The organism is Bacillus sp. SSR7 (genome assembly GCF_055902415.1).
In genome coordinates, this window is the sequence record NZ_JBVVXV010000003.1 from 115344 (window position 1) to 230686 (window position 115343).

Annotated in this window: 128 protein-coding genes, 3 other RNA genes, 1 pseudogene and 4 riboswitches (2 of these 136 cut by a window edge); of the genes and pseudogenes, 20 read left to right on the forward strand and 112 right to left on the reverse strand. The window is 35.2% G+C overall.

From position 1 onward, the window contains the following. The 3 genes from AC0NJG_RS07840 to AC0NJG_RS07850 form a co-directional block, all read right to left on the reverse strand. Positions 1-692, reverse strand: the 5' portion of a protein-coding gene (locus AC0NJG_RS07840) for an MATE family efflux transporter (RefSeq protein WP_087951910.1). The gene continues 664 nt to the left of window position 1, outside the view; 692 of the gene's 1356 nt are visible here — the first part of the coding sequence; its start codon is at positions 690-692; its stop codon lies beyond the left edge, outside the window. A 137-nt stretch (positions 693-829) separates the two neighbouring features. After that, a complete protein-coding gene (locus tag AC0NJG_RS07845) occupies positions 830-1660 on the reverse strand; it encodes a MerR family transcriptional regulator (RefSeq protein WP_087994387.1) in 831 nt (276 codons plus the stop codon). Positions 1661-1756: 96 nt separating this feature from the next. Continuing rightward, complete coding sequence (locus AC0NJG_RS07850; protein ID WP_088328166.1) at positions 1757-3430, reverse strand: ribonuclease J; 1674 nt, start codon at positions 3428-3430, stop codon at positions 1757-1759. A 332-nt stretch (positions 3431-3762) separates the two neighbouring features. Between AC0NJG_RS07850 and AC0NJG_RS07855 the strand changes: the two genes are divergently transcribed. Further along, the gene (locus AC0NJG_RS07855) at positions 3763-4926 is read left to right on the forward strand and encodes a cation:proton antiporter (protein WP_000393891.1); all 1164 of its coding nucleotides are present in this window, start codon (positions 3763-3765) and stop codon (positions 4924-4926) included. A gap of 131 nt (positions 4927-5057) precedes the next feature. On the opposite strand, the gene AC0NJG_RS07860 is transcribed toward AC0NJG_RS07855, so the two are convergent. The 7 genes from AC0NJG_RS07860 to AC0NJG_RS07890 all read right to left on the reverse strand — a co-directional run bounded on the left by AC0NJG_RS07860 (position 5058) and on the right by AC0NJG_RS07890 (position 11259). Then, positions 5058-6407, reverse strand: coding sequence for an aspartate aminotransferase family protein (locus AC0NJG_RS07860; protein ID WP_029440731.1), 1350 nt, complete (start codon positions 6405-6407; stop codon positions 5058-5060). 190 nt (positions 6408-6597) lie between these two features. Then, positions 6598-8148, reverse strand: coding sequence for a solute symporter family protein (locus AC0NJG_RS07865; protein ID WP_474062970.1), 1551 nt, complete (start codon positions 8146-8148; stop codon positions 6598-6600). Between the two features lie 2 nt (positions 8149-8150). Continuing rightward, positions 8151-8492: a DUF485 domain-containing protein gene (locus AC0NJG_RS07870; protein ID WP_087951906.1), complete on the reverse strand. Its 342-nt coding sequence runs from the start codon at positions 8490-8492 to the stop codon at positions 8151-8153. Positions 8493-8736: 244 nt separating this feature from the next. Then, on the reverse strand, positions 8737-9366 hold the full coding sequence (locus AC0NJG_RS07875) for a sterol desaturase family protein (protein ID WP_087951905.1): 630 nt from the start codon (positions 9364-9366) through the stop codon (positions 8737-8739). 80 nt (positions 9367-9446) lie between these two features. Beyond that, positions 9447-9740, reverse strand: a complete 294-nt coding sequence (locus AC0NJG_RS07880; protein ID WP_000286356.1) for a hypothetical protein — start codon at positions 9738-9740, stop codon at positions 9447-9449. A gap of 19 nt (positions 9741-9759) precedes the next feature. Further along, positions 9760-10392, reverse strand: a complete 633-nt coding sequence (locus tag AC0NJG_RS07885) for a LysE family transporter (protein ID WP_087951947.1) — start codon at positions 10390-10392, stop codon at positions 9760-9762. A 138-nt stretch (positions 10393-10530) separates the two neighbouring features. Then, positions 10531-11259: a YqcI/YcgG family protein gene (locus AC0NJG_RS07890; RefSeq protein WP_016717045.1), complete on the reverse strand. Its 729-nt coding sequence runs from the start codon at positions 11257-11259 to the stop codon at positions 10531-10533. Positions 11260-11524: 265 nt separating this feature from the next. On the opposite strand from AC0NJG_RS07890, the gene cspB reads away from it, so the two are divergent. Together cspB and AC0NJG_RS07900 are read left to right on the forward strand one after the other, a co-directional pair. Then, positions 11525-11722, forward strand: a complete 198-nt coding sequence (gene cspB / locus AC0NJG_RS07895; RefSeq protein WP_001161727.1) for a cold shock-like protein CspB — start codon at positions 11525-11527, stop codon at positions 11720-11722. Positions 11723-11841: 119 nt separating this feature from the next. After that, positions 11842-12090 carry a DUF2564 family protein gene (locus tag AC0NJG_RS07900; protein WP_000534391.1) on the forward strand — a complete coding sequence of 83 codons (249 nt, stop codon included), beginning with the start codon at positions 11842-11844 and terminating at the stop codon, positions 12088-12090. Positions 12091-12123: 33 nt separating this feature from the next. Here the strand turns inward: AC0NJG_RS07900 and AC0NJG_RS07905 are convergent, their stop codons facing one another. From AC0NJG_RS07905 to AC0NJG_RS07915, 3 genes are all read right to left on the reverse strand, one after another. Then, positions 12124-12300 (reverse strand): zinc-finger domain-containing protein, encoded by a 177-nt coding sequence (locus AC0NJG_RS07905; protein ID WP_000358801.1) that lies wholly within the window; start codon positions 12298-12300, stop codon positions 12124-12126. A 12-nt stretch (positions 12301-12312) separates the two neighbouring features. After that, the gene (locus AC0NJG_RS07910; RefSeq protein ID WP_087951904.1) at positions 12313-12972 is read right to left on the reverse strand and encodes a ribonuclease H family protein; all 660 of its coding nucleotides are present in this window, start codon (positions 12970-12972) and stop codon (positions 12313-12315) included. Between the two features lie 151 nt (positions 12973-13123). After that, on the reverse strand, positions 13124-13609 hold the full coding sequence (locus AC0NJG_RS07915) for a QueT transporter family protein (RefSeq protein WP_001026467.1): 486 nt from the start codon (positions 13607-13609) through the stop codon (positions 13124-13126). A gap of 6 nt (positions 13610-13615) precedes the next feature. After that, a riboswitch (PreQ1 riboswitch) is annotated at positions 13616-13660 on the reverse strand. A 132-nt stretch (positions 13661-13792) separates the two neighbouring features. Here AC0NJG_RS07915 and AC0NJG_RS07920 point away from each other — a divergent pair. The 3 genes from AC0NJG_RS07920 to AC0NJG_RS07930 all read left to right on the forward strand — a co-directional run bounded on the left by AC0NJG_RS07920 (position 13793) and on the right by AC0NJG_RS07930 (position 16041). Next, positions 13793-14665 (forward strand): aldose 1-epimerase family protein, encoded by an 873-nt coding sequence (locus tag AC0NJG_RS07920; protein ID WP_087951903.1) that lies wholly within the window; start codon positions 13793-13795, stop codon positions 14663-14665. 70 nt (positions 14666-14735) lie between these two features. Further along, positions 14736-15122, forward strand: coding sequence for a reverse transcriptase-like protein (locus AC0NJG_RS07925; RefSeq protein WP_000573871.1), 387 nt, complete (start codon positions 14736-14738; stop codon positions 15120-15122). Positions 15123-15135: 13 nt separating this feature from the next. Then, a complete protein-coding gene (locus AC0NJG_RS07930; protein ID WP_142940647.1) occupies positions 15136-16041 on the forward strand; it encodes a DMT family transporter in 906 nt (301 codons plus the stop codon). Positions 16042-16043: 2 nt separating this feature from the next. Here AC0NJG_RS07930 and AC0NJG_RS07935 read toward each other — a convergent pair whose 3' ends face one another. Continuing rightward, positions 16044-16304 (reverse strand): DUF6123 family protein, encoded by a 261-nt coding sequence (locus tag AC0NJG_RS07935; protein WP_001195212.1) that lies wholly within the window; start codon positions 16302-16304, stop codon positions 16044-16046. A gap of 183 nt (positions 16305-16487) precedes the next feature. Between AC0NJG_RS07935 and AC0NJG_RS07940 the strand changes: the two genes are divergently transcribed. Next, positions 16488-17048 carry a cysteine hydrolase family protein gene (locus AC0NJG_RS07940; protein ID WP_087994393.1) on the forward strand — a complete coding sequence of 187 codons (561 nt, stop codon included), beginning with the start codon at positions 16488-16490 and terminating at the stop codon, positions 17046-17048. Positions 17049-17088: 40 nt separating this feature from the next. Here AC0NJG_RS07940 and AC0NJG_RS07945 read toward each other — a convergent pair whose 3' ends face one another. Then, positions 17089-17949 (reverse strand): GNAT family N-acetyltransferase, encoded by an 861-nt coding sequence (locus tag AC0NJG_RS07945; RefSeq protein ID WP_474062971.1) that lies wholly within the window; start codon positions 17947-17949, stop codon positions 17089-17091. 270 nt (positions 17950-18219) lie between these two features. On the opposite strand from AC0NJG_RS07945, the pseudogene AC0NJG_RS07950 reads away from it, so the two are divergent. Next, a pseudogene (locus AC0NJG_RS07950) lies at positions 18220-18416 on the forward strand (hypothetical protein); the annotation flags it as partial. Positions 18417-18531: 115 nt separating this feature from the next. Here the strand turns inward: AC0NJG_RS07950 and AC0NJG_RS07955 are convergent. From AC0NJG_RS07955 to AC0NJG_RS08035, 17 genes are all read right to left on the reverse strand, one after another. Next, a complete protein-coding gene (locus AC0NJG_RS07955; RefSeq protein WP_474062972.1) occupies positions 18532-20079 on the reverse strand; it encodes a hypothetical protein in 1548 nt (515 codons plus the stop codon). A 91-nt stretch (positions 20080-20170) separates the two neighbouring features. Next, complete coding sequence (locus AC0NJG_RS07960) at positions 20171-21223, reverse strand: glycosyltransferase family 4 protein (protein ID WP_474062973.1); 1053 nt, start codon at positions 21221-21223, stop codon at positions 20171-20173. Continuing rightward, entirely contained in the window at positions 21220-22020 is an 801-nt protein-coding gene (locus tag AC0NJG_RS07965; RefSeq protein ID WP_088328159.1) for a glycosyltransferase family 2 protein, read from the reverse strand. Before AC0NJG_RS07965 ends, AC0NJG_RS07960 begins: the two co-directional genes overlap by 4 nt. Continuing rightward, complete coding sequence (locus AC0NJG_RS07970; protein WP_087994398.1) at positions 21995-23209, reverse strand: O-antigen ligase family protein; 1215 nt, start codon at positions 23207-23209, stop codon at positions 21995-21997. Before AC0NJG_RS07970 ends, AC0NJG_RS07965 begins: the two co-directional genes overlap by 26 nt. 3 nt (positions 23210-23212) lie before the next feature. Continuing rightward, positions 23213-24649: an oligosaccharide flippase family protein gene (locus tag AC0NJG_RS07975; protein WP_140421321.1), complete on the reverse strand. Its 1437-nt coding sequence runs from the start codon at positions 24647-24649 to the stop codon at positions 23213-23215. Positions 24650-24686: 37 nt separating this feature from the next. Continuing rightward, complete coding sequence (locus AC0NJG_RS07980) at positions 24687-25325, reverse strand: sugar transferase (protein ID WP_088328157.1); 639 nt, start codon at positions 25323-25325, stop codon at positions 24687-24689. Between the two features lie 18 nt (positions 25326-25343). Next, positions 25344-25964: a CpsD/CapB family tyrosine-protein kinase gene (locus AC0NJG_RS07985; protein WP_140421320.1), complete on the reverse strand. Its 621-nt coding sequence runs from the start codon at positions 25962-25964 to the stop codon at positions 25344-25346. Beyond that, on the reverse strand, positions 25951-26694 hold the full coding sequence (locus tag AC0NJG_RS07990; RefSeq protein WP_087951892.1) for a YveK family protein: 744 nt from the start codon (positions 26692-26694) through the stop codon (positions 25951-25953). Before AC0NJG_RS07990 ends, AC0NJG_RS07985 begins: the two co-directional genes overlap by 14 nt. Then, positions 26695-27888 (reverse strand): acyltransferase family protein, encoded by a 1194-nt coding sequence (locus AC0NJG_RS07995; RefSeq protein ID WP_087951891.1) that lies wholly within the window; start codon positions 27886-27888, stop codon positions 26695-26697. 329 nt (positions 27889-28217) lie between these two features. Next, positions 28218-28358 carry an FbpB family small basic protein gene (locus tag AC0NJG_RS08000; protein WP_048527108.1) on the reverse strand — a complete coding sequence of 47 codons (141 nt, stop codon included), beginning with the start codon at positions 28356-28358 and terminating at the stop codon, positions 28218-28220. Positions 28359-28717: 359 nt separating this feature from the next. Further along, the gene (locus AC0NJG_RS08005) at positions 28718-29584 is read right to left on the reverse strand and encodes a 5'-3' exonuclease (RefSeq protein ID WP_000757054.1); all 867 of its coding nucleotides are present in this window, start codon (positions 29582-29584) and stop codon (positions 28718-28720) included. Positions 29585-29713: 129 nt separating this feature from the next. Continuing rightward, positions 29714-30439 (reverse strand): P-type ATPase actuator domain-containing protein, encoded by a 726-nt coding sequence (locus AC0NJG_RS08010; protein ID WP_087994401.1) that lies wholly within the window; start codon positions 30437-30439, stop codon positions 29714-29716. 343 nt (positions 30440-30782) lie between these two features. Next, positions 30783-30948: riboswitch (M-box (ykoK) riboswitch) on the reverse strand. Between the two features lie 204 nt (positions 30949-31152). Next, positions 31153-31336, reverse strand: a non-coding RNA gene (ssrS, locus tag AC0NJG_RS08015) — 6S RNA. Positions 31337-31357: 21 nt separating this feature from the next. Then, a non-coding RNA gene (ssrS, locus tag AC0NJG_RS08020) (6S RNA) lies at positions 31358-31540 on the reverse strand. Positions 31541-31656: 116 nt separating this feature from the next. Next, the gene (locus tag AC0NJG_RS08025) at positions 31657-32490 is read right to left on the reverse strand and encodes a sulfurtransferase (protein WP_088328156.1); all 834 of its coding nucleotides are present in this window, start codon (positions 32488-32490) and stop codon (positions 31657-31659) included. A gap of 2 nt (positions 32491-32492) precedes the next feature. Next, positions 32493-32765, reverse strand: coding sequence for a YpbS family protein (locus AC0NJG_RS08030; protein WP_087951888.1), 273 nt, complete (start codon positions 32763-32765; stop codon positions 32493-32495). A 21-nt stretch (positions 32766-32786) separates the two neighbouring features. Next, positions 32787-33254: a GNAT family N-acetyltransferase gene (locus AC0NJG_RS08035; RefSeq protein WP_087951887.1), complete on the reverse strand. Its 468-nt coding sequence runs from the start codon at positions 33252-33254 to the stop codon at positions 32787-32789. Between the two features lie 72 nt (positions 33255-33326). Between AC0NJG_RS08035 and AC0NJG_RS08040 the strand changes: the two genes are divergently transcribed. Next, entirely contained in the window at positions 33327-33581 is a 255-nt protein-coding gene (locus tag AC0NJG_RS08040) for a DUF3931 domain-containing protein (protein WP_000369737.1), read from the forward strand. Positions 33582-33584: 3 nt separating this feature from the next. Here AC0NJG_RS08040 and AC0NJG_RS08045 read toward each other — a convergent pair whose 3' ends face one another. Further along, complete coding sequence (locus AC0NJG_RS08045; RefSeq protein WP_087994404.1) at positions 33585-37244, reverse strand: dynamin family protein; 3660 nt, start codon at positions 37242-37244, stop codon at positions 33585-33587. Positions 37245-37795: 551 nt separating this feature from the next. Here AC0NJG_RS08045 and AC0NJG_RS08050 point away from each other — a divergent pair. After that, the gene (locus AC0NJG_RS08050) at positions 37796-38959 is read left to right on the forward strand and encodes a DUF418 domain-containing protein (protein WP_474062974.1); all 1164 of its coding nucleotides are present in this window, start codon (positions 37796-37798) and stop codon (positions 38957-38959) included. Between the two features lie 16 nt (positions 38960-38975). Here the strand turns inward: AC0NJG_RS08050 and pbuX are convergent, their stop codons facing one another. The 13 genes from pbuX to AC0NJG_RS08115 form a co-directional block, all read right to left on the reverse strand. Beyond that, complete coding sequence (pbuX, locus tag AC0NJG_RS08055) at positions 38976-40298, reverse strand: xanthine permease PbuX (RefSeq protein ID WP_087994407.1); 1323 nt, start codon at positions 40296-40298, stop codon at positions 38976-38978. A 3-nt stretch (positions 40299-40301) separates the two neighbouring features. Beyond that, positions 40302-40895, reverse strand: coding sequence for a xanthine phosphoribosyltransferase (locus tag AC0NJG_RS08060; RefSeq protein ID WP_087951883.1), 594 nt, complete (start codon positions 40893-40895; stop codon positions 40302-40304). Between the two features lie 109 nt (positions 40896-41004). Continuing rightward, a riboswitch (purine riboswitch) is annotated at positions 41005-41106 on the reverse strand. Positions 41107-41222: 116 nt separating this feature from the next. Then, complete coding sequence (locus AC0NJG_RS08065) at positions 41223-41969, reverse strand: type I methionyl aminopeptidase (protein ID WP_088328154.1); 747 nt, start codon at positions 41967-41969, stop codon at positions 41223-41225. Positions 41970-42108: 139 nt separating this feature from the next. Next, a complete protein-coding gene (locus tag AC0NJG_RS08070) occupies positions 42109-42582 on the reverse strand; it encodes a GNAT family N-acetyltransferase (protein ID WP_088328153.1) in 474 nt (157 codons plus the stop codon). A 45-nt stretch (positions 42583-42627) separates the two neighbouring features. After that, complete coding sequence (gene ypwA, locus AC0NJG_RS08075) at positions 42628-44145, reverse strand: carboxypeptidase (protein WP_087994409.1); 1518 nt, start codon at positions 44143-44145, stop codon at positions 42628-42630. A 101-nt stretch (positions 44146-44246) separates the two neighbouring features. After that, the gene (locus AC0NJG_RS08080) at positions 44247-46184 is read right to left on the reverse strand and encodes an ATP-dependent DNA helicase (RefSeq protein WP_000493699.1); all 1938 of its coding nucleotides are present in this window, start codon (positions 46182-46184) and stop codon (positions 44247-44249) included. A gap of 137 nt (positions 46185-46321) precedes the next feature. Then, positions 46322-46504 (reverse strand): DUF3921 family protein, encoded by a 183-nt coding sequence (locus AC0NJG_RS08085; protein WP_087951879.1) that lies wholly within the window; start codon positions 46502-46504, stop codon positions 46322-46324. Positions 46505-46565: 61 nt separating this feature from the next. Beyond that, positions 46566-47705 carry a THUMP domain-containing class I SAM-dependent RNA methyltransferase gene (locus AC0NJG_RS08090; RefSeq protein WP_087951878.1) on the reverse strand — a complete coding sequence of 380 codons (1140 nt, stop codon included), beginning with the start codon at positions 47703-47705 and terminating at the stop codon, positions 46566-46568. 180 nt (positions 47706-47885) lie between these two features. Then, an RNA gene (rnpB, locus tag AC0NJG_RS08095) (RNase P RNA component class B) lies at positions 47886-48276 on the reverse strand. Between the two features lie 87 nt (positions 48277-48363). Beyond that, the gene (gene gpsB / locus AC0NJG_RS08100; RefSeq protein WP_000622430.1) at positions 48364-48702 is read right to left on the reverse strand and encodes a cell division regulator GpsB; all 339 of its coding nucleotides are present in this window, start codon (positions 48700-48702) and stop codon (positions 48364-48366) included. A 97-nt stretch (positions 48703-48799) separates the two neighbouring features. Then, positions 48800-49354, reverse strand: coding sequence for an SLOG family protein (locus tag AC0NJG_RS08105; RefSeq protein ID WP_088328152.1), 555 nt, complete (start codon positions 49352-49354; stop codon positions 48800-48802). Positions 49355-49410: 56 nt separating this feature from the next. Continuing rightward, on the reverse strand, positions 49411-49812 hold the full coding sequence (locus AC0NJG_RS08110; RefSeq protein ID WP_087951877.1) for a spore coat protein: 402 nt from the start codon (positions 49810-49812) through the stop codon (positions 49411-49413). 155 nt (positions 49813-49967) lie between these two features. Beyond that, positions 49968-50462, reverse strand: coding sequence for a YppG family protein (locus AC0NJG_RS08115; RefSeq protein WP_048551627.1), 495 nt, complete (start codon positions 50460-50462; stop codon positions 49968-49970). Positions 50463-50639: 177 nt separating this feature from the next. Between AC0NJG_RS08115 and AC0NJG_RS08120 the strand changes: the two genes are divergently transcribed. Further along, a complete protein-coding gene (locus AC0NJG_RS08120; protein WP_000242661.1) occupies positions 50640-50831 on the forward strand; it encodes a YppF family protein in 192 nt (63 codons plus the stop codon). A 24-nt stretch (positions 50832-50855) separates the two neighbouring features. Here the strand turns inward: AC0NJG_RS08120 and AC0NJG_RS08125 are convergent, their stop codons facing one another. Both AC0NJG_RS08125 and AC0NJG_RS08130 read right to left on the reverse strand, forming a co-directional pair. Beyond that, positions 50856-51200, reverse strand: coding sequence for a YppE family protein (locus AC0NJG_RS08125; RefSeq protein ID WP_000872959.1), 345 nt, complete (start codon positions 51198-51200; stop codon positions 50856-50858). A gap of 15 nt (positions 51201-51215) precedes the next feature. Next, on the reverse strand, positions 51216-51458 hold the full coding sequence (locus AC0NJG_RS08130) for a hypothetical protein (protein ID WP_001252039.1): 243 nt from the start codon (positions 51456-51458) through the stop codon (positions 51216-51218). 85 nt (positions 51459-51543) lie between these two features. On the opposite strand from AC0NJG_RS08130, the gene AC0NJG_RS08135 reads away from it, so the two are divergent. Further along, positions 51544-51720: a hypothetical protein gene (locus tag AC0NJG_RS08135; protein ID WP_002020884.1), complete on the forward strand. Its 177-nt coding sequence runs from the start codon at positions 51544-51546 to the stop codon at positions 51718-51720. A gap of 153 nt (positions 51721-51873) precedes the next feature. Here the strand turns inward: AC0NJG_RS08135 and AC0NJG_RS08140 are convergent, their stop codons facing one another. Next, on the reverse strand, positions 51874-52899 hold the full coding sequence (locus AC0NJG_RS08140) for a DUF2515 domain-containing protein (protein WP_088328174.1): 1026 nt from the start codon (positions 52897-52899) through the stop codon (positions 51874-51876). A gap of 103 nt (positions 52900-53002) precedes the next feature. On the opposite strand from AC0NJG_RS08140, the gene recU reads away from it, so the two are divergent. Beyond that, positions 53003-53605, forward strand: a complete 603-nt coding sequence (gene recU / locus AC0NJG_RS08145; RefSeq protein ID WP_000155593.1) for a Holliday junction resolvase RecU — start codon at positions 53003-53005, stop codon at positions 53603-53605. 65 nt (positions 53606-53670) lie between these two features. After that, positions 53671-56373 (forward strand): PBP1A family penicillin-binding protein, encoded by a 2703-nt coding sequence (locus AC0NJG_RS08150; protein ID WP_087994412.1) that lies wholly within the window; start codon positions 53671-53673, stop codon positions 56371-56373. A gap of 23 nt (positions 56374-56396) precedes the next feature. On the opposite strand, the gene AC0NJG_RS08155 is transcribed toward AC0NJG_RS08150, so the two are convergent. The 10 genes from AC0NJG_RS08155 to panB form a co-directional block, all read right to left on the reverse strand. Next, the gene (locus AC0NJG_RS08155) at positions 56397-56915 is read right to left on the reverse strand and encodes a YpoC family protein (RefSeq protein ID WP_088328150.1); all 519 of its coding nucleotides are present in this window, start codon (positions 56913-56915) and stop codon (positions 56397-56399) included. 3 nt (positions 56916-56918) lie between these two features. Next, complete coding sequence (gene nth / locus AC0NJG_RS08160) at positions 56919-57566, reverse strand: endonuclease III (protein WP_087994413.1); 648 nt, start codon at positions 57564-57566, stop codon at positions 56919-56921. A gap of 15 nt (positions 57567-57581) precedes the next feature. Continuing rightward, positions 57582-58289 carry a DNA replication protein DnaD gene (gene dnaD, locus AC0NJG_RS08165; RefSeq protein WP_000728540.1) on the reverse strand — a complete coding sequence of 236 codons (708 nt, stop codon included), beginning with the start codon at positions 58287-58289 and terminating at the stop codon, positions 57582-57584. Positions 58290-58411: 122 nt separating this feature from the next. Further along, positions 58412-59599, reverse strand: a complete 1188-nt coding sequence (gene aspB, locus AC0NJG_RS08170) for an aspartate transaminase AspB (RefSeq protein WP_087951872.1) — start codon at positions 59597-59599, stop codon at positions 58412-58414. 18 nt (positions 59600-59617) lie between these two features. Beyond that, positions 59618-60121, reverse strand: coding sequence for a cell wall elongation regulator TseB-like domain-containing protein (locus AC0NJG_RS08175; protein ID WP_014893172.1), 504 nt, complete (start codon positions 60119-60121; stop codon positions 59618-59620). 7 nt (positions 60122-60128) lie between these two features. After that, a complete protein-coding gene (locus tag AC0NJG_RS08180) occupies positions 60129-60299 on the reverse strand; it encodes a YpmA family protein (RefSeq protein WP_000358352.1) in 171 nt (56 codons plus the stop codon). A gap of 261 nt (positions 60300-60560) precedes the next feature. Beyond that, a complete protein-coding gene (dinG, locus tag AC0NJG_RS08185; protein ID WP_087951870.1) occupies positions 60561-63365 on the reverse strand; it encodes an ATP-dependent DNA helicase DinG in 2805 nt (934 codons plus the stop codon). A 128-nt stretch (positions 63366-63493) separates the two neighbouring features. Continuing rightward, positions 63494-63877: an aspartate 1-decarboxylase gene (gene panD, locus AC0NJG_RS08190; RefSeq protein WP_087951869.1), complete on the reverse strand. Its 384-nt coding sequence runs from the start codon at positions 63875-63877 to the stop codon at positions 63494-63496. 12 nt (positions 63878-63889) lie between these two features. Beyond that, entirely contained in the window at positions 63890-64738 is an 849-nt protein-coding gene (panC, locus tag AC0NJG_RS08195; RefSeq protein ID WP_474062975.1) for a pantoate--beta-alanine ligase, read from the reverse strand. Then, positions 64738-65574: a 3-methyl-2-oxobutanoate hydroxymethyltransferase gene (panB, locus tag AC0NJG_RS08200; protein ID WP_087994416.1), complete on the reverse strand. Its 837-nt coding sequence runs from the start codon at positions 65572-65574 to the stop codon at positions 64738-64740. Before panB ends, panC begins: the two co-directional genes overlap by 1 nt. A 407-nt stretch (positions 65575-65981) precedes the next feature. On the opposite strand from panB, the gene AC0NJG_RS08205 reads away from it, so the two are divergent. Next, positions 65982-66371 (forward strand): cupredoxin domain-containing protein, encoded by a 390-nt coding sequence (locus AC0NJG_RS08205; RefSeq protein WP_474062976.1) that lies wholly within the window; start codon positions 65982-65984, stop codon positions 66369-66371. Between the two features lie 89 nt (positions 66372-66460). Here AC0NJG_RS08205 and AC0NJG_RS08210 read toward each other — a convergent pair whose 3' ends face one another. Genes AC0NJG_RS08210 through AC0NJG_RS08240 form a run of 7 tightly spaced genes read right to left on the reverse strand, consistent with a single transcriptional unit; the run spans position 66461 to position 72015 of the window. Then, the gene (locus AC0NJG_RS08210) at positions 66461-67441 is read right to left on the reverse strand and encodes a biotin--[acetyl-CoA-carboxylase] ligase (RefSeq protein ID WP_474063005.1); all 981 of its coding nucleotides are present in this window, start codon (positions 67439-67441) and stop codon (positions 66461-66463) included. Further along, positions 67426-68619: a CCA tRNA nucleotidyltransferase gene (locus tag AC0NJG_RS08215; RefSeq protein WP_474062977.1), complete on the reverse strand. Its 1194-nt coding sequence runs from the start codon at positions 68617-68619 to the stop codon at positions 67426-67428. The genes AC0NJG_RS08210 and AC0NJG_RS08215 overlap by 16 nt, the downstream gene beginning before the upstream one ends. Beyond that, positions 68606-69751 (reverse strand): N-acetyl-alpha-D-glucosaminyl L-malate synthase BshA, encoded by a 1146-nt coding sequence (gene bshA, locus AC0NJG_RS08220; protein ID WP_087951864.1) that lies wholly within the window; start codon positions 69749-69751, stop codon positions 68606-68608. The genes AC0NJG_RS08215 and bshA overlap by 14 nt, the downstream gene beginning before the upstream one ends. Next, positions 69748-70452: a bacillithiol biosynthesis deacetylase BshB1 gene (bshB1, locus tag AC0NJG_RS08225; RefSeq protein ID WP_474062978.1), complete on the reverse strand. Its 705-nt coding sequence runs from the start codon at positions 70450-70452 to the stop codon at positions 69748-69750. The genes bshA and bshB1 overlap by 4 nt, the downstream gene beginning before the upstream one ends. Before the next feature lie 11 nt (positions 70453-70463). Next, complete coding sequence (gene mgsA, locus AC0NJG_RS08230) at positions 70464-70859, reverse strand: methylglyoxal synthase (protein WP_000684765.1); 396 nt, start codon at positions 70857-70859, stop codon at positions 70464-70466. Between the two features lie 14 nt (positions 70860-70873). Continuing rightward, the gene (gene dapB / locus AC0NJG_RS08235; protein WP_000658804.1) at positions 70874-71674 is read right to left on the reverse strand and encodes a dihydrodipicolinate reductase; all 801 of its coding nucleotides are present in this window, start codon (positions 71672-71674) and stop codon (positions 70874-70876) included. Then, positions 71674-72015 (reverse strand): nucleotide pyrophosphohydrolase, encoded by a 342-nt coding sequence (locus AC0NJG_RS08240; RefSeq protein WP_001992677.1) that lies wholly within the window; start codon positions 72013-72015, stop codon positions 71674-71676. Before AC0NJG_RS08240 ends, dapB begins: the two co-directional genes overlap by 1 nt. Before the next feature lie 383 nt (positions 72016-72398). On the opposite strand from AC0NJG_RS08240, the gene AC0NJG_RS08245 reads away from it, so the two are divergent. Further along, complete coding sequence (locus tag AC0NJG_RS08245; RefSeq protein WP_087951861.1) at positions 72399-73280, forward strand: YitT family protein; 882 nt, start codon at positions 72399-72401, stop codon at positions 73278-73280. A 28-nt stretch (positions 73281-73308) separates the two neighbouring features. Here AC0NJG_RS08245 and AC0NJG_RS08250 read toward each other — a convergent pair whose 3' ends face one another. From AC0NJG_RS08250 to AC0NJG_RS08390, 29 genes are all read right to left on the reverse strand, one after another. Next, entirely contained in the window at positions 73309-73950 is a 642-nt protein-coding gene (locus tag AC0NJG_RS08250; protein ID WP_087951860.1) for a uracil-DNA glycosylase, read from the reverse strand. Positions 73951-74050: 100 nt separating this feature from the next. After that, a complete protein-coding gene (locus AC0NJG_RS08255; protein WP_000499536.1) occupies positions 74051-74731 on the reverse strand; it encodes a zinc metallopeptidase in 681 nt (226 codons plus the stop codon). 104 nt (positions 74732-74835) lie between these two features. Then, positions 74836-75624: a sporulation protein YpjB gene (gene ypjB / locus AC0NJG_RS08260; protein ID WP_087951859.1), complete on the reverse strand. Its 789-nt coding sequence runs from the start codon at positions 75622-75624 to the stop codon at positions 74836-74838. 107 nt (positions 75625-75731) lie between these two features. Then, complete coding sequence (gene lit, locus AC0NJG_RS08265) at positions 75732-76418, reverse strand: lipoprotein intramolecular transacylase Lit (RefSeq protein WP_087951858.1); 687 nt, start codon at positions 76416-76418, stop codon at positions 75732-75734. Positions 76419-76442: 24 nt separating this feature from the next. Then, a complete protein-coding gene (lhaT, locus tag AC0NJG_RS08270) occupies positions 76443-77033 on the reverse strand; it encodes a lipoprotein heptaprenylglyceryl N-acetyltransferase LhaT (protein ID WP_140421319.1) in 591 nt (196 codons plus the stop codon). Positions 77034-77145: 112 nt separating this feature from the next. Beyond that, positions 77146-77913: a menaquinol-cytochrome c reductase cytochrome b/c subunit gene (gene qcrC, locus AC0NJG_RS08275; RefSeq protein WP_000554603.1), complete on the reverse strand. Its 768-nt coding sequence runs from the start codon at positions 77911-77913 to the stop codon at positions 77146-77148. Between the two features lie 43 nt (positions 77914-77956). Next, positions 77957-78631, reverse strand: coding sequence for a menaquinol-cytochrome c reductase cytochrome b subunit (gene qcrB / locus AC0NJG_RS08280; RefSeq protein WP_000932700.1), 675 nt, complete (start codon positions 78629-78631; stop codon positions 77957-77959). Next, positions 78632-79144 (reverse strand): menaquinol-cytochrome c reductase iron-sulfur subunit, encoded by a 513-nt coding sequence (qcrA, locus tag AC0NJG_RS08285; protein WP_001290418.1) that lies wholly within the window; start codon positions 79142-79144, stop codon positions 78632-78634. Positions 79145-79284: 140 nt separating this feature from the next. Further along, a complete protein-coding gene (locus tag AC0NJG_RS08290) occupies positions 79285-79761 on the reverse strand; it encodes a YpiF family protein (protein ID WP_142940644.1) in 477 nt (158 codons plus the stop codon). Positions 79762-79896: 135 nt separating this feature from the next. Beyond that, positions 79897-80433 carry a ReoY family proteolytic degradation factor gene (locus AC0NJG_RS08295; RefSeq protein ID WP_001095923.1) on the reverse strand — a complete coding sequence of 179 codons (537 nt, stop codon included), beginning with the start codon at positions 80431-80433 and terminating at the stop codon, positions 79897-79899. A gap of 73 nt (positions 80434-80506) precedes the next feature. Beyond that, positions 80507-81769, reverse strand: coding sequence for a tetratricopeptide repeat protein (locus AC0NJG_RS08300; protein WP_001168676.1), 1263 nt, complete (start codon positions 81767-81769; stop codon positions 80507-80509). Between the two features lie 432 nt (positions 81770-82201). Beyond that, positions 82202-83314: a histidinol-phosphate transaminase gene (hisC, locus tag AC0NJG_RS08305; RefSeq protein ID WP_173601338.1), complete on the reverse strand. Its 1113-nt coding sequence runs from the start codon at positions 83312-83314 to the stop codon at positions 82202-82204. A gap of 130 nt (positions 83315-83444) precedes the next feature. After that, positions 83445-84530, reverse strand: coding sequence for a 3-dehydroquinate synthase (aroB, locus tag AC0NJG_RS08310; RefSeq protein ID WP_087994421.1), 1086 nt, complete (start codon positions 84528-84530; stop codon positions 83445-83447). Next, complete coding sequence (gene aroC, locus AC0NJG_RS08315) at positions 84530-85702, reverse strand: chorismate synthase (RefSeq protein ID WP_087951852.1); 1173 nt, start codon at positions 85700-85702, stop codon at positions 84530-84532. Before aroC ends, aroB begins: the two co-directional genes overlap by 1 nt. A 270-nt stretch (positions 85703-85972) precedes the next feature. Next, a complete protein-coding gene (ndk, locus tag AC0NJG_RS08320; protein ID WP_000415885.1) occupies positions 85973-86419 on the reverse strand; it encodes a nucleoside-diphosphate kinase in 447 nt (148 codons plus the stop codon). A gap of 124 nt (positions 86420-86543) precedes the next feature. After that, positions 86544-87506 carry a heptaprenyl diphosphate synthase component II gene (gene hepT, locus AC0NJG_RS08325; RefSeq protein ID WP_087994423.1) on the reverse strand — a complete coding sequence of 321 codons (963 nt, stop codon included), beginning with the start codon at positions 87504-87506 and terminating at the stop codon, positions 86544-86546. Between the two features lie 31 nt (positions 87507-87537). After that, positions 87538-88251: a 2-heptaprenyl-1,4-naphthoquinone methyltransferase gene (gene menG / locus AC0NJG_RS08330; RefSeq protein ID WP_001187662.1), complete on the reverse strand. Its 714-nt coding sequence runs from the start codon at positions 88249-88251 to the stop codon at positions 87538-87540. A 29-nt stretch (positions 88252-88280) separates the two neighbouring features. Further along, positions 88281-89030 carry a heptaprenyl diphosphate synthase component 1 gene (locus AC0NJG_RS08335; protein WP_140168449.1) on the reverse strand — a complete coding sequence of 250 codons (750 nt, stop codon included), beginning with the start codon at positions 89028-89030 and terminating at the stop codon, positions 88281-88283. Positions 89031-89242: 212 nt separating this feature from the next. After that, complete coding sequence (gene folE, locus AC0NJG_RS08340; protein WP_001151482.1) at positions 89243-89812, reverse strand: GTP cyclohydrolase I FolE; 570 nt, start codon at positions 89810-89812, stop codon at positions 89243-89245. A 120-nt stretch (positions 89813-89932) separates the two neighbouring features. Further along, complete coding sequence (locus tag AC0NJG_RS08345) at positions 89933-90205, reverse strand: HU family DNA-binding protein (protein ID WP_001043860.1); 273 nt, start codon at positions 90203-90205, stop codon at positions 89933-89935. A 298-nt stretch (positions 90206-90503) separates the two neighbouring features. After that, complete coding sequence (gene spoIVA, locus AC0NJG_RS08350) at positions 90504-91982, reverse strand: stage IV sporulation protein A (protein WP_000416519.1); 1479 nt, start codon at positions 91980-91982, stop codon at positions 90504-90506. A gap of 243 nt (positions 91983-92225) precedes the next feature. Next, positions 92226-92939 carry a hypothetical protein gene (locus AC0NJG_RS08355; protein ID WP_474062979.1) on the reverse strand — a complete coding sequence of 238 codons (714 nt, stop codon included), beginning with the start codon at positions 92937-92939 and terminating at the stop codon, positions 92226-92228. Positions 92940-92987: 48 nt separating this feature from the next. Continuing rightward, positions 92988-93191, reverse strand: a complete 204-nt coding sequence (locus tag AC0NJG_RS08360) for a DUF2768 domain-containing protein (RefSeq protein WP_001288995.1) — start codon at positions 93189-93191, stop codon at positions 92988-92990. A gap of 370 nt (positions 93192-93561) precedes the next feature. Then, positions 93562-93813 (reverse strand): stage VI sporulation protein F, encoded by a 252-nt coding sequence (locus AC0NJG_RS08365; protein ID WP_000369754.1) that lies wholly within the window; start codon positions 93811-93813, stop codon positions 93562-93564. A 115-nt stretch (positions 93814-93928) separates the two neighbouring features. After that, positions 93929-94951 carry an NAD(P)H-dependent glycerol-3-phosphate dehydrogenase gene (locus AC0NJG_RS08370; RefSeq protein WP_000161775.1) on the reverse strand — a complete coding sequence of 341 codons (1023 nt, stop codon included), beginning with the start codon at positions 94949-94951 and terminating at the stop codon, positions 93929-93931. 18 nt (positions 94952-94969) lie between these two features. After that, positions 94970-96280: a ribosome biogenesis GTPase Der gene (gene der, locus AC0NJG_RS08375; protein WP_001125893.1), complete on the reverse strand. Its 1311-nt coding sequence runs from the start codon at positions 96278-96280 to the stop codon at positions 94970-94972. A 124-nt stretch (positions 96281-96404) separates the two neighbouring features. Beyond that, on the reverse strand, positions 96405-96590 hold the full coding sequence (locus AC0NJG_RS08380; RefSeq protein ID WP_000979054.1) for a capping complex subunit for YIEGIA: 186 nt from the start codon (positions 96588-96590) through the stop codon (positions 96405-96407). Further along, a complete protein-coding gene (locus AC0NJG_RS08385) occupies positions 96587-97480 on the reverse strand; it encodes a YIEGIA family protein (protein ID WP_000141602.1) in 894 nt (297 codons plus the stop codon). Before AC0NJG_RS08385 ends, AC0NJG_RS08380 begins: the two co-directional genes overlap by 4 nt. Next, the gene (locus tag AC0NJG_RS08390; protein ID WP_087951847.1) at positions 97473-98084 is read right to left on the reverse strand and encodes a YphA family membrane protein; all 612 of its coding nucleotides are present in this window, start codon (positions 98082-98084) and stop codon (positions 97473-97475) included. Before AC0NJG_RS08390 ends, AC0NJG_RS08385 begins: the two co-directional genes overlap by 8 nt. Positions 98085-98200: 116 nt before the next feature. Between AC0NJG_RS08390 and AC0NJG_RS08395 the strand changes: the two genes are divergently transcribed. Then, positions 98201-98335, forward strand: a complete 135-nt coding sequence (locus AC0NJG_RS08395) for a YpzI family protein (RefSeq protein ID WP_000513900.1) — start codon at positions 98201-98203, stop codon at positions 98333-98335. 316 nt (positions 98336-98651) lie between these two features. On the opposite strand, the gene AC0NJG_RS08400 is transcribed toward AC0NJG_RS08395, so the two are convergent. The 4 genes from AC0NJG_RS08400 to AC0NJG_RS08415 all read right to left on the reverse strand — a co-directional run bounded on the left by AC0NJG_RS08400 (position 98652) and on the right by AC0NJG_RS08415 (position 102177). Beyond that, the gene (locus AC0NJG_RS08400) at positions 98652-99701 is read right to left on the reverse strand and encodes a type 2 isopentenyl-diphosphate Delta-isomerase (protein WP_087951846.1); all 1050 of its coding nucleotides are present in this window, start codon (positions 99699-99701) and stop codon (positions 98652-98654) included. Between the two features lie 12 nt (positions 99702-99713). Next, on the reverse strand, positions 99714-100862 hold the full coding sequence (rpsA, locus tag AC0NJG_RS08405; RefSeq protein ID WP_087951845.1) for a 30S ribosomal protein S1: 1149 nt from the start codon (positions 100860-100862) through the stop codon (positions 99714-99716). Between the two features lie 335 nt (positions 100863-101197). Further along, a complete protein-coding gene (gene cmk, locus AC0NJG_RS08410; RefSeq protein WP_000361265.1) occupies positions 101198-101875 on the reverse strand; it encodes a (d)CMP kinase in 678 nt (225 codons plus the stop codon). Between the two features lie 128 nt (positions 101876-102003). Further along, positions 102004-102177: a YpfB family protein gene (locus AC0NJG_RS08415; protein ID WP_000738061.1), complete on the reverse strand. Its 174-nt coding sequence runs from the start codon at positions 102175-102177 to the stop codon at positions 102004-102006. Between the two features lie 180 nt (positions 102178-102357). On the opposite strand from AC0NJG_RS08415, the gene ansA reads away from it, so the two are divergent. Then, entirely contained in the window at positions 102358-103332 is a 975-nt protein-coding gene (gene ansA, locus AC0NJG_RS08420; RefSeq protein WP_000822020.1) for an asparaginase, read from the forward strand. A 37-nt stretch (positions 103333-103369) separates the two neighbouring features. Here ansA and AC0NJG_RS08425 read toward each other — a convergent pair whose 3' ends face one another. The 12 genes from AC0NJG_RS08425 to AC0NJG_RS08480 form a co-directional block, all read right to left on the reverse strand. Beyond that, on the reverse strand, positions 103370-104350 hold the full coding sequence (locus AC0NJG_RS08425) for a YpdA family putative bacillithiol disulfide reductase (RefSeq protein ID WP_087994426.1): 981 nt from the start codon (positions 104348-104350) through the stop codon (positions 103370-103372). Positions 104351-104459: 109 nt separating this feature from the next. Then, on the reverse strand, positions 104460-104990 hold the full coding sequence (locus AC0NJG_RS08430; RefSeq protein WP_001240643.1) for a peptidoglycan recognition protein family protein: 531 nt from the start codon (positions 104988-104990) through the stop codon (positions 104460-104462). A 79-nt stretch (positions 104991-105069) separates the two neighbouring features. Then, the gene (locus AC0NJG_RS08435) at positions 105070-105306 is read right to left on the reverse strand and encodes a DUF3961 domain-containing protein (RefSeq protein ID WP_001983018.1); all 237 of its coding nucleotides are present in this window, start codon (positions 105304-105306) and stop codon (positions 105070-105072) included. Positions 105307-105398: 92 nt separating this feature from the next. After that, the gene (locus AC0NJG_RS08440) at positions 105399-105608 is read right to left on the reverse strand and encodes a hypothetical protein (RefSeq protein WP_087951843.1); all 210 of its coding nucleotides are present in this window, start codon (positions 105606-105608) and stop codon (positions 105399-105401) included. 78 nt (positions 105609-105686) lie between these two features. Then, positions 105687-106973 (reverse strand): NAD-specific glutamate dehydrogenase, encoded by a 1287-nt coding sequence (gene gudB, locus AC0NJG_RS08445; protein ID WP_048527007.1) that lies wholly within the window; start codon positions 106971-106973, stop codon positions 105687-105689. 273 nt (positions 106974-107246) lie between these two features. Then, on the reverse strand, positions 107247-107855 hold the full coding sequence (locus tag AC0NJG_RS08450) for a genetic competence negative regulator (protein WP_001235392.1): 609 nt from the start codon (positions 107853-107855) through the stop codon (positions 107247-107249). 77 nt (positions 107856-107932) lie between these two features. Next, positions 107933-108808: a MerR family transcriptional regulator gene (locus AC0NJG_RS08455; protein WP_140168450.1), complete on the reverse strand. Its 876-nt coding sequence runs from the start codon at positions 108806-108808 to the stop codon at positions 107933-107935. Beyond that, on the reverse strand, positions 108808-109584 hold the full coding sequence (locus tag AC0NJG_RS08460; RefSeq protein WP_087951841.1) for a metallophosphoesterase: 777 nt from the start codon (positions 109582-109584) through the stop codon (positions 108808-108810). Before AC0NJG_RS08460 ends, AC0NJG_RS08455 begins: the two co-directional genes overlap by 1 nt. 58 nt (positions 109585-109642) lie before the next feature. Beyond that, entirely contained in the window at positions 109643-110122 is a 480-nt protein-coding gene (locus tag AC0NJG_RS08465; protein WP_001254344.1) for a LysM peptidoglycan-binding domain-containing protein, read from the reverse strand. 22 nt (positions 110123-110144) lie between these two features. Continuing rightward, the gene (locus tag AC0NJG_RS08470) at positions 110145-110708 is read right to left on the reverse strand and encodes a CPBP family intramembrane glutamic endopeptidase (RefSeq protein ID WP_001025765.1); all 564 of its coding nucleotides are present in this window, start codon (positions 110706-110708) and stop codon (positions 110145-110147) included. Beyond that, positions 110708-112237 carry a RecQ family ATP-dependent DNA helicase gene (locus AC0NJG_RS08475; RefSeq protein ID WP_087951840.1) on the reverse strand — a complete coding sequence of 510 codons (1530 nt, stop codon included), beginning with the start codon at positions 112235-112237 and terminating at the stop codon, positions 110708-110710. Before AC0NJG_RS08475 ends, AC0NJG_RS08470 begins: the two co-directional genes overlap by 1 nt. Then, positions 112227-113288: a YpbB family protein gene (locus AC0NJG_RS08480; protein WP_087994428.1), complete on the reverse strand. Its 1062-nt coding sequence runs from the start codon at positions 113286-113288 to the stop codon at positions 112227-112229. Before AC0NJG_RS08480 ends, AC0NJG_RS08475 begins: the two co-directional genes overlap by 11 nt. Before the next feature lie 297 nt (positions 113289-113585). On the opposite strand from AC0NJG_RS08480, the gene AC0NJG_RS08485 reads away from it, so the two are divergent. Beyond that, positions 113586-113834: a ferredoxin gene (locus AC0NJG_RS08485; protein WP_001151996.1), complete on the forward strand. Its 249-nt coding sequence runs from the start codon at positions 113586-113588 to the stop codon at positions 113832-113834. Between the two features lie 121 nt (positions 113835-113955). Here AC0NJG_RS08485 and AC0NJG_RS08490 read toward each other — a convergent pair whose 3' ends face one another. Beyond that, entirely contained in the window at positions 113956-114534 is a 579-nt protein-coding gene (locus tag AC0NJG_RS08490) for an ECF transporter S component (protein ID WP_000810855.1), read from the reverse strand. A gap of 162 nt (positions 114535-114696) precedes the next feature. Then, positions 114697-114836: riboswitch (FMN riboswitch) on the reverse strand. 245 nt (positions 114837-115081) lie between these two features. On the opposite strand from AC0NJG_RS08490, the gene AC0NJG_RS08495 reads away from it, so the two are divergent. Continuing rightward, a protein-coding gene (locus tag AC0NJG_RS08495; RefSeq protein ID WP_087951838.1) for a hypothetical protein crosses the window boundary here: on the forward strand, positions 115082-115343 show its 5' end (the start). It continues 425 nt past the right edge of the window; 262 of the gene's 687 nt are visible here — the first part of the coding sequence; its start codon is at positions 115082-115084; the stop codon falls past the right edge of the window.

Consider the following 115343-nt stretch of genomic DNA (forward strand, 5'->3'; position numbering starts at 1 on the left):
TCCCATTCAAAATGGAATTTCGTCCATTTTAAAATACTACTTTTTCTAAAGAAGTGCGTTAATAATACAAGGAAACCAATCGCTGCCGAAAGAATAGTTGCTGAAGCAGCTCCTGTTACGCCCCATTTAAAGATGAAAATAAAGATATAGTCAAACACTATATTTAATACAGCTGTTACAACTAAACCTGCCATTGCTAAATTTGGATTTCCATCATTTCGTATAAATGTACTTAAAATATTTTCTAAAACATATATCATTCCAAATGTTAATAATACGTGTAAATAATCTAACGCATACGGTAAAATCACTTCATTTGCACCGAATAAGTATGCTAAATCCTCTATTCTCCATAAGCAAATAGCCGCTAAAACACCTACGATAACAACTGCTACCGTCATAGATTGAGTAAAAATAGACCTTGCTCTTTCAATTTTATTTTCACCTAATGCAATGGAATATAACGTTGCCCCGCCCATCCCAATCCATAATGAAATAGAGAAGAAAATTGAAAACGCTGGAATAGCCACGTTTACTCCTGCCAATCCAGTTGCTCCAACTCCCCGACTAATCATTACCGCATCAATTACAATATTAACCGACATTAATACCATTCCTAGAACAGCTGGTATTAAATAAGAAATAAATAAACTTTTAATTGGTTTTTCTCTTAATTTTTCTGTTGCTTCCATACTATTATGCTCCTTTTTCAACTCTCTGTTCACAGTTTAAACCTTCAAGTAACTTGAAGGTCAAGAGAGAATTAAAAAATAGGTAACTGAATTATATGAATGAATGTAAATTTGTAATCAATTCAAAGGTTTTCATCTTATTTTTTTACTACAGGAATTTGAATTTCTGTTACTTGCTCCTCTGGATTTTCTGTTACAGACCAATCGATTAATCCAATCTCAATCGAATCTCCATGTACTTCATAACCTTCTTTATCAATGTATGTAAGTAACTCCTTGTACGTTGCATCTGTTTCTTCATACGGTCCATGATGATAAGAACAAGCATATAAACCTTCTTTAATTTCATCTGAAGTATGCACTTCATACGGCATATAATCCAAAAGAATAAATACGCTACTATATGCTTGAAACTCCTTTTGCATTAATGCTTTTTTTGAAATTGTCACACCTATATCTCCTGAAAATAGACTATCATCCATTTGTCTCATATTTTTTTGCAACGAATGGATGTAGTACTCAAACATGTCATCCGTCGTATTTGGAGCAACTGCAATGGCTGTAATTTTTCGCCGCGGGATCTCTTTCATTACCATTTGTTTAGCTTTTGCTTTTGTTGCTTCCTTAATCAAATGAATTCTATGCTCCATTTTCGCCAAAGCATACTCAATTTCTCTTTGTTTTTTCAACATCATTTCTTGTTGTTTTTCCAACAAATTGAGTGCGTATGCTGGATTTCTTTCATCAATATATTTCTTAATTTCCTTTAATGGAATATTTAATTGGCGTAAAAACTTAATCGTATCTAATAGTGAAAATTGATCGATTGTGTAATAGCGATAATTTGTTTGTGGGTCCACAATGGACGGATGAAAAATTCCTTTTTCATCATAATAACGTAAAGTAGATTCCGCTATATTATGCATTTTTGCCATTTCTCCAATTGTAAAGCGTTTGTTTAATAACATCTTTTATTCCCTTCCATTTCTATTTATTTCATTATATGTTCATTCTATCTTCAAAACAAAAAAGAATTCCCTTAAGAGAATTCTTTTTATACATTATTACACCTCTATAATTATAGGAAGAATCATCGGTTTTCTTTTCGTACTCGTATATATATACTTCCCTAAAGCTTCTCTTACTTCTCTTTTCAAAATACCCCAGCTATTCACTTTCTCTTTCTTTATATTATTAATCGTAATAACAGCTAATTTATTTAATTCCTTCAAAAATTCTTCTGAATCACGAACATAGACGAATCCACGAGAAATAATATCAGGACCTGAAATTATTTCTCCATCCACTTTATTAAAAGTAATAACTATAACGAGCATTCCATCTTCTGAAAGTTGTTTTCGATCACGTAATAATGCATTTCCAACATCACCAATTCCTAATCCATCTACATATATATTTCCTGCTTGTATTTTTCTCGATTGAATTGCCACTTGATTACTTATATCTACAACATCTCCATTACGAACGATAAAGATATTTTCTTTTTCGACACCAATTGATTCCGCTAGCAAGCTATGGTGATGTAGCATTCTAAACTCTCCATGAATGGGGATAAAATATTTTGGCTTCATTAATGTGAGCATTAACTTTAATTCTTCTTGATATGCATGGCCAGATACATGGACTCCAGTAGAACTGCCTGATCCGTAAATCACTCTTGCCCCTAATGCAAATAAGTTATCGATAATTCGCGAAACATTACGTTCATTTCCTGGAATAGGAGTCGCAGCTATAATAACTGTATCTTCTGGTAAAACATCTACTTGCCTATAGTTTCCACTAGCTAAACGCGCTAAAGCTGCCATTGGTTCTCCTTGACTTCCTGTACAAAGTATTGCGACCTGCTTTGGATCTAAATTATTTACCTCATTTGCTTCAATTAGCATACCATCTGGAATATTTAGATACCCTTTCTCTAGAGCAACTTCTACTACATTTACCATACTTCTGCCGAGCAAAGCCAGTTTTCGATTTGTTTTTATACAAGCTTCAACTATTTGCTGAACACGATTCACATTAGAAGCAAAAGTAGAAATAATCACTTTCCTATTTGCTTTCATAAATATTTCCTCTATCCGTTCCCCTACCGACCTTTCTGATGGGGTAAATCCAGGTCGTTCTGCATTTGTACTTTCAGATAGTAAAGCTAATACACCTTCACTACCTATTTTAGCCATTTTATGAATATCAGGATGTTGATTATTAACTGGTGTTAAATCAAATTTAAAATCACCTGTATGTACTATAGTACCTTCTGGTGTATGAAAAACAATACCGAGGCAATCTGGAATACTATGATTCGTTTTAAAGAAAGTTGTCTTAATAGCACCGAAATCAATTTCTGATTCTGAATGAATAACGATTAATTCTGTATCATCTTGAAGGTTATGTTCCTTTAATTTAATTTCAATTAAACCTAACGTTAACTTCGTAGCATAGATTGGTACGTTTAGTTGTTTTAAAAAATATGGTATTCCGCCAATATGGTCTTCATGTCCATGCGTCACGACTAATCCGCGAATTTTTTCTTTATTTTCTTGTAAGTAGGTGACATCTGGAATGATTAAATCAATTCCTAATAAACTTTCATCTGGAAATTTTGATCCACAGTCAATAACGACAATATCATTTTCAAATTGAATAACATACATATTTTTCCCTATTTCATTTACTCCACCTAAAGCAACGATAGACAAGTTGTTTTTTAATGACTTCAAATGATAAGTCCTCCCTTTCACATTTATAATTCGTGAAATAGCATTTAGGCTTTATTATTTGTAATGAAAAAGGACTTCATACTATTTCATACATATATAAATTCACACGCTACTCTTATATGTATATCCCCAATTACACAGTCTCTCTCTAAAAAAGCCCCCATTTTTTCATTGATTTTTTGTAAAATCTATTATATATTAATTACAGGTTCAAATTACGAGTTCAAAAGAACTCGTAATCAGACCTTTTGTTTAATGGGTTTTACATATTTTCATTAGGCAAATTCCGAGAAATCGTATGATAAAAATAAAAATGATAAGGAGAGGATCCGATGGAATTCGAATTTTTCTTTCAAATTGCACTTATTTTATTAAGTACAAAGCTTGCTGGTGATCTTAGTGTTAGATTAGGTCAACCTTCTGTACTAGGTAAATTAATTGTCGGTATCGTTATCGGTCCAGCTGTATTAGGTTGGATTGAAAATTCAGAGCTTCTAACACAATTAAGTAATGTCGGTGTTATTCTTTTAATGTTTATGGCAGGACTTGAAACAGACTTAGAAGAATTAAACGCAAATCGTAATTCTTCTTTAGCTGTTGCACTTGGAGGTATCATTCTTCCATTCGTAGGTGGTTACGTTTCTGGTCTTGTTATGGGAATGGAACAAGGGAATGCTGTATTTTTAGGATTACTTCTATGTGCGACAAGTGTTAGTATTTCCGTACAAACACTTCGCGATTTAGGAAAGATGAAAACACGTGAAAGTACAACTATGCTGGGCGCAGCTGTATTTGATGACATTCTTGTCGTTATTTTATTAGCATTTGCAATGAGCTTCTTAGGTACAGATGATGTTAACTTAACAATGATTATCTTGAAGAAAGTTGTATTCTTCGCTTCTATTATTTTAATCGGCTGGAAAGGTGTTCCTGCGATTATGCGCTGGTTATCACCACTACGCGTATCTGAGTCTATCGTGAGCGCGGCTCTTATCATCTGTTTCTCATTCGCATATTTCGGCGAATTATTAGGAATTGCTGGTATTATCGGTGCTTTCGCAGCTGGTATCGCTATTTCTCAAACGAATTACAAACATGAAGTAGAAAAAAAAGTAGAACCAATCGCTTACGCTATGTTCGTTCCAGTATTCTTCGTAAGTATCGGTATGAATATTACATTTGACGGTATTGGCGATCAAATTTGGTTCATCCTAGCATTAACAGTAATCGCTGTATTAACGAAACTAATCGGTTGTGGCTTAGGTGCACGAATGACTGGATTTGACGCTAAGTCTTCTGCAATTATCGGTTCTGGAATGGTTTCTCGTGGTGAAGTTGCACTTATCATCGCAGGAACAGGACTTTCTTCAGGTCTACTAGCACAAGATTACTTTACAGCTATCGTTATTGTCGTTATCTTAACTACAATGATTACACCACCAATGTTAAAATACACTTTTGGTGCAAAAGATAAAGCAATGAAAGCAAGTAAATAAGTTTCATATAAAAAAAGAGATTACTATCTTATAAGATAGTAATCTCTTTTTTGTTTTGTCTTTAAACGATCTTGTTCTTTTTTAACCAGTTTTCAAAAATAGTTCGTGCTGGTTCATCATCCATATCATTACTAAATGCGTTCCATCGCTGTCTTCAACGTTCCAACAACAAAGGCAATTTCTTCACTTGAAATAACAAGTGGTGGCGCTAATGTTAAGACGTTATTATATCCTGCTGTTGTCATACCGTTTCGGCCTATTATTAACCCTTTTTCTTTACAAGCATTTACAACACTTGCAATTTTGTCGTTATCAATTGGCTCTTTCGTCTCTTTATCGTTTACTAGTTCAATTCCAACTAGTAGACCTTTTCCTCTAATATTCCCAACAAGTGGATGCTCTCCGATTTCTTCTTTTAATTGCTCTAATAAAAGCGAGCCCATTTGTGCAGATCGCTCAATTAAATTTTCATTTTCCATAATTTCTAAGTTTTTAAGTGCTAGTGCACAAGCTGCAGGATTTCCACCAAATGTATTAATATGACGGAAGAATTCATATTCTCCCTTTCCTTTAAATGCTTCATATATTTCTTTTTTCACAGCTGTTGCTGATAATGGTAAATATGCACTCGTAATGCCTTTTGCCATTGTAATAATATCAGGCTTCACATCATAATTCATAAATCCAAATGCCTTTCCTGTACGTCCAAAACCGCAAATCACTTCATCGCTAATAAGCAGGGCACCGTGTTTTTGACACGTTTCATGAACAGCTTTCATATAGTCTTGTGGCGGCATTAAAATGCCTCCGCCTGTAATAATTGGTTCCATAATAAAAGCTGCAATCGTTTCACTTAGTTCCCATGTCATGACCCGATCTACTTCTTTTACACATTCTACATCATAAATGTTCTCTCTTTCTATTCCAGGCATACGATAACAATCTGGCGGCGTTACATGTAAAAATCCTGAAGCAAATGGCTCATATTGATATCTACGCTGTGCTTGTCCCGTCGCTGCCATCGTTGCCATTGTATTCCCATGATAGCCGCGGTAACGTGACATAAATTTATAACGATGTGGTTCACCTTTTTGCGCATAGTATTGTCTTGCTATTTTAAAAGCTGTTTCGTTCGCCTCCGAACCACTATTAGAGAAGAAAATAACATACTCTCCTCCAAGCCATTCATTTAATTTTTCTGCAAGCTTTATAGCCGGTTCATGTGATTGTGACATCGGAAAGTATGATAATGTTTGTAATTGCTTATAAGCTGCCTCTGCAAGCTCTTTTCTGCCATATCCACTATTCACACACCAAAGACCACTCATACCATCTAAATATCTTTTTCCTTGTATATCTTCAACCCAGCACCCTTCTGCTTTTGCCCCTACCATTGTACTATTTGGACTAAAGGGACGCATTCCGTGCCAAACATATTGCTCATCTTTTGCTAATAATTCATCAGTCTGTTTCGTTTTCATCATTTCTTCCACCTTCCATAACAACTTATTTTTCACAAAAGCTGCGCTGGTACCATGATGATTTAAATTTCTCCCTGCTTATTTTCATTCCACAAAATTAAGACAAATCCTACTTACAAAGCAGTATTATTTACAAGAAAATGACAAAAGAAAAAGGAGCTTTTCTTATCTATCGAAAAGCTCCTCTTTTTTAATGCGAAGACGCGTCACTAATACCATGCCCAGTATTAGATTTCACGAGAATTTCATCAAATTTCGCTGCATCTTCTTTCTTACTAGATAAAACAGTTCCTAAATACGCTGCAAGAAATCCGAGCGGAATCGAAATAATTCCAGGTGTCGTATATGGGAATATCGCTTCCCCAACAAATATAGCTTTTCCAGCTACAGGGTTCCATACATTTGGGCTTAACGCTACAAGAACAATAGCTGATACAAGACCAACAATCATACCAGAGATGGCACCTGTTGTATTGAAGCGCTTCCAATATATTGTGAATAATATAACTGGCAAGTTTGCACTCGCTGCAACTGCAAACGCTAACGAAACTAAAAATGCTACGTTCAACGTTTGAGCAAATAACGCTAGTATAATAGATAATACAGCTACTCCAATAGACGCATAACGAGCCATGGATACTTGCTCTTTTTCCGTTGATTTCCCCTTGCGGATAATTTCATTATAAAAATCATGCGCAAATGCTGATGCTGCTGTTAATACAAGGCCTGCCACTACAGCTAAAATTGTTGCAAAGGCAATTGCTGATACGAAAGCAAATAAGAAATCTCCGCCCAATGCTTTAGCTAATAAAGGTGCTGCCATATTACCAGCAGGGTTTGCTTTCATAATTGCTTCATTCCCTACGAATGCCGCCGCACCAAATCCTAAGAAAATTGTCATAATATAAAATGCGCCAATTAGCCAAGTAGCATATACTACAGATTGACGTGCTGTTTTTGCATCACGTACTGTAAAAAAGCGAACAAGAATATGTGGTAATCCTGCAGTACCAAGGACTAGTCCTAAATTTAAAGATAGCGTATCAAGACCATCCTTATACTTTACTCCTGGATTTAAAAACGAATCTTTTAAAGGTGTAGCAGTTTTCATTTGAGCGAACATCTCCGTCACACTAAAATTAAACTTTGCGAAAACGATAACAGAAATAATAAATGTACCAGCCATAAGTAATACAGCTTTAACAATTTGTACCCAGCTTGTCGCAGTCATTCCCCCAAAAATAACGTACACTGTCATTAATGTACCAACGATTAAAACTGATGTCGTATATTCAATCCCTAATAATAATTTAATAAGTGCACCCGCACCAACTAATTGTGCAATCATATAAAAAATCGAAATCGTCATCGTATTAAGCGCTGCAACTCCGCGAATTTTTTTCGCATCAAAACGCGCCGCAATCATATCTGCTAGCGTGTACTTCCCTAAATTTCTAAGTGGCTCTGCAACTAAGTATAATACAACTAAGTAAGCAACTAAGAAACCGATACTATAAAAGAATCCATCAAAACCAGTTAACGCGATCGCTCCGGCTATACCAAGAAAGGATGCAGCAGACATGTAATCTCCCGCAATGGCCAGACCATTTTGCCAACCAGTTAATCCCCCTCCAGCCGTATAAAACTCACTCGCATTTTTCGTTTTCTTCGATGCAAAATAAGTTATGACGAGTGTACCAAGTACGATGATTAAAAATAGTGCAAAAGCGGTTGTATTCAAAGTCAGCCCCTCCCCTTTTGCATATCTTGCAGAATTTTTCGGGAGATTTCATCAAAGGATTCTGCTTTTTTGCTATAAATCATACATAAAGCCCACGTCATGATAAATTGTGCAAAAGCAAATATCCACGCCCACGTAACATCACCAAATGCTGGTGTATTGAGTACCTTTGAATACGATGTTAAAATAGGTAACGCAATAAAAAAACTTAAAAAGAAAATACTCATCGGAACGATAAACTTCTTTTTCGTATTTAATAACAACTGAAATTCTTCTGACTGAACAACTTCTGTATAATTCACCTCTTTTTGCAACTTACGTGCTGACGTATCATCTCGTTTCATTCTCTAATCCCCTCTCTTACTAGAAATACAATTCCCCCTTGTATACCTAAAGACTAAATTTTATAAATATTCAGAAACTTATTTTCATTTTAGACAATCCATACATTCCTGCAAAGATTTTTCGATAGACATTTTTCGGCATTTTTCGGCATTTTTCCCTAAGTTTTTAATATACTTTTTTAACATAAAATTTACGTGCCAGTGAAACTTTTATACTCATTAAAACAAAATAAAAAAGTAGTGCTTATCGCACCACTTCTGTTTTTTTCTCTTTTTCTAAATTACGAGCTGTTTCGCTTAATTCAACGTCTTTTCCATCTTTAAGCGTTCCAAATATGAAATCGAATACTGGATTTGAAACACCAAACCAAAACTTTTCATTTTTATAATGGTGTAATATATGCTGTTTTTTTAGCCACCTACCAAACTTAGTGACGGGACGAATTGGCTTATGTGCAATATAATGTTTCCATTCATAAACGAGAAGCATAATAATCATTCCGATTCCGAATGAAAGTGTAATGGTAACACTTTTTGTTATCACGTATGATATAAATAAATATATAGTAAAACTCGGTATACTAAACCATACAGGCAAAAATAAAAGTTTTAAATCATCTGGATATACGTGATGGTCATAATGCAACCTTCTTAACATTTTTAATAAAAATACGTTTTTAGGTGGCTTTAAGTGAAATAAAAATCGATGTGTCATATATTCGTTTAGCGTATAAAAAATAATCCCAAATAAACAAGCTAACAAACCGATCCATGTGAAAAATTGCATTTTTAAAATAATAATAAAAACAAATAAAATACTATACATAATAACGATATCATGTTGTAAAAAGAACTCTTTCCCCACCCTCTTCATCTTCCTTCCCCCTTTTCAAAAAAAACAGTCGCAACAATATCGTTACGACTATTTCTTTTCTATATCTTATTCTATACGTTTTACAAATTTGCCTGTTGCTCTATTGTCGAGAAAAAATTGTTCGGTCCAAATATATTTTGCTTTGGAATAATATGTTCCACCGCAAACACTGTTACTTCTCCTCTTTGTACCTCTCCAATGATAAGTCCAAATATTTCATGATTTACAGCAAACGTTGGTTGCTTTGTTTGTAGTAATCTTGCTGCATTATGAAATACTGCTTCATATAGTGGATTTCTATCAATAATTTCTTTTCTGATTTTTGGTGCTAACGTAATAATGATTTCTTTTCCGTCAATAGTGGTTCGATACATAAAAATCTCCCCTTCAATCTTATGTGAACAACTGTAAAGCTTTGTATGCAAAATGGATAGAATATCCTACTAAAATAATACCTGCTCCGGCTGTTATATAGCCAAGTGCTTTTTGCTTTAATAAAGTTCTGCCAAAATGGACAGAAAAAGCAATATTTAAATTCCATAAAATAATGCCAACAATAATACAAAGACTGTACAAAAAGGCTTCTTGTTTCGTTACCTTCGTAAGCAATGAGCTAAGTGTACTTCCGTATATACCAAACCAAAAAACAAGATTTAGAGGATTGGATATCGCAATTAAAAAACCTGCCATAAAGGATTGTTTAAGACCACCTACCTCTTCCTTTTTATATTCCATATTCGTGTGAGAAATTCCTTGTTTTACACTTTGAAATCCTAAATAAAATAATAAGAAAAACCCTGTGCAATACATAAAAGCTTGTACATATGTATACATAAACAGAGAAGATAAACCGAAATAAATGAGAAGCATAAACAAAATATCTGCAGTCATTCCACCAATTCCAACAACCCACGCATGCCAAAAACCTCGTTCAATTCCTCGTTTTAACATTTCAATATTAATCGGACCTACTGGCGCAGCTAATGAAATACCTAATACAATTTGTTGTATAATTGCTCCAAACATCACTCTATCCTTTCTACTTCCTTTACTATTAAGTAATGATGTAATGATTAAAAATAGACTAGCTTTCATCAAAATATTTACTACTAAAATACCCTTTTTTATCCAAAATATGCAAAAGAGCCATCTAGATGATGACTCTTACTTTTCTATCTTATGAAGAAAAGGACATTTTCCTTTTAACGGTTCTACATCGTCTCCTATAAAGTATTGTTTCCATTCACGATGATCCGGATCACCATAATGACTAATGTTAGGATGTTTCGGCAGCTGATCCCACTTTTCAACTCGCTCGCGGACCGTTTGTCTAGAATATGCTCCTTTAGGACGATCCCCTTCTAATCCATCAAATATAGTACGTGGCTGAAATCCAATAACGAGAGAATTTCCTAAATGCCTAGTTTTTCTTTGTTTATAAGCTGGTGCATTTCCAAATGCAAATATCGGTTCCCCGCCAAATGAAAATTCCCATAAGTAATGGTCTGGGTCTTCAGGAATTTGCTTTGGCCATGTTTCCTTATCGTTTTCATGTAAATATTGTAGTACTTTCCAAAAGTAATCACGGTAATATTCCAGTGATTGCTCCTCACATTCCGGTTCTACAAAAAGAAAAAATCCTCTTCTTACAATTGGACGCTCTTTCATTAACTCTAAAAAAGATAACATTGTATGTGGCAAATGACTCCAATCATTATGAGAGAGAAATGAATAACGAAGTTCATTCTTTTTTAAAGCTGTTAAGCCGAAATAACACGGAAAAGTTGGTTCTAGCACAACACTCGAAAAATTTTGAAATTCCTTTGCAACCCAATTCGGTATGTCGTTTCTCGTTCTCATTCCTTCATTATCTAATAAATAAGACTCATTCATTCTTTCACCTCATTATGTATAGCGTTCAATTAAGACTATTACATACTCGGCCTGTCCTATACCTATTAAAAAATTTGGCTAAAAAATTATTTAAAAATACAAAAAAATAAAATCGCTTACTTGACTAAATTCTCCCAATTCGTGTATATTTAAATTAATCATTTAGCAGAATATTCAAGATTATAGCATTTTTAGTTTATATTATCTTTTCAAATGAATTTCACTAAATGAAAAAACGTAAATGTTTTCTAGGAGGAATTGTAACATGCAAGGAAAAGTAAAATGGTTTAACAACGAAAAAGGTTTTGGATTTATCGAAATTGAAGGCGCTGACGATGTATTCGTACATTTCTCTGCTATTCAAGGCGAAGGCTACAAAGCTTTAGAAGAAGGTCAAGAAGTATCTTTCGATATCACTGAAGGAAACCGTGGACCTCAAGCTGCTAACGTAGTAAAACTTTAATCCAACATATGACAGGAGGTTACCTTACTTGGTAACCTCCTTTGTTATTCCTTTGTATATTTCCGTTTTCCAGAGCAAAAACTATGTGAAATGCGCACTATACAAAGGAGGAATTATTAATGGGATCAGAAGTAAATGATTTTGAAGAAGTGAAATTCCGTGTAGAAACAGCACAAAAAATGGTAGGATCAGCGACAATTTCAATGGATCCAGATACATTAGAGCATGCGACTACTGCTGTAGAAGCCGCTCGCTCTCAGCTTGAGATTATGAAATCTGTGGCAACAGATTTAGATGAGCCGTTTTTAATAAATGAGGAAAAGAAATTAAGCGAGTGCGAGCATCAATTAAATGAAGCGAAGCACTAAAAAACATCCAGAGAGTTTTCTCTGGATGTTTTTTCATGACAACTGTTCCCCATACTTTTTCAATGTTTCTCCAACTGTACATTGTCTTATACAAAAGGAATGAGCATAATACTTACTATTTGTTTTTCGATTATGTTCTCGCAAAAAACATCCTTCACAATACGTTTCTAATAAGTCATTTACCTCTGTAATGAGTTGCTTTTTATCCACCTTTGCACCTCTCTATTCGGTTATTTCTTTATGACTATCAATCACTGTTCCTTCTAATGCTTGCGTAGCTAATTGATGTGCTTCTTTATTTTGTTTTCTTGATATAGGCTCACATACAAGTTTTAATTTCATTTGCTTCGCCTTTTGCTCAATTTGGTCTAAATAATGATTTAAATGTTCATCATAACAAGGCCATTCTCCAGCCAATTGCTGCAGTACAACTTGAGAATCTCCGCGAAGCGTGACCGCTTCATACTTAATTCCTAATTCCTCGAGTATATTCATGCTATATAGTAATGATGCATATTCCGCTTCATTATTATCATATATGCCTTCTATATATGCATTACGGCGAATTCGGTATTGTTTATTCCCTTTTTTATAGTATACACATATACCTACTCCAGCTTCTTTCGTCTGAACATCATACCCCCCATCAAAATAAACGAGTATTTCTTGGGGTTCTTCCTCCACTTGTTTGCTCAGCTTCTTCATTTCCTTTAATGACCATTCTGCAGCCATTTCATCGTAAAATAATAATGCTTTCACTCTTCCTGTTTTCTCGAAATCCTCCGCAAATTGAAGTGCTTCTTCTATGTTCATATAATCTGTCGTTAATTCCGTCTGCAAACCGCGTTTTGTTTTATACAACCAATGAATTTTATATTTCATACTAGATTCCCCTTATGTAAGACTTCTTATATGTATCCAGCTAATGAAAGCCTCACTTTATTTTATTATATTTTATCAAGAGCTAAAGAATTATATTCAATATTATCACATGCAAAAAGAGCTATCCCTATAGGAATAGCTCTTTCATCTATTACATAAATCTTTCAAATTGTACTCGTTTATTAATCCAGTACATTACAGGCATACCAATTGCCATGACAACAAATTCACCGATTGCACATGTTAACCAAGTCAACATAAATGGTAAATCAAATGCAAGATGAAGTTCAATTGCAATCATAAACATTGTAATTGTGAAAATAACTGTATTAAAAATCATACGAGCCCAAACACCTTTAATAAATCGCATAGAAATAATTGTTGCAACTAATGCAAGAATAGATTGCCCTACTCCAAATACTAAATCGTAAGCGATCATAGGTGAGAAAAAGAGATTCGTTAAAAATACACCTAATACAATTCCGTAAATTGCTTTCTTATTAAATACAACGAGATGATTAAACATCTCTGAAATACGAAACTGTACATTCGTAAAGCCAAATGGCTGAATAAGCATAGAAACAGCAATATATAATGCCGCTAAAATACCATTACCGACTAAAGTTCTAATATTCATGACAAAATCTCCTTAGTTTTTTTACGTGGGATGGTTTCGAACCACGTTATTCGTTTTTTAAGCAACAAGATTATATTTTACGCGGTAGCCCCCCTTTCGTCAATAGATTCCTACCATGAACTACCCTTTTTCTTTTAGACAACGTATAATGAAATATATGAAAGATTTAGGAGGTTTTACTTCATGACTGCAACAATTCAAAATGAAAAAGTGGTCGTTACCATCTCTGACAAAGGTGCAGAATTACAAAGCGTTCGCTTAAAAGAAGACAATACAGAATACTTATGGCAAGGTGATGCTACTTATTGGGGACGCCGTGCACCAATTTTATTCCCTATCGTCGGCCGATTAGTAGATAATACATACTACGTAGACGGTAAAGCTTATTCTTTAACACAACACGGCTTTGCTCGGGATCTTACATTCTCTGTAAAAGAACAAAGTGAAACGAAAATCACTTATATCGTTACTAGTAATGAAGAAACATTAAAAAAATACCCATACGAATTCGAATTACTCGTTTCTTATGAGCTAGACGGACAAATCGTTCATGTAACATACGAAGTGAATAACCCTTCTTCAAAAGAGATGTTCTTCTCAATCGGCGCACATCCTGGTTTCAATTTCCCGTTATTAGAGGGCGAATCATTTACAGATTACCATCTATCTTTTAATGGTTCAGAACGTTTAGAAACGAGCATATTAGAAGGGCCTTACCTTTCAAATACGAAGCAACTAATTGCTGAAAGTACGAATGAATTGCCACTTACATACGACCTATTTAAAAACGATGCACTTATTTTTGAAAATATGAATACGGATGAAATCTCCATCCGTTCTCATAAACATAATAAATTCGTAAAAGTAGAATTTGACGGATTCCCATTTGTCGGCGTATGGACACCAGGCGAGAATGCTCCTTTCTTATGTATCGAACCTTGGTATGGAATTGCTGATGAAGTAAATCCAGCAAAAGATTTCAAGGAAAAAAAAGGAATTCAATCTTTACAAGCGAATGAAACATTTACATGTCGTTATAGTATTACAATCGGCTAAGTTACTCTATCCCCTACTTCAAAGAAACATATGAGTAGGGGATCATCTTATCATTTGGAGGTTTCTCATTTTGATTGAAGTATATATTGATGGTGCATCAAAAGGAAATCCTGGTCCTTCTGGTGCAGGCGTATTTATTAAAGGGGTTCAACCCGCTGTACAATTATCATTACCCCTTGGGACAATGTCCAATCATGAAGCGGAATATCACGCTTTACTTGCGGCATTAAAATATTGCATGGAGCATAATTATAACATTGTCTCTTTTCGTACAGATTCACAACTTGTCGAGCGAGCTGTCGAAAAAGAATACGCAAAAAATAAAATGTTTGCACCACTATTAGAGGAAGCACTGCAGTACATAAAAAGTTTCGATCTCTTTTTTATTAAGTGGATTCCAAGTAGTCAAAATAAAGTTGCTGATGAATTAGCTAGAAAAGCTATCTTACAAAATTAACGGGGGTATGAGTGTGAAAAAAGATTGGATTGCTCCTCTTGCTTTATTATTTGTGTCTTTTATTTGGGGAGCTACATTTGTCGTCGTTCAAAATGCTATGTCTTTCGTCGGTCCATTTACATTTAATGGTATACGATTTTTATTCGCTGGAATCATTTTATTATTCGTTCAAATGATTTTCTCAAAAAAAACTTCCAAACAAGATATAAAACAGAGTAGCCTCGCTGGATTAACCGTTGGGTTCTTTTTATGCGTTGGCTATGTATTACAAACATTCGGCTTACTGTATACAACTTCTTCAAAAGCAGGTTTCTTAACAGGGCTTAGTATCGTTATGGTACCAATCTTGTCTTTTATCTTTTTAAAACAAAAAGCTACTATTTTTATCGTAATTGGCATTGCTGTAGCAACAGCGGGTTTATATTTATTAACAGCAGGTGATTCTTTTCAATTAAACATTGGAGATGTACTCGTTCTCGGTTGTGCAGTTGCTTTCGCTGCTCATATTCTCGTTAACGGCTTCTTCTCTAAGAAAATATCACCTTTATTGTTAAGCACATCGCAAGTATTAGCTGTCGGTATGTTTTCTTCTATTTGCGCCTTTTTGTTTGAAGATTGGGAAAAATTATTTTCAGTAGCACTATGGACGAATTCTTCCTTTTTATTTGCTCTATTTCTAACTTCCCTGTTCGCGACATCCATTGCTTTTTTCATTCAAACATCAGCACAAAAACATACGTCTCCAACGAGAGTAGCAATTATTTTCGCAATGGAGCCCGTTTTCGCTGCCTTAACAGGCGTTCTCGTTGCAAACGAACAACTTTCTATTTCCGCTATTATCGGATGCCTCTGTATTTTCCTAGGCATGGTTTTTGTTGAATTACCTTCTAAAACAAAAAAAGAAGCGCAGGCTGCGTGAAGTTACGCTTGTAACTTCCGCATAAAAGCCTTAGCGCTTTTTTTATCTGTAATCTCTTCTTCTTTCAATCGTTCTAATAACGCAACAAAATAACTGCCATCAAACTGCAATTGATGCTTAATTGTCGCTTCTATTGCTGCGTTTACAATGCCATCAGATGCACCCGTATATCCTTGTCCGAACATAATAAATCCTTGTGCTTCCTCTGATAATTTAAATCCTTTCGTATGTAAGAATGAAAGATAATCTTCTACTGTTTGCATGTTATTCCCACCTACTCAAAAATTCTCCACTTCCTATCATACATGTTTTTATACGCTATGAGAATGAAATTTCTTTGACAACTTTGTAAATCAATCGTCTACTTCGCTTATAAATGGAGGATTTCTTTACAATATGAAGGAATATGTACAGTGGAACTTATTCCATATTAAAGGGGAGACATGATGAAACAAGCACTATTAATTATCGATGCGCAGCAAGAATTAATGGATGGAAATGAACAAGAAAGTGAAGTTTTTCGTAAAAGCGAATTATTATCTACACTCAATACAGCCGTGCAGAAAGCAATCGATTCAAATGCCCTTATTGTTTTCGTAAGAGATATCGATGTTGCTTCTGGTAGCGGCGTAGGCTTTGAAGTACATAATGAAATTCAAGTACCTCAGTCTGCAATCCTTATTAATAAAGCAGCCACAAACGCATTCTATGGCACTTCTTTACTTGAACTTTTAAAAGAAGAAAAGATTAACCATATTGTTATCGGTGGATGTAAAACAGAGCATTGTATTGATACTGCTGTGAGGACTGCAACTGTACAAGGCTTTGATGTTACATTAATTAAAAACGGGCATTCCACAACTGATTCTGACGTATTGTCTGCAGAACAAATTATTGGTCACCACAATAAAACTTTACATGGGCATTATAACGTTGATCATTTTTCTATGGTGAGGGATATCGAGGAAGACCTCTTTCAGCCGACTCATGATCAATATCGTGATTAAATGAACTAAAAAAGAATCCTTACGTGAAAAGGATTCTTTTTTAGCCAAAAATTTGCGCTGCAATACTGTATAGTTCTCCATTTCTTTTCAATAATTGATCACTATTTTTCAACATAATGGGTGGTATATTCGCCCTTTTAAAACCAGCAATCTCTAACTCTTTCAGAAAATCGTCCTTTCCTTCTGTTACATCTATTCTTAATCTCCCATTATGTCCCCTTGCTAAAGCATGTACAATTCTCATTGCCATCGCATCATTTTTAGCAACAACCTGCCCTATTATTTTATTTTCTGGTGTTTGTATGCTTAAACCGTAACCTAATACATTTTGTTCCTTATCCTTTACAACGACACATTGTTCACTTTGCATAATTCTTTTCTTTAAAAACTCTTTTCTATTTGTTCCAAACGCATATTCATCTAATTTTATTATTTCTTCTAAATCACACTCCTCATAATTCATCATATAATCTTCATTTCTCATACAATAATTATTCACATTGTACGAGTTACATATGTATTTAGAAACATAACTTACTGCTCTAAATCCCAATTTTTCATATAAAGGCTTTCCCTCGTCCGTAGCAATAAGCATAATAGGAGTTTGAGCCGATACGCTCTTCATGCATGCACTCGTTATCGCCTTTCCAATCCCTCTCCCCTTATAATCTGGATGTACAATTACCATTCCTATTGACGCTAACGCCTCTCCGTATAATATAATTGCAGCACTTGCAATCAGTTCTTTTCTTTCATTCCATACGCCATATACAATACCTGAGTGAAAAACCGTTTCAATTTCTTCTCTGTTATAATCCCAACCAATATAAGAAGATAATGCTACAATATCGCCAATTTGTTCTTCCCTAAGACGCTCTACTCTAATTTCCAATTTAACCATACTCTATCCCCTTATCTAGACATTTCATTTATTCTTCCCGAATCACCTTGTACATGTTTCCCTTTATCTGTTCCTATTTTGACCACGAATATGAGGTGACAACATTCCTATAAGAATTAAATACAATAGCAATAAAAAACATACTGATGCAACATTAACCATATAAAAAATAGTTCTATCGTTATTTTTAATATTCCTGCTAGTAGTAGTACTAGTCTTTATGTAGAATCTATTTTCCGATTGAAAACCATCTATCTTATGATTAAAATATTACAGCTTCAAATCTCGCTACAGATCCATCAATCACAGTAACCGTTACGAGTAACGAAAACATCGTCACCTTTGTTCCAGAAAATCCAGATCAAACACTTCCAAATTTTAATTACTTCTTTGACGGTGAACGCTTCATACGGATTACTCCTCGAAATGTACGAAATTACCTTTGGACTTGGATTTGGCGGGATTAAATGAAATAAAAAGAGATTGTAGTTTGGTTGAAACCAAATTACAATCTCTTTTTGTTTCATTCTCTTTATCGTACTACTTAATAACTCGTCCAAGCATTTATAACCGAGCATCATCTCAAGTTAATTTAGTCGTAATAAGTTGGCCAGCCTCATTAATCGTTACTTTCCATTTCGCTCCACTAGCAGTCTTCATGACGATACCTTTACTTGCTTCTATTTCAATATCTCCAAACATTCTTCCGCCTGTTGTCGCTAACCAAGCATTTCCATTCTCCATAGAAGACCTCGCAAACATACGATTAATTCGAAAACGTTTATGGTCTTGAACGTAACCACTGAGTGTAATTCTTACTTTATATAGTTGACTCGCCTTCATATTCGATATAATTGTATCGCCTACATTTAATGGAACATCCGATGCAACAACCCAATTTCCAGTTGCACTTAATGCATACTCAATTTTAATTTTCTTCGGGCTCTCTCCCCACCCAAAATACATGCCAAAACAATTCAGCATTTGGATTGGATTTTTCGTAAAATCTAGTTCAATCACAACTGGATTACTATCTGGAACATCGATATAGTTTACACTTTGTTCATCTATTAAATTAAAACAATTTGCAAGATTCCCACCGTAAGGTAATTTCCCACTTGCTTGCTTAACAGTATACTTCTGCTGAGCATTTACTAATATATCATCTTGGTTCCCTATTAAATGTGGTTTATTTAACGTAATTGGCAACTGAACCCGAAGAGATTCTTCATAGGTAGACTTACAAACATTGTATTGTCCTTTATCGACAATCGTTGTGGAAAGTAAATTCGAAAAAAGATAGTTACGATGCGAATTAGAAGAAAATTCAATGACAATCGGTTCGCTACTCATCCGGTACGTATCCCAAATCATACAATCAAATGTATTATAGGCACCCGTACAACGAATTACTTTTTTCGTTTGCTGTCTACATTGTACTTGAATATCATGAAATGTATTGCCTGAACTTTCATTTGGCAAATCACTATTTCCATCTACTTCAATCCCATACTGACATCCATCAATAAATATAGATTGAAATACATTTGCGTTAATCCAGCAAGGTGTATTTATATCATCTATAAATTCTGTCTTTAAATGTATTGCAGTTTGAAAGTTTTTAATTTGAATAAAGTTAACTTGAAAAAAACTAATATAGTCCCATGCTTTTTGACAATAAAAGTGTATAGCCTTTCCTTTATATGACGACGTTGCATTTAATATATTTATATTTGATATAAGAGAGTAATTAGGAACTTCTATTTGTTGTGAACCAGAAACATACATAACTGCAGATTGAAACAGTGGATTTATAACTTGAACTGTACCACCTGTTATAGACGCATTTTGTTGCAGTTCAAACGCATTAAAATCTCCATCAATTTGCAACGTAACAGTAGGATCCAGCTCTAATCTTACGTTTGATTTAATAACAATCGGCTTTACAATTTTGTACGTATTTACCCCTGTAATTCTAACCGTCGAAATTCGATTCACTACACAATAATTTATAGCTTGCTGAATTGCTAATGAACTATCATTTCCCGAGTTTGGAACTGCTCCAAAACAATCAATATGAACGCTATTTTCTGGTGCACAATCTTCTTGGGAAGAAATATATTCTGACAAAATAAATTCACTCCTCATATTACCTTTTTCATATAATATGTGAGTTTTATCTTAAAAGTTTCTATAATAAAAAAACAAACGACTTCTACAGTCATTTGTTTAATTCATATAAATCTTTCGTTTCTTCTATCATTTTCGTTAACGAGAAATATCTCTCTGCTTTCTCTCGTGCTTTCAGTCTAATACCATTCACCTTTTCTTCATTCTCTTTTAAGTCCTCAAGCGCACTTACGAACATAAATTCGCAATATTCAGATATCAAAACACCTGATTCTCCATCTATTACCGCTTCATTTATTCCGCCGACATCTATTGAAATAATTGGTGTTCCTGTGGCCATCGCTTCAATTACCACCATCGGAAACACTTCACGAAAAGATAATAAAAGTAGGGCATCCATATTTCCTATAAATCTATGTGGTTCCGAAATATTCCCTAACATCTTTACATTTTGCTGCAATCCATACTTTTCTATTTCTTTCATAATAGACTCTTTCTCTGGTCCATCACCAGCAATATAAAACTTAAAATCATCTCTCTTTTTCAACACATTTGCAATTTTTACAAATAGTTGATGGTTTTTTTCTTTGGATAATCTAGCTAATATCCCTACATGATAAGTAGATTCTGCCTTTTTCTGCCGAAATAAAAACTTTTCAATATCCACACCGTTATAAATCGTCTTTATTTTTTCTGCAGCTACATGCATTGAAATTAAATTATTTTTTTCAAACTCACTTACTGTAATAATATTGTTCACATATTTATTCATGAAATAACGAAAAAGAATTGGCATTTTCTTTTCTAATATCGTTACATTATGTTTCGTATACAAAACCTTTATCTTTTTTTTCATAAACTTTTGAAGTAGAATTGAATATAAAACCATTCGTAAACTATTTGCATGAATAATTTCTATCTTTCGATCACATATTTCTCTTCCCAAGTAATAAATATTTCTCAAATGATTCCATCGACTAAGCAACATGAAATTTTCTTTTCTAGTAAGAGATTCATATAGTTCTCCATCACCTGCAGCTGTATAAAATGTAAAGTTCTCATCACGCAAATTGCTTTCCAATTTACAGAAATAACTTTCAGCTCCTCCAGTTATCAATTTGTCTGTCATCAACAATATATTCATAATTGCGTCTTCCCAACTACATTGATTTTATTTTTTCTATAGGCATGAAAAGCATACTTACTAAAATAGTAAAAAATTTGCACCGCATTTAATCGTTTTTGTTCCTTTAATAATTTCCAATACCGAAAAGCCGCTCTCACTTTATTTCTCGAAACAGAATTTTCTACAATTCTATACTTCGCTAACACTTGCTGTATTCCTTTCGCTTCATGCCCTTCATGTAATAAGTTTAGCCATAGCGCTGTATCTTCCGGCTGCACATTAGGCATTTCAATATGGGAAATTTTTTCACGATCAATCATTACTGTTAAACAACCGATAATTGTATTTCCTGCCAAATGATAATAGTCAACAGATTTTGGTACATTCACTTCTCGATTTAGTTCATTACCGTTTTCATCGATTAAACTATACGATGCATACGAAAAGGCCGCATTCATTTCTTCCATAAATAACAATTGTGTCTTCAATTTATTTGGCAACCATATATCATCGCTATCTAAAAAAGCAATATATCTTCCTCTCGCCTCTTCAATCGCTAAATTCCGAGATTTCGCAGCACCAACATTTTCTTTTAATGATATTAGCCTAATACGCGAGTCCCCTTCTATTATCTCTTTAATTTTTGTAGCAGATTGGTCAGTTGAAGCGTCATCAACGATAATCATTTCCCAATTTTCATATGATTGATTTTGTACTGATAAAATCGTCTCACCTATAAATCGTATACTATTATAAGAAGGTGTTATTACAGAAACATGAGGCGCCTTATTATGTGCTGATAGACATTTTACCATCTACCTTTCCCCTTCCTTCATATATTGAAATGTACTTCACAACTATTGCTAAAAATAAAAAGAACGCTTCGTTAATAATGAGTGACAATGACATCATCTGAAATAAAAATCCAATCATAGTTAATAAAAGATACGGTTTTTCACGAAATAGAGTATACTGCGTTAATTTAAACATTAATATGCATAAAAAAGCGCTATATAAAAGAAAACCAATTGTACCCGATTCAGACAAAATTTCTAAAAATGTATTGTGCACATATAATTTTTCATTAAATTGAAACTCATAATAATTCGAAAAATTAAACGCACCAATTCCGATATATGGATTGGATACATAATATTTAAAAGCAGCTTCCCATAATGTAAATCTTCCACTTCCATTATCATGCGAAAAATCAGAAATTCGTTTATTCAATATGTCATCCAATTGGCCACCCATTACACTATTCGATAAACTGAAGATTACTACACCAAACAATAGTAAACACATTATTATTTTTATTTTTTTTGCAAAACTAGATGTACATACATATACAAAAACGACGAGCACAAGTGCTAATATCCCTCCCCTTGAGAAAGTTAATAAACTTGTCGTCACACATAAAATCAATCCTAAAATGTTCGTTATATTATGTAGGTTTGTCATATAATACATAAAAAATATTGTATTATAAAAAATAAAAATGTTAGGATCATCTAGCAAACCAATTAACCTTGGGTATCCTCTATCAACTAATAGTCCGGCAAAAATTTCTCTTTCTTCTCCACCGTACAATCCAAAGTGCTGTAAACCGACTATATACAGTATTAGACTTACAATATTAAATATAATTCCTACATAGACAATAGATGATTCAAGTGTTGCTATTTCAACATTCCCTACTAAATTTCTCATTATAAAATAACACCCTAAAACAAGTAACACACCAAAAATCATACGAATACTAGCATGTAAATATATAGAAAGAATTCCACTGAAACAATAAATGAAATAAAATAGTAAAAATACAACTTCATGAAAATATAGCTTTTGAATATGAAAGTTTTTAACTGTTAAACAAAAATATATGACTAAAAAAATCATATATATCTTCAGCGAAAATCCAATATATATATTGTATTTACTTAACATGACAAATAATATTAAGAGCATAATCCATTTCATCGATATTTTCATATTATTTTCCATAGGCTATATCCCCTGTTTCGTAATATAATCCTTTTTACGTGTTTTTGTTATAAACGAGAGAAGAAGTTTTTTCAGCTCATAGTCATATAGGAATATACCCACTACTACGATTAACGTATTAAGAACGAGCGCAATGAAATGATATGTATGCAATATATATTGCACCCCAATAAAAGTTACGCCAAAATAAATTGTATAAGGTATGACAATTTGAAATACAATTTTCCCCTTCACTACACTTACCGCTATATACCCAACTAAGGCTACAATTTCAAATAAAACCATAGCATAAGCCGCTCCTATCACTCCACCAATACTACTAAAGCTATAAAGCATAATCCCACCTATCACTAATGCTATACATTGCACAACCGTTCTTTTATTTTGACGTCCACTCGTTGTTAAACCATCAGCTATAGCAATATTTAAACTTTGCAGTGCAATGAGAAATGATAATATTTGGAGTGGCTCTACTGCATTTTTCCATTCCTCATGAAAAAATATAGAAATAAAGTAAGGTGCTAAATGATATAAACCTAGCGTCATACATATTCCCACGATCGCCATTAATTTTATTTGAAGTAAGTTTAATTTCGTATGCTCTTCTAATTTATTCTGATTATAATGCTTAAAGAGCACTGGATAAAACGCCCCTGCAATCACCCCCGGTACTTGATATAAAGCCGCTGGCATCCGATACGCCACCGCGAAAACACCTAACATACTTAATGGCAGTGTATAGTTAAGTAAGATAGGTGCTAATTGTGGCGTACTCATTATTAAAAAACCACTAATAATAAAAGGTGTTACTTGCCAAAACAACGCTTTATGAATTACAACTTTCATATTCACATTCGTCTTTCTTTTCATTACATATATACTGCATATACCACCAATCATATAACCCAATCCATATAAACGCGCAGTTATATAAACTGGTAACTCTCCGAAAATACAAAAACATGTAATGATACTGACAACTGCCGCTGATACAACTTTAATAAGTGCTATATACTTCATACGCTCCGTTAGCTGAAAGTAGGCAATCCCTATATTTTGCCAAGTTAATCCTATTAACATGAAAAACATTACGTTTATCATCATATAAATCAAATTTTTATCCGCATACATATAATGAATAGCAATATAGCCAATTATAGAAATAAAAATAAGTAGAATCATCCTTACCTTTATATACGACGATAAAATCATCTCTAAGTCTATTCCATCTTTTGCCCCTTCTCGAAGAAACGTATTCGTAAGTCCTAAATCTGTAAAAAATAACATAACAAACGTCACTGCTATAGCAACACTAAACATCCCATAATTTTGTGCATTAAAAAAATTTGCTAAAGCAATTAAACTCACAGCCTGAAGAAGATTAGCTAAAATCGTGCTATAAAATAGATGGATAATATTATTTAAAATCGATCTACCCATACCTGTTCTCCTTTGCAAGCAACCTACTTACATATATTTATCTTGCACCATTACCATTCAATACGATTAAAACAGTTTTACATAAAATATGAATGTCCATCTTAATCGTTTTCATTTCAATATACTCCATGTCCCATTTCAACTTTTCTTTTGGATCAAGATCATACCCGCCATTTATTTGTGCCCATCCTGTTAACCCTGGCTTCACAATTAAACGTTCCTTGAATTCCGGAATATAGGCATCAAATTGTTTATAAAAATACTCTCTCTCTGGCCTAGGTCCAACAAAAGACATATCGCCTTTTAAAATATTGAAAAGTTGCGGCAATTCATCAATTCTCGTTTTTCTTATAAATGATCCAACTTTAGTAATTCTTGGATCATTTTCATCTGCCCATTGCGGTCCATTTATTTCAGCATCTTTTACCATCGACCTTAATTTAAATATATTAAATTTCTTTCCATTCATCCCTAAACGTTCTTGAAAATAAATTGGAGCTCCTGCTGTTTCGAAAGCAATTATAATACAAAAAAACAACATAGTTGGCAGCGTTACTAGTAACAATATGAGTGAAAATATAATATCAAACAAGCGCTTTATACTTCGATTCAAAATACTGGTCTTTTCTTGGGCCGGAATCGTATACAACTTGGCTTGATTTGTTTCACGAATCATAGATCGTTACCCCCACATTCAAGAATATAAAACTATACCTATTAATTCACATTCTTTCTTCTTTATATTTGCTATCACTTTTTGCACAGTATGTAGGGAATCTTTTCTCCTTTTAACCGCTAAGACCACTCCATCGCATTTCCCTGCAATCATGTGCGTAGCAGGAAGCTCAAATACTTCAGAGGAATACAAGAAAATGTAATCAAAATCTTCCTTCCATTTTGCAATTACATAATCAAATTCATCTGTAGCAACTAAAGGTGTACCAGTGTGTACTGTTTTTTTTGCAGGAATACAATATAAGTATTTAGATAAGTTACTAGAGAAAGTTTCATAACTACAGGAGGGATCGCTTATTATATCATTCACTGTTTTCGTATGGTTGCTTTGTAATAGTAGATGTAGCTTAGGATCGGAAAAATTCACATCGATAAGTAACACCTTTTTTTTCATTTCTGCAAACACTAGCCCTATATTGACTATAAGCGAGGCAACAACGCCTCTATCCTTCGTTGAACTAATTGTGAACACTTGTTTCCCCGATTTTTTCAACTCGTGATACAGCGTATAAAACTGCTCTTTCATTAAAGCATTATGCGGATCAAATGGAAGCTGTTTCTTTGTCTTAAACATCGACATGTTCACCTCGATATATAGATGATTGCGTATCAACTTCTGTAGATTTCTTTTTTCTTTTCGGTTTCATATTTATGTAGCAAATAACAGGGATTGTTGTTATTTTCTCCAAATCTTGTTCCACGTATATACGCTCATCAAAATAATCTCGAAATATAGCTAAACCTACCCCAACAAAAAAACTAACAAGTAAAGAGATAGGGATAATAAGTTGAAATTTCGGAAACAACTTTTCTGCATTTTCCTGTAACTCAGGGTCAGTTAATATTTTTACTCCCTGTACATTCGTATACTGTTGAAAACTTTTTTGAGATTGTTCTGCCAGTGACTTTACGATTTCTTTTACAATTTTAGAATCCGAATCTTTTACTGTAACAGTAACAATTTGTGAATTGTCCATATTCACTACTGAAATCTTTTGAGCTAATTCATAACTTGATTGCTCTAATTTCAAAGTTTTTTTGACGGTTGAAATAATAAGTGGACTTTTTAAAATATCAACATACGAAGTTACGAGCTGCTTATTTTCCTGTGTTTTATTTGTTGAATTTTCCTTATTAAACTCATCTAGATTCCCAACGAGAATTTGTGTTGAATATTGATATGAAGGCTTTAATACGTACATAGAGATAAGAATTAGAGAAACAGTTAAACAGCACATCGTCAAAAAAATTGTTACTATCCTTCTTTTCAATAACTGTTGAAAATCCTTCATACTAATTTCTTGCTTCAATTATTTCACCGCCTTTGTCTGATTCATATTCTGCACATCATTCTTTACAGATAACCCTTTCTTCTTTCTATTCGCTTGCTTTGTTACATACTTTCCGACTCTGAATGCAAATTTTTCTACAGATATATACGAAAGCATTGCAAGTATAAATGAAAAAACGAGTGAAAAAATTAAAATGATAGGCAACGGTAATATTTCATGGAGCATGTATATAAGGGAAAATAACGATATGATATGGTATAAATAAAGACTATAAGAAATCTTCCCCAAATATAACAAGTATTTATTACGCAGCAACGACGAAAAAGTTGATACTGATAAACTTAATATGACAAATAAACATGCACTTATCGCTACTACGTAGTCTCGCAATATAAAATTATTGAGCACTTTAATTTCTCCGATAAGCCCTTCATACATATAAAGTAAAATCGCTAATAAAAACCATGCAATTTTCTCATTTTTAGTACGATTACTATAAAAAACTATTACATTATTTTTATACTTCGCAACTAGTGCCCCTAGTAAAAACAGTACTGTGTAATGCAGGGTTAATGCATAGCTTGTTAATGTTAAACTTGAGTGAAATAATAATAGAATCCCGACAGAACATATACTAAAACTAAACAATATCAATAACGAATCTCTCAACGTTTTTCGTAAACAAACCATCAAAACTAACGGGAAAATTATTGATATTCGCATTTCATGAACAAGTGACCAAATTACGCCGTTATATGCATCTGTATTATATTTCCCAACCAATAATATATGCTGCACGATTAGGCTTAAAGAACTTTCAATCGTCCATGAGCGATTAAACCATTCACTTAAATGAGAAATTCCATATTCACTCATTGTAGTTTGGCATAAAATAGCTATAAGTATTGCTACAATATATGGAATATAGATTCTGCATATACGCTTTAAAAGGAAGGACCCATAACTATCGTAGTTGTTTTGAATGGATCTATACAAAACAAATCCACTCAAAACAAAAAAGATAATAACAGATTCGTTACCACTACTAAAAATTAGACGAGCAGGTGTTTCTTTTAATAGATACATAACAAATGGTTTATTATCTTCATAACTGTAATTTTGAAATACTGAAAAAATCATTAAATGATGACCAATCATTACTACCAATGAGGAAATTCCTCGAATTGAATCCAGTTCTTCATACCTATCCATCGTTTTATATCAACTCCTAATGAAATGATAATAATCATTTCAAAGCGACACCATTATTCATATTCCTCTCCTTTCTTTTCATTCCAATTTTTCATATTAAAATGATTTATAGCGTAATTTTGAATGTATTGTAACATTTTTTGTAATATTATGAATAGAAATTCTCTTAAATTGGTATATACCAATTTCAACCTCGAAAAATGAAAAAAATTGGTAGAAAAACACTATGAAAATATCTTGTATATTTACAAAAATTAAAGAGGGAAATATAGTTATTTCAATATAAAACAAAAAAGATAGCCTTTATCGGCTATCTTTTTTTACCTTATTTAGTTGCTCGAGCCACTATATGCGACATGTCGTTTCTCAATTCGTTCCTCAATTTCTTTCATATTTTCTTTATTATTTAATAGTGATTGTTTATTTTCAATTAATAATTGTTTAAAAGATTTTCTCACTTTTTTTCTCATTTTTTATTGTCCTCCTTGGGGGATGGTTTATATAAAAGATAACGAATTATCTGGTTGTTCTTATAATAATTGATTGTTGTGAATTCCATTTGAACTTTACATGAAAATTCCGTTTATTTTCTGACAACTTTGTGAACACGAAAAAGAGATCTACGTAAAACAGTTTTGTAGTTGCTTCATTTCATTACATAAATCGCCATTTACGTCATCTTATATCAATTTTACCTTGTCGAAATATTTATATATTTCAAGCTACATTCCATATACTTTCATCTACTAAAATTCTTTTTTTCAAAATAAAAAAGAAGGTGTCACCTAGTCAAACTTCGACTCATGCAACATCCTTCTTTTCAAACTATTTACAACATATTGATTAACATTTCAGGTCTTCCCCAATTCATTTCTTCACAAACGAATCGTAGTTTTTCTTCATCTATTGTGTGTAATCCTTCTTCTAGTGAACATGAAATAGGAACTTCACAATGAATTTGTGCTAATTGTAATGAAATATTTAAATTCTCTAAATCACTTTCAATCTTCGTACGTTGCGCTTTCGTTAATGATGCCACATTTTCTAGTACAGTTGCTACTGTACCATGTTCTTGTATAAGCTTATATGCTGTTTTTTCACCAATACCTTTTACACCTGGATAATTATCACTTGTATCTCCCATAAAAGCTTTCGCATGAACAATTTGCCAAGGTTCTACACCTTTTTCTTCCATAATTTTCTCCGGTGTGTAATACTCGTAATTTCCAATTCCTTTACGCAAAAGCATAACTGTAACGTTCTTATCAACAAGCTGAAGTAAATCCGTATCACCTGTTAAAATATAAACTTCCGCTTCATTGCAATATTGTTTTGCCAGTGTACCGATACAATCATCGGCTTCATACCCTTTCATACCGATAACTGGAACAGATAATTTTGCAGTCATTTCTTGCACTAGATCAAATTGTGGAATTAATTCTTCAGGCGGCGCTGCACGATTCGCTTTATAATTTGAGAACGATTCTGTTCTAAATGTTGTACTTCCCATATCCCAGCATGTTACGATGTGTGTCGGTTCAATTGCTTGCATTGCCGTTAATAAATGTTTCATATAACCATGAATCCCGTTTGTAGGGGTACCATCTTGTCGTTTCATAAACTGCCCGTAGACACTTGTTGCATAAAAAGCACGAAATAATAGTGCCATACCATCAACTAATAATACTTTTTTCATAATTCCTCTCCTACCAAAAAAATAATAACCTCACGTCATCACGTAAGGTTATATAAATAGATTACCATTCTACGTTTTTCAACTTTGTCTATTATACATTGTTTTTGTATATTTAGCATCATTTACGCATTAAGACGTTCTACTACAACAAGTATGAAGAATCCCTGTATACGTATTTTTCCCAGTTGAAACTACTACAGCTTTTGCATTTCCACTAACAATATACGTCCCTTTGAAACATACATTTTCAAGTTCAAGTGGATTATAGTCTTTCATTCTTTTCAAAGGAATAAATCGTTTGCGTTCAAGATGATAGCAACTTTCAAATTTCTCAATACTCGCATCGTTTCCTGTTATCACAGATTCATTTACTAATAGATCATTTGCATAAATGATACGTACATCTGCTGGTACTGTATCACCTTCTGAAAGGAAAATCATATCTCCAGGAACAAGCTCTTGTACTGGCAAATCCATCATTTTTAATTCACCGTTTAAACCTGTTACACTAGAACATTCTACTCGAGACACAGTAATCTTCTCACATTGTAATCCATCTCTCACATTTTGTTTTGAAAAACCTGGGATCATTCCACCTAGCTTCATCATCACTTCCGCAATACGAGCTCTTTTTGAAGTTAATTCATTTCGGCCGTATACTTGAATACGTTTTTGTGCCTCTTTCATAGATAATCCATCTCTTGTTGTTTTAAAATACGCAAATACAGATTTTACATCTCTCGTTGCGATTTCAATTAATAAATCTTTATTTTTTTGAAGCAATGTTTGTTCTTTCATTGATTTTTTACTTAATTTATATGACGTGTTACCCACAGTTTTGTTTGCATATAACATATTATCGTCTCCTCCTTTAGAACATAGGAAGAAACGCTTTGTTTCTCAATTTATCCACTTTACTGTGAAAGTGTCTAGCGCTTAAACATACATATAAACGCTACATGATGATAAATATAAAGGGAGGAACAAGTCGTTTCCTGCCTACATCATATATTTTTGATTTGAAGTATATGGGTAACGGAACCGAGTCAGAATTTGACATGCTCCTCACCTCCTCGTTTCATTTTATAGTTTATACTATGAAATTACTCATAGCTTTGTAACAAAAAGACCTTTACTCCGAAAAGAGTAAAGGCCATGACATACACAAATAAACGATTCCTAATACAATTAGAAATCTACGGACCTCTCCCTCGCCGAGTTTTAGCACTGTATAGCATAGGTACATTACCAGCTACGTTAAGAAAAACCTTAATTCGATCATTCCTGTTGACCCATTGGCGTCTCTCGACATTTTTGGGCAGTAGCATTTCTCTATACAGGAGCCTCACCTAACAGAGACTTATTTTTATTACATAGAAAATGTTACTCTTATTTAAAATAGATGTCAACAGTAGCCTACATTTTTTTCGAAAGGTATAACAAACTAACCTAGATATAATAAAGACAGAAAGTGCTATATTTATTACGGAAACTTCACAGGTGAATCCAGATAACATGGATATATGTATACAACAAAAAAACCTTACGTATAAAACGTAAGGTTTTTATATAGCCCCACATATGCCGTTCTCTCTAGATGTCCATAAACCTGCTCTCACAGGTGGATGCTCTCACAAATGTTTGTAACTTCCTTCTTAAAAAGATGGCATGTTAGCTACATTTAAATATTGAACTTCCATATTAAACTTATTGGTTTAAGACATACATAAGCTACGTACACCGTAGGAATTTTATATAATGTTAGTTGAAATAAGACCCCCGCACGTGCCGCTCCTCGTAAATGTCCAAAAACCCGCTACTCGCAGGTGGATGCCCTCACAGTTACCGTACATCTTCCTCCACAAGGAAGGCTTGATGATGGTCGCTAAATATTGAGCTTCCGTATAACTAACATCGGTTTTAGACATAAATAAGTTACGTACACCGCAGGATGTATTATTTACTTGTCGTAATATTATCACATTGTTTCCAATGTGTAAAATACAAAGTTTTTTGAGCAATCTCTTGCTTGTGACCTTATTTTAATACAAATTATTTTTGCATGCAAGTGATTAATCTTCTTCTTTTGCAATTTGATTTTCTGGATAAGAAATCCAATCACTCCAGCTACCTGCATACAATTTAACATTTTGGAATCCAGCTAATTTCAATGCAACGATATTTGGACATGCTGTAACACCAGAACCACAATATACAATTGTTTCCTTATCTTTCGAAAGATTTTGGAATCGTTCTTGTTGCCCAGCTTCATTCTTAAATTGCCCTGATTGCAGCATTCCATCCTTCCAAAAATAATTTACTGCCGTTGGGATATGCCCTGCTTTTGGATCAACAAGTTCCTCTGCACCAGCATAACGTTTTGGCTCTCTGGAATCAATTAATGCAACATCTGTACCTGCATGAATATTCTCTCTCACCGTTTCCATCGTTACAAGCATATGATCTTGTATATTTGCTTTGAATGTCTTTCGTATAACAACAGGAATTTCCGGTGTTACCGGTAGTCCATTCTCTTTCCATGCAGGAAATCCGCCATCTAATATATATACTTTCTCATGTCCTACATAATTTAGTAACCACCAGAAACGAGAAGCATTTGCACCCGCTTGACTGTCATATGCAACTACTGTCGTGTGTTCATCAATACCAGCGCGCGAAAGCTTGTCCGCAAACTCCTCAATATTTGGCAACGGATGACGACCACCATGTTCTGTTACAGGACTTGATAAATCTAAATTCAAATCAAAATATAATGCATGAGGAATATGTTCTTCCTCATACTTTTCTCTACCCCAATTAGGATTCGCTAAATCAAAACGACAATCGATTATACGGACGTTCTCATCTTCTATATGCTCACGTAACCATTCGACTGTAACTATCATCTTTAACGACCTTCTTTCTCTTTCAAACGACTTACATACTCCATAACCATTTCTTTTGTAACATATTTACGCTGCAAGGTAACACCATTTTTTGCAAGAGCGTTAATTTGCTTCGTTACAGCATTAATGACATCAACCGAAAATTCTTTCCCATTTGACGCAAGAGATACAGCAGCTTCAATAGCTGCTTCACGCTGCGCATCTAATTGTAAACATGCTTTTACACTTTCATTTTGTTTACGAGAATGTGCTGTAATTGCTTTATGTACTTCCATCTTCTCTTCCCCCTAAATAAGTTATACGTTCTCATTCAATTCCATTGCAAGCCGAATCATATCACGACATACAATCCCATTTTCAATAATCTCTTCTTCATAATGCTTCGAAAAGTAATCAAAATCAATAGAAAAAATACGAAATCCACATTTTTGATAGAAAGCAAGTTGTGAAACACTTGAATTGCCTGTACCAACTTCAAGTTTTGACATACCATATCCTTTAGCAGTTGCTATAGCATGACTTAATAGCTTCTTTCCAATTCCTTTTCCTTGCAAATGCTCTACAACCGCAATATTCATAATTTCCATCGTCTTCGGCCTTGTTTCCAAAATCACATATACACCGATTACATTATCTTCTTGCTTAGCTACATATGTTATCCCTCTTTGTACATATGCACCAATTTGCTGTTCACTTGGATCAGCAAGTAGTAATAAAGACTTCGGTATAGCTTCTTTTGAAATACGTTCTATTACAACAGTCATAAAAAATTCCCCCTTCTCTATTGTTCTAAACCCTCCTTGTCTACCATAAGTAATAGAAAGGAGGGATTCACCATGGACAACAATGAGAAAAAATGCAACGTCATCTCTATTGATGGAAAGAAGAAAAAGAGCGATACGTATTCCCATCCAAAATTAGTAGTAGAAAATAAAACATATGAATTCTCTTCATTCGTCTTATGCGGTGAAACACCAGACGGCAGACGACTCGTTCTTACTCATATGATTTCTACCGATGAATTTGCTGGGTTTGTCAAATCTTTAGATACAGTACTACAAAAGAAAATTGAACGAATCTTTTTCTCATAACGACTACATCACATACATTTCTTTTTCAATCTCTACTAATTGCTTTTGCAATTGTTCCTTACTTTGTTCATATAGTGATACATCAATTGTTTCAGCCAATGCAAATAATACACTTTCATAATAATTCATCACATCTTGCTGCATCACTTTTTGGAATAAGTTCCATTTCAAATCCCACTCTTGCTTATAATGATGAACAAATAAATCTTTTTCATCAGTTACATAGTTTGATACGAGAGGTTCTAATACAGATTTAGCGTCTTCTTGCATAAAGGCTTTGTCATTCTTTTCAAAAAAGCTTTTCTCGTTTTTAAAGTGTGCCAATGCTTTTTTGAAATCTTTTATTTCAACTGAAGGGAACGGTTCTTTATGTGTAATATCTTTATATTCATATTCCACTGTTCCATTCATAGAAATTGATTCATTTTCTACTTTACAGTTCACCACAATTTCATTCTTTGCACGCTTCATCGCTTCATCTATCCATCTTTCAAGGCGTAATGATGTCGCACGCATTTCTTGTAATAAATCATGCTGAATAAATGCTACTAATTCCATAACACACTGCTGCAACTGCACTTTCACATTTCCATCCGTTCGAAGCGATGCTGGATTAATAAATTCAGTAAACACATCGTTATAGCGTAGGAATAGACGTTGTTGCACGTAATAAAGCAATTCTTTCACTTCATTTTGCATCGCCTGTTCTTCAGCAAGCACACTATATGATGAAATAATATGAAGTAGTTGATCACGCTCTGCTTCATATTTTTTCGTTTGCTTCTCTTTCTCTTCATTCCCCTGCTTTGCACCATTTATCATATTTACTAACAGCTGATCTGCCCCTTGCAATGCACCATATAAAGCATGAACAGATACGAGCATTAAATCTCTCATCATAAAGGATGTAAATGATTCCTCGAACTTAGCAATCCCAGAGTTTTGTAAAATACCGTACTTGTCTTTCTCAATATTTTTTCCTTGTTTCTCTTCAAGCGCACATAAACTTGAAATTGCAAATAAACGTGGATTTCTAATACCGTATTGCAGTAGCTGGTCTGCGATATAACCTTTTACCATTTCAAGTTCTTCTTCAGACTCTGCTAAATCGGCCGCATTAATTAAGAAGAACATTTTATCAAGAGCAAAAGTATCCTTTACACGACCAAGCTGAATTAAAAATTCACGGTCAGCACGAGAGAACACGTGATTATAATACGTTACAAACAAAATAGCATCTGCGTTTTTAATATACTGGAACGCAACGTCTGTATGGCGGGCGTTAATAGAATCTGCTCCAGGTGTGTCTACAAGCGCTACCCCTTGCCTTGTTAATGCACAATCATAATAAAGCTCCATGTACTCAACAAAACAAGATTTTTCTTCATTCGCTACATAATCAGAAAACTCATCTAATGTAACTTGTATTTGCTCACCTAAATGCGTAGAAACCGTATCATACCCTTTTTGTACAGCTCGTAAAAAGCTAAATGTTGTTTTTTGCTTTCCAGTTGGTGAAGGGTATTTCATAACTTTATCAATCTGTGCTAACGCTTCATCTAACGTAGTAATTTCATAATGAAACAGTTTATAAACAGCTTTCATATCTTCTAATAAGGCTTGCTTTGATTTAAATTGAACCATTACTGTTCCGTGTGGTTTTTCCTCAGTAACTGGCAAAATTTGATTAATCGTTGCCGTCGTCGGATTTGGTGACACAGGAAGTACTTTATCACCAAGCAATGCATTGGCAAATGATGATTTCCCAGCACTAAAAGCTCCGAATAACGCTACTGTAAATTGTTTCGTTTCCACACGGCGCCTTTTTTCTATTACCTCTTGCTGTACATGTTTCAGCGCTGGCAATGGCTCTAATATCGTTTCAGCTTTCTTCACTTTCTCTAATATACGCTGAATATTTAAAGCTGCCGTTCCTTTTATCTCTTCCTCATGAGCCGCTACGTTATCATTTACAACTTCCTGCTCTTGTAGTGTGAATTTCTCACTTACAATTTGTTTTTTACTTTGCAATATCTCTTCTATTTGCAACCCTTCTGGTGTAGCAACACGCTCATGCCAAACATTTTGTAAATAGCCTTCATATGCCTCCAAGTTGTTACTGTATTGCAATTGTGTTTCTTTCGCCGTTTGCAACATCGTATATGTTTCAATCTCTTCTTCAATACGATCAACTTCTTCTTTCACCTTTTGCTTTAAAACGACTGCACTTTTATCAAAAATTTGCTGTGCTTTTGTAAAATAACGTTTCTTTAATTCATTCGCTACATCCGCTGTATAAAGAAGTAAGTAATCACCAGTGAAACCTGCACCTTGTTTAATTACTTCAGCTAACATTTCTGGTCCAAAAGCAATTTCTAAAGCATATATGTCTTTCCCAATCTCTTCTGTAAACAAACCTTCTTCTTTTAAGAAGGCAACAATAAATTCTTTCACATGAAAATCAAGTTGCGTTTCGACAGTCTTTTGCAAAGCAGAATAAAAAGCATCTAAACGTCTCTGTTTTTCTTGCTCAGTCTTTCCTTTCGCAAATAGTAAACCAACTTTAAATTTTGTTAATTTCGTTTCTAAGTACGCATTTGCCAATTCTCTCATTTCAAATGGCATTAAATACGCGTTATCTAATATAGCTTGTAAGCCTTTTATAAATTCGTTTCTCACATGAGACTCTCTACTAGCCTCGCGATGTTTCGTTTCCGTTAGCTCCTCTTTCCTTTCAACTATTTCTGAAATAGAAAGCGGTGATGCTAACTCTTCCTCATATTTCAAAAGAGCTTTTTCATTTTCAGAAAGAATAAACGAGAAATGTTCCCCCATTAAATATTCTGTTTCTCGCTCCATTCCCTCGCTTACATACTGCTCTTTTTCTTTCATAATAGAAGTAATTAATGTTTCTAGGTTTCTAATTTCGTTATGTGGATGGTTCATCATTCGTAATGAAGTATAATACACGCCATCTACTTCAATATCCCAGTTAGAGAACGATTGTTTTACACTATCTTTATAATCCGCAAACGATAATTCATTTTCTTTATGTTTATCTATTTGATTTACAACGAGATAAACCGTTTTATTACGTTGTTTCAATTCTTTAACAAATTGTAAATTCACTTCCGATTGGACGTGATTATAATCCATCATATAAAAAATTACGTCTGCTAAATGCAGCGTTGATTCTGTCGCTAATTGATGGGCATCATCTGTTGAATCAATCCCTGGTGTATCAACTAGCATAACACCTTCAGGAATTGGAGCATCATTCCGATAAATATGAACACCAATTACCTCATCGCCATCTTTACAAATTTGTTTTAATTCTTCTGCTGAATATGCACCGTCATATTCGTACTGCTCTCCAGATTTAATCGTTACAACAACACGATCAAATCCCTTTTCAATTTTAACGACGTTAGCGCTTGTCGGAATTGGACTTGTCGGTAACAACTGCGCTTTATATAGATGATTCATCATCGTTGATTTCCCTGCTGAGAAGTGACCGCAGAATGCTATCATAAGCTGCTCTCGTTTATATTTTTGAATTACTTCAAACAACTTTAAACTATTCTCTGCATCGCCGTGTTTTTGCCACTCTTCATAAAAACAAACAAGTTTTTTCATACCGTTTGTCTGTACTATGTTTGTCATCCCCTTGTTCCCCTTTATCCAAGATGTATATACTTTTCCCCGCTATTTGCGAGCTCATAATCAAACAAGAGATACATCCCCTCATTGATTACCGTTTCACTTTACTATCATACTAAATTTTCAGCATATTCTCATTAAAAATAAAAAATCCCTTTCATTCTTTTTACAAATGAAAGGGATTTTATGTCATATCACTCATTTTGCTGTTCCTACTCCATTTAAAACATACTTTGCAATAACTGCATATACAGCAACTGTACCTGCTACTAATGCATATACCATACTCATGCACCAACCTTTTTTTGATAATGATTATCACTTTTGAATACATTTTATCATTAAAGAGAATCATTATCAACACTTTTCATAAAGAAAGCCCCTTATAAGAAGGAGCTTCACTGCCTGTTTTGAAAAAAGGTAAAACTTGTTGTGCACTCTTATTATATCTCATAATGCACATCTTAACAGTTTTAAAAATTGGAAATTACCTATATACCCTCCCGTTTACATTTTGTATAATAAAAGGGAATTACTTAACAAGGAGGAAAATAATGACACAAAATATTTCACAAGGCGAGAGGATACACTCCATCGATATTATTAGAGGAATAGCTGTATTAGGTATTTTTCTTGTGAACTGGCCTGTTATTGCTGGCGTTGACTCACGTGATATTACAGGAATTTACGAAGGGATAGACAGCTACATTCGCCTATTTTACGATATGTTTATTCAAACGAAATTTTATACCATTTTTTCGTTTTTATTCGGATTAGGTTTTTATATTTTTATGAATCGTGCTGAGGCAAAAACAGATCGTCCAAAAACTTTATTTGTTCGTCGCTTACTTATTTTATTATTATTTGGTTTCTTGCATTACGTTCTTTTATGGGACGGAGACATTTTACATACTTATGCAATTACTGGTTTTTTCTTATTTTTATTTTATAAGAGAGAGTCACGAACTATTTTAATTTGGTCAATTGTACTATTAAGTTTCATGCAACTGTTCTCATTATTAGGTTCTCTCCTCATGTTAATCGTGCCAGTAGAGGAGTTAGGCCTTTCCACAGCAATTATGCCGTTAGAAAACTGGGGCTTACAAATCACAGACCGATTCTATTCTTTCTACTCTGAAGCAATAAGTAACAGTCTTATTATGCTTCCTGAAACACTAGGATTGTTTTTACTCGGATTATATGCCGGTAAAAAAGACATTTTCCGCCGTGCTAAGGAATTAGATCCAAAACTTAAAAAATGGCAAATCATTATGTTCATTTTAACATTACCGATGTGGTTTATTATGGTTTACTTCTTTATGAACAATCAACCATACACACCATTTTCACTTATGGGTATCACGATGATAAGCGGAAAGACATTATTCATATTCTACATTTTCACGCTCATGCGTTTATTACAAAAAGAAAAATGGCAAAAGATATTACGTCCGTTCCAGTACGTTGGTCGAATGGCATTAACAAATTATATCTCGCATACAATGGTTACGTTGCTTGTATTCGGAATATTGTTCAAAAATGATTATCTTGCTCCATTATGGGTAGGACCACTATTTTGCATCGGTTTCTACACGCTGCAAATCTTTATTAGCCGCTGGTGGCTGTCACGTTACCAATACGGACCACTTGAATATATATGGCGTCTTGGTACGTATGGGAAAATGATGCCACTTAAAAAGAAAAGCAAGGTCTCGTAATGAGACCTTGCTTTTTTTACGCTTCTCTTACTGCACTTTGCATAGACACTGGCTCTTCCTTTACTTTCACTTTACGCTGCGGCACCATATTAAATACGATATTTAAAAGGACTGCTGACGCACTTCCAAGTACGATTCCGTTATCTGTTAAAATACGAATGCTTTCTGGAAGTTGTGAGAATAGTGTCGGAACAACTGTAACCCCAAGCCCAATTCCAACAGAACATGCAACGATTAATAAGTTTTCTTGTCTTCCAAAATCAACGCTACTTAACATTTTAATACCATATGCCATTACCATACCGAACATCGCTAACATTGCACCGCCAAGTACTGATTTCGGAATGATTGTTGTAATAGCTGCGATTTTTGGAATGAACCCAAGAACGATTAACATACCACCGCAAGTATAAATAATAACGCGATTTCTTACTCCAGTTAATTGAACAAGTCCTACGTTTTGAGAGTATGTTGTATACGGAAAGGCGTTGAAAATACCACCTAACACCATCGCTAATCCTTCTGCTCGATACCCTTTTGTTAATTCTTTTTCACCAATCTTTTTATTGCAAATATCAGATAATGCAAAGTAAACACCTGTCGCTTCTACAATCCCTACGCAAGCAACTAAAATCATCGTAATAATTGGCGTTAATTCAAACGTTGGTGTACCGAAGTAAAATGGCTGAATACCATGGAACCAATCTGCTTCTCCAACCGCTTGCAAGCTTACTTTCCCCATAAATGCCGCAACGATTGTACCGAACAATAGACCTAGTAAAATAGAGATCGCACGAATAAATCCGTCAAAGAAACGATACATAATGATGATAAATAGTAACACACCAAATGCTAATGCTAAATTTTCAAGACTACCAAAATCTTTACTTCCTACTCCACCAGCCATATCATTAATAGCGGCAGGAACAAGTGTAACTCCAATTACGGTAACGACAGATCCTGTTACAACAGGGGGAAACAGCTTTACAAGCTTTCCAAATAATTTCGCAAAAATAACAACGAATAACCCCGCAGCAATAATCGCTCCATAAATAGAGGATACGCCGTATTGTTTCCCGATTGCAATCATCGGGCCAACCGCTGTAAATGTACAACCAAGTACAACTGGAAGTCCAATACCGAAAAAGCGATTTGATAATGCTTGTAAAATTGTCGCAACGCCGCACATTAATAAATCAATTGAGACTAAATACGTTAACTCTTTTTGATTTAAACCAAGTCCGCCGCCCACAATAAGCGGAACGATAATTGCACCAGCATACATTGCAAGCATATGCTGCATACCAAGTGATGCGATTTTAAATGGATGTTGCTTCATCGTTTATTTCACCTCCGCAGTTTCTTGCTGTACAAATGTAACTGCGTTATTATCAAGTGATGCAATTTCTGCTAGTGATTCAACACGAACTCCTTGTTCACGAAGCTTCTTTCCTCCATCTTGAAATGCCTTTTCAATAACAATCCCAATTCCTGCAATACTTGCTCCTGCCTGCTCAACTAAACTCATTAAACCTAAAGCAGCCTGACCGTTCGCTAAAAAGTCATCGATAATTAAAACGCGATCACTTTCATCGATATGATTTCGAGATAATGAAATTTCATTCGTTTCTTGTTTTGTAAATGAATATACGTTTGCAACATACATATTATCTTGTAACGTTAACGATTTACGCTTTCTAGCAAAAATCACTTTTACACCAAGTTCTAATGCAGCCATAACCGCTGGTGCAATGCCTGAAGATTCAATCGTCACGATTTTTGTAATGTTCTCTTCTTTAAAACGTTTAGCAAATTCTTTTCCGACTTCTTGCATAAGTACTGGATCAATTTGATGATTTAAAAAAGCATCTACCTTTAATACGTCACCAGATAATACCTTTCCTTCGTTCAAAATCTTTTCTTGTAATACTTTCATGTTTGTTCCCCCTCTTATGCAATAAAAAAAACTCCAAAAGCCGCCACCACTCGTTACAAGTGAGAGACGCGCTTTTGGAGTTTCGCAAAAAAAGAATGCTAAACAAGCAAATATATTCGTCCTCACTCATAGTCAAAGTATTTACGGTACTTCGGTAGAAACTTGCAGGCCATATCCCCGCGATTATATGAGTGTAGCTAACTATTTATTTTATAGAAGGATTATAACGTACTTTTTATACTTTGAAAAGCTTTTATTAATAAAACACGGACAAATTTTATAAAATCATCATTTTCGTTCGAGTTTTGTAAACTCTTTCATTCCCAATTATAACTTCGTTAAAATAATTGGTCCATCTTCTGTAATCGCAATTGTATGCTCATATTGAGCTGATAATTTCCCGTCCATCGTTCTCGCAGTCCATCCATTTAAATCTACTTTCGAATATCGCATACCTACATTGACAATTGGCTCAATCGTAATTACCATTCCTTCTTGTAACTCAGGCCCTTGTCCTTGCTTCCCAAAATGAAAAATTGCTGGCTCTTCATGAATCTCTTTACCGATTCCATGTCCCGTAAAGTCTCTTGCGACAGAAAAACCTTCACTTGCTACATAACTTTCAATTGCATAGCCAATATCTCCTACATGATTACCGATTATCGCCTGATCAATCCCTTTATACAAAGCATTCTCAGCTACTAACAACAACTTTTCTGCTTCATCAGAAACTTTTCCAACTCTATACGTCCAAGCAGAATCTGAAAGACCACCATTTAAGTTTACTACCATGTCAATTGTTACAATCTCACCCTCAGTTAAAGGAACATCGGCCGGAAACGCATGACACATTTCATCGTTTACAGATGCACATATCGCATATGGATATCCTTTGTACCCTTTCTGCTCAGATGTTGCACCATACTGTTCTAAGTATGCTTCAACGAACGTATTAATTTCTTTTGTCGTAATACCCGGTTTCATTATTTTCGCAATTTCTCTATGACATGAAGCAAGTAATTTTCCAGATTCATGCATTAACTCTATTTCATTTTTCGTTTTAATTATACTCATGCTGTCTCTCCTTACTAAACTTGCTATTTACTATTAAACTTCAATCATACACATCCTCTTCCAAAATTTCAAAACTTCCAATTACAAAAAGTATGATTCATTTCTGCATAAAAAAACAGAAGGAGATTCTTCTGTTTTTTTATGCATTTTTACATATATAATTCATTTTCAAAAACTCAAAATAACTACCATTTGTTTTCTGTATAAACGTTCCAACCACTTCAAATCCTGCCCTTTTATACACTTTAATTGCTCTCTTATTAAATTTAGCTACTGATAGTGTTATATACTTGCATCCATATTTTTCTTTACTAAAAGCTAGTATAGCGTTTAAGAACTGTAAACCAAATCCGTTCCCAGTTATATTAGGTCTCATTCCAAGACCTATATCAACCGTTCCAACATTTATTTTACAAACAGTAAAATAACCAATGAGAGTGCCATTTTCCCTCACAGAAAATGTATGATCCCCTCTACTTTCATCATGTAAAAATTCAGCTAAATCTTCTTCATCTGCCTCTATATCGTAAAAGGAATATTTCCCTTCATAATGCCAGTTGTATGCAATTTCTTCTGCTTCTTCTTGCGTCATTACTGTATAAGTATACTCCATTTTTCTATCCCCTTTAAAAAAAGAGCTGTAAGTAAGCAGCTCTTTTTATAACTCATAAATCTCTCTATACTTCGCTTCTAAATAATCGGCTAAGTAATTTGCGTTTAATCCTTCACCTGTTACATCTTCTAAAATTTCAAGTGGCTTTTTCGTTTTACCGTATTGGTGAATGTTTTCTGTTAACCATTCACGAATTGGTGTTACGTTTCCTTCTTCTAATAATGCATCAAAGTTCGGAATATCTTTTAACATCCTTTGCTTAAATTGCGCTGCATACATATAACCAAGCGCATAAGATGGGAAGTATCCAAATGAACCCCCAGCCCAGTGAACATCTTGTAATACGCCTTGTGCATCGTTAGCCGGACGAATGCCTAAATATGCTTCCATCTTATCATTCCAAGCCGCTGGTAAATCCTTCACTTGTAATGTGCCATCAAACAATTCTTTCTCAAGTTCATAACGAACCATAACGTGAAGCGGATATGTAAGCTCATCTGCTTCTATACGAATAAATGAAGGCTTCGATTCATTTATCGCATCGTAAAACTCATCTACTGATATATCATTGAATTGACCATCGCTATACTCTTTTAATAAATCATAATTTTTCTTCCAGAATGATTTATTACGACCGATAAAGTTCTCAAAGAATAATGATTGTGACTCATGAATACCCATAGATGTGCCACTACATAGCGGTGTACCTTCAAATTTCTCTGCAATATTTTGTTCATATACAGCATGACCACATTCATGAATTGTTCCAAACACAGCCATACGGAAATCTTTTTCGTCATAGCGTGTCGTAATACGAACATCCCCTCTATTTAATGTAATCTCGAATGGATGTACCGTTTCATCAAGACGACCTGCTTCAAAGTCATAATTTAATTGCTTTAATAGCTCTAATGTAAAGCTTTTTTGTTTTTCTTTTGAAAAATGTTCTGATAAAGCACTTGTCTTTAATCTCTTTTGCGACTCTGATATTTCTTTTACGAGTGGAACGATACGCTCACGAAGTTGACCAAATACGTGATCTAACACTTCTACCGTAATACCCGGCTCATACATATCTAATAATGTATTATATTTATATGTTTCGTAACCCCAATATGTAATAAATTTCTTTTTAAATTCAACGATTTGTTCTAAATACGGACGGAACATTTCGAAATCAGATTTTTCGCGAGCTTCTTCCCACACACTTTCTGCTTTCGCTTCTAATTTCACATACGCTTCATATTCCGCTTGTGGAATTTTCTTATTTCTATCATATTCTTTACGACACTCTTCAACCATTTTCTTCGTCGTTTCAGAAAGTTTGTCTTCACTTATTAAAGTTTCAAGCTCTGTTAAATAGTTCCCCATCTCATCTGAAGTCGACATGGCAAATACTTCTGATGAAAGCATGCCAATTACTTCTGAACGCTGGTCTACACCTTTTTTAGGCGCACCTGTTCTCAAGTCCCAAAACATTAGGCTTAATGCTTCTCCGTAATTCTGTATCTTTTTCACATATGTTAAAAATTGTTTTTCTACTTCATATGTAGCTACTGTCATCGTATAAAAACCTCCTTTTTCTACCACAATCTTAATTCGACATGAAAATCTAAATTCCTTTTATAATAGAAAAAAAGCTTGGCAAGCGCCAAGCTTTCTCCTTACAATTCTTTACCTTCTACTGGTAGTACGTTTTTCACCGCTTCTACCACTTTCTCATCTTCTGTATCAGATAAGAAGATTGATATAGCACCTTTATCGTCGCTCGTACGAATTAAACGGCCAATCCCTTGACGAAGACGTAAAATCATATATGGTACATCTACATCCCAGAATGGATCATTTACGTGTTTACGCTTCGCTTCAAACACAGGATCGTTTGGAGGGAATGGTAATGACCAAATAATAACATGTGATAATGATGAACCTGGAATATCTAAACCTTCCCATAAATGAACGGCACAAAGTACAGTCTCTTCTTCATTTTGGAAACGAGAAACGAGCTGACTAATTTCTTGGTCTCCTTCATATAAGAACGGAACTGACATTTGTTCTTTACTTACGTATTCTTTAAACGCTGCAAGTTCTTGTGTTGTACGGAATAATACAAGTGTACGTCCATTTGTTTTTTGTATATTTTCAAGTGTATATTGACACTTTCTTTCCCATTCATTTTCTTTCGTATGCGATAGTAAGTTTACTGCCATTTGTTCTTCGTAATCAAACGGTGAGGCAACTGAGAATGATAAGTAATCTTTTACCCCTAGGCTATTTGCTGTAAATGCAAATGAATCGTTGTTAGATAATGTAGCAGAAGAGAAAATATACGGGATTTTCTTCGAGAATACTTTCTCTTGTAATACTTCTTCAACTGCACGCGGCATAATTACTAACGTGAAGGCTCCATCACCTTCTTCACCCCATGTAATTACATTTTTCTCGTGCATAAATAGACGCAGCGAGTGCTCTAATACATCTAAATGTTCGTCAACGATATTTAAATCATACGTGTTTACTGTATGCATTTCACTTTCAAATACTAATGCATCACCAACTTCACCAATTTTCGCATAAAGTCGCTTCGCTTCGGCAGTTACTTTTTCTGTCACAGTAATCTCTAAACGATCAGAACCGGCAATTTCCTTTTTATTTTCTTGTAACACATCAAAGAATCGCTCTGTTTGCCAAATTGTTTCTTCTACTAAATGTGCAAACTCCTCGCGAATATCGTTTTGCAACAATCTCGTTAAAAGTTGCTCCATCATCGTTTGTTTTAAACGATATGTTAAAGCTTTTTGAGCTGCATATTCTACAAGATGTCCTTCATCGAATACAACACAACTACTTTCTGGTAATAACGGAATTTGTCCTTCACGCTTACGAGCATCGTACGTCCAAATATGATCCATATAGAAATCTTGAGAACAAATAATTAAATCTGCTGCTTTACGATAATGTTCACGTGATAGAGTTTGACCGCAACGATGACGAGAATCACAAGTAAAGCAATCTTGAAAGTAATCCCAATTTACTTTTGACCATTCCTCGTCATTTAAAAGCGGAAATTCTTTTCGGTCACCGTAGTGAGTAAAGTTTTGCATCGTACCGTGGTCAAATACAAACTGCGGTAATTCGTAGTATACATCTTCAATTACTTCTGGAGCTCGTCCACTCATAACATCTTCAAGTTTACGTAAACATAAATAATTATCCATTGATTTGGCAAGTCTTACATCTACCGATAAGCCTAATGCCTCAGATAATTTAGCAATGTCCCCTTCTTCTTTCACAAGCTGCTCAATTAACGTTTCATCTGCACAAGCGATAATCGCTGGCTTTCCAGTATAACGTGCATAACAAATTGCATATAAAAGATATACAATTGTTTTCCCGGTTCCTACACCCGCTTCTGCGAACATAACTTTCTTTTCTTGGAAAGCACGTTCTAATTGAAACGCCATAAAAATTTGTTCATCACGCTCTTCAAAGCCTTTTTCCGGAAGGATGTCGTAAAACACATCTCCAATCCACTCATTCAACTTATCATAAAAATTGTCTTGTTTCCCTACTTCAAATGGTAATCTCTTCTCAGTAAACATCCTTAGCCTCCAACCAAAAAGTTTTTCTATAAAAGATATAGCAACTGCTACTCATATGTGTGCAGCCACTTTCCCCTGTTGTAATACATAGAAATACACGAAAAAAAATTTTCCTTTCGAAAAAGGAAAATTTTCTTCTATATTAATGACTTTAAATACCGTTTATCAATCGCTGTTTCATGTGAAAGAGCTGACAAATATTCTTCTTGTGCTTTTTGTATTTCATCTACAATCACACTGTGGCTATCCACTTCTTTTCCGAGCTCATCATACGTGCGGTGAATTGCTTTTTGAATCATTGATAATTGGAAACTATCCATATCAGTTCCTCCTTTACGCATTGCATAATAGCCAGTATATGCGCGCTGGAGGAGTTTTATACTATGAATTACGAGGTGGACGTTTTCCGAAGTATTGGTAGTAATCTGTACGGATAAATCCGTTAAACAGTTTACGTTTCTTCGATGCATCTTTTCCGTAGCACTTCTCAAACGCTTCGTAACTTGTTAATACATACGCCGACCATGTGTCTAATGGACGGAATACTTGTCCCATTTCTTTATACAGTTGTTCAACAAGTGCTTTTTCACTTAAACGTTCTCCGTATGGAGGATTCGTTACAACATAGCCATAATCCTCTTTTGTTGTGAAATCTTTTACTTGCATTTGTTTAAATGTAATTAAATCGCCTAAACCTACTTCTTCTGCATTATCTTGAGCAACTCGGATCATACGATGATCGATATCTGATCCAATGATTTGCAGTCGTTGATCATAATTCGCTAAATCTTCAGCTTCTTGACGAGCTTCACGCCAGTTTTGTTTACCTACCCAGCCCCACTCATCTGATGCAAAACCACGGTTAAATCCTGGTGCGATATTTTGTCCAATTAATGCTGCTTCAATCGGTATTGTACCTGATCCACAGAAAGGATCTACGAAAGGACGATCTGGCTTCCAGTTTGTTAACTTAATTAAAGACGCAGCCAATGTTTCTTTTAATGGCGCTTCCCCTTGATCCACACGGTATCCACGTTTATGAAGCCCAACACCGCTTGCATCAATTGTTAATGTTGCGATATCTTTTAACATTGCAATCTCAATACGGAATAACGGGCCATCTTCTTCAAACCAAGTTGTACGTTTATATGTTGTTTTTAATTTTTCAACGACAGCCTTTTTAACGATACGTTGGCAATCCGAAACACTGAATAACTCAGATTTTAAAGATTTACCGATAACAGGGAACTCACCGTTTTCTGGAATATAATCTCCCCAGTTTAATGCTTTCGTTTTCTCAAACAGCTCATCAAATGTTGTCGCTTTAAATTCGCCAACTTTAATTTTCACACGGTCCGCAGTACGTAACCATAAATTCGTGCGACAAATCGCCTTTTCATCTGCTTCAAATGTTACTTTGCTGTTTTCTACTTGGCATTCATAACCAAGATCACGAACTTCTCGGGCAACTAAAGCTTCAATACCCATTGCCGCTGTTGCGATTAAAGTAACTTTTCCCATTTGCATTCACCTCTTATGTATATTCAAACAATAATTAATAGCCATTTATCCTATTAATTATTACATTTTACGAAGAATTTTCTCATTAACCATTTTAACTCATAATTTATAACTTCATACAAATAAAAAGCCCTCCTCTAACAAAGGAGAGCTGAGTTATTTCATAGTTGGTTCATAACGTTCTGTAAGCCATGTTCTGTTCCTTTGTACTGCAAACGGCCCACGCCTCGTACTCCGGTGGCAATCATCTATCTACAGGTTATACAACCTGTCCTTTCCCATCGTTCATTTCCTTGGAAAAGATTCCCCTACCATTATTTGGGTTTCTCGCTCGTGGGGTTTACCTCGTTCCACTCCTATCATTTCTTCAAGGACTTCGTCACTGTGGCACTTTAAAGGTAGTCAAACCATATCCGAAAGGACTTAGGTTTTTTCCCTGCCGTTAAACCAGCCTTACAGCCAGAATACCCTAGCTTATGAATTGGCTAGGCACGAACACTACAGCCATCTCAGGCCGTGCGAGCATGGACTTTCCTCTACAACGTTGGCGTTGCAGCGATTACCCAAACGTTATGACATCCATTAGTATAGTGGAAACAAAAAGATTTTGCAATGTTTTTTTCTATGTAAAATGCTTTAACCTTTTTATCACCAGAAATTATTCGTATAACTTACTTCCAAATACAGCTTTTTCTAAATTGGATAGACGTTTTAAAATGTCCGTATTTGTGTTGTTATATACCGGTTGTGCAACTGGTGTTTGTACAACTGGTTGTTGTGGAACTTGCGTTGCTGCTAGCTTTTGTTCTTCTAGTTCACGCTTTAAACGAGCATTTTGTTGCTTTAATTGCTCAAATTCCTTGTGAAAAGCTTCATAATCTTTAATGATCATATCAAGAAACTTGTCTACTTCTTCTTGTTGATAACCTCTCATACCTGTTTTAAATTCTTTTTCTAAAATATCTTTCGCCGTTAATTTAATTTTATCCGAAATCATTTTCTTCACCTCAAATTTTTGCCAAAACTTTCATTAACTAAATTTTTTCAGAAACAATGCTTTTTGTCAATCATATATACGAGTACTATATTACATATTACTCAGCATTATTCCACTGTTCCTCTTCTATTATATCTTGTAAATCGGAAAAAAGAATGAAATAACTGTGATAATTTTCTATTTCTCCTTTTTTCTTTGCCGCTTCTACAATGTATTTAGGACTCCCTGGTTTTTCTTCATCATATACAGCTAAAAGTGCATCACTTTTTTCAATAAAAAATTGATTTTTTAATTTAAATTGCTCTGGGCTTTCGTACTTCCGTTTCGTGATACTATCAACATGGTCTGCTTGAGAGAGAATAAATTCGTAATATTCACGGTTATCTTCCTTCCAACCTTCTTCTTGTTCTAAAAATGGAGTAAATACCGCTAATTTTAAATCTGGATATTCTACTTGTATTTCAAAAACAACTTCAGCAGCCCATAATTCTACACCTAACTGGCCACTTATTATAACCCACTCTAAACCATCTTCTACAAAAGCAGTTAATTTACGACGTAGCCCCTTTTTTATACATTCTACTCCTGGATGATCATTTTTAAATATTCCAAGTTCAAATGGCTTATAGCCTGTTACTGCAATAACTTTCATATCAACACTCCAATTACAAAAAAAGAACTAGCATTTCGCTAGTTCTAACATATCATTTACTTTTTAAATATTCCACCAACGTTTGGTCCAATATTCGGACCTATTGGTGATACATTTGGTCCTGGTCCAAACGGTGATACATTCGGTCCTGGTCCGAATGGGGATATTTGATGACCGTGGTGGTGATGATGATGACCATGGCCACATGGTCCACATCCGCCGAATCCTGGGTCGATTGGGTCCACAACATTTACATTTGAGTTTGTTTGTGGGAAGAAGTTTTGGTTTTTAATTTGTTGATGGTGTACATGTGTTGTATGCGTTGGGAAAATGTGTGGCACCACCGTTGTTGAAAAAGAATGTGTTACGCATTGTTTCGTCGGATGAATGACAGGAGCAGTTGTACAAATAGGTCCTGTAGGCTTATGCCCTCCAAAGCAAGGATGACAATGATGCATAGTTTTTCTCTCCTCTCTCATAAAAAAAATCTGATTACACTTTACAGTATGAGAAAAGAGGGTAAGCCGCTTGTTATATATACCCATTTATTCTAAGGAAATTTGTCTAGTCCTTTATTTCATATACAATGTTTTTTATAGACAACCCTCCAAAATTACTTACCAAAAAAACCTCCCACTTGCTTTACAATGCCTGTTACTTGATTCATCGCATTCATCATTTGTCCAGCTGTATTCATCATTTTATTTACATCATAGTTACCATCTGAATTTTTAAATTGGGAAACAAAACTAGAAAATTGACTTGGTTGTTGCTGTTGCTTTTGTTTATTTTGTGTCGGATACGGTTGTTTTGGTGGATAAAACATCGCTTGTTGATTATAGGGAGATGGTGGTGGCATATAGTATTGCGAATTCATATAAGGTTGCTGTTGTTGATCCATATAGGGCTGCTGCGGTTGTTGATTCATATAAGGTTGTTGCGGTTGATTCATAAACGACACTTCAAATGGCTGGTAATAATTTTGATTTCCATAATGAGGCTCGAAAGGATACATATTATAACGTAAATATGTATCCGTATTATATTGGTACATATTTTGCTGTGCATATGGATTAGATTGCTGATATACGTTAGATTGTTGAAACATGCATTCTCTCCTCCTTCTCATAAGTTTCTACATATATAATATGTACTTGTAAAATAATTTGTGTGACGAAGTATCTGTCTATTTTTGTCGGAAGTTTCAATTTTTAAAAAATTATAAAAGAAAACCCTTCCATGCTATGATAATGAAGAAGAAGATTCTCATGGGGGAGGAATCAACATGGTATTAGGGGATTTAAAACAAGCGTTTTCTCAAAAAAAGGGGTATTACACAGAGAATGTAAATGAATTGTTAGACTTTGCGAGACATTGGTATCTCGAAGGAAAAATATGCATTTCAGATTACCGAACATTAATAAAAGAATTAGAAATAAACGGTGCAACAAAGCCTACAACAATGACAGAAGCATAAAAAACAAGAGGGTTTCCCCTCTTGTTACTTACATTGCTCAATTATATTTTGCAAAGTATACGAAATGGCTTGATGCGTTTCAAAGAATCGCTTACCTTTACCTTTATTTACAAAACATTGCAACACATTTGTTTGTAAATTATCGTACACTTGATCAATTTGCTGTACATGTATATACTTCGGTTTTTCTTCCTTAATCCATTCATAAGCTAATTCTTTCCACACTTTTAATTCCTCATCTACCATATCTACAAACGGTTTCATATCCTTATAAAAATCGTATTCAATCATTTCTCTTTTTTTCACATTTGCTTCATTATTATGTTGCATAAGTTTTTCCGAAGACTGTATTAATGCTTCATACTTCATTTTATTCCCACCTTATTATGCACTCACTACGACGTTTTGAAATGCCTTCACCCAATTCCCTTTTTCTTCGTGATGCACTAATTTATTTTCCATATGCTCAATATGCATTTCTGTTATTTCTATCTTGTTGCATATTTTTTCACTCTTATCCTTTAATGCATGATTCATTCTAATCCCTATATTCATTTCCAGCAAATCGAGAGAACTTAACATTTGATCCATTGTTTTCATTACATCTTCCTTCTGAACCATCGCCATATACAAAACGCCTCCTTCTTTGCTTTTCCTTTGTCATGTAATTTCGCCGAATGATTCTTCACTCCTGCCCACATGACAAAACTAGTTGTTATTCGTCAAAGAAATCATTTTGTATGTCATTTATAGAAATGGTAACAATACAAAAAGGAGGTGCATGAAAATGACAAAGAACAAAAACGAAAAAAAGAAAAAACAAAACAAACAAAATAAACCCGAAACTGGAAATCCAAAATTAGATGGTCCAAACTTCCCTGCTACATAAAGTGAACTTTAGCACTTTTATAAAAAGCTAATTTCTGAAGTATCCTTAATCTCTTATGTTCATTACGTTTTGAGATTGAATTTTTACTCGTAGCAGGGTTACTTCACATTAAGAAGTCCTGTCTTCATAAATGAAGACAGGACTTCTTTTTTATTATATCACGAACTCTTCTATCCTTTTAACAAAACGATTTACGGTGGAAGCAATATAGATTTGCTCCCTCTTTCTTTTATACCATTCTGTTATATCGACTTCACCCTTATACTCTTCTGGTAAAAATAGTTCATTTATTTCCGTATCTCTACAAAACCAATCTCTCATACTTATTTCATCATGTGCAACAACAGGATAAACTTCTCTAAGAGCTGGTGTACAAGATCTTCTAGCTTCTCTTACATAACATTCATAATCTGCTCTTGATCCTGTGTGTATCGTTTGCAATGCAAACCTATGGAATAAACTTTTGTAATTCGGATGAAACAGTAACGCTGCTAATTTCTTTCCTAGTTCTATACGCTTCTGTAACGTTTCAAATTGATAAACTGAAAAACCATACATCTTCCCTTCAACGGTTGGAAAAATAACAGCACTAACATGAAGCATTTCTTGCAATTTAAAAAGTGCTGTATGAAATACATGTTTTTTAAAATATGTATTCTCAATAATTGGTTTTTGAATTTTATTTTGTTCATTTATAATAAGCGCTGTCATAAGTCTATTTATATCTTTTTTCTCCCAAAAATATATCCATTCTTTTTCCATAAAAATGGATACGTTGAAATATTGTAACAAATGGAATAGTGGCACCTGCCTCCTCTTACTTTCTTCATATAACAACAGCTGAGGAAATACATCTAAAAAAATAATCCAATTCGCTTCTTCATAAGTCAAAAACAAATGTTTTTTTACTGTTTGAGGTAAAACAGTAGCATAATACCTCCCTTGTAAATCAGTCATATTCCATCCTGCATTTCTCGAGACCATACTCGCTAAAAAAGCCCACCTAATTTCACTATTTCTTACATAATATTCTTGATAACACTGCGTTCGAGAAATGTTGTCCATATTAGCTATTTCTATTTCCCTCTTCATGTTGTAAACCATTATTTTTTCTTCCTCTGTACAGACCGTATTTTTACGATATTGTTTAATTTTTTCATAATCATTCCATGTAAACATGAATAAGTCATCATACCTTTCTTCAAAAAGGTCACATCTTTTTTCATTTTTTGTTATAATCACCTTTGTAAGTAATTCTTAGCAAGTTGGGAGTGGACACACTATGACCATTCGTTACCCAAATGGAAAACGGTACAATCAAGCTTCACAACCTCATAAAACACCAATTAAAAAACATACTTATAGTAACAGAGGTATGTCCCTTGAAGAGGAATTGAATGAAACAAATGAATATTACTTAACCCATAATATTGCATGTGTACATAAAAAACCTACACCTCTTCAAATTGTAAAAGTAGATTACCCCGCTCGAAGTGCTGCAGTGGTAAAAGAAGCGTATTTTAAACAACCTTCTACAACAGATTACAACGGTGTATATAAAGGGAAATACATCGATTTTGAAGCGAAAGAAACAAAAAATAAAACGAGTTTTCCACTTCAAAACTTCCACCTTCATCAAATTGAGCATATGAAGCAAGTAATCGCTCATAATGGAATTGCATTTGTTATTATTAAATTTACACTTTTTGATGAACTTTATTTATTAGATGCAAAACATATTATTGCATTTTGGAATCGTCAAAATACTGGTGGACGAAAATCGATTACGAAAGAAGAAATAGTAGAGCATGGATCTTTATTATCATGCGGTTATCACCCTCGGATTGATTATATCCGTGTACTAGACACGGTTTATTTTTCGTGATAGAGTCATCACTAAGGCTCTTTTTTCGACTTTTGGGGAGAGAATGAAAGGTAGGAGAAAGTATAATGTCAGATAATTATCGTTCTCGTACAGAACGAAATCATGTAAAAAATCAAAAGCAAGAAACAAATACAGAGAAAAAACCAAAGAAAAAAGGCTCCTTTTTTAAAAAATTCCTTATAGGTTGTCTACTTCTTGGTATCGTTGGTCTTGTAGCTGGCGTTTCCGCTTTCTTTGTTATGGTGAAGGACGCTCCAAAATTAGACAAATCAAAACTCGTCAATCCTTTATCAACAAAGTTTCTTGATAAAGATGGGAACTTTTTCTATGAATACGGTGCTGAAAAACGAACCCACGTTACGTATGATCAAATTCCAAAAGTAGTTGAAAATGCATTCCTTGCAACTGAGGACTCACGTTTCTATGATCATAATGGAATTGATTTTAAACGAACTACAAAAGCAGTTATGGAAAATGTCACTGGAGGTTTCGGATCTCAAGGTGGTAGTACGATTACACAACAGGTAGTCAAAAACTATTTTCTAACGATGGACAAAACTGCAAAGAGAAAAGTACAAGAATGGTACCTATCTTACAAATTAGAGCAACAATACTCTAAACATGAGATTTTAGAAATGTACTTAAATAAGATTAATTTAGGTAACCGTTCATATGGTATTGCGACAGCAGCGCAAAAATATTATGGTAAAGATTTAAAAGACTTGCAATTACATGAAGCTGCTATGCTCGCTGGTTTACCCCAAGGTCCAAACATTTATGATCCAACCAAAAAGGAAAATGTTGAACGAGCAACAAATCGTCGTAATGTCGTATTGTCATTAATGAATCGACATGGTTATATAACAAAAGAAGAAATGAATAACGCAGTTAAAATCCCAGTAACAGAGGGTCTTCAACCGTCTTCCGAAATAACTGAGATGAAGTATCAAGCATTTTTAGATGCGGTTGTAAAAGAAGTTGAAAAAGAATATCCTGATGTAAATATTGGTTCAGATGGTTTGACGATTCATACAACACTTGATCAAGATGCTCAAGATTATGCTGAAAAAATTATGGATGGCAATCTTATTAAGTATCCGAACGATCAATTCCAAGGATCATTCGTATTTATGGATACACAATCTGGAGAAGTTCGTGCAATTGGAGCTGGGCGTAAAGAAAGTAAGTCTACTTTCAAAGGTCATAATATGGCGACTGATTTAAAACGCCAAGTCGGTTCAACAATGAAACCAATTTTCGACTACGGACCAGCAATTGAAAATTTACAATGGTCTACATACCATCAATTAAATGACTCAGAATATACGTATTCCAATGGTAAAAAAATACGAAATGCAACAAATAGTTACAAAGGTGACGTTTCACTACGTGAAGCTTTGAAAAAGTCATTAAACATCCCAGCTTTAAAAACAGCCCAAGCGGTTGGTCTTCCTAAGTCACAAGCGTTTGCTGAAGGTTTAGGTATGACATTTAAAGACGGCAAAACATTTGAATCAACAGCAATTGGTAGTAACGATAGTTCACCATTACAAGTAGCAGGTGCATATGCAGCCTTTGGTAATGGTGGGAACTACAATAAACCGCACTTCGTAAAAGAAGTTATCTTCCCAGATGGGAAAAAGAAAAGTTTTAAACCGAAAGAGCAACGTGCGATGCAAGACTACACAGCTTACATGGTTACTGACGTTCTTCGTGACGTAGTAAGACCTGGTTCTGGCGGTACTGGTCCAACAGCATACGTTTCAGGTGTTGATGTTGCCGGTAAAACAGGAACACAAAACTTTGATGAAGACGTTATAAAAGAATATGGTATACCAGCTGATGCAAACAGAGATAGCTGGTTCGCTGGATATACACCGCAATATACAATGGCAGTATGGACTGGTTACGAAAAAAATGGCCCAGAAAACTACATTAGTGATCGTTATACTAGAATTGCACAGCAAATGTTCCAAGTAATGATGAGTAAATTCGCTACAGATAAAACTCGTTTCGAACGCCCTTCTTCTGTACAAGAATTAAATGGTGAATTGTACGTAAAAGGCGCTAAAAAAGATGCAGTGAAACAAATTAAAGTAGATGCACCTAGTGGTCTTAATGTCACTTTTGATGGCGCTAGCACAGTTACACTAAACTGGTCTGGACCAGCAGAAGTTGATGCGTATGCCGCAAGCTATAAAGCGACTGACGGTTCAAGTGGTAGTTTATCAATAAAAGGTACGACAGCTACTCTTGGTGGTATTAAACCAGGCGTTACTTACAGCTTCTCTGTAGTAGCGAAAAAAGGTACTGGAACAAGCCCTGCCGTTGGTGCATCCTTCACTGCGCCTGGAGGAACTCCAGACGCGAAGAAAGCTGAAGATGAGGCTGCTAAGAAGAAGGCTGAAGAAGAAGCTAAGAAAAAAGCTGATGAGGAAGCTCAGAAAAAGGCCAATGAAGATAAATTAAAACAAGAAGAAGCTACTAAAAAAGCTGAAGAAGAAGCTAAGAAACAACAAGAACAACAACGTAAACAACAAGAAGAAGCTCAAAAGAAAGCTGATGAGGAAGCTAGAAAAAAAGCTGAAGAAGAAGCTAAAAAACAACAAGAGCAACAACGTAAACAGCAAGAAGAGGCTCAAAAGAAAGCTGATGAGGAAGCTAGAAAAAAAGCTGAAGAAGAAGCTAAGAAACAACAAGAGCAACAACACAATACCGGCGAAGATACACCACACGCAGACGGAAATGTTGTTACAACAGAGTCTTAATACAAAAAAGAAGTCCTTTTCTCTTAACGAGAAAAGGACTTCTTTTTTGTTATCATTTTCTTTACATATAACTTTTCTATTTCAATATACAACTGCGCTAACTGAATATAAGAATGATAATTATTCGGTTTCTTTATAATGAACAAATATCTCTCCATAAAATTAACTGGTTGTACTTCCAATTTACTCGTGAAATCTTCCATTTCGTTCAAACTATAAACAGGTTGTTCATTTAGCCAATATACAATTGATAACAAATGTGCTGCAAAAAGAATCATTGGCCCTTCAGCTTCTTGCTTATTTCTGTTTCGAAAAAGTGTCGCAATGTCTTCATGCTTACTTTTCCATACATTCAATAATACTGGAATACTATTTTCAATTTCATTCCACGGCTCATATTGTCTTTCCATATCATATATAAAATAAGTATTTTGTATTGTTTCTTCAAAAGACTGTTCTGTATAATACACAATCAAATTTTTACTTTCTTTAAAAAATGGTAAGCATCGAAATTCTTTCGGTATTTCTATCACTCGCTCCATCCTTTATTTCCCCTTCATTCGCTTCTTTCCTTCACGACATACTTCTAGTAAAGGGCACTCCTCACATTGTGGTCGCTGTGCTTTACAGTGATAACGTCCAAAGAAAATCATACGGTGATGTGTAACGCTCCATTCATCCATCGGAATTTTCTTCATTAATGTCTTTTCTACTTCTAACACCGAATCTTTCCATCTACAAATCGCTAACCGTTTACTCACTCTCTCTACATGCGTATCAACAGCAATTGCCGGAATACCAAACGCTACCGAAACAACTACATTTGCTGTTTTTCTCCCTACTCCTGGCAAGTTCGTCAACTCGTCACGGTCTTCTGGAACTTTTCCGTTATAATCATCCAGTAACATCTGGCACAATTTTTGAATGTTTTTTGCTTTATTTCTATACAAACCAATAGAACGTATATCTTGTTGTAATTCTTCTAGCGAAACACTTAAATAATCTTCTGGTGTTTTATATTTTTGAAATAAATTTTTCGTCACTTTATTTACAAGTGCATCTGTACATTGTGCAGATAACGCCACCGCTATTACTAGTTCAAACGGATTATCATGAATTAATTCACAATGTGCTTCTGGATACATATCCGCCATTGTGTCCAAACAATAGCGAATTTGCGTTTTATTTAACATATACTTCCTCCTAAATTACTGCTCCAACCAATTATAAAAAGGCACTTTTCCAGTAAATTTCGTCTCTTGTTTTGTTGTTTGCTGCGTTCTTTGTTGATTTGCTCTAAATTTTCGTCCTTGGTTTTGGGCTTGATCTACTGTTTTAATACCATTCTTTTTCCATTCAAATAAAATACGATCAATATATCGGAAATTAAGCTTACCACTCATTACAGCTTCCCTGAGGGCCGCTTGAATTAAATTCGGATGATGTTGATCTTGATCTTCCCACATTCCCAACGTTTCACATTCAAATGGAGAGAGTGGTCTTCCAAATTCTTTTTCAAATACTGTATATAAATTTACTTGCAGTTGCTTTATTTCTTTTTGTTCTTCCTCTATTGATTCATTCATTAAGAAATGCAATATTTTTTCCCATAACGGTTGTAAAGAATAACTTTCACACATCATCGCTTCTGATTTTTGTCCACCTTCTAGTGATAAAAAACCTTTTTGAATCAATGCCTGAATGACTTCCATACATTTCATTTCGGTAATCGTCATCCGTTCTGAAATCTCTGACGGAGTCGGAAACGAATTGCCCGACTCTAAAAATGTATGTACATGAAGTACAACCATAAATTCCGTTTCATTTAACCCTAATTTTTTATAATGCATCATAAGTAATTTTGGAATTGCAATGCTTCCCTGCTCAAACCACTGTAACATCATTTTCTTTTTCATCACCAAACACCTCGCTCTCTAGTATAACACACCTTTCGCTATTTCTTTTTGCCACAATTCGTCAAAAAAACCTCCCTATCATGTAGGAAGGTTTTTTTGTATTACATTAATAAAATATACAATTAAGCTTGCACTTTACTTTTCATAAACGTATGAATACGTTCTAATGCTTTCTCCACTTGTTCAAGAGATGTTGCATATGATAAACGAACGTTATTTGGAGCACCAAATCCTGTACCTGGTACAAGAGCTACTTTTTCCTCTTCTAATAGAGCTTTTGCCCAATCATCAACAGTTTCGTATCCTGATAAAGCTACTGCTTCTTTTACATTAGGGAATAAGTAAAATGCACCTTGTGGTTTAATGCAAGTAAAGCCAGGGATCTGAATTAATTTATCATAAATAATGTTTAATCTCTCTTCAAATGCTTGACGCATTGTTTCTACAGGTTCTTGTGAGCCTGCATATGCCGCGATTGCGCCGTATTGAGCGATTGAAGTAGGGTTTGACGTACTATGACTCGCTAAGTTCGTCATCGCTTTAATAAGCTGCTTATTTCCTGCTGCATATCCAATACGCCATCCTGTCATAGAATGAGATTTAGATACACCATTAATAATAAGTGTTTGTTCTTTTAATGCATTAGAAAGCTGGGCAACCGAAGTATATTCTGCTCCACCATAAATTAATTTCTCATAAATTTCATCTGAAACGATTAAAATATCGTGTTCTAAACATACTTCTCCAAGCTGTTGTAATTCTTCTTTGCTGTAAATCATTCCTGTTGGATTGCTCGGTGAATTAATAATAACTGCTTTCGTTTTCTCTGTAATTGCCTCACGCAGCTGCTTCGCTGTAATTTTGTATTCATTATCTTCAAGGCCTTCTACATAAACTGGCTTACCACCAGCAAGCTTTACTTGTTCCGGATAACTTACCCAGTAAGGTGTCGGGATGATAACTTCATCACCTTCATCAAGTAACACTTGGAATAATGTATATAATGCATGCTTTGCGCCGTTACATACAATAATTTCAGACGGATCATACGCAATTCCTTGATCGCGAGTAAACTTCTTCACAATTTCTTGTTTTAACGATTGTAACCCACCTGTTGGTGTATACTTCGTATGTCCTTCTAACATCGCTTTATGTGCAGCATCCATAATATGTTCTGGCGTATTAAAGTCAGGTTCTCCTGCCCCTAATCCAATTACATCGTGGCCTTCTGCTTTTAATGCTTGTGCCTTTGCTGTAATTTCTAGAGTTGCAGATGGTGTTAAAGCAGCTACTCGCTTTGCTAATTTCATTTGTAGTTCCCCCTACATCTATTTTTCAATGCTGTATCGTCGTAAAAACTGACCATCTTTAAATGCAAGATAGTAATAACTATAACGATTTTCATCATCAATATATGTAACTTCCCATAATGGTATATTGTTTTCAAAGCCTAATTTTACTTTTAAAATTTCTTTAGGCTTACTTTTGTGCTCTTTACTGTCATCTCCGACTTGTTCAATCGTTCTTTGTAAAGCCTCTTTTTCAGAAATACCTTCACTCTTTTTCCTTACTATAGTTTCCCCTTTTTTCTCAGGCACCCAAACGATAAGTTGTTCTCCTTTTTCATCTGTACCTTGTACGACTGTATATGAAGATTCTCCGTTATAATAATCCACAGATTTTACTTTTACAAGCTTTGCTTTTTCTTTTGCAATTTCTACAGATTTTGCCTCTTTAGGGATTTTCTTTTCCATTGCTTTATTATAAACATACGCCCCATATATTCCGCTAGCAACGATTACGATAACGATTGCAAAGATCCACTTTTTCATTGTATCACTACGTTCTGTAAATCGTAAATACAGCTGTTTCTTTATCTTTTTCGTCTAATGCTAATCCGAACATGAGGTCCTGCTCTTTTAACGTACGATTCAAACTATCAACGATTTTATACAAGTCAGATGAATATTTAATACGCGTCGTTGATAAGACTTCGATTTTCTTATCCATGAAAAAACTCCTCCGTTACACAAAAATTTCTAATTATAGAAGAACGCAATGCGGTTACAATAAGAGTACATTCTTTACAACCCCTGCTTCATCACCCATCTATTATAGCAGGACATGTACAGCAAAAAAAGGTTTCAAGTCGAAAACCAATACATTTTGTATACAAGAAGTAAGAAAAATAAAATTCCTCCTACCCACATTTTTTACGCCTGAAGTTTACATGTACTTCAGGCGTATTTTTTCTTCCAATTTTATCCCACTTTATTCAGTTGACCGTTCCTTTAATTGTTCTAACAATTCTTCTAGAGGGCCTTCATAAAGCGGAACAGTTGGAATTGATTGTAAAAAACGTTTTCCATAGGAAGCGCTTGTCAAACGACGATCTAATACAAACACCGTCCCGGTATCTGTACTTGTTCTAATAAGACGACCAAATCCTTGTTTGAAACGCAGTATTGCTTGCGGGAGTGCTAACTTAGCGAATACGTCCTCTCCTTGATTTTTTAACCACTCTCCTTTTGCTTCCATCATCGGTTGATGAGGAGGCGTAAAGGGAAGGCGGACAATAACAAGACAACTAAGGGCATCTCCAGGTATATCTATCCCTTCCCAAAAACTACTTGTTCCTAATAAAATTGATTTATCGAACTCTTGAAACTTACGAATGAGACGACTTCTGCTCTTATTATTCACACTTTGCGTTAATAATAAATAGCCTTCTAATTCCTCATCATTTTTCAAATTCGTATACGCTTCTTTCAACATTTCATACGAAGTGAACAAAACAAGCATTCTACCTTCTGTAGCTTTCGCTATTTTTGCAATATGAGCCGACACAGATTCAATATATTCTTCATTACTTGCTTGCTTAATAAAAGGCACATCCGTTGAAACCATTAATTTCATCTGTTCTTCAAAACGAAATGGTGATGGGACCTGTAATGTATTTGGAGCAAAATCATGTAAACCTAGCTCTTCTTTTATATAGTCAAATGAATCGTTTACTGTTAGCGTTGCTGATGTGAAAATAACACTCTTTTTCTCTGTTAAAAATTTATCAGCAAATCTTTCACCAATATGAACAGGTTGCCCATATAAAACAGTTGAATGAATGGTTCCCTTCGTTTCAGTTTCCATCCATGTCACATATGAATTTTTTTCTAAAATGAGCACTTGTAAAGATTGCGCCATCTTTCTCAATAACTCAATTAAATGCATAAATTCACCTGTAACAACATGCATTTCCCATTCTAATTTACTTTGCAATATATCAACTTGCTTCTCAAGTGTAGAGAGTAATTTTCTTACATCATATACAAAACGATTTGTTAACTCGGTAATACTATCCCATAACTTTCCTTTTTCTACTTCCGTGTTATATCGATAAATGAGTGGCATATTGCTGATCCCTTGTTCCTGCTTTGTTTGTTTAAAGATGAATGCACGTAACATTTGGAATAGCTCATCCGCATCAAATTTCAATTCCTTCAAACTATGACTTACCATGCGGAAAGTCGAACGGGAGGCTTGTTCTGTTTTTTTCATCATTTTATATACTTTAGAAAGTACATCATCTGTTTCTAGCGTACCAAGACGAGATAAAACTAGCTGGAAATACATACAGGAGAACTGTTCACCTAATGTTCTACTTGCCGCTTCCTCAATATGATGAGCCTCGTCAAAAATAATATGTTCACATGAAGCAAATAATGGTTCTTCACTTGAAAAATCTTGAAATAATAACGCATGATTTGTAATAACGATATCTGCAAATAATGCTTTATTCTTTGCTCGTTGATAAAAACAACGACTATACCAGTTGCTTTGCATCCCGCCCGGACTATGTACATCACTACAAATACGGTTCCAAAGTAACTTTCCGCCCTCAGGAATATTTAATTCATCACGATCGCCCGTTTCCGTTTGCAATAACCACACTAAAATTTTTGCCTTCGTGAGCGCCATATCATAATTCTTCTCTTCTTCTTGCAAAGCATATTCAAATTTATGTAGACAAAGATAATGCTTTCTTCCTTTCAGAAGAGCTACTTCAAATGAAAATGGCATTATTTTCTGTAATAATGGAATTTCTTTTTCTAGTATTTGTTGTTGCAGTTGTACAGTTTGGGTACTTATGATAACAGGTTCTTCTTTTTTCTTTGCAAAATAAATACTTGGAAGCAAATATGCAAGAGTCTTCCCTGTTCCTGTTCCTGCTTCAATTAGTGAAAACCTAGAATCTCTTAGCGCTGTATATATTTCCTTCATCATACTCTGTTGGCTTTCTCTTTTTTCAAACTTTGGCATATTCAACGCAAGTTTATCAATTGTCTTATGCAAGAAAGCATCAAATTTAAATGCACATGTTTCACTTAGGTTTAAAGAATAATTCCGTTTTCGAAGCGCAATATTTCGATACACTTCATATCCCTCTGCTCCTTTTTTACCATGCATCATTTTCTTTAAAATATTTTCAGAAAGTACATCCGCTATATCACTTTGAAACACATCACTCAATTCATAAAGCGATTGCAAGGTGACAAGTGGTAACTTTTCAATTTCATTTAAAAATTGTAAAAACAATTCCGCTGTTGCAAGAGCATCACTATCAGCACGATGCGGTTGATCATGCTCTAATTCGTGTTGTTTAGCTAAATCACGTAATTTATAACTATCAGCCGTTGGCAAAAGAATTTGCGCCAACTCAACTGTATCAACTTTTGGACAATGTATTTCTGTATATCCAGCCTGCCTTAATTCTTCCGTTAAAAAATTCCAATCAAAGTGAACATTATGTGCAACGAAAGCTGCACCTTGTAATAGCTCAACAACCATCGGGGCTACATCTTGAAATAACGGGGCTTGCTTAACCATACTCTCATCAATCCCTGTTAGTTCTGTAATAAATGGCGGAATCTCTCTCTTCGGATTAATAAAAGATGAAAAAATCTCTAATATCTCTCCATCTTCCACTACAACAGCTGCAATTTGGGTAATTTTATCCTTCCCATCCTTCCAGGAGTTCCCTGTCGTCTCTAAATCCACAACGACATAACGCTTACTCATATATGTAACACCTCAATTTCTTACCTATCAAACACAAAATTATATAATGTTACTATACCACGTTTTATCTCATCTTAATGAAAAGATGCACAAAAAAGCTATCTCCGTAATAGAGATAGCCTTCTTACTTATAATATCGTACCTGCTTTTTCAGCACCTAACATTTCAATAATTTGATTATCATCATCTAATACTGCAATTTTCGGCGATTGTTTATGAATATTTTCTTCTGCCACTAAACCGTAGCAAATAATAATAACTTTATCTCCTGGCTGTACAAGCCTTGCAGCTGCACCATTTAAGCAAACAACACCGCTACCACGTTCACCCTTAATAACATATGTCTCTAAGCGAGCACCATTATTATTATTTACAATTTGTACTTTTTCATTTTCTACAATATTTACTGCATCCATTAAATCTTCATCAATTGTAATACTACCTACATAATTTAAATTTGCTTCTGTTACTGTTGCACGATGTAACTTCGCTCTCATCATTGTGCGAAACATAGATGCTCCCCCTTATTTAACCGTTACTGTTATATTGTCAATTAATCGTACATTCTCAAATTTAACTGCAATCGCTAAAATGATTCGTCCTTCAATTTTATCCATTACTTGTAGTGAAGGATAAGCATATAAATCAGCATAATCTACAGTGCCTTTCGTATGCGTCTCAATATACTCTTTCACAAGAGTTGTAATGATTTCTGCATTCCGTTCGCCTGCCTCAATTCTTTCTTTCGCTACACATAGGCTACGGTATAAATGAGGAACTTCTTCACGCTCTTCTTGTGATAAATACACGTTACGAGAACTTTTCGCTAATCCATCTTCTTCCCTTACAATATCTACTGGTACGATTGTAACCGGAATATTAAAATCAGCAACAACCCCTTCAATGACAGCAACTTGCTGAGCGTCTTTCATACCGAAATAAGCACGCGTTGGTAATGTAATATTAAATAGTTTCATTAGTACAGTCGCAACACCAGCAAAATGACCCGGTCTTTGTTTGCCACATAATACATCGGTACGCTTTACAACTTCAACTGTTGTCGTTTGTTCTGCTGGATACATTTCTTCCACGCTCGGATAAAATAAATAATCTACACCGTTTTCTTTTGCTACATTTTCATCCCTATCAATATCACGAGGGTATCGATCTAAATCTTCATTCGGTCCAAACTGTAGCGGATTAACAAACACGCTTAACACTACAATTTCATTTTCTTCTCTTGCCTGACGTAATAAAGTCGCATGGCCTTCATGCAAATACCCCATCGTTGGGACAAAACCAATACTTTTTCCACTTGCACGCAGTTCGTTTGTAATTTGCTGCATCTCTTGCACTGTAGTTACGATTTTCATTATTGGTTTCCTCCGTATAACGCTAAGCATTCTTCCTCTTTCATTGTGAATGAATGTTTTTCTTCTGGAAATTGTCCTGTCTTTACTTCAGTAACATATTGTGAAATTCCTCTCACAATCTCCTCTTGAACAGACGTATATTGCTTCACAAATTTCGGAACACGATTTACGCCGTATGAAATAAGATCATGATAAACGAGTACTTGCCCATCTACTTTTTGCCCTGCTCCAATTCCAATCGTTGGAATTGTTAGTTGCTTCGAAATGAATTCTGCTAGCTGCATTGGCACACATTCTAATACAAGTGCTATCGCACCAGCTTCCTCACATCTCTTCGCATCTTCTATTAATTTTTTTGCACTTTCAGCATCTTTTCCTTGCACTTTATACCCACCTAATACTCCTACAGATTGAGGAGTTAAGCCTAAGTGCGCTACAACAGGAATCCCCGCATTTGTCAAGTAATGAATCGTTGATATCACTTCTCCTGCACCTTCTACCTTCAGTGCATGAGCACCACTCTCTTGAACGATGCGGCGTGCATTCACCATCGTATCTTGAGGCGACACATGATACGACATAAATGGCATATCAGTTACAATAAACGTCTCTTTCGCTCCTCGGCGTACAGCTTTCGTATGATGAATCATATCCTCTACTGTTACAGGTACTGTTGAATCGTATCCAAGCACAACCATCCCAAGGGAATCTCCAACTAGAATCATATCAACTTCCGCTTCTTCTGCTAACTTAGCAGATGGATAATCATACGCCGTTAGCATTGTAATCGGCTCACCTTGCTCTTTCATTTTTAAAAAATCTGTTTTTGTTTTCAAAAACTACTCCTCCTTTATACAGGAGAGAGGAGATGGCCGAAATCATATAAAAAAACCCTCTGGCCATAAAAGGGCAGAAGGGTTGTGTGTTAGTCGGCATTATTCATCCCTCTGTCCCAGTCCGTTATTGGATCAAGGCAGAATCCAAGTTATTATTTTTCGTATTGCTTCGAATTATGGTGCAGTTCGCTCTGATACTGCCCACATTCGAACTAATTATAGCAAACTCTAAAAAGGAATTACTACATTTTTTTGAAAAAATAATTTTTATCCTTATTACGGTATGTGAAATTTTTAAATAACGCATGCATAGAAAGATAAACAGATTTGTTTACATGCATAGTATAACTCTTAAAATAATGATGCAGGTTAATTGAGGAAACATACTTACAAAAGGAGAATTGCTAATGTCTATACGCACATGGTTATTTCGATTCATCGGTTTTCTTGTGATGCTTGTGGGAGTAACAACTTTAAATTCCCTCAATGTATTTGCCTCAATTAACGTCGTAACACAACCTGTTGAGTCTGCCAAAGTGATTGAAGTCGAGCTAAACGATGATTACTTTAAATCGAACGTCATCACGATTCCAATTGAAGAATCAACAACATTGCTATTGAAAAATAAAGGCAAGAGCGAGCACACCTTTACAGTAAAAAAACTCGGCATTGACGTCGTAGTCGAGTCAGGAAAAGAAAAAAATATTACCGTGAAACCTAAAAATACTGGTACATATGAATTAATATGCCGGTATCACCTTCTTAAAGGAATGGAGGGAAAAGTAATCGTCAAATGACAAGTAAATACTAAAAAATTCATTATCGCACCGCAAACTCATTTCAAAAATATTGAAATAAAAAAGAAGTTCCAAAAGAGGAACTTCTTTTACTTAATTTCGATATCCGCAGAATGAATGTGATGTACTTTTCCTTCATGATCTTCTAGAAGCAATACACCATCCTCTGTAATTCCTTTTGCTATCCCTGTAATTGTCTCTCTCATCGTTCGAGCGTTAATTTCTTTCCCGATGCTCACAGCGTAACTTTCCCAAAGAATTTTAATGACAGAGAAACCATTTTGTAAATACTCTTTATATAATTTTTCTAGTTGTAAAAAGATTTGTTGCATAAGCTCCGCACGAACAATTGGCTTACCAGATTCAATCGCTAAAGAAGTAGCGATATGCTGAATTTCCTCATCAAAATGTTCTTGCTTTTGATTCGCATTAATACCAATACCCATAATGACAGCATTAATTTTATCAGGATCAGCTTGCATTTCTGTTAATATACCTACAGCTTTTTTCCCCTGAATTAAAATATCATTCGGCCATTTTATTCCTACGTTTACACCTGTGCACTTTTCAATTGCTTGCGCAACGCTAACAGCGGCTAACAAAGTAAGTTGTGGTGCATGATGAACCGGGATTGATGGACGTAAAATAATACTCATCCAAATTCCTGTTCCTTTTGGTGAATGCCATTTTCTGCTTAAACGACCTCTACCGGCTGTTTGTTCTTCTGCCACAACAATCGTTCCTTCTTCTGCACCTTCATAAGCAAGTTTTGCTGCAATATACTGCGTCGATTCAACAGACTCTTCAAAATACACTGTTCTACCAATATGTTTCGTTTGTAACCCTAACTGAATTTCATTCGCAGTCACTTTGTCTGGCTTACTTGCAATTCGATAGCCTAATCGGCGTACAGCTTCAAGTTCATACCCCTCATTCCGAAGGTCCTCCATATGTTTCCACACAGCAGTTCTTGAGCAACCAAGTTTATCACTAATCGTTTGACCAGATACAAACTCGCCATCTGCTTCCGAAAAAACTTGCAATAACTGCTTTCTTATAGTAGATTGCATTCTTGCAGCCACTCCCTTATACACTCTTTCTCATTACCTACGTTTCCTTGTACGATTGCTTCTTCAATTTTTTGAATCATTTCAGCAACCCACGGACCTGGCTTTTTGCTTGCCCAGTTTAACAAATCATTCCCAGTCACATTCATCTCTTGTCGACTCTTGATTGGCAATGCTTGAAACAACGTTTGTACCCGGTTAACAGCTGTATGATCATAGCTTTCAATCATCGCTTCATATACTCTTTCTGCCATTTCAGCGATATGAATTCCCGTTTTATAAAGAAGAACTGTATCCCAATCCTTCTCCTTTCTCTTACGGATTGTTAATAAAACTGCGACGATATCTTTTATTTTTTTATTCGAAAACTTCCATTGACGTAAAAAGACAGCTGGATGTTCTTCCCCGATACAATATAAGAAAAACGCCCATGCCTCAATGTCTGTTTCAAAAGAATCCCATTTATACTGCGTAGCTTTTAACAATCTCTCTTCTGACATCTGTAAATATGGTAGATGAGAAAATAGTTTCGTTTCTACTAATTCTTTGAGAGCCTTCACACAATATGTGCCAGTTAACAGTTTTTCAAACTCCACTGTAATTCTCTCAATTGCTATATGTTCCAGCAAATGTCCATATGTTTCAATTGCTTGTTTCGTTTTCATTTCTAAAGAAAAACCTAACGTACTTACGAACCGAATACCACGCATCATTCGCAGGGCATCCTCTTGAAAACGATCCGCAGCATTTCCCACTGTCACAATTTCTCTCTTTTGAATCGCTTCCTGTCCAGCAAATAAATCAACCATTTCGCCTTCTTCTGTCATGGCAATTGCATTCATTGTGAAATCACGACGTTTTAAATCCTCTTCTAATGAACGAACAAATTGAACACTACTAGGTCTTCGAAAATCTTCATATTCGCTCTCTGTTCGAAACGTGGTTACCTCATAAGGTTCACCATTTTCTACTACAATTACAGTTCCATGCTCAAGACCAACAGGAACATGTCTTGGAAATATAGCCATCACTTCTTCTGGTAAAGCAGATGTCGCAATATCAATATCTCCAACCGGCCTATCGATAATAAGATCGCGTACGCTTCCGCCGACAAAGTAGGCCTCATGCCCTTGTTGCTTTAAAGTCTCAATAATAGAACTAGCTTTTTTAAATCTTTTCATTTTTGTCATCCCTTAGTACATCATAGTAAATCGTTTCATATTGTGAGACGATTTTTTCAGAGCGGAACTGCTCGTAAACACTTGCTCTTGCTCGCTCTCCCATATTACGGTGAAGTTCTTCATCCTTTAATAACTGAATGGCTTGATTTGCCACTCCCGTCGTATCGCCAACTTCACATAAATACCCTGTTTCACCATGTTGAATGACTTCTGGAATACCTCCAACCCTTGTTCCAATACAAGGTACACCACACGCCATCGCTTCTAATAAAACAAGACCAAAACTCTCTTTCTCTGATAGAAGTAACATTAAATCACTCATCGCAAGTAGCTCTGCAACATTATCTTGCTTCCCTAAGAATAAGACGCGATCTTCAATATGTAAATTTTTCACCAACTGTAAAATCGTGCAAAATTCTGGTCCATCTCCAACAAGAAGCAACTTCGCATCTACTTCTGTAACAATTTTAGCAAATGCCTGAACAACATCTTGCACACGTTTCACTTTACGGAAATTTGAAATATGAATGAGTATCTTTTCACTTTCACTTATACCGTATTCTTTCTTTAATTGAGTCATATCACGCTTGAAATATACACGTTCGTCTATAAAGTTATATACCGTTTGAATGTCTTTATTTGGTTTTACAAGCTCATGCGTTTCGTTAATTAATGAGTGCGAGACAGCCGTCACAACATCGGATTGCTCAATACCAAAACGAATTAAATTATTTAACGAAGGGTCGGAACCTAACACAGTAATATCTGTTCCATGCAAGGTTGTAACAATTTTAATACGCTCTCCAATCATTTGTTTTGCTAAATAAGCACAAATGGCATGTGGTATTGCGTAATGCACATGTAAAATGTCTAGGTTTTCTCTTTGTGCAACCTCTGCCATTTTACTCGCTAATGCTAAATCGTACGGTGGATATTGAAATACAGAGTATTGATTTACCGTTACTTCATGAAAGTAAATGTTTGGATACACTTTATTTAACCGGAATGGTAAACCCGATGTAATAAAATGAATTTCATGCCCTCGTTCCGCTAATTGCTTTCCTAATTCTGTTCCAACAACACCAGAACCACCTACTGAAGGATAACATGTAATACCTATTTTTAATTTCATTTACATCCCCCTATTAAATCAGCATGTAATAAAACCGGTTTCTTACTCATAAATCCTTCGGCATATAAGACTCCAACTTCTTTTCCAAACATTTTCTCACGAGCGACTACAGTTTCAACGTAACCTTCTGTTAACGGCGTTTTCACACCATCACTCCCTGTTGAAAACTGACTTTCATACGCTTCTAATGCTTCCACCTTTATAGAGAGGTACTCACTTATATCTATACAAAAATTCGGTTTATGAAAACCATTAATCATATAATGATAAAAAGACTCCACACGATGTGGTGAAAGTTCCGGCATATATTTACGGATTCCTGCTGAAAAAATAGCTTCTTCCACAAGTTTTGCACAATTTGCATGATCTGGGTGACGATCTTCATAATACGGCGCAAAAACTAGTTTTGGTTTATATGTACGAATCACCTTTACAATTTCACGTATATACTCTTCTTTTATATACAAACCACGGTCTGGCATCGCTAAATTTAATCTCGTTTTTACTCCCATTATACGAGCTGCCGCCTTTGCTTCTTCTTTTCTTAACTCTATCGTTCCATTAGAAGAAAGATCAGCTTCTGTTAAATCACAAATACCTACTTCATACCCTTGCTTCGTATATTTAGCAATGGTACCAGCCATGCCAATTTCAGCATCATCGGCATGAGCACCAAACGCTAATATATGTAATCCACTCATAATTGTTCCCCTCATTTTCTTAACTTGCGGTAATCTAAATCTCCTCGCTCTAATGCGTGCATTAACATTTCAGCACTCGCCATATTCGTTGCAAGTGGAATCGCATATACATCACATAAACGAAGCAATGCATTCACATCCGGTTCATGCGGCTGTGCTGTTAATGGATCGCGGAAGAAAATTACCATGTCTAAATCATTTTTTGCAATCATTGCACCAATTTCTTGATCGCCGCCAAGAGGACCAGATTGATATCTCGTTACAACTAAACCGGTCGCTTCCATGATACGAAGCCCTGTCGTTCCTGTTGCAAATAATTCATGTTGTTCAAAAATTGGTTTATATGCGTATGCAAACGAAACCATGTCATTTTTCTTTTTGTCATGTGCGATTAAGGCAATTTTCATCCGTTGTCTCCCCTTTAGTCGATAATATTTTCTAAACCGTACACAAGATGATCTAGATTCATTACTGTCTCAATTGATAGTTTTACACCAGACATAAATGATGCACGATTGAATGAATCATGACGAACTGTTAACATTTGTCCGTCTCCACCAAACATTACTTCTTGGTGTGCAATAAGTCCTGGTAAACGTACACTATGAATGTGAATACCGTCTACGTTTGCACCACGAGCTCCTTTTAGTTGCTCTACTTCATTTGGATGACCTTGCTGCTTTGATTCACGATTTTGACGAATCAATTCTACTGTTTTTACTGCAGTACCAGATGGTGCATCTAACTTTTGATCATGATGCAATTCAATTACTTCAACATCTTGGAAGTACTTCGCTGCCATTTGTGAGAATTTCATCATAAGAACTGCACCAATTGCAAAGTTTGGAGCGATAATTGTTCCTACTGCTTTTTCTTTTGCAGTCTCGGTTAATTGTTTTAGCTCTTCTTCTGTAAATCCAGTTGTACCAATAACAGAACGAAGTCCACGCTCAACTGCTAGTGTAACGTGTTGTTTTCCAACTTCTGGCGTTGTTAAATCTAACAACACATCTGCTTCTACTTCCTCTAAACAAGTATGTAAATCCGCGTAAATAGGTGTATCTAACGCTGGCATTCCAGGTAAATCAGAGATTTTCTCTCCACCATGCTTATAATCCACTGCTGCTACTAAATTAAAGTGTTCCGTTCTTTCCATAAGAAGAACTGCTTCATGTCCCATACGTCCTCTTGGTCCAGCGATAATTACTTTAATTTCTTTCATTATTCTTTCTCTCCCTCATCAATACGTGTCCAGCGATCTTTATCGCGCGTATTAAATTTATTCATTACAATGTTATGTGCTGTTTCTAAATCAATATTTAAACTATTTGCCATACAAATCATAACAAATAATACATCTCCAAGCTCTTCTTCAATACTACGTTCTGTTTCAGTTGTTTTCTTCGGTTTCTCACCATAATAATGATTAACCTCTCTTGCAAGCTCCCCCATTTCTTCCGTTAAACGAGCCATCATTGCAAGTGGACTGAAATAACCTTCTTTAAACTGACCAATATATGCATCTACTTCTTTCTGCATATCCTTCATCGTTTTCGCTTCCATACAATTCACCTCTAATCCTTCCTCTTTCATGTTAGCCAATTCATCGCGATTTGACAAATATTATTCCCCGCCAAACACCTATTTGCGACCCTTTTTGGGAAAGATTATAATAAAGTGAAACTTTCTTTTGCGATTTTTGCAAAAGATCAGCCTAAACCAATCGGGTTCCAACGGCTGGTCTGTACTTCTTCTGTGCTTTATCTCCTACCAGCCGTTGGAACGGGGTAAAGTGAAACTTCTTTTGCGGTTTTGGCAAAAGGTCATCCTAAACCAATCATTTTTTATAGTCTTCACTATTTTCACTAGCAACGAAAAATTACTTATCATTATGTTTTACCGTTTTAGCGGAGCAATGCCATTTACATAATTAGGGGGATTTCTATATGACATCAAATTTGAAGATTCGAAATATCATTTTCATTTTAATCGGTTCCGCTATTTTTTCTTTCGGTATTGTGAATATCAATATTGAAAATCACCTTGCAGAAGGTGGATTTACCGGTATTACACTATTATTGTATTTTCTATTTAAGTTTGACCCTTCTTATTCAAACTTAATTTTAAATATCCCTATATTTTTTATTGGTTGGAAATTACTTGGAAGAACGACATTTATATATACACTAATCGGCACCTTTAGCGTATCTTTATTTCTATGGATTTTTCAGCGTTACGAAGTTCTCAACTTACATGTAAACTTACAAAACGATATGACACTCGCGGCTTTATTCGCCGGAGCATTTATTGGTATCGGTCTTGGGATCATATTTAAATACGGCGGAACTACTGGCGGTGTAGATATTATCGCGAGACTCGCTCATAAATATGTTGGCTGGAGTATGGGGAAAACGATGTTTATGTTTGATGCTATCGTCATTATCGTCTCTATCCTTACCTATTTATCATATCGCGAGGGTATGTATACGTTAGTTGCTGTTTTTATCGGAGCGAAAGTGATTGATTTTATGCAAGAAGGAGCCTATGCAGCAAAAGGAGCAACGATTATCTCAGATAAAAACGATGAAATTGCTGCCAAAATTTTATGTGAGATGGAGCGCGGAGCAACCTTTTTAAAAGCTGTTGGGTCGTATACAAAAGTGGAACGGAACGTATTGTATTGCGTTGTTGCTAAAAATGAAATTGTGAAATTAAAAAACATTATTACTTCTGTAGATCCTCACGCCTTTGTTGCTGTAAGTGACGTACATGATGTAGTTGGTGAAGGTTTTACATTGGATGAAAATAAAAATCCATTACATACATAAACACAACTAGAAAAGCTTTTTAGCTTTTCTAGTTTTTTATTACATATCGCTTAAGTTTCTCTAAATCCTCATAAATAAGCTCCAATAAGCTCCGATTATAAAAAATGGAAGCAGGGTGGAATGTCGGAAAAATATGATATTCTTTCTCTGACCATGTAAACTCTGCACTTTGCATATCCTTTAATTTTTGAATGGGCTGTTTTAATAATTGTCCGTGTACATCTGTGATTTTTTTATCTTTTCCTGTTAAACGTTGAAGACCGATATTGCCAAGCGTGACGATAAGCTTCGGATTTATTTTCTCTAATTCATAATCTAACAAAGGCGCATGGGCAACTATTTCTCCTTGATTTGGCGTTCTATTATACTTTCTTTGTATGATTTCACCATTTCGTTCTTTTTTCTCTCGCCATTTATAAGGTCTACTCCGAACAGCGCTCGTAATATATACTTCATCCCTTGTAACGTGAATACGTTCTAAAAAACCCATTAATTGTTTTCCTGCCCTCCCGCTAAACGGAATCCCATTATGAATTTCCGTTTCACCAGGCGCTTCTCCTAACAACATAAATTTAGGATTTTCAGGACCTTGTCCACTTAAAAAACCTTCTAATTGATAAGGAGCACTACGCTCTTTCACTTGTTTTACTAAATGGTCTGGATATTTCATTTCCCCCACCGCCTTTCCGCATTACTTCTATTATTTCTATTTGCAATACATTATATAATTCAATCCACACAACAAAAAAGACTATCATAATTGATAGTCTTTAGTCGTCGCTACGCTGCATACCAGTATAAATCAATACGAGACGTAATAATTCAAATACCGCTACAGCTGCAGCTGCTACATATGTTAATGCTGCCGCATTTAATACTTTACGAGCTTGCCCATATTCATCAGTTGATACGATACCTAACGCTTCAATTTGTTGCATTGCACGCTTGGATGCATCAAACTCAACGGGTAATGTAACAAGTTGGAACACAACACCTGCTGCCATTAAAATGATACCTAAAAATATCATGTTAGCCATCGATGCAAAAATACCAATCATAATAAATATCCAGGAAATATTCGATCCAAAGTTTGCAACTGGCACTAACGAATGACGAATACGCATAAAGTTATAATCTTTTGCATCTTGAATTGCGTGTCCTACTTCGTGTGCTGCAACTGCTGTACCAGCAACTGAATGACCGTAATAGTTATCTGTTGATAATCGAACTGTTTTTGCAGTTGGATCATAATGGTCTGATAAATGACCCGGTGTTTCTTCAACAGCTACGTTGTATAATCCATTCTCATCTAAGATTTTCCGAGCCACTTCTGCTCCTGTCATACCTGATGTTGAGTAAACTTGTGAATACTTGCTATAGGCACTACGTACTTTTGACTGTGCATACAACGGTATGATCAAAATGATCGCGAAGTAAATTAAATAAAACATCATGAACCTCCATTGAAGTTTTAATTATAGTACTTCTCATTCTATTTTCTTCTGCCACCATTGTCAATGAATAAACCTTACAATCCGTATCTTTATTTATTACATTATCTATTCTTAGAATGGACATTACTTTTTCTTTTTTCTCTCTCCCCTTTATACTTTCTCCATCCAACATAAGTTAATGTGAATAAAATAAGACCTCCAGTAATTGTCATAAACCAAATGAGAGAGGGTGCAATTTCGTCTTTTTTTACTGTATGAAATATCTTTTGTAAATCCCCTTTTATGATTCCTACTTGCATTTGCCCACCTTTCGTTTTTAACATAACGTTACGAAATTCATCCAAATAAGATAAATGTGCATTTACACGCTGCACTTCGTTTTCTGGCAAGGCTATCATTAAGCTTGGATAAATAATATTAAATTCATGTAAAAATGTGTTTAACGTTTGTTGAAACTGTCCTGTATCTTCTTTTGTTATCGCTTTTTCCATTTGAGAAAAGGCACCCATTACTTTCCCTTCTCTTTCCATCCAAAGTGGTTGATACTTCGATACTTGTGCATCAACAGCGAGCTGCAGTGCTAGCACATTATCAATTTTAACTTGTTTACTTACATCTTCTTCCGCGAGAGATTGTTTCGCGTTGTCGTAAGCTAAAGAAATAACTCTAACTTGATTTGGCGTTACTTCTTGCTTCTTTTCATTCCCCTTTATGACAAACTGCTCCGAGAAATGTTGTAATACTTGTACTGCTTTTTCATCTTCATTACGCTTCACTAATTGTAATGAGTCATCCAACAACCCTGTTAGTTCACTCCACTCTTCAGCATATATACGTAACGGAAACATTATAATTAGAAATGCTATCAATCCAACTAATGTTCTCTTCATCACGGTCCCCCCTATAACTACTAGTACAAAATATGTTAATTTGGACAAGAATAGAACAGAACTGGACCGAAAAATATATTATCGTTTTACAAACAAAAAAATTCTCTTTAAACAGAGAATTTTTCTTTTGAAATCCTTTTCTTTTTTACGAAATATTTATATAAGCTATAACAAATTATGCTACCACATAAAATAAATAATAAAATAGCACACGCTGCATGCATAAAGAACTCTTCTGGTAACATTAATATAATCGGATCTGTTTCAATATCAAACATCCAATAATCATTACTGAATAAAAGCTTATGGAATAATACAAAACTCTTTTCAAAATTAATAGCGATCGGTAACATAAGCGCTATCGGAAAGATAATTGTTACAATTGATCCGTGCAGTAAAAACTTTTCATTTTTCTTTTTTAATAAATAAATCCCGCCTATTATTGCAATCATAATTGTCGCATACATCACATATTGAATTTTCACTAAAATATTTTTAACATCTACAAAATGAATACGGCCATTTGTGGACATATCTAATGTTGGAAACTGTAATGCCCCGTCATAAAACGGAGATAAATATGTGATAAGCACATCATAATTTCTTTTAATATCAGCCTTCGTCATATCCGCTAAGTCTGGAATGTTTAAAAAATCAATTTCAAAATAATATAACCATTTTCCGTACACCACCACTGTTGTTGCGAGTGCAAATATAGAAAATGCTATGCTATATGAAACAATTATCGTAATCAATCGATCCAATATTTTTGTACCACTCGTATTTTTCTTCATTTTCTCCCCCTAATGTTCTAACGATTATAAAGAAAACTGTTTTCGATTCTCACGTAAGCAATAATAATATGTCATACAAAGCACAACAATGCTTAGCCAGAACGTAAAATAACCAATTTCCCCTACAAACAAATGCATAATTCCATATCTCGGCATTTGCCAAAACAAATAATCAATTGCATCGTTATGTAATGTCCATACAGCTGCTACCGCAAAATGCCATTTTTTTATACGGTAAAACGGTGCATATAGCACTGCTTGTACTGCCATCGCAAAATGTGAAAGCATTAACATATACCCGATAAAGCCAATAGGACCTTTTACATAAATCATAACCGCATTTACAACAACAGCCCATATTCCATATTTTATTAAAGTAACAATCGCTAGCGCCTCTATTAATCCCCAATTTCTTTTTATTAAAAAAGCAATTAAAACAATGACAAAAAAGAGACTTGCCATAGGGCTATCGGGTACAAACGGCCAAAATATAGGTGAAGTTTCTTTTAATTGATTTCCATACCATATAAATCCGTATATCGTACCTAGTATGTTAACAACTAATAAAAATAATAATACGGAGCGTTGTCTTAACATTGCATACAAGTAAACCAAGTTGTATGTCCAACACCTTTCATTCTTTCATCAGACTCTACTCTATTATATAGTAAACTTTCTATCATCAAAATAAAAAGCTGACTACAAATTTTTTGTAGTCAGCTTTTTATTATTTTTTATTATACTTTGCAACGAATTCCGAAAGCTTCTTCAGCTCCTCATCTGTACCTTTAAATACACCTTTAGGCATGGAACCTTTTCCCTCTTTCGCAATTTTAGCAATTTCTTCTGGCTTTAAAGTTAAATTTTGCAGTGCCGGTGCTGCTGCCCCGCCCTGTAAATTGTCACCGTGACATGTTAAACAAGTATTTTTTTGCATTAATTTATAACCGTCATCATTTTTATCAACTGGTGCTGTTTTTACAATTGCTCCTTGTTTTTTTGCAGCTTCCCAGTCGTGGTGTGCTACAGATTCCCAAGTTAAAAAGATAATCGATGCAATTGCTAAAAGCATAAATCCCGTTGCTACAGGACGCTTCAATGGGCGTCTTTCTGGGCCTCGATCAAGAAATGGAGCTAACAGTAATGCGCCAAACGCAATCCCTGGCATAATGAACGCTCCAATTACAGTAAATGAGCCAGAAGCATAAGAATACTTTAATAACTGATACAAGAATAAGAAATACCAATCTGGAAGTGGTATATATCCAGCATCAGTTGGATCCGCCATTCTTTCAAGCGGTGACGGATGCGCCACTGTTAAACATAAATAACCGATTAAAAAAACTGCACCAACCATCCATTCTTTTAACAAGAAGTTCGGCCAAAATGCTTCTGTTTTCCCTGGGTATTCAGAATAGTCTTTTGGAATATTTGGTTTCCGAGCTACTGGTACCCGAGAATCTCCTACAAACTTCATCCCTTTGCCGCGATGCATAATCTCCCTCCTTTAGTTCTTTCCCCTTTAATTTAGCAATCTCTTATAGTGGACCGGAAATACCTTGTTTGCGAATCATGATGAAGTGGAAGGCCATTAAACCTAGAAGTGCTGCTGGTAAGAAGAAGACGTGAATAGCAAAGAAGCGAGTTAATGTTTGAGCGCCAACAATTTCGGAATGACCAGCGAGTAATGTTTTAATGTAAGGACCAATGAGCGGCGTTTGCTCTGCAATTTGAATCCCTACTTTCGTAGCAAATAACGCTTTCATATCCCACGGTAATAAATATCCGGTAAAACCAAGACCTAACATAACAAAGAAAATAAGAACACCAACAATCCAGTTTAGCTCACGAGGCTTTTTATACGCACCCTGGAAGAAAACTCTAAGTGTATGTAAAAACATCATTACAATTACGAGACTAGCACCCCAGTGGTGCATACCACGAACAATTTGCCCATATGCAACTTCATTTTGCAAATAATAAACCGATTCCCAAGCATTTTTAATATCAGGCACATAATACATCGTCAAAAACATTCCAGATAAAATTTGAATTACAGTAACGAAAAAGGTAAGTCCACCAAAGCAATAAACGAATGCAGAAAAGTGATGTGCCGGGTTTACATGTTCAGGTACTTCATGATCAGCGATATCACGCCATATTGGTGTAATATCTAACCTTTCATCTACCCAATCATAAATTTTATTTAGCATCTACTTTGCACCCCCTCTTGGCTTCGCTTTTCCTAGATACAATGTTCCATCTTTCACTTTAGATTCGTATACATCAAGTGGAGCAAGGGGCGGCGTGCCTTTAATGTTAATTCCGTCTTTTGTGTAACGACCCCCGTGACATGGACAAAAGAATTGATTCGGATGTGCTTTGTCCGAATTCCAGTTAACCGTACATCCTAAATGTTTACATACTGGAGAGAACGCAACAATGTCTCCGCTTTCATCTTTATGAACCCAAGCTGATTTTGGCTCTTCGGACTTGTACCAACCATCAACCTGCTTCACCTTAAAGTCGAAACGTTTCGGCTCTGTTGTAATATCCTTTACTTGTGCAACAGCAACCATATCCGTTCCCGCTTCTTTTCTTAACACCGGATCAAGCGCAAATCGCGTCATCGGCATTAAAATACCCGCTGCCATAAAGCCTCCTACCCCTGTAAGGGTGTAATTTAAAAACTGTCTTCTTGACACACGATGTTCTTTCTCGCTCACGAAAATTTCCCCCCTCTATCAGAAATTGTCCCCTCGTGATAAATTATATAAAAAATAAAAACTAGGACACTATCATGATATAATACGCTCATGCACAGGTCAATATCATACTACTCATAATAATAAGAACTTTCTGTTTATTATTGTTTTCCCCATTTTTCTTCTAACATTACCATGATATTTTTTATATGTGCATGAATCACTTCTCTTTTCGCTTGATCACTAAATTGTTCTAACGCTAATGAAGGAAACCAAAATAAATCTCCCTGCAATTCTTGCATATCTTCTTTCCATGAAAAATCACTTGTAACATAAGCAATATGCTTAAAACCTTGCTTTCTCAAATGATTTGTCCATTCTTGCAAACGACCTTTTTCGTTTTTTTGACTTTCTACTAAATACGTAAATGCAGGTAGTAAAAGCACTCTTCCTTTATATTCTCTTTCTAGCTCCATACTCAACAATTCGATAAATTCCCCTTGTTCTACTACCGTTTTCATTTCTTTTGCTGCTGAAATTGATAAAAGTGGTATAACACCCGTATCTACATATTCTCTTACTTGCTCAAACTGCTCCACATCTTTTACAATCCATTTCAAATTTCTTCCCTCCCTCACCTGAAAATGACAGAACTTTCACTTTATATATATTAAACCATACTAAAAGAGGTAAAAAAAGAAAAACTACCTATATTAAGGTAGTTTTTCTTAAAAAGTCTGAAATTTGTAAAATTTTATGAATCCAAATGAATTCTATAACATCTTTAACTCCGCTGTTAACCTGTGAAATGCTTCCTTATCTTGCTTATCCAGCGCTTCATCAATTTGCTTTAGAAGACGTTCTCTTCTAAAAGAAAATACACTTTCTTCTAAAAACCTTTCTGCAAGTAAACGATCTTTTTCATTTACTTCAATGTGCTTTGGTAAATACGGGTTTTCTTCTAATACAGCTACATAGTTGGCATTTTGAAACGATGATTTAAAATTGAGTTGAATATAAATATCCTCATCTCGATTTAAACGAATATCATGAAACGATTTTTCAGCATCTGTTGTCATAACATTTTGTTTAAAAAAGTGAAACGGTGTATCTTTTACACAATTCGCGGACATTACTAAGCCACGCGGACAATATTTTGCATGCTCTACGAAGTGGACTTTATGCATCAATTGGTCGTGACTCATTAAATAATTCAAAATCCATACACATTCACGCTGTTTCAGTTGGTAATTATTCAAAAACCATTTTACAAAATCCTTCTTCTCGTTTACAGAAACAGGGGTATTCATAGCAATTAAGTCCCTCCTCTGTCTTTCTCTTTTCTTTTTAGATTCAAGAAGCGGCATTCAGTTTCCTTCCAACTTATGAAAAATCCTCTAAATTATATAACAATTCTTCAATATGAATTTGTGTCGGGTCTAGTTGTATTAACTGAGTAAATACTTCTTTCGCCTCTTTTCGCATACCTTCTTCCAATAAGAAATAACCGTACTCTTCCAAGAAGTCTGGATGATTCTTAAAAGAAGTATATGCACTTTCATAGTGTTTTAATGCATCCGAATACATTTCTAATTGTTTTTTTGCAAATGCAAGATCCCAAAGTAGTTGTGTATCTGGTTCTCCGCTATCAATTGCACGCTCTACAACAGCGATTAACTCTTCATATTTTTCTTGTTCCTTTAAGATGTACGCATATTTTAATGTTGCACCTAAATGTCCTGGATCTAACTCAAGCGCTTTTTGAAGTACTTCCTCTGCTTCCGCAATTTTCCCTAATTTCGCCGCAATGTTTGCTAATTCTACATAAAATGGTACAGAAAGCTCATCTACTTTAATTCCTTCATGAAGTGTTTCATAGCTTTCTTGAAGCATCCCTTCTTTTTCATAGCTTTTCGCTAAATACATGTAAAGCGATGCATACTCAGGATCTAATTCTTTCAGTTCTTGCCAAGCACCAATTGCTCGTTGGTATTCTTCACCTTGGTATAACGTGAAGGCATATCCAAATAATGAGTGAATATCTTTTTGTTCCTCTAAACCTGCTTCGTAGTAAGAAATCGCCTCTTCCCAATTTCCAATCGCACTTAACGTTTCTCCAAGGCGTAGCGCAATGACAACACCACCCATTACTTTATGTTCCGCTAATAGCGACTCATAATAAGTGATTGCCTTTTGTTCTTCACCTTTACTACTATATAACTCTGCTAATCCAAACGTAATGACAGGCTCGTCAGGCATCATTTCTTTCGCCTTTAATAGTTTTTGTTCTGCTACATCATCGAAACCTTGCATTTGGAATAAATCCGCAACAAGTAATAACGATTGAACATATAAATCATCATTTTCTGGAATATCATGAAGCACCTCAATCGCTTCATCTTCTTTGTCAAGATCAATATATAATTCTGCTAAAAATACAGTGAATTCACTTTCCTCTGGATACAATAAACGTAAGTCTTCTGTAATAGCTAACGCTTCATCCGTAAATCCCAGTGTATGATAATAGCGAGCGATATCATACTTCTCTTCATCATTCGCAATTTTTAATTGTTCTTTTAATAATTGTAACCCTTTTTCCGCTTCACCATTTTCAATATATGAAACAGCTTGTTCAAACTTTTGCATAAACGTCTCCTTTAATTCTAAAAAATATTCTTTTCTGTTCATTTACCCCGCTATTAACGGGCAGTAAGACCCCACCTCAAAATTCAGCTACGGCAAAGAAGTTAGTTTTGGGGTCAACTGCCCGTAAAAGCCCGATTGGTTCAACTAATAATCAGCGGGGGATAAACATCCCCCCACTGATTAAAGTTTCACTTTATCATAAGCAACTAAGTGTAAGAACGCAACCTTTAGAATGAGCATACTTCTTCTTGTACTTTCACTGATAACGATTCAAATATGACACCGATACCGCATTACTACTTTCTATTGTACCGTTTTCTTTTATGACCGTGCAAATAACTCCCCTTATTAATTATTAGCCCGCACGAACTCTTTACAGTTCTTCTTTATTTAAATAAAAAAGGCTCCTATATTAGGAGCCTTTACAAACTCTTAAGAGTATGTTTCTTCTTTCTTTACTTGCTCGTTTACAAGCTCTTTCAACAGTTCTATAATTTCATCATTTTCTTCTTTCAAACCGACAGTAATACGAATGCCATCATGTATACCAAATGCAGCACCAGAACGAACGATATAGCCTTTCTTCATTAATCGTTCGAAAGCCTCATTACCAGGAATACCGAGCTTTAAGAAAATGAAATTTGTTTGAGATGGATAATAGAATACGTTATATTCCTTACAAAATGCATAATACTGATTTAAACCTTCTTCATTCTTTTTCACGCATTCTTGTAAAAATGCTTGATCTTCTAATGCAGCGAATGCTACAGATTGCGCTACAGTCGATGTATTAAATGGTAACCTTGCTACTTCTAGTTGCCCAATTAACCGCTCATTACCAACCGCATATCCGATACGGAAAGCTGCTAAACCATATGCTTTTGAAAACGTGCGTAAAATCATAAGATTTTCATACTTGTCAAGAAGTGGCAACGTTTGCGGATAGTCTTCTGCCCCCGCATATTCATAGTATGCTTCGTCCATAATAACGAGCGCTGACTTAGGAACTGATTCTAAAAATGAAAGTAATTTTTGTTTCTCTACATATGTACCTGTCGGATTATTCGGATTACAAATCCATACGACCTTCGTTTTATCATCTACTTGCTCTAGCATCGCATCTAAATCATGAATGCCATCTTTAAGTGGTACTTCACGAACTTCTGCTCCTTCAATAACAGCATGGTGATGGTATTGCGAGAATGTTGGATTCGCCATTACAACATTTGTTCCTTCGTGTAGTAATGCACGGCTAATCATTTGAATGACTTCATCTAATCCACTACCAAATAGTAGTTGTTCTGCTTTTACACCTAAATGTTCCGCTACTTTTGTCCGCAGTTCAAAGGCATATCCATCTGGATAAAGGGCATATTGGCTCGCTAAAGAAGTTAATGCTTCTGTCACACGCGCTGAGCAACCGAATGGATTTTCGTTCGATGCTAATTTCACAATTTTTGATAACCCATATTCCCTTTTTACTTCTTCAATATTTTTCCCAGGTACATATGCTCTCAAAGTTAACAATTGCTCTTTTACTCTCATTTTTCTTCCCCCAGTCGTTTTATTCAATACGATTACAATATGGTTATACTCCCTTACTATAATCGTTTATCATAACCGTCACTATTACGAAAACACTTCTAAATAGGCTCTTCACAGTTGTTACCTATCTTTATACCATATTCTTTTGAAATGCCTCTAACGCAATATGAACAGTCTCATCTGGAATAGATACGACATTTACTACCCCATATTCCTGCATAAGCACCATATGAATTGTTCCTGCATTCGCTTTCTTATCTTGTTTCATCAACCCGACGAGGCGTTCTACATTCAAATCACGTGGCATTTTTGGATAACCGTACTTTAAAAACCACTGCTTCATCTCTTCATAAGCAAGATTAACCTTATACACTTGCTCACTTAAGAATATAGCAAATAACATTCCAACTGCTACTCCGTCACCGTGAGTAATATTTCCGTATCCTAGTTCTTTTTCAAGAGCATGACCTAACGTATGCCCAAAGTTCAAATGAGCACGTACACCTTTTTCTGTTTCATCTTGTGCTACAATGTTTGCCTTTACAGGAATCGCCTTCGTTAATATGTGGATTAATTTCTCATCACGAAGATCTGCTAATGTTTGCACTTCTTCTTTTAGCCAATGATATAGTTTTACATCACCAATTAGAGCATGTTTTATCACTTCTGCATAACCTGAGCGCCACTCTTTTTCAGGAAGAGACTGTAAAAACGGCGTATGATATACGACTGCTTCTGGTTGATGGAATGCACCTATCATATTTTTACCTAACGGATGATTGATTGCTACTTTCCCGCCTACTGCGCTATCGTGAGCTAATAAAGTCGTCGGAACTTGAACAAAGCGAATTCCACGCATAAATGACGCAGCAACAAAACCAGCTAAATCTCCAATCATCCCACCTCCAAGTGCAACAATTAAAGAATTTCTATCTAATTTATTTTCAAGAGCTGACGTATGAGCCGCATAGAAATTTTCAAAGGACTTCTCTTTTTCACCACTCGGTACAACGAATGAAAATACTTTTTGCTCTATTTGCAACGCATCTACAACTGTCTGTAAATATAAAGATGCAACAGCTTCATCTGAAATGATCATTACATTAGACACAGCTGGCTGCATATTTTGAACAATTGTTATCAAATGTGACAACGCTTCTTTTCCAACGTGTACATCATATTCTTTTGACTTCGTTTGAATATGTATGTTTCCCATTAAAATCCCCTCGCATATTCATTATGTTTCTCAATATTTTCACGAATAAGGTCCATACGATCTAATCCGAATTGTTCTATTAAAGCTGTAGCTAATTCCCAAGCTACAACCGCTTCTGCAACGACACTAGCTGCTGGAACAGCACAACTATCTGAACGTTCAATACTTGCTGTAAAAGGCTCTTTCGTATCAATATCGACACTTTGAAGCGGTTTATATAGTGTAGGTATCGGTTTCATCACTCCGCGCACAACAATTGGCATTCCAGTCGTCATACCGCCTTCTAAACCACCCGCGTTATTTGTTCTTCGTGTATATCCATGCTCTTTATTCCACAAAATTTCATCATGAACTTCGCTACCCGGTCTATGTGCTGCTTCAAAACCAATTCCAATCTCGACACCTTTAAAAGCATTAATGCTCATCATTGCGGCTGCTAATTTTGCATCTAGTTTTCGATCATAATGCACATAGCTTCCTACTCCAATCGGCATCCCTTCCACAATTACTTCAACGATGCCACCGATTGAATCACCATTCGCTTTCGCATCATCAATTGCTTTTATCATTTGATTACCAGCTTCTTCATCTAAACAACGGACAGGTGATGCTTCTGTAATACTTTTTAATTCTTCAATTGAACGATACGTAGTCTCCTTAGCCTTAACACCGCCAATTTCAATTACATGGCCTGCTACTGCAACACCAAGTTCCGCTAACAATTTTTTAGCAATCGCACCAGCAGCAACACGTACTGTCGTTTCGCGAGCCGAAGAACGTTCCAGTACATTTCTCATATCTCTATGACCATATTTAATCGCACCATTTAAATCAGCATGTCCAGGTCTTGGTTTTGTTACTTTCCTTTTCATTTCTTTTTCTTCTTGTTCCGTTAACGGCTCTGCACCCATAATTTTTGTCCAATGTGCAAAATCACGGTTTTCGACAACAAGTGCAATTGGAGAACCTAATGTCTCTCCATGTCTAACACCACTTACAATCTGCACTTGATCTGTTTCAATTTGCATGCGTCTACCGCGCCCATATCCCTTTTGCCTTCTAGCTAACTCTTCATTTATATCATCCGCTACTAATGGTAGTCCGGCTGGAACACCTTCTATAATCGTTGTAAGTTGTGGACCATGAGATTCACCAGCTGTAATATATCGCATACGTTATTCCTCTTTTCGTATATGTATTTATCTCGCTATATTAAGCAATAATATTATCTTTCATTATTCTAAAAATATGAAAGAGTTATGAATACATCAGCCATTCGCTTATTCTCCGATAGGCCTTTACTTTACATATCAATATATCATAACAGCTCTAACTTCGTAACTAATAGAAATAAAAAAAGTGCAAGAAGAATACCCCTATTCTCCTTGCACTTTCTACTATTATCACAGTGATTAAAGCGTTTACAAATTATTTCAAAATAATTAGTAAATCCATTCATTCATTAATTTTGAGTAGTCAACTAATTCTTCTTCTTTAAAGAAAATAGCAATCTCGCGCTCTGCACTTTCTAACGAATCAGAACCATGGATAATATTTTTCGCAACAGTTACACCGAAATCTCCACGAATTGTTCCAGGAGCTGCCTCATGTGGTCTTGTTTTACCCATCATGTTACGAGCTGTATCTACTACACCTTCACCTTGCCATACCATTGCAAATACAGGGCCAGATGTAATAAAGTCTACTAATTCACCAAAGAAAGGTTTCTCTGTGTGCTCAGCATAATGTTGTCCAGCAATTTCCGGAGTGACTTGCATTAATTTTGCACCAACTAATTGAAAGCCCTTCTTCTCAAAACGAGCTACAATTTCCCCAATGAAGGCACGTTGTACACCGTCTGGTTTAACCATTAGAAATGTTTTTTCCATAAAAAATCTCTCCACTTCTGAATTATGTATGTAATTGTATATCCCCACACACATATTAACACCCTTATCACAATTGTGCAATAGTTTTGAAATAGAGAGATTATTTTATTTTTTAGAAAAAACACTAAAATTTTCGTTTTCCAATATACTTTGCTACATTTTGTAATGCATACTTTGCTTGTCCACGTGGGAGTGGTTTTATAATTTCTAATGCTTTATGTAAATAACGTTCACTAAACGCAAATGCTTTATCAATAGCAGCACTATTCTTTACAGCCTCAATAATTTCTTTCATTTCGTCCGCTGTTGTATTTTCATGTACAGATCTGATTTTCTTACACAGGATCGGATCTTCCATAGCATATAGAGCAGGAAGCGTAATGTTTCCTTGCAATAAATCACCACCAGCAGGTTTTCCAAGTTTCTCTTCTGTGGAAACGAAGTCTAAAATGTCATCAATAATTTGATACGACATCCCTACGAAATAGCCATACCAAAACAGACGACTTACTGTATCACGATTAGCACCAGCAGCAATCGCTCCTAGTTGGCAACTTGCAGCAATTAATAATGCGGTTTTTCGCTTTATTCTTCTTAAATATGTTCTTAAATTTTGGTCATAGTCATACTTATCTTTAATTTGTTCGATTTCACCTTTACAAACTTCTAAAATGGTATGCGATAGAGCCTGATGTGCCTCTGGAATTTCAATATTCGTTATACATTCAAGAGACTTAGCGAATAAATAGTCCCCTGTATACATGGCAATACGATCTCCCCATTTCGCATTCACAGTTGCACTACCACGTCGTAAAAACGCTGCATCAATAACATCATCGTGAACAAGAGAAGCCATATGAATAAGTTCTAACGCAACAGCTACATGCTTAATTGCGTCTAACTTATAATCTCCAAATTTCCCTGCAAGCAACACAAATACAGGACGAATTCGCTTCCCACCAGCTTCAATAAGTTGTAATGCCGCCTCTTCTACTAATGGCTGTTCAGAAGCAACTGTCTTTTTTAATTCTTTTTCTATCACATTAATATCCGATCGTAAAAAAGAGTACATAAGTTGTAACTTCATATTGTTCACCTTAACCTAAAACTTCTTTTTTCTATTTTGATTCTGGTTTCATACCTAAATGCATCGCTGCTACCCCAAAAGTAAATGGCTTCACTTGCACACGTTCAAGTCCAGCTTTTTCGAACATATTAGCCAATTCTTTCATACCTGGGAATGTACTAGCAGATTCTTGCAGCCATGAATATTCTTTATAACTTTTCGCAAATAACTTTCCAAATAACGGCATGATATATTTAAAGTATAAAATATAACCTTGTCGAAAACCAATCATTGTTGGTTGAGATGTTTCTAAACAAATTACTTTCCCACCAGGTTTTACTACACGCGTCATTTCTTTTAATACGTGCATATAATCCGGTACGTTACGTAAACCAAATCCAATCGTTACATAATCAAATGTGTTATCTTCAAATGGAAGTTCCATTGCATTCCCGTGTAGAAGTTCTACTTGTTTTAATTGTAAAGCCTCTACCTTTTGCTTACCAACAGATAACATATTTTCACTGAAGTCTAAACCAACAACCTTGCCCTGTTCACCCACTGCTTCAGCTAGCGCAATTGTCCAGTCCGCTGTCCCGCAGCAGACATCAAGCGCTTTACTACCTGGTTTTACATCCATAATGCGCATCGTCTCTTTACGCCACGCTTTATGCCTTTGAAAACTAATTACAGAATTCATTACATCGTATTTATCAGAGATTTTCTCAAATACATCATGTACTCTTTCTTCTTTTGATTGTTGCATGCTCGTACCTTCTTCCAATGTAAAATTGCTTATGTCTTCGATTTATCTCTTAACACAGAGTTTATTTCGCTTATATCTGTGTGATTTTCTAAAAATTTATTTGCTTTCTTTCCGAGTTCCATCATCCATCCATTCATAACTGTTTCTGCATCCGCTTGATCGTTCAAAATCTCTTGAACCGCTTGAAAAACAGGTGAATGCTGTTTTTCAACATGTAGTTCACATTCTTTTTGGAGACGATTTTTCCCTAGTACATATGTTATAAACGATTTCCAATGCGATAAATGAAAATGATCACATGTTTTTTGCAAAAGTGCAGACTCAATTGTTACTACACTTTCCAGTATGTCATCCATCGTTTTATGCGCTTTTTGATATAACATTATTTTGTGTTCATTAATTTCTTTAATTCCTTCAGCAAGCGCACGAATTAAAACGATATCACGATTCATAGACAATAAGTAATAATATAACCCGCTATAATAATCACCAGCAAGCACTGTTAACTGGCGACGCTTATGCGATTCATTCGCTTCTTCCCCTACTTTATTCGATACTCTTTCATGTGTATCAAGCGCAATTTGCACAAGCATAATCGTTACTACATAATGCTCAATTTGTTCTATATGTAAATTTGCACCCTTTAAAGCACCATATAACAATGCTATTTTCTCTTCATCAATAAATGGTTCTTCAATATAGTTTATAAAATAAGGATGGCGTAATTTCACCATCAATTTCTCTCTTATACCCGCATACCCTCCGTAGATGTCACACACAAAAATCACCCTTGTTTTCTAATTCATAAAACTTATTATAACACATACACTCTATTTTCTATAACCAAAACTTGGCTACTCTTTCCAAACTTCTATCGAACTAAATAACATCTTCTATTCTTTTAAGTAGCTTTTCTATTCTCACTCTGCCTTGCTAAAACTATATCATTTATTTACAAAAAAAAAAAAGAAAAGCAGTTTCCTACTTTTCTTTACTTCGTTTTAATAAAAGATAAAATTTCACTACGTGCTGCAGCATCATTTTCTAGTACACCACGTACTGCTGTTGTTACTGTTTTTGCACCTGGCTTTTTCACACCGCGCATCGTCATACACATATGTTCCGCTTCTACTACTACCATTACACCATGCGGCTCTAGTACTTCCATAATAGAGTTCGCTACTGTTGATGTAATACGTTCTTGCAGTTGTGGACGACGTGCAATTGTATCTACAGTACGAGCTAATTTACTTAACCCTGTCACTTTTCCGCCTTGCGGAATATATGCAACGTGAGCAACTCCATAGAATGGAACTAAATGATGCTCACACATCGAATAAAACGGTATATCTTTTACTAGTACAAGCTCCTCGTGATCTTCTCCGAACACTTTGTGCAAATGTTCTTTCGGATCTTCATGCATACCTGAGAACACTTCTGCGTACATTTTTGCAACACGCTTTGGTGTATCAAGTACTCCCTCACGATTTGGGTCATCTCCGATTGCCTCTAAAATAAGGCGTACTGCATGTTCAATTTGTTCTAAATTAACTTTTGCCATCCGCTAGCCCTCCCGAAAACCTAAAAGTGATACGAACACATTCTAGCATATTTATGTTTTTAAAAGCAAAAAGAAGAGTTTCCAAAAAGGAAACTCTTCTTCCCTGTTAATATGTAAGGATTATTTAACCGCATCTTTTAACGCTTTACCAGGTTTGAATGCAGGTACTTTACTTGCAGCGATTTCAATCTCCTCACCTGTTTGTGGGTTACGACCTTTACGAGCCGCACGCTCACGAACTTCGAAGTTACCGAATCCGATCAGTTGTACTTTATCACCTTGTTTTAAAGCTTCTAAGATAGAATCAAAAACAGCGTCTACTGCTTTTGTTGCGTCCTTTTTAGAAAGGGAACTTGCTTCTGCAACAGCATTGATTAAATCTGTCTTGTTCATGCCATTCACCTCCTCCCAAAGATAAGACTGTATAATGATCATAAAATGAGTCTTACTTTCATTTGTAGGCAATTTTTACAAATTCTATACTACAAAGATGTAGATAAATCATTATCAACGCCTATATTATACGATTCTCCTTTATAATTCAATATTTTTAAGGAAATTGTTACTCTTAAAATGTGAAAATCTGATGAAACTTGACAATTTACAACAATATATTAGATAATGGCTATTTATTTCTCTATTTTGTATGCGAAAATTAAAAAAATCCCTCTACGATGAGAGGGATTTTTTCTTATAATATAATCGCGATTAATCCGCCAGATCCTTCATTAATAATTCTTTCTAGCGTTTCTTTTAATTTATATCTCGCATTTTCTGGCATTAAAGATAGTTTCGCTTGAATGCCTTCCCGAACAATTGAGCTAAGCGAACGTCCAAATATATCAGAATTCCAAATTGATAATGGGTCATCTTCAAAATCTTGCATTAAGTAACGAACTAGTTCTTCACTTTGTTTTTCAGTACCAATAATTGGCTCAAACGTGGACTCCACATCAACTTTAATCATATGAATAGATGGTGCTACAGCTTTTAATTTCACACCAAACCTTGAACCGTGACGAATAATTTCTGGCTCATCTAAGCTCATATCAGCTAACGCAGGCGCCGCTACACCATATCCTGTTTGTTTTACCATACGCAGGGCATCCGCCACTTGATCATATTCTATTTTCGCATGAGATAAATCGAGCATAAGCTTCAATAAATGATCTTTCCCTCGAATTTCTACCCCTACTACTTCTTTTAAAATTTGATCATATAATTCATCTGGTGCATATAAATCAATCTCTGCTACGCCTTGCCCCATATCAATGCCAGCTAGGCTCGCTCGATCAATAAATTCATACTGACTAAACTGCCATACGACACGGTCTACATCACGAAGACGTTTTATATCCTTCACAGTCTCTTGAACGGCTTCTTGATAACTTTGGCGTAACCAATGCCCTTCATTTAGCACCATTACCCAGCTCGGAAGGTTCACATTCACTTCTAAAACAGGGAACTCAAATAATGCCTCTCGAAGTACATTGTATACATCTGTTTCTCTTAAACTTTCAACACTCATCGCAATGACTGGGATATCATATTCTTCAGATAAGCTTTGGCGCAATTGCTCTGTATCTGGATGATACGGCTGTACAGTGTTAATGATCATAATGAAAGGTTTTCCGACTTCTTTTAGCTCATTTACGACGCGTTCTTCTGCCTCTATATAATCTCTTCTTGGGATTTCACCAATCGTTCCATCTGTTGTAATTACAACACCAATTGTTGAATGTTCTTGAATTACTTTACGTGTTCCGATTTCTGCAGCTTCATGGAACGGAATAGGTTCTTCATACCAAGGAGTATTAATCATGCGCGGGCCATTCTCATCTTCATAACCTTTTGCTCCTGGAACTGTATATCCGACGCAATCTACTAATCGAATATTCACTTCAAGACCTTCATCTACTTCGATAGAAACCGCTTGGTTTGGAACAAACTTCGGTTCCGTCGTCATGATTGTACGGCCAGCAGCACTTTGAGGTAGTTCATCCTGCGCTCTTTGACGGTCAGACTCATTTTCAATATTAGGAATAACTACAAGTTCCATAAATTTTTTGATGAATGTTGATTTTCCTGTTCGAACAGCTCCTACAACTCCAAAATAAATATCACCGCCTGTGCGTTCCGCAATATCTTTAAAAATATCTACCTTTTCCAAGTGATTCCCTCCCTCAATATTTTTGGGAATAATTCCACGTTTATAGTCAACTAATACCTTCTCTAACGTTGCCTATAATATCTGATATAATATAATGGTATTCTAGAAGTGCGGACAATATATCATATAATTTTGTCCAATTTCATATGACTATTAAAAAAATACCTTTTGTTTGCATCGCAAGTTGTGTAACATAAAAAACCTTTCTTCTAGAACTTATTCACTAAAAGAAAGGTTCATGACTTATGATTTTAAAAAAATTGGTTCTCCATTCTTTACCGTATACGGTAAAGAATACGCAGGTACAAACGGAGAATCTTTCGAAAGTATATTCCGAATATCTTCCCCCTCCTTAATTTGCCCTTCGTTTTTTTTCAACGCTTCATATAAGTCCATTCTATAATCAACATAAATTTCTCCCTTTTCATTAATTACAAACGGAAGTCCTTTACCAGAATACGGACTTGTCACTTGCGGTACATCTTTATATCCAAGTTTTTTGAAATCTAATTCATACACACCATCTGAAATTACCTTTTTAAATGGTGGATATTGATGTTCATCTCGATACATCCTAAGCTTTAATGATAATTGCTGAATTTGTTCAGCCATCCTCACATCAATTAACTTTACTGTCGGGTTTGTTTCAACGTCTATTAATACGTATTGATATACTCCCCCGCTTTCATAGGCATTCCCTGGCGCTTCTTGTATGTAACGCGGAGAAATCTTTTGAAAATCGATTGGGTATTTTTGATAAATAGGCGTATTCATATCCCGCGTCTTAATTGGCAATATCCCGTCATTTTGCTCCTTAAATGTCGCAACAGCTTTTTGAACGACCTGCAACTGATCTTCATAAGGCACAGCATTTTGTTTCATATTTTCTTTTGGATACAGACATCCTGTTAAAATGCTCATACAACAAAATATTAAAATAATATGGATTTTTTTCACTAGTAATCACCTTTTCATACTAATATAACTCGCTCCGTACCATGCCCTTTACTGCTGTACAGGTCCACTAAATACAACAAGAAAAATAACAATTCCTGATACAATCATAAGGGTGTACGCTACCAACGCTGTAATCCCTTTCAAAAATTTATTCTTTATTTTATATCTGCTTAGCAAAATAAAACTTACTGCAAAAAACATAAATCCAATTGCCCCTAAAGCAAACCACATTTTTATAAGCCCTTCCGACATATACACACCCCCTTTTTACCAATCTATTTTTATACTATTTTAACAAATTAAAATCTTTAAACAAATACAAAAAGAACATTTTACTACAAATCTAGATAAAGTGAAACTTTAATCAGTGGGGGTTTTCTTCATCCCCCACTGATTATTAGTTGAACCAATCGGGCTTTTATGGGCAGTTGATCCCCCACCTAACTTCTTTGCTTTCGCTGAATTTTGAGGTGGGGGTCTTACTGCCCATTAAAGCGGGATAAAAATAAAACCGAAGCGAGTGATACACTCGCTTCGGTTGACCAAATATGCCCAAAACAGCTCTATTCCCATACTTTCATGGCTATCATATGCAATCTACAAACTCTTTGTTTCTCATATTTTATTTTTTAAACATTTTGCTTAACGAGCCAAAATCTGTCGGCATATTATTGTTAATAATCGCTTTTACAATTTGATCCTCTTGTTCTTTCGGCACTTCACGTCCTGCCATAAGAGCCACTTGATGAATCAATTGACGAAGTACAGTCTCATCACGTAAATTCGCATTTTGTACAGATGATGCTAATTTAAAAATATCTTCTTTATTCACTTTTGCTTCTTTTTCAATGTTATTAAAAATGTTGTTATCCATTCTTTTCACCCTCTCCTCAAGTTACTCTTCATCCTATGCAAAAATAAAAAAATGGTGAAAAGACCCAAAAAAATAAAAAGCGACAGAAGTACAATTGTACTTCTGTCGCTTTTCTTTAAAGTAAGTCAGGTATAGCTTCCACTTCATGTTTTCGAACACGCCCCATTAATGAGCCCACTGCATCTTTTACATTATTCCCATTGAATAAGACGTCATATAAAGCAGCTGTAATCGGCATTTCCACTTCCATTTTCTCTGCCAACTCATGCGCAGCTTTCGTTGTTCTTACACCTTCCACAACCATACCCATGCTTTCTAACACTTCTTCTAAAGAGTGTCCTTTTCCAAGCAAATTCCCAGCACGCCAATTTCGGCTATGGACACTTGTACAAGTTACAATTAAGTCACCCATACCAGTTAGACCAGCAAACGTTAACGGATTTCCACCCATTTTTCTTCCTAAACGAGCAATCTCCGTTAAACCACGCGTCATTAATGCCGCTTTCGCATTATCACCTAATCCAAGACCATCAGTTATCCCAGCAGCTAATGCGATAATATTTTTTAACGCACCACCAAGTTCAACTCCAACGATATCTGGATTTGTGTATACACGGAAGTAACTATTCATAAACAAATCTTGTACTTCCTCAGCCGCTTCCATACGCTTTGCTGCAGACGTAACAGTTGTCGCCTGACGTAACCCAACTTCTTCAGCATGACTCGGTCCAGACAGTACAACAACATCTTTAATTAAGTCCTCTGGAATTTCTTCCTCAATCACTTCCGAAATACGTTTTGACGTACCAGGTTCAATTCCTTTACTTGCATGAATCCAAGTAGTCGGACCCGCTACATATTTCTTCATATCTTGTAGTACTTCTCTATACGCTTTCGTTGGTACTACAAGCAGTACTACATTTACATCTACTAATGCTTCTTCTAAAGAAGAGTAGGCTACGATTGTGCTTGGCAATGTAATTCCCGGAAGATATCGACTATTCTCATGTTTTGTATTAATCTCATCCATAAGCTCAGAACGATTTCCCCAAATACGTACATCATGCCCATTGTCAGCTAATACCATCGCTAACGCTGTTCCCCAGCTACCTGCTCCAACTACTGTGATTTTTGTCATAAAATCACATCCTCTCCATTAGTCTCTTGCTCTAGCGATAATGTGAATCGGCGTTCCCACAAAGCCAAATGATTCACGTAAACGATTCTTTAAGAAACGCTCATATGAGAAATGCAATAGTTCTGGATCGTTTACAAACACAACAAATGTTGGTGGTTTTACCGCAACTTGTGTTGCATAGAAAATCTTCAGACGACTACCGTTATGCGTTGGCGTTGGGTTCATCGCTACCGCATCCATAATTACATCGTTTAATACATTCGTTTGAATACGGATACTATGACTTTCATTTACCTCATCGATAACCGGTATTAGCGTTTGTGTACGTTTTCTCGTTTTCGCAGATAAGAACACAATCGGTGCGTACTCTAAAAATTGGAAATGAGCACGGATGTTTTCTTCAAATGCTTTCATTGTTTTCTCGTCTTTTTTCACTGCGTCCCATTTGTTTACAACGATAACGACAGCTCGCCCTGAATCATGAGCGTATCCAGCGATTTTTTTATCCTGTTCAATAATTCCTTCTTCACCGTCTAAAACGACTAAAACAACGTCAGAACGTTCAATCGCTCTTAGTGCACGAAGTACACTATACTTCTCTGTACTTTCATACACTTTCCCTTTTTTACGCATACCAGCTGTATCGATAATTACATAATCTTTCCCATCTTTACTATATGGTGTATCGACCGCATCACGAGTTGTTCCTGCTACATTACTAACAATTACACGCTCTTGACCAAGAAGAGCATTTACAAGTGATGATTTCCCTACGTTTGGACGTCCAATTAAAGAGAAACGAATTGTATCTTCATCATATCCGTCTTCTTCAATCTTTGGAAAATGCTGTGCAGCTTCGTCTAATAAGTCACCTAATCCTAATCCGTGTGTACCTGAAATTGGGAATGGCTCACCAAATCCTAATGCATAGAAATCATAAATATCACTGCGCATTTCCGGATTGTCCACTTTATTTACTGCCAGTACAACCGGTTTATTTGAACGATATAATATTTTTGCAACTTCTTCATCAGCTGCTGTTACACCGTCACGACCATTCGTCATAAAAATGATAACATCCGCTTCATCAATTGCTACTTCAGCTTGTTGACGAATTTGTGTCAAAAATGGCTCGTCTCCAATATCAATTCCACCTGTATCAATAATGTTAAATTCATGATTTAACCATTCTCCAGCGCTATAAATACGATCGCGCGTTACACCTGGAATATCTTCTACGATTGAAACTCTCTCTCCAACAATTCTATTGAAAATAGTAGATTTCCCTACGTTCGGGCGGCCTACTATTGCTATTACTGGTTTCGGCATATACTTTCATCCTTTCAACTTGCTTCTGTTTATTATGTAAAAAACCCTTCTTTGTGCAAGAAGGGATTTGCATTCCAGAATATTTCTCAACGTATCAAAACACCTCACATTATAACACACGTTGCTAATGTTTCACAATAATATATACATTCTCTTGTAAGCGATGCGCAATGCCATCTAGAATTGCCTCTAAATTATTTGCAACAAATTCTAATTCCTCTGTCGATTCACAAGTAAACAGAGGGGCACCACCAGCAAATTTCTCCGGGGTCGTTGTAATAACTGCAAGAATTACACTTTCTAACATCATCTCTTATCTCCCCTTCCTTTCGGGGCTTCCGATGACATATGAACAGCACTTTCTAACGTCGGCACGTTCCCTATGACACCTATCGCTTTCTCCGCATCTTGATCCTGTGGCAAGACAAAGATTCCAACCCTACCATCCTCTAAATCACGCTTTGCTAACGGTACAAGTGCCGGCGTACCAGAATCTCTATAAATCCCTAAAGCAACAGAAACATCATGTAAAATAGCCTGTCGTTGTCCTAAGTTGGAGATTGTCACCATCGCATCAATTGTTTTCGGCCTTAAAATAAAACCCATTCCATATTTCATAATTTCCTCTTGTCTTGCTGGCAATCCAATATTCATAATGTAAATATTATCAATATATAGCCCTGCTCCTTCAAAACGAAGTGGAACATGCTCTATATCAACAAGATCATGCAACCTTCTACCAGACATTAATTTTTTCGCAATAAAAAATGCGATGATTGCCATAATTACTCCAGCAATCCATGAACGGAACCCTATATACGCAAACGTCGTCACAAACGACGTTAACATCGCCAAATAGTTGCGACTTTCAAAAACTAATGCAATTCCTTCAATGTATGTATTCCCACGCGGTACGAGCTCATAACCATCTAATTGTTGCAATGTATTTCTTTCCATATTGCGCACATCACGAAACTGTGTTGCTGCCAACGTAAGAAACGTAATGGCAGAAAAATCTTTTTTCAAAATGGACGGAATTGCAATTGCTCCTAAAGCAGCTGCAATTAACCCCATCGCAATATGAATAATTTTCCCGTGAAGTCTCGTCGGATATTGCCGCGTATCCGTCCGGAGCATTAGCACTCTCGTTACTGTCCCCGCTATTACGCCACATAAAATGGCCGGTGTATATTCAGTCATGTATTACCCTCGCCTTTCTTTTACGTGTTTTTCTCTTGAACTGTTCCATATATACTGATGCTTTCGCAATCCAAAACAAAATTGCCATAAAAAATGTAGAAACGGCGACGATATCAAAAAATGCTAAACTTCCGTAATCATAAGGAAAATGTAGTTTCCGAAAAATAAGTGTCACTAGCAATTCTCCCTGTAACATTCCTATATAAAGGGAACATAATCGTAGTATGCGATCTTCGTGTAATAAAACCGATGCATACACAAGTGCACCACTTAACAAAAACAATCTGTCCACCACAATCCAAATTGGATCATATACTTCTAACAAATGAAAACTTGTATATAACATTGCAATAATAAGTGCCGAAAGTAAGCTATATAATTTTTTCCAAATAGAATATAGTGCGATTCCTATAAAAGCAACAACAGAAAGTAAAAGTGCATTTACTGATACCGTGAATGAAGCAATCGTTACATGTAACGGAGAGCAAATAATAAAAATCAATATACAGGCGCTTATCTTCCACCGAATAGAGTCCTTTTTCATAAAAAAGGTTACAATAATCCACCCTATCCAAGCTACAAAATAAAAAGTACTCCCTTCCATCATTTCACCTCCTATGTTTTCCATTATGGGAACTTTTTATGAAAGTTAATCCACTTTCTTCACGCATAGTTTTTTCATATAACAGCAACACTTTTAATAAGGAGGTGCTATTCATTATGGGTAAAGATCGTCAAGAACGAAAACTAAGAGAATCACGCCGCGTTGAATCTGACCGTGACCAATCACTACAATATCCAGGCGCAACTGGACTTGATACACCAGAACAAGCTCGAAAACAAAATCAGCACTAGTGAATACAAAAAGACGGTTTCGATATGGTACGAAACCGTCTTTCATATATCCCTCATAATTTTTATTTATATCAAAATAATATTTCACCTGCGAATCTTTCTACAATTTATTTTTTACCCTTCCCTTTTCCCTTAGCAAAATTAAACCTTCTTCAAGAATTCAATTGCACACTATCTACATTTTTCAGTCGAAACTTTTTAATTAAATACTCATATATATAGATAACTTTATTTTTATAGAATATTAATTATATCCCTCGCCTTATATTACTAAAACGAATAGAATACAAAAAAAATCAACCAAACGGTTGATTTTTTATCTCCTACTATAATGCGTCGTATCAATTCCACGCTGCGTTAACCAATGATACGTTTCGCCCTTTACAACAAGAGGTACAGATTGCAACTCTTCTATCGTCTTCGCACCGAGAGCTGTCATAATAAATTTCAAATCTGTATGTAAAAGATCAATTTCATCCACTAACTTCTCGATGCCATCTTGCATTAAAATGCGTAAAAAGTATCCAGCAAAAGCAGTTGTATTCGCCCCTAATGCGATTGCTTTCGCTACGTCAAGCGCTGTTTGTATACCCCCAGATGCAATAAAAGAGAGGTTATTATTTGTAGAGGTTGCTTCAATAATCGAGGTTGCTGTTTGTATGCCCCAGTTATTAAAATAAGAAAGCATTCGCTGTCTTCTTTCATTTTCAACAGCAGCAAAATTCGTACCACCTTGTCCGCCAATATCAATTGCCGTTACACCTATGCTCGCTAACTGTTGCATTGTTTCCTTGCTCATCCCAAATCCAACTTCTTTCACAATGACAGGAACTTTACTATTTAAAACAATTTTCTCAATGCGCCGAAGTACACCAGTAAAGTCACGGTCTCCTTCTGGCATCGTTAACTCTTGGATGACATTTAAATGAATTTGCAATGCATTCGCTTCAATCATATCAACAGCACGCTCTGCCTGTTCGATAGTTGCCTCACTACCTAAATTAGCAAAGAAAATACCATTTGGATTTACCTTTCTGATAATCTTATAAGAAGCAGCCTCACTTTCATCTTTTAATGCCGCCATTTGCGAACCTACAGCCATAGCAAGGTTATGATGTTTCGCTACATATGCTAATTGCTCATTGATATGTAACGTTTTCTCTCCTCCACCACCAGTCATCGCATTGATAAAAATCGGCGAACTTAGTGAAAGTTCGCCGATTTTTGTTTCACATGTTATTGTGTCATAATTTGAATTTGGCAAGCTTTGATGCACAAAATCAATATCATGAAAGCCATGCGTACGAGACTGACCAGTAGAAAGAGCGTATTCAATATGATCTAATTTACGTTTTGCCCTTACCACTTGTACCCCTCTTTATTTCTTTAATTTTTTCAGTTGTTCACCAATAATGTCACTTAATTGGAAAGTAGCAGAATCAGCATTCGGTTCATACTGACTATAATCTTCAGTTACATTATTTTCCTCAAGCGCTTCTTTTATACTTAAAGAAATACGTTTCTCTGCTACATGAACTTCAAGTACTTTCACTTTTACTTCTTGTCCCATTTCCAATACTTCATTTGGATTTTTCACGTGACGGTTTGCAATTTGAGATACATGCACAAGACCTTCGACGCCAGGTAAAATTTCAACGAATGCACCAAATGTAACAAGACGTTTTACTATTCCCTCACGAATATCTCCAGCTTTTACTTCACCAGCAATATTTTCCCAAGGTCCTGGTTGAGCTGCTTTAATTGATAAAGAAATACGTTGTGTATCAGCATCCACAGATAACACTTTCACCTTTACCTTTTGACCTTGCTCTAATACTTCAGAAGGTTGCTCTACACGTTCGTGTGAAATTTGTGAAATATGAACTAAACCGTCCACACCCCCAACATTAACGAAAGCACCAAAGTCCGTTAGTCGTTGTACTGTTCCTTCAACAACGTCTCCTTCTTTTAATGAAGAAATTGCTTCTTTCTTCTTAGAATCTAGTTCTAATTCTACTACCGCTTTATGCGAAAGGATCACACGATTTTTTTCACGGTCCAATTCAACAATTTTCACGGCTAATGTTTTTCCTTTATAGTCAGTAAAATCTTCTACATAATGTACTTCTACAAGTGAAGCTGGGATAAAACCACGAACACCAAGGTCCACAACTAATCCACCATTCACGATATCTTTTACGGTAACATCAAATACGTGACCAGAAGTAAATTTCTCTTGTAATTCTACCCATGCTTTTTCTGCATCAACAGCACGTTTAGATAAGACAAGATCATTTTCTTCTAATTTAATAATCTTTAATTCTAGTGTTTGATCTAATTCTACAACATCGCTTGCTTTTTCAATATGAACGTTAGCTAATTCACTAATTGGAATTACGCCATCTGTTTTGTATCCAACATTTACAAGCACTTGTTTCTCTTCAACTTTCGTTACAGAACCTGTAACAACGTCACCAACTTGTAATTCTTTTGAATCCATAACTTCTTCATTCATTTTCTCTACCATGGAAATACCTCCCTACAGAATTGACAAAGCATTTTTTATGTATATACGAAATGAAAACAATTGTTTCCATTTGCATGTTTAAGAATTTATCATCACATACGTAAGCTTCATACATTTCACTAGAAAATATATTAAACCTATATAAATAGTATACAGCAAAATCATCTTGAAGAAAGTATGTTTTGAAATATAATAGCGAATATATTCTGAAAGTTTTATCCCTCTTTTATTAACTTCTTACAAATCTGATCATTTGTCAAGGAAAGAGACTCACAATTCACGTATCCTTTACATTTCTATAGAAATAAAAAAAAGAAAGGGGCTATGCCCTTTCTTTATTTCGCAAACACTCCTGAAACAATACTCATAATCTTTTGGACAACTTCTTCAATTGATAAAGAAGTTGTATCTAATTCCAATGCATCATCAGCTTTTTTTAGAGGAGAAACTTCACGTTCTGAATCTAATTTATCACGCTGAGCAATTTCTTCTTTTAACTGCTCTAAATTAGAATCGAAGCCTTTATTCATATTTTCTAAATGTCTTCTCTCTGCTCTTTCTTCAACAGAAGCAAGCATAAAGATCTTCACTTCAGCATCTGGTAACACATGTGTACCAATATCACGGCCATCCATTACAACGCCGCCTTTTTCTGCTAACTCTTGTTGACGGCGTACCATTTCTTCACGAACAAGGCGATGTTTCGCCACAATCGATACTCGATTCGTCACCTCAGGTGTACGAATGACTTCCGAAACATCTTGTCCATTTAAAAATACAAGTTGTGTATTTTCTCCTTGCTGAAACTCAATTTTCACATTTTTTACAACTTCCATTAACTGTTCTTCATTCTCAATGTCAACTTTTTGCTCAAGAGCTGCATATGTAATCGTACGATACATTGCGCCTGTATCAATATAAACGTAAGAAAGCTTCTTCGCTACAACTTTTGCAACTGTACTTTTTCCAGCAGCTGCTGGACCATCTATAGCAATTGAAATTCGTTTATCCATTGTAACACCTCATTTTTTCACTTATAAAACAAAACGAAAAGCAGGTATTCTCCTGCTCCTTCTCATTTGCTTCACGTCATTAAATCCTCAATTATTGTAGCATAATCCTTCATAGAAGAAAATGAAAACTACCTATTCACCTGTAAGATTTCTGCTTTGTTTTTTACCATGACACCTTCATAATAAACAATTTTAGATAAATATTTCACTGATGACTTATGTATAAATAACAATTGTACAACAGAAAGACAAATGAATTGTATTATTAATATACGAATAAGCATTCTCTCCATCTTTTTCAACGTAATGGCTCCCTCCTATACTGTATTTGCACATTTCGTTTCGTAATTTTATACATCGTACATATAGCAGTTCATTTTATTGTCATTTTCGAGGCATACTTTTATACATTTCCATTGTCGAATTTACTCAAAACATGTTATGTTCTAAATGTATTTTTTTACTTGAAAGGGGTATAAGCATTGAAAAGAATCCTAGTTTTACACACAGGCGGAACAATTGCAATGGAGGAAGATAAAGAAACTGGGGTCGTACAACCAGGTGAAAAAAATCCTCTTTTAAAATTCATTCCTGATTTAGAAGGCGATGTTGATTTAATCGTTGAAGATGTGTTTCATCTACCATCTCCTCATATGACACCGAGCGAAATGTTACAATTACAAGTCATCATTGATGAAAGAGTAAAACAAGACAACATTCATGGCGTAGTCATTACGCATGGTACGGATACATTAGAAGAAACGGCCTATTTCTTAGATTTAACAGTACAAGCAACTATTCCGATCGTTGTAACAGGCGCAATGCGCTCTAGCAATGAATTAGGTGCTGATGGTCTATATAACTTCTTATCAGCTGTAAAAGTCGCTAGCAGTAGTGAAGCTGCCGAAAAAGGCGTTTTAGTCGTATTAAACGACGAAATTCATTGCGCCACAAACGTAACGAAAACACATACAAGTAATGTAGCAACATTCCAAAGTCCACAGTATGGACCAATCGGTATGGTAACAAAGCGCGGCGTTGTATTCCACCATGCTTTAGTACATCACGAAACATATTCAGTAAATAAGGTTTCTAAAAATGTAGTCGTTCTAAAAGCGTACGCTGGTATGGACGATACATTGTTAGCAGCAATTGAAAATCTTCCGGTAGACGGGATTGTTATTGAAGCGCTTGGACAAGGTAATTTACCTCCAAGAACACTTCCTAGTCTAGAGCGACTAATAAATAAAGGAATTCCTGTCGTATTAGTTTCTCGCTGTTTCAACGGCATCGTTCAAGATGTATATTCATATGAAGGTGGCGGCAAACAATTAAAAGATATGGGTATTGTATTCACATACGGTTTAAACGCTCAAAAAGCACGTATTAAATTATTAGTTGCATTAGAGAATACAACTTCTCATGAAGCAATCCAAAACATGTTTATGCACGATTAAAAAAGAAGCTGTCGAAGTTTATTTCGACAGCTTCTTTTTATATTTCTCTTGTTGCAATGGTTTGCGCAATCGCATCCCCATGAAATCGACCGTTCTCAATAAATATTTCATTTGCATTATTTCCAGCAGCAATTACACCTGCAATGAAAATATTTTCAGCGTTCGTTTCCATCGTATCCTCTGCATAAATTGGACGTCCTGTCTCTTCATCAATCCGAACACCCATCTTTGTTAAGAAACTATGATCAGGATGGTAACCAGTCATCGCAAATACAAAATCATTTTGGATTGTATATGCTTCGCCATCAACTGTATACGTTAATGTATGTTCAGTAATTTCTTTCACATGAGCCCCGAAATGCATGTCAATTGTACCATTTCGGACTAACGCCTCAAACTCTGGCAAAATCCACGGCTTTATACTTGGTGAGTACTCAATTCCGCGATATAAAACCGTTACACGCGCACCAGCTTTCACAAGCTCTAAAGCGGCATCTACACTCGAGTTTTTCCCACCTATAACGACTACATCTCGATCAAAATAAGGATGTCCTTCTTTAAAATAGTGAGCTACCTTCTTCAATTCCTCACCTGGAACATTCATATAATTTGGATTGTCATAATATCCAGTTGCTACAACAATATATTTCGCTATATATATTTCTTTACTTCCGTCACGCTTTGTCGTCTCAACCTGAAAAACTTCTCCATCTTTTTGAACTTTCTCTACTCGTTCAAAAGCATTTACACGTACAGACTTACGCTTTACTACTTCGCGATAATACGCAAGTGCTTGATTTCGAACTGGCTTACGATTTTCTGTAATAAAAGCTACTTCACCAATTTCTAATTTTTCACTAGAAGAGAAAAATGTTTGATGAGTTGGATAATTATAAATCGCATTTACAATGTTTCCTTTTTCAATTACTAATGGATTTATCCCTACCTTTTGCAACGAAATTGCTGCTGCTAATCCGCACGGACCGCCTCCAATTATGATAGCTGTTTCTTTCTGCATACTCGGTTCACTCCTAGTCTTCTACCAATACACTATTTATAAAAACAAGAAAAAACCTACTTACAGCAGTAGGCACCTATCTTTATTGTATTCATTTTTCATATATTTGTCATCTAAACGAAACGTACATCCGATAGACATCTGCTAAAAACTGCTGAAATTTAATACCTTGTTTCCCTAATACATTTTCCGGGTCAATCTTTCTAGCTGGATCAAGTGTTTTATGTGATACAATATCTTTTTTCGGATTCAAGCCGAAGTTTTGACATAAATACGCATGATACCACGTAAAACGGGTATATGCTTCCCAAAAGTTAACATCACCGCCATAACAAAGCTCCACTCCAATGGCAGCCTTATTAGCATCATACCCATATAAGTCATTATCTGTCGGCACACCATATCGAACATGATAGGCAACTTCATTTATAGGAATAATTTCTAATATCGTTTTGTCATCTATAAATGTATGTGCCGAAGCTTTCGGTTGTATTTCATTAAAATAATCTCGATTCCCTATCGCATTGCTACCAGGATTCCCCGTATCATGACTTACAATAAACCTAACTTTAGAAAGAGGAATTCCCGGTCGTGAACTTCCATATCCAATATAGTTACGCTCTATAGGAAACATCGCCATTACTACCAACTCCCGCTTCAGAAGATTACCTTACTTCCTTATATATGTATTCGGTAGTAATGTCCTTATAGCATATTTCTTACGCGAAGAGAAAATCGAAAATATTTGATGTGAACACCATAAATAATAAAATACTTACAGCAACTCCATAAAAACCGTAAAACCAAACACAATCTTCTTTCGTATCTAAACCGAAAAATTTATTTACTGATTGTAATAATGTGCCGCGCTTACTTTGTTTATTTCTTAATACTTCCACTCGTTCTACAACATCCGCTGGCATCATAAATCTTTGGTCTACTGTCATTTTCATCATTTATCTCTCCTTAAAATCATTTCCGTTTTGTTTATCTAAGGAGAGTATAGCACGTTTGTTCGAGTAGAACAAGCGTTCTTTTTAGTTTTGTTTTATTTTTCAACAAACCAATTAATAATTACTAATATAAAAGCGATAATCGGCCCTACTACAACCGCACCAAATATTAAAAACAATAATCCTTCTCCGAACACCCGAGCGGTACTTACTTTTCGGTCTTGCTTCGTTTTTACGAGTTCTCCCTCTAACCTCTTAACCTTTTCTTCTAATTGTTCTACTCGTTCCATCATTTCATTTCCCATTTACAACACCTCACTCTAATACTTCAACAAAAAAACGTGATTCCCTCGAAAGGAATCACGTTTTCTCATGATATGGTATTATACCCAACCTCTGAAGCGACTTGCTTCAGCCATTTTACGAACACCGACCATATACGCTGCTAAGCGCATATTCACTTTACGAACTTGTGCTGTTTCATAAATAGAATCAAATGATCTTACCATTACTTTTTCTAAACGTTGTTCTACTTCTTCTTCAGTCCAGTAGTAACCTTGGTTATTTTGTACCCACTCAAAGTAAGATACTGTTACCCCACCAGCACTAGCTAATACGTCTGGAACAAGTAAAATTCCGCGATCTGTTAAAATTTTAGTTGCTTCTAATGTTGTTGGGCCATTTGCAGCTTCAACAACAATTTTCGCTTTAATATTATTAGCATTTTCTTCTGTAATTTGATTCTCAATTGCAGCTGGAACTAAAATGTCACAATCAAGTTCTAACAATTCTTTGTTTGAAATTGTATTATTAAATAGTTTTGTTACTGTACCGAAGCTATCACGACGGTCTAATAAATAATCAATATCTAATCCATTTGGATCATGCAATGCGCCGTAAGCATCTGAGATTGCAATAACTTTCGCACCTGCATCATGCATAAATTTAGCTAAGAAGCTACCAGCATTACCGAATCCTTGAACAACAACGCGCGCACCTTTAATATCAATGTCGCGTTTTTTTGCAGCTTCCCGAATACAAATTGTAACACCTTTCGCCGTTGCTGTTTCACGTCCATGTGATCCACCTAATACAAGTGGCTTACCTGTAATAAATCCTGGCGAGTTAAATTCATCAATACGGCTATACTCATCCATCATCCATGCCATAATTTGAGAGTTTGTGAATACATCTGGAGCTGGAATATCTTTCGTCGGCCCTACGATTTGACTAATTGCTCGTACATAACCGCGGCTTAATCTTTCTAACTCACGGAATGACATTTCACGTGGGTCACAGATAATTCCACCTTTACCTCCGCCATATGGTAAGTCGACAATACCACATTTTAAACTCATCCAAATTGAAAGTGCTTTCACTTCATTTTCTGTTACATTCGGATGGAAGCGAATTCCACCTTTCGTTGGACCAACAGCATCATTATGTTGTGCACGATATCCTGTAAATATTTTAACAGTCCCGTCATCCATACGAACTGGTATTTTCACTGTCATCATACGAACTGGTTCTTTTAATAATTCATATACTTCGTTTGGATAACCCAATTTTTCTAACGCTTCACTGATAACAATTTGTGTTGAATTCAATAGTTCAAAATGTTGTTCCCTTTGTTGTTGTGTTTTTGTTTGAGTTCCCTTTTCGGCTACCATAGTAAGTAAACCCCCTGTAATTTCACTTGTTTAGTAAACCTTCATTGCCTAGTATACACCGTTAAATTTGGAATGCAATAGAAAACGCTAACAAATATATACAAAGTATTTTCTGTTGCAAGCGTTTTCACTATCATTATAGTCCTTTTATTACTTTTAGAAAAGTAAAATACTTAAATATTTAAATATTTTTTATTTTATTCATGTACAGTACTTTGAAAAGATACATTTAAGTAAAGTAAAGTAAAAAAACAAAACCTTAGCTATGTTACATTAGCTAAGGTTTTGTTTTTTCACAAAGTAATTGTGTATTTGTTCAATTGCTTGAGAAGCCATTAATTCTTTACCATACTCCATTAGACGATAAATAGTTGCCGTAGACGGATTACCATATTCTGCTAAAATAGCTATAAAATCTGCCTTCAGTAATTGAATTTGCTCCTCTTCTTCCATCCAAAGATAGAAACGCCCATCCCACGTGTATAATTTTCCGCCAGTTACATCAAGGTTATATAAACGATTCGACAGGTTAATTACGTCATCTAGTGTAGCAAACTCATAAAGGATATGCTCGCTTTCATCTAGAGTCACTTGCATTTCAATAAACTCGTCACGGAATTCATCATCTGTATCCGCTTCTTGATGTTCTTTCGTTACAATTACGACCATTCCTTGCGCTTGTAGAGAAAATACTTCAACTGCAATCGGACCATCCGCTTCAAATCCTAATTCTTTATTTGCTTCTTGCATCATATCACGAAATAATTGCTGTACTTTCGGTGCATTTCTCCACAAATCTTCTTTCGTTAATCCTCTTTCAGATAAATCATCAAATGTTAAGAAAATTTTTATCTTATTGTAATTTAATCGTTCCAGCCTCATCTCATACCCTCCCTACGCAACCAATGAATATAATTTTTATTATATGAAATAGAAAATAGATGGTTCTTTTCGAACAACTATTCTAACATGTTTAACCAATCATCCCATTCTTCTTTCGTATCACCAATTAGGCTTGTTTGAATGTTCAACTGATCTCGAGCACCTATTCCTCCTATAATCCCAACAGAAAGGTTCTCATTTTTTTCTTGCAAAAAATCCACATAGCTCATTGCGTTCTTCCGTTCTCGTCCGTCATCAAAAGAAATCACTACATATTTAGGTCTTATTTGCTCAACAGCTAATGAAATACTATCTTCCGCTAAGCTTGCCCGAATATATATCACATCATATCCTTTTAATCGTAAATACGTTGAGAAAACAAACCCTTTCAACATATTACTTTCTAACACGACAACTTTGTGTATAGAAGAAAACGATGATGCATTATGATATACCATTCCTAGACGCGTTTGTAAAAATGATACGACATATTGGAATTGCACCATTGTAACTTCATTATTATTTTTTAACGCTAACAATTTATTTGACACTTGAAGAACAATACTTGCTACAACTTTTTCTGTTGCATAAATACTAAAAGCCTCGTTTAACAATGCAGAAGTTGTAATTTCATCAAATTTTAACAAAGCTTGTAGTATATCGTCCACTAAAACAACTTCTCTATCGTAATGTATTTCATTTTGAACATTATTCTGCAAACGATTCCCTTCTAATAATTGAACTGCTTGTCCAATCATCATGCCGGAAGAAACCTTGTCCATTAACCATTTCAAAATTTGAATATGCTCTTCTGTATATAATCGATGCCCCGCATGATTCCGCTTTGGGGCAATCATTTGATATCGTCTTTCCCATGCACGAAGCGTACTTGGTTGAATTCCAATTATATTCGAAACAGCTTTTATATTATATTTTCCGTTTAGAGTTGGCATCATTTCCCTCCGCATAACGTAATAATATGTGTTTGAGCAGGTGCTCGGAAGCGAAGTGGAACCAACGTTGTTCCATACCCATTACTAACAAAAAGAGTCATATTTGAATGCTTATATACGCCACCTTTTAAATATTTTTCAGATGGGAATAATCGGATCTGTCCTCCATGTGTATGTCCACTTAACACAAGTGAAATTTGTTCTTTTCCAGACATTTTATTTATTATATCAGGGTTGTGGCTAATTAATATGCGAAAACCATCTTCCTTACAATCAGCCAACGCTAAATCTAAACGATCACGTTTCAAACCAACATCATCTACACCGAGCAAACAAATCTTCTCTCCTAATTCAGACTCAAATACAACTCTTGTATTATCTAAAACTTTCACATTATTTTCTAATAATAAAGCATCCAATTCATGATATTCAATCTCATAATCATTATTTCCCCATACAAAATATACAGGAGCTATCGCTCTTAACTTTTGTATATTTGCAGAGATTTTCGATAAAGGGACACCTTTTTCCGCTAAATCACCACCAATAATTACAAGATCTACTTTTCCTTTTACTTGTTCAATTAACGAATTTGAAATGCCCCTTCTATGAATATCTGATATAAAGAATACATTTACTTTTTTAAAACTTTTCGGAAATTCTTCAAATATTAAAGTATGTTCTAGCACCGTATCACGCGTTGCTTCCGTATACATTACAAGAAGAAATATAATACCAATACAAACGAGAGTACTTAATAAGATAATCCATATCATATATTTTTTACTCCCTTCCTCATAAAGATAATTCCCAGTTTTTATAGTAAGTATTTTACTAACTCTCTCGCTTTGTGGACTTATCTTTTATCGGAATTTTTAATTCTTGACCTACATTCACTTCATCTTTTTGTAAATCATTATACTTTTTAATCACTTCGATCCCAGTTTCATCTGAAAAATATTGCTTCGCTATACTTTCTAAGGTTTCTCCCTCTTTCACCGTATGCGTGACAACTTTCTCAGATGATGCCTCGGACTGAGATTTAGCTGAATCAAAGAAAATGACCTCAAATGCACTTTTTCCAGCGTTATTACCATCACTTTTCACCTGAATATATTTATCCGTATACCATAAAATGCTAATTGGTAGTAATATGAATAGAAATGTTAAAACTCGGACGAAAATATGATTCATTTTAAACTTTTGTTTTTTCTCTTTATTTCTATGAATTTCACTACGCGGCGGTAAACCTTCTTTTTCTTCCACTCGCTCAACTTCTAATTCCTCTTCAAAATCAGGAATTCGTCTTCTCATGTTGTTCACCACCACCTTCCATTTATTTTCTTAATTGGAGCCCCATTATAAAATCAACAAGAAAGTGTGCAAAGATTGTTATAAACAAATTTCCTGTCCATTCAAATACATAACCAAAGACAAAACTAATGAAACAGACGAAACAAAACAAAAATGGCTTTTTTATATACCGAATATGTAATACTGCAAATACGAAACTCGCTATTACAATTCCAAAGTGCGTCTGCACTACACCTCTAAATAAAAATTCTTCTGCAAAGCCGATAATGAATGTAATAACAAGTAGATGCATAACTGACATCCCTTGAAACATCCTATCATTAATACCCCCATCATCAAACCAAGACTCTGGAAATACTCGCATTGCAACATAATCTAATAACACAATACCAATCGCTAACAAGCCACCTATTATAAGTATAGACACCGGTTCCCATTTCCACAGACTATACACCGATTTTATATCTCGGAATAGTATGTATGCTAGTAAACAACCGATACCGATAATAATGAACTGTGTGATATACAGATTCAGCCTTATTTCTTTCGGACTCATATCTTCAATATTATGCCTTTGAATGTTCATCATTCCCCCATCTTTTCTAGACCGAAAAGCTTTTGTAACTCTGTTTCCCAATTATAGTCGAAATCCGATTGTTGCGCTTGTCTTTTTTTATAATCTATTTTTGTAATATGACAATAGTCGCAGCAATTCTTTAACTCGCCCTCTTTTCTGTAACCGAACTGTCGCAGCAAATATTCACGTCTACATTCTTTCACTTGTATCCATGATTTCATGTTTTCTAGCTCACTATATTTATTACGTAGCCTGATTTCTACTTCAGCTATTAATCTTGTCATAATTTCATCTGACAAGCTCTCTAATATTAATTTTCTCTGTTGTATGATTCCAAGCTTTTCAAGATGATAGCGGATGAAACGCCAATATTGTTCATTAAATCTTGCTGCATTATAACAAATTTCTTCTACCTCTTCTATTGGTAATTCTTTCGTTTGAAACATTCTTTCCTGCAGTAAAGAAAATAAAAATTGTATTTGTGACTGACTTGGCAATTCATCTTCAATTATTGAAATTGGTAAATCGTGATCTAACGGACTACATAATAAAATAGCTATACTAGGTTCACCATCTCTTCCAGCTCTTCCGATTTCTTGTAAATAAGAAGCTATATTAGTCGGATAGTGGAAATGAATAATATATCTCGTATTTGATTTATTTACTCCCATACCAAAAGCACTTGTACATATTACAAGCTGCAACTGGTCATTCATAAACTGCTGTTGAATTAACATGCGCTCTTCATGTTCCATACCACCATGATAGAAAGCGACACCAGTAACGCCTTTTCCTCTTAAATATTCCGTTAAACGTTCTGTCCACGCTCTGCTTGAACAATATACAATCCCCGGCCCTTGTAAATACATCACCTGTTCCAAAAGCGCCTCTTTCTTCTCTTCTATCGTCTCTACAAATTGTACTTCCATTGCTATATTTGGACGATCAATAGAGTACACATGCTGCGTCACATTCTTCAGATTCAAACTCTCTGCTATATCTCGGAGTACATCTTTCGTCGCTGTTGCAGTTAATGCTAGCACCGTAGGAGACCCGATATTTTCAATAACTACATTTAGTTTTTTATAATCTGGTCTAAAATCATAACCCCATTGCGAAATACAATGAGCTTCATCCACAACAAATAATGAAATATGAACTTTCTTCAATTCTCTTATTAACACTTCCGACTGCAACATCTCAGGTGAAACAAAAATAAATTTATAGGAAGCTAACCTTTTCATCGCTTCTCTTTTTTCATGTAATGTCCGAAAACTATTAAATGCTATCACTCGGTTTTTCACAACATATTTTAATTGTGTAACCTGATCTTCCATCAAAGATAATAATGGTGATACAACAAGTACTGTCCCTTCTTGCATGAGCCCTGGAAGTTGATAGCACATAGACTTCCCTCTTCCGGTCGGAAGCATCGCTATAACATCTTTTCCTTCCAATAAATCTGTAATTACCCCTTTTTGACCTGGACGAAATTCAGAATATCCAAACCACCTATATAAATATTCCTCAAGTTTCATTTATACCCTCCATCCGCGCCAATACAAGACGAACTTCAAAATAAGAGATACCCTCTCCAACCGCTTGTTTCAACTCACGCAGCTTACGTGTTTGTAATGCATCAATTACTTCTGTTACTTTATCTATTTTGTCTTTTTCCATAAACATCTCGATAGAAAAATCTCTTTCTCGCAAAGCAATTTCAACAAAATGATCTTCTATCGTTGCAACCTTTAGATTTCTAATTGTCGCTATTTCTTCTAATGAGCGCCCTTGTCTCCAAAAATTATATGTTTTTTTCGTTGATAAACTAAATAATTCAGCTCTCTCATTTGGATAAGAGATAATCTCAGCTAATAACGGAAATTCATTTTCTTTATCGCGAACTTCTTGTATAAGGAAATGAATTGTACCCCAAAATAAAAAATATACCCTGAAAATATCTCGTTTCGTAATTTCCGCTAACTGCTGCAATGTACAACCGATACGTTCATATCCTGTTAATCTATATGTTACAATCGTCGCTTCTATCACATCACATTTCCCTAAAAGATTATGTATTTCTTTCCATAATCTTTTCGCCAATTCACTTCGCCTATACGGCATACCTGTTAAAAACCGCTTCACCCACACCATTATTTCTGTATCTTGTTGAATAGGAATAAACTTCGTATTATTCTGTTGTAAATTAGATACAGTTTGAATAATTAAAGATAATCTTTTCCAAAACGTTTCACCTAATTCACCATAGTGCAAACCATGCAAATGGACTGGAAAAGCATACCCTTCCTCCCATGTATGTAACTGCATGTTACCTTTAGGTGTTAACAAATATGTATTTTCATGTATTTCTTGAATCAAATCTGCTTGCAACAACTTTGCAACTTCACGATCATATTCAGTTCTATTTAACGATTTATATATTCCAAACAAAAAAGAAATTCGGAACATATTTCCATCTTGTAACGTTTGCGAAGAACGTTTTCCCTTTAATAAATAATAAATAGAAGAAACGGTTCTTTCACCATTCAATTGTTTTAAACAATACAATACAGTATATTGTAGTTGCATTACCGCTTCCACCTTTCAATCTAACTTAATTGCTTTTGATATGATTGCGCCATCTACCGTTACTCATTAAACTTATCATATGGGCAATATATACTTGTATATATTATATTGTACCAAACGAAATAACATTTACGTATTTTGAAAATCTTATGACATAATGCAAAAATTAGTTGACACTCTAATTGATAAGGATTATCATTATAATTTTATGTTGAAAAGTTTTAAAAACCGTTTTACAATAAGGTTATAATTTTTATGGCGAGCTTTTCACATACATATTATCAGGAGGGAAAAAAGATGGCAAAATATACAATCGTTGATAAAGATACTTGTATTGCATGTGGTGCTTGTGGCGCTGCTGCACCAGACATTTATGACTATGATGATGAAGGTATTGCATTCGTAACATTAGACGATAACCAAGGTATCGTTGAAATTCCAGATGTATTACTTGAAGATATGATGGATGCATTCGAAGGTTGTCCAACTGACTCAATTAAAGTTGCTGACGAATCATTCGACGGCGATGCTTTAAAATTCGAATAGTCTTTTATTAACTTCAAAAAATACCCCTCATTCATTTGAGGGGTATTTTTTGTTTTCTATTGTCAGTCTCCTTAATAAAAAACCATTAGTAGTATATACTACTAATGGTTTTATTTTATATTTATGCATTTTTCATTTTTGCAAATACCCATACTTTCAGGCGTGAGAATAACGCTACAAATACAATTGTCACAACAATTCCTTTAATCAAATTAAATGGTAAGATTGCCGTTACAACCGTTGTTTTTATCGCTTCGCTAGACATAGCTGGTGAATTTAAAAACCAAGTGTAAGCTGGGAATATGATGATGTAATTTAACACACTCATAATGAGCGCCATTGTAATTGTCCCTAGCATTAATCCTGTCGTTAAACTCTTAACAGTACGATACTTCCTAAATAAGAAAGCTGCTGGTCCAATAAATAAACATCCTGCAATAAAGTTAGCAATTTCTCCAACTGGTACTCCCGTTAAACTCCCTTGAATCCCGTAATGTAAAATATTCTTTATCGCTTCTACAATAACCCCTGCAACTGGCCCGAAAATAATCGCAGCAATTAGAGCTGGCACATCACTAAAATCAATTTTTAAAAATGGCGGAAGCCCTGGGAACGGGAAATCCAACATCATCAGTAAATATGCAATACTACTTAGCATTGCTACACTCACCATCTGCACTACACTGTTTTTTTGTTTCATCTTTCTCTCTCCTTTTCCATCGATCATCTCATGGAAAGTGGAAAGGTTCTGCTATGCCTACTTTTTCATAGAACGAAAAAACCCTTTGTGTTTTACACAAAGGGAGAATTTAAGGCACATCAAACAGACGTTCAAATACCTATCTTTTTTGAACGCTTGAACCTCCATCTTCTCCCATCCAGACTGTACTGTCGGCTTTGGAATCACACCAAATCCTGCCTTAACGGCTCGCGGGCTTAGAACAAAATCACATATAGTTCATCACCGCCGGTCGGGATTTTCACCCTGCCCCGAAGATAGACCGATATTCTATTTTCTACTTCATTATACAACAACATGATCGTATTGTGAACAAAAAAATCGTAACTTATTAAAAATAAGTTATTAATTTTACATAACCAAGATTATTCATTATATTTTACAATACACCCCATATTTTTTAGTATTCGGCATTTCTCCTATGAATCCCCTAGTCATATATAATTAAAAGTGATAAGATGTTGAATTGTTAAGATAAGAACATTTTCTGGATTATGGAGGAAATGTCATGAAGAAAGAGAAGAGACACTCTATTCGAGAAACAATGAAAAAAAACTTAAGGAAAGAATACTTTTACTTAAAAAAAGAATTACTTTTCTACTGTCCAATTGATTTAGGCACATTCTCAAGCGAGACATACTATGCTGCTTTCGATGAAGACGGCATCAGTATTTATCAGTATGATAAAAAGACAGAAAGTAAATTAAAATTATGTGAGCGTCATCCATGGAAGAGTTGGAATAAAGTAAAGGTTGATCATTATTTGACAA

Bases quoted from the DNA above. Each gene is read 5' to 3' on its own strand.
- AC0NJG_RS07965 (WP_088328159.1), bottom strand. From the start codon at position 22,020: ATGGTAAAATGTCTATCAGCACATAATAAGGCGCCTCATGTTTCTGTA.
- menG (WP_001187662.1), bottom strand. From the start codon at position 88,251: ATGCAACAATCAAAAGAAGAAAGAGTACATGATGTATTTGAGAAAATC.
- AC0NJG_RS08180 (WP_000358352.1), bottom strand. From the start codon at position 60,299: ATGGATAAGAAAATCGAAGTCTTATCAACGACGCGTATTAAATATTCA.
- AC0NJG_RS08370 (WP_000161775.1), bottom strand. From the start codon at position 94,951: ATGACAAAAATCACAGTAGTTGGAGCAGGTAGCTGGGGAACAGCGTTA.
- AC0NJG_RS08120 (WP_000242661.1), top strand. From the start codon at position 50,640: ATGGTATTAGGGGATTTAAAACAAGCGTTTTCTCAAAAAAAGGGGTAT.
- AC0NJG_RS07915 (WP_001026467.1), bottom strand. From the start codon at position 13,609: ATGAATATTAGAACTTTAGTCGGTAATGGTATTTTAGCGGCATTATAT.
- AC0NJG_RS08430 (WP_001240643.1), bottom strand. From the start codon at position 104,990: ATGGCGATGTTTCCTATAGAGCGTAACTATATTGGATATGGAAGTTCA.
- AC0NJG_RS08255 (WP_000499536.1), bottom strand. From the start codon at position 74,731: ATGTTTTATTTAATTTACTTCGCGATCATTTTGATCATACCGTTGTAT.
- AC0NJG_RS07940 (WP_087994393.1), top strand. From the start codon at position 16,488: ATGAAACAAGCACTATTAATTATCGATGCGCAGCAAGAATTAATGGAT.
- AC0NJG_RS07880 (WP_000286356.1), bottom strand. From the start codon at position 9,740: ATGTATCGAACCACTATTGACGGAAAAGAAATCATTATTACGTTAGCA.
- AC0NJG_RS08390 (WP_087951847.1), bottom strand. From the start codon at position 98,084: ATGGAAGGGAGTACTTTTTATTTTGTAGCTTGGATAGGGTGGATTATT.
- AC0NJG_RS08245 (WP_087951861.1), top strand. From the start codon at position 72,399: ATGACATCAAATTTGAAGATTCGAAATATCATTTTCATTTTAATCGGT.
- der (WP_001125893.1), bottom strand. From the start codon at position 96,280: ATGCCGAAACCAGTAATAGCAATAGTAGGCCGCCCGAACGTAGGGAAA.
- AC0NJG_RS08155 (WP_088328150.1), bottom strand. From the start codon at position 56,915: ATGGAGCGAGTGATAGAAATACCGAAAGAATTTCGATGCTTACCATTT.
- aroC (WP_087951852.1), bottom strand. From the start codon at position 85,702: ATGCGATATATTACAGCTGGTGAATCTCATGGTCCACAACTTACAACG.
- AC0NJG_RS07960 (WP_474062973.1), bottom strand. From the start codon at position 21,223: ATGAATATATTGTTGATGACAGACAAATTGATAACTGGAGGAGCTGAA.
- AC0NJG_RS08205 (WP_474062976.1), top strand. From the start codon at position 65,982: ATGTCTATACGCACATGGTTATTTCGATTCATCGGTTTTCTTGTGATG.
- ypjB (WP_087951859.1), bottom strand. From the start codon at position 75,624: ATGAAGAGAACATTAGTTGGATTGATAGCATTTCTAATTATAATGTTT.
- AC0NJG_RS07870 (WP_087951906.1), bottom strand. From the start codon at position 8,492: ATGAAACGAGATGATACGTCAGCACGTAAGTTGCAAAAAGAGGTGAAT.
- aroB (WP_087994421.1), bottom strand. From the start codon at position 84,530: ATGGGAAACATACATATTCAAACGAAGTCAAAAGAATATGATGTACAC.
- AC0NJG_RS08010 (WP_087994401.1), bottom strand. From the start codon at position 30,439: ATGTTATATGCAAACAAAACTGTGGGTAACACGTCATATAAATTAAGT.
- AC0NJG_RS08425 (WP_087994426.1), bottom strand. From the start codon at position 104,350: ATGCAGAAAGAAACAGCTATCATAATTGGAGGCGGTCCGTGCGGATTA.
- mgsA (WP_000684765.1), bottom strand. From the start codon at position 70,859: ATGAAAATTGCCTTAATCGCACATGACAAAAAGAAAAATGACATGGTT.
- AC0NJG_RS08030 (WP_087951888.1), bottom strand. From the start codon at position 32,765: ATGGAAGTACATAAAGCAATTACAGCACATTCTCGTAAACAAAATGAA.
- AC0NJG_RS08000 (WP_048527108.1), bottom strand. From the start codon at position 28,358: ATGAGAAAAAAAGTGAGAAAATCTTTTAAACAATTATTAATTGAAAAT.
- AC0NJG_RS08035 (WP_087951887.1), bottom strand. From the start codon at position 33,254: ATGACTGTTGTAATAGAACGTATTTCAAAAGAAGCTATACCGAAGTCT.
- AC0NJG_RS08440 (WP_087951843.1), bottom strand. From the start codon at position 105,608: ATGGGAAATGAAATGATGGAACGAGTAGAACAATTAGAAGAAAAGGTT.
- AC0NJG_RS08125 (WP_000872959.1), bottom strand. From the start codon at position 51,200: ATGAAGTATGAAGCATTAATACAGTCTTCGGAAAAACTTATGCAACAT.
- AC0NJG_RS07980 (WP_088328157.1), bottom strand. From the start codon at position 25,325: ATGATTCGTGAAACAAATCAAGCCAAGTTGTATACGATTCCGGCCCAA.
- AC0NJG_RS07910 (WP_087951904.1), bottom strand. From the start codon at position 12,972: ATGAAATATAAAATTCATTGGTTGTATAAAACAAAACGCGGTTTGCAG.
- AC0NJG_RS08460 (WP_087951841.1), bottom strand. From the start codon at position 109,584: ATGATATGGATTATCTTATTAAGTACTCTCGTTTGTATTGGTATTATA.
- AC0NJG_RS07945 (WP_474062971.1), bottom strand. From the start codon at position 17,949: ATGGTTAAATTGGAAATTAGAGTAGAGCGTCTTAGGGAAGAACAAATT.
- dapB (WP_000658804.1), bottom strand. From the start codon at position 71,674: ATGAAAGAAATTAAAGTAATTATCGCTGGACCAAGAGGACGTATGGGA.
- qcrB (WP_000932700.1), bottom strand. From the start codon at position 78,631: ATGCTAAATAAAATTTATGATTGGGTAGATGAAAGGTTAGATATTACA.
- ndk (WP_000415885.1), bottom strand. From the start codon at position 86,419: ATGGAAAAAACATTTCTAATGGTTAAACCAGACGGTGTACAACGTGCC.
- AC0NJG_RS08115 (WP_048551627.1), bottom strand. From the start codon at position 50,462: ATGTTTCAACAATCTAACGTATATCAGCAATCTAATCCATATGCACAG.
- AC0NJG_RS07900 (WP_000534391.1), top strand. From the start codon at position 11,842: ATGGGATCAGAAGTAAATGATTTTGAAGAAGTGAAATTCCGTGTAGAA.
- recU (WP_000155593.1), top strand. From the start codon at position 53,003: ATGACCATTCGTTACCCAAATGGAAAACGGTACAATCAAGCTTCACAA.
- AC0NJG_RS07860 (WP_029440731.1), bottom strand. From the start codon at position 6,407: ATGAAAACGAAACAGACTGATGAATTATTAGCAAAAGATGAGCAATAT.
- AC0NJG_RS08090 (WP_087951878.1), bottom strand. From the start codon at position 47,705: ATGGGAAAAGTTACTTTAATCGCAACAGCGGCAATGGGTATTGAAGCT.
- AC0NJG_RS08380 (WP_000979054.1), bottom strand. From the start codon at position 96,590: ATGATGTTAGAAAGTGTAATTCTTGCAGTTATTACAACGACCCCGGAG.
- bshB1 (WP_474062978.1), bottom strand. From the start codon at position 70,452: ATGAGTGGATTACATATATTAGCGTTTGGTGCTCATGCCGATGATGCT.
- AC0NJG_RS08250 (WP_087951860.1), bottom strand. From the start codon at position 73,950: ATGAAATATCCAGACCATTTAGTAAAACAAGTGAAAGAGCGTAGTGCT.
- AC0NJG_RS08050 (WP_474062974.1), top strand. From the start codon at position 37,796: ATGACACAAAATATTTCACAAGGCGAGAGGATACACTCCATCGATATT.
- AC0NJG_RS08215 (WP_474062977.1), bottom strand. From the start codon at position 68,619: ATGAAAAGATTTAAAAAAGCTAGTTCTATTATTGAGACTTTAAAGCAA.
- AC0NJG_RS08385 (WP_000141602.1), bottom strand. From the start codon at position 97,480: ATGACTGAATATACACCGGCCATTTTATGTGGCGTAATAGCGGGGACA.
- panD (WP_087951869.1), bottom strand. From the start codon at position 63,877: ATGTTTCGCACAATGATGAGAGCGAAGTTACATCGTGCAACAGTAACA.
- hisC (WP_173601338.1), bottom strand. From the start codon at position 83,314: ATGAGAGTAAAAGAGCAATTGTTAACTTTGAGAGCATATGTACCTGGG.
- AC0NJG_RS07970 (WP_087994398.1), bottom strand. From the start codon at position 23,209: ATGGAAAATAATATGAAAATATCGATGAAATGGATTATGCTCTTAATA.
- ypwA (WP_087994409.1), bottom strand. From the start codon at position 44,145: ATGACAGTAGCTACATATGAAGTAGAAAAACAATTTTTAACATATGTG.
- AC0NJG_RS08360 (WP_001288995.1), bottom strand. From the start codon at position 93,191: ATGTCGGAAGGGCTTATAAAAATGTGGTTTGCTTTAGGGGCAATTGGA.
- AC0NJG_RS08085 (WP_087951879.1), bottom strand. From the start codon at position 46,504: ATGGATAGTTTCCAATTATCAATGATTCAAAAAGCAATTCACCGCACG.
- AC0NJG_RS08025 (WP_088328156.1), bottom strand. From the start codon at position 32,490: ATGATAGTTACAGTCGAATGGTTACGTGAGCATATAGAAGATGAGAAC.
- AC0NJG_RS08045 (WP_087994404.1), bottom strand. From the start codon at position 37,244: ATGACAAACATAGTACAGACAAACGGTATGAAAAAACTTGTTTGTTTT.
- AC0NJG_RS08040 (WP_000369737.1), top strand. From the start codon at position 33,327: ATGGACAACAATGAGAAAAAATGCAACGTCATCTCTATTGATGGAAAG.
- AC0NJG_RS07995 (WP_087951891.1), bottom strand. From the start codon at position 27,888: ATGGATAGGTATGAAGAACTGGATTCAATTCGAGGAATTTCCTCATTG.
- AC0NJG_RS08450 (WP_001235392.1), bottom strand. From the start codon at position 107,855: ATGAGGCTGGAACGATTAAATTACAATAAGATAAAAATTTTCTTAACA.
- AC0NJG_RS08490 (WP_000810855.1), bottom strand. From the start codon at position 114,534: ATGAAACAAAAAAACAGTGTAGTGCAGATGGTGAGTGTAGCAATGCTA.
- AC0NJG_RS08395 (WP_000513900.1), top strand. From the start codon at position 98,201: ATGGGTAAAGATCGTCAAGAACGAAAACTAAGAGAATCACGCCGCGTT.
- lit (WP_087951858.1), bottom strand. From the start codon at position 76,418: ATGAAGAAAAATACGAGTGGTACAAAAATATTGGATCGATTGATTACG.
- dinG (WP_087951870.1), bottom strand. From the start codon at position 63,365: ATGAGTAAGCGTTATGTCGTTGTGGATTTAGAGACGACAGGGAACTCC.
- AC0NJG_RS08455 (WP_140168450.1), bottom strand. From the start codon at position 108,808: ATGCCAACTCTAAACGGAAAATATAATATAAAAGCTGTTTCGAATATA.
- AC0NJG_RS07875 (WP_087951905.1), bottom strand. From the start codon at position 9,366: ATGAAGAGGGTGGGGAAAGAGTTCTTTTTACAACATGATATCGTTATT.
- AC0NJG_RS08105 (WP_088328152.1), bottom strand. From the start codon at position 49,354: ATGAAAGTTATTGCAGTAACAGGCTATAAGCCATTTGAACTTGGAATA.
- dnaD (WP_000728540.1), bottom strand. From the start codon at position 58,289: ATGAAAAAGAAAATGATGTTACAGTGGTTTGAGCAGGGAAGCATTGCA.
- AC0NJG_RS08210 (WP_474063005.1), bottom strand. From the start codon at position 67,441: ATGCAATCTACTATAAGAAAGCAGTTATTGCAAGTTTTTTCGGAAGCA.
- hepT (WP_087994423.1), bottom strand. From the start codon at position 87,506: ATGAAGTTACAACTTATGTACTCTTTTTTACGATCGGATATTAATGTG.
- qcrC (WP_000554603.1), bottom strand. From the start codon at position 77,913: ATGCATCGCGGCAAAGGGATGAAGTTTGTAGGAGATTCTCGGGTACCA.
- AC0NJG_RS08140 (WP_088328174.1), bottom strand. From the start codon at position 52,899: ATGTTTACATGGAATGATTATGAAAAAATTAAACAATATCGTAAAAAT.
- cspB (WP_001161727.1), top strand. From the start codon at position 11,525: ATGCAAGGAAAAGTAAAATGGTTTAACAACGAAAAAGGTTTTGGATTT.
- AC0NJG_RS07885 (WP_087951947.1), bottom strand. From the start codon at position 10,392: ATGTTTGGAGCAATTATACAACAAATTGTATTAGGTATTTCATTAGCT.
- folE (WP_001151482.1), bottom strand. From the start codon at position 89,812: ATGGCAAAAGTTAATTTAGAACAAATTGAACATGCAGTACGCCTTATT.
- AC0NJG_RS08060 (WP_087951883.1), bottom strand. From the start codon at position 40,895: ATGAAAGTATTACAAGAAAAGATTTTGAACGAAGGAAAGGTATTATCT.
- AC0NJG_RS08240 (WP_001992677.1), bottom strand. From the start codon at position 72,015: ATGGAAGCGAAAACGATGAAGGATATGCAGAAAGAAGTAGATGCATAT.
- AC0NJG_RS07920 (WP_087951903.1), top strand. From the start codon at position 13,793: ATGACTGCAACAATTCAAAATGAAAAAGTGGTCGTTACCATCTCTGAC.
- AC0NJG_RS08065 (WP_088328154.1), bottom strand. From the start codon at position 41,969: ATGAGTATAATTAAAACGAAAAATGAAATAGAGTTAATGCATGAATCT.
- AC0NJG_RS07845 (WP_087994387.1), bottom strand. From the start codon at position 1,660: ATGTTATTAAACAAACGCTTTACAATTGGAGAAATGGCAAAAATGCAT.
- gpsB (WP_000622430.1), bottom strand. From the start codon at position 48,702: ATGATTTCGGATAAAATTAAATTAACGGCGAAAGATATTTTAGAAAAA.
- panC (WP_474062975.1), bottom strand. From the start codon at position 64,738: ATGAAAATCGTAACTACAGTGCAAGAGATGCAGCAAATTACAAACGAA.
- AC0NJG_RS08295 (WP_001095923.1), bottom strand. From the start codon at position 80,433: ATGAATACCCCTGTTTCTGTAAACGAGAAGAAGGATTTTGTAAAATGG.
- AC0NJG_RS08080 (WP_000493699.1), bottom strand. From the start codon at position 46,184: ATGTTTACTGAGAAGAGATTACCATTTGAAGTAGGGAAACAAGACAAT.
- gudB (WP_048527007.1), bottom strand. From the start codon at position 106,973: ATGGTAGCCGAAAAGGGAACTCAAACAAAAACACAACAACAAAGGGAA.
- nth (WP_087994413.1), bottom strand. From the start codon at position 57,566: ATGTTAAATAAAACGCAAATTCGCTATTGTTTGGACACAATGGCGGAT.
- AC0NJG_RS08005 (WP_000757054.1), bottom strand. From the start codon at position 29,584: ATGAAAAAAGTATTATTAGTTGATGGTATGGCACTATTATTTCGTGCT.
- AC0NJG_RS08480 (WP_087994428.1), bottom strand. From the start codon at position 113,288: ATGCAACTACAATATACTGTATTGTATTGTTTAAAACAATTGAATGGT.
- AC0NJG_RS07855 (WP_000393891.1), top strand. From the start codon at position 3,763: ATGGAATTCGAATTTTTCTTTCAAATTGCACTTATTTTATTAAGTACA.
- AC0NJG_RS08150 (WP_087994412.1), top strand. From the start codon at position 53,671: ATGTCAGATAATTATCGTTCTCGTACAGAACGAAATCATGTAAAAAAT.
- aspB (WP_087951872.1), bottom strand. From the start codon at position 59,599: ATGAAATTAGCAAAGCGAGTAGCTGCTTTAACACCATCTGCAACTCTA.
- AC0NJG_RS08365 (WP_000369754.1), bottom strand. From the start codon at position 93,813: ATGGATAACAACATTTTTAATAACATTGAAAAAGAAGCAAAAGTGAAT.
- AC0NJG_RS08435 (WP_001983018.1), bottom strand. From the start codon at position 105,306: ATGATGAAAATGACAGTAGACCAAAGATTTATGATGCCAGCGGATGTT.
- AC0NJG_RS07935 (WP_001195212.1), bottom strand. From the start codon at position 16,304: ATGCAAACAGTAGAAGATTATCTTTCATTCTTACATACGAAAGGATTT.
- AC0NJG_RS08470 (WP_001025765.1), bottom strand. From the start codon at position 110,708: ATGAACATTCAAAGGCATAATATTGAAGATATGAGTCCGAAAGAAATA.
- AC0NJG_RS07890 (WP_016717045.1), bottom strand. From the start codon at position 11,259: ATGAATGAGTCTTATTTATTAGATAATGAAGGAATGAGAACGAGAAAC.
- rpsA (WP_087951845.1), bottom strand. From the start codon at position 100,862: ATGGTAGAGAAAATGAATGAAGAAGTTATGGATTCAAAAGAATTACAA.
- pbuX (WP_087994407.1), bottom strand. From the start codon at position 40,298: ATGAAGCAACATCCATTTAAAATCGCATCACTTGGTATGCAGCATATG.
- AC0NJG_RS08345 (WP_001043860.1), bottom strand. From the start codon at position 90,205: ATGAACAAGACAGATTTAATCAATGCTGTTGCAGAAGCAAGTTCCCTT.
- AC0NJG_RS08485 (WP_001151996.1), top strand. From the start codon at position 113,586: ATGGCAAAATATACAATCGTTGATAAAGATACTTGTATTGCATGTGGT.
- AC0NJG_RS08175 (WP_014893172.1), bottom strand. From the start codon at position 60,121: ATGAAAAAGTGGATCTTTGCAATCGTTATCGTAATCGTTGCTAGCGGA.
- AC0NJG_RS08465 (WP_001254344.1), bottom strand. From the start codon at position 110,122: ATGAGAAGACGAATTCCTGATTTTGAAGAGGAATTAGAAGTTGAGCGA.
- AC0NJG_RS07985 (WP_140421320.1), bottom strand. From the start codon at position 25,964: ATGTCGATGTTTAAGACAAAGAAACAGCTTCCATTTGATCCGCATAAT.
- AC0NJG_RS08130 (WP_001252039.1), bottom strand. From the start codon at position 51,458: ATGGCGATGGTTCAGAAGGAAGATGTAATGAAAACAATGGATCAAATG.
- AC0NJG_RS08300 (WP_001168676.1), bottom strand. From the start codon at position 81,769: ATGCAAAAGTTTGAACAAGCTGTTTCATATATTGAAAATGGTGAAGCG.
- AC0NJG_RS08475 (WP_087951840.1), bottom strand. From the start codon at position 112,237: ATGAAACTTGAGGAATATTTATATAGGTGGTTTGGATATTCTGAATTT.
- AC0NJG_RS08110 (WP_087951877.1), bottom strand. From the start codon at position 49,812: ATGCATCATTGTCATCCTTGCTTTGGAGGGCATAAGCCTACAGGACCT.
- AC0NJG_RS08070 (WP_088328153.1), bottom strand. From the start codon at position 42,582: ATGGAGTATACTTATACAGTAATGACGCAAGAAGAAGCAGAAGAAATT.
- bshA (WP_087951864.1), bottom strand. From the start codon at position 69,751: ATGAAATTAAAAATAGGTATTACATGTTATCCTTCAGTAGGTGGTTCT.
- cmk (WP_000361265.1), bottom strand. From the start codon at position 101,875: ATGGATAAACGAATTTCAATTGCTATAGATGGTCCAGCAGCTGCTGGA.
- AC0NJG_RS07975 (WP_140421321.1), bottom strand. From the start codon at position 24,649: ATGGGTAGATCGATTTTAAATAATATTATCCATCTATTTTATAGCACG.